The organism is Dongia rigui, from assembly GCF_034044635.1.
Lineage (GTDB): Bacteria > Pseudomonadota > Alphaproteobacteria > Dongiales > Dongiaceae > Dongia > Dongia rigui.
This window is the reverse complement of the sequence record NZ_JAXCLX010000001.1, coordinates 682,164-797,506: the sequence shown is the minus strand read 5'-3', so window position 1 is coordinate 797,506 and position 115,343 is coordinate 682,164. Positions and strand designations below refer to the sequence as shown.

The window sequence follows — 115,343 nt, the reverse complement described above, 5'->3', positions numbered from 1 at the left end:
CCACCCAGCAGGATGTCATTGCCGCCGCCGCCACTCAGCGTGTCGTCGCCGAGGCCACCCAGGAGTTGATTGGCGCTGCCATCGCCGACCAGCGTGTCGCCGTAATCGGAACCGAGCACGATCTCGATTTCCGCGAGCTGGTCGCCGGCTGCGTCACCGGCATTGTTGCCGGGCGCGGTCAAATCGACCGTGACGGCTGCCGTGGCTGCAGCATAGCTGGCGGTGTCGATGCCGCCCTTGCCGACCATCGTGTCGGCACCGCCGCCACCGATGAAGAAGTCGTTGCCGCCGCCGCCAGTCAGTGAATCATCGCCGGCACCACCGATGGCCGTGAGCGTGTTGCTGGTTTCCGCCGCGGCGTTGAGAATCAGCCCGTGGCCGGCGCCCAGCGCCGCCGCGTTGACCGTCAGGCTGGCGGCATTGGTCGCGTTGTTGAGGGTGATCTGGTAGTCATTGCCATCTGCCACTGTGATCGTTTCGATGGCCAGCACTGTCGTCGCATTGAAAGTGACGCCGCTGCTGTAATCGCCGTCGAGCTGCAGGGTATCGAGCCCGATGCCGCCATTGACCTTGTCGGCTGCCGTCAGATTGCCGTTCAGGACGAAGATGTCGTTGCCGCCATTGCCGACCAGCGTGTCGATGCCGGCACCTGCGGTCAGGATGTCGTTACCGGTGCCGCCGGTCAGCATGTCATCACCAGCGCCGCCGATGGCCACCAGCGGCATCAGCAACTCAGCAGCGCCGTTTACCGTCAGATTGTCGCCAGCGCCAAGGGTACTGCCATCGACCGTGAAGCCCCAGACATTGGTGGCATCGGCGAGCGTCAGCTTGTAATCGAACCCGGCGCCAAGCGTTACCCGCTCGATATTGTAATAGCCGACCGACATGCCGGTGGCATAATTGCCGCTCAGCGACAGCGTGTCCTCGCCATCGCCGCCATCCAGCTTGTCTGCGGTCGTCCAGCTGGCACCCATGACGAAAGTGTCGTCACCGTCACCGCCAACCATGGTGTCGTTGCCGCCGCCACTGACGAGCAGATCGTCCCCGGCGCCACCTTCCAGCCGGTTGGCTGCGGCCGTACCGCTCAGCGTGTCGCCATAGCTCGACCCGATCAGGTCTTCGATACCCTGCAGCACATCGCCGCTGCCGTCGCCGGTGCCGCCTTGGGCGCCGGCAAGAGTGAGGTCGATGGTGACGCCCTGGCTGGAATCGGCATAATTGGCGACATCGATGCCCAAGCCACCCGTCAGGCTATCGGCCCCGTCGCCGCCAGTCAGCACGTCATTCCCGCCGCCCCCGATCAGCGTGTCCATGCCGGCGCCGCCGGTGGCGATGAGCGGGCTGGATTTTTCGGCGCTGCCATCCAGGTACAAGCTGTTCCCGCTACCCAGCGCGCTGCCGTCTACCGTCAGCGTCGTGGCATTGGTGGCATTGTCGAGGACGAACTTATAATCGTGCCCCGCCGCAAGCTCGATGCGCTCGACAGCGATCATGGTCGCTGCGGCGAAGGTGACGCCCGCCGAATAGTCGCCATTGAGGCGCAGCGTGTCATTGCCGATGCCGCCGTCGATCCGGTCGGCTGCCGTCAGGTATTGGGCGAGCACCAGCACATCATCGCCGGCACCACCCCTCAGCGTATCGACGCCGTCGCCACTGACCAGACGGTTGGGGCCGCTATTGCCTGTGAGGACGTTGTCGAGATCGTTGCCGATGGCGGCGCGCGATGCCGTCCCCGTGAGGGTGAGGTTCTCGACATTGTCGGGCAAGGCATAGGTGATGGAACTGTTGACGAGGTCGGTGCCGGCGGACGCGGCCTCGGTGACCTTATCGCCGCTGTGATTGACGGTATAAGTATCGTTGCCGGCCAGGCCAGCCAGCGAATCCGCCTGCAGCGTGCCCACCAGAATGTCGTTGCCAGCGGTCCCCGTAACCGTCGCCATTCAATGCCCCCACATGCCGTCGCCTTGTTGCCTGATCATGGACGAGCGTGAAGGCGGCCCTAATCCGTCAACAATCGAACGACTATGACCCGCACAAATTGAAGAATTACTTAACTATGGCGACCTCTGGGCAGGGGTCAACGCCTTATTATATATCAATATTTTATTAAATTACGGGTGGTACGTCGCAGCTGGCCACGTTTGGGGAGAGCGGGCGCTGAAATCCGGGCGATCGGCACGGGGCGCCGTTAGTCTGGCCCCGTGCCGGTGATGCCCAATCAATCGTTCGCTGGGCGTTTGATGGCGATGGCCGAGATCATGCTGACCAGGGCCGCAAAGACGACATAGCCGGCAAGCAGTGCCGGGTCGCCGTCGTTCTTGGTGATGAGATAAGTGGCGATGATCGGCGTGATGCCGGAAGCGAAGATGCCGGAGAACTGATAGACGAACGAAATGCCGGTATACCGCACCCGCGCGTCGAACAGATCCGAGAACAACGCCGCCTCCGGTCCGTAGCAGATGGCATAGATGATGCCGAGTGGTACGACCAGCGCGATCCCGGCCAGCATCGGATCGCCGGTCCCCATCATCCAGAAGGCAGGATAGGCAACAATCGCCAGCAGAAATGCGCCCACGGCATAGGTCTTGGGCCGGCCCCAATGGTCGGAAAGCCTGCCGAAGATGGGGATGGAGCCGATCATCACAAAGGCCGCCGCCGTCACCAGCCACAAGGCCGTGGTCCGCGGCATGTTCACGTATTTCGACAGGTAGACGATCGAAAACACCGCAAAGACATTGAAGAACACGCCGTCGATATAGCGCGCACCCATGCCAAGCAGGATGTTCTTTGGATATCCCTTGATGAGATCGGCAAAGGGTAGCTTCGATTCCGTCTGGCTGGCTTTCACCTTGGTGAACTCCGGCGTCTCCATGATCTTGAGGCGGATGTAAAGGCCGACCACTACCAGCAGGATGCTGGCGATGAAGGCGATGCGCCAGCCCCAGGCCATGAAGTCCTCTTCGGGCAGCAAGGAAGCAAGTGCCGTGACGCCGGAAGAGAGACACAGGCCGATGGCCAGGCCGATCTGCGGCAGGCTGGCATAGAAGCCACGCTTGTGACCCGGTGCATATTCATAGGCCATCAGCACCGCGCCACCCCATTCGCCACCGATGCCGATGCCTTGTGCGATGCGCAGGACCAGCAGCAGGATCGGTGCCAAGACGCCGATCTGGTCGTAGGTCGGCAGCAGGCCGATCAGCACGGTGGCGACACCCATGATCAAGAGCGTCATGACCAGCATGTTCTTGCGGCCGATCTTGTCACCGAAATGACCGAAGACGACGCCGCCCAAGGGCCGTGCCACGAAACCGATGGCGAATGTCGTATAGGCGAGAAGGGTGGAAACGACGGGATCGTCAGCGGGGAAGAACAGTTTGTTGAACACGATGCCGGCGACGATGCCGTAGAGAAAGAAATCGTACCACTCGATGGTGGCGCCGATGACGCTGGCAAAGACGACCCGCCTCAATTGGCCGGGTGTCGGTTCGTTGGTCTGCATCATTTCCTCCCGTTTCAGTCTTGTTATAAGGCGTTACGCGTGGTCGAGGTCCTCTTTGATGAGATCTGCCGCCTTTTCCGCGATCATGATTGTGGGCAGGTTGGTGTTGCCGGAAACCAGGCGCGGCATGACCGAACAATCGGCGACCCACAGATTGCCGATGCCGCACACCTTGAGACGCGGATCGACGACATTCATGGCCTCCTGGGCTGGCCCCATGCGGCAGGTACCGGCAGGGTGGAAGATGGTGGCGCCGTGCTGGCGCGCAAAATCGAGCAGGTCGTCATCGCTGTCACGCGCGGCACCTGGCAGGAATTCGTCTTCGACCAGATCGGCAAGCGGTGCGGTGGCGGCGAGGGTGCGGGCGAATTTGATCGCCGCCACGGCGCAGCGACGATCGGCTTCCGCGCTGAGGTAATTGGCCTGGATCCTGGGTGCCTGGAGCGGATCGGGGCCCTTCAAGCGGATCGTGCCGGTGCTTTCCGGCCGCAACTGGCAGACCGACAGCGTCATGCCCGAGAAATCATGCACCTTGCCGCCCGCCATGTCGGCCGAGAGCGTCGCAATATGGAATTGGATATCCGGCGTCGCCGATTCTGGCATCACGCGCGTGAACAGCCCGCCCTGATTGATGCCGATCGCCAGCGGTCCACGGCGGGCAAGGAGCCATTCGAGGCCCATCCGGGCGCGTCCGGCCAGCGAACGCAGCGTGTCATTGGTGCTGATGCGGCGATTGAGGCGATAGATGAGCCGGAGTTGCAGATGATCCTGCAGGTTGCCGCCGACCCCAGGGAGATCGGAACGGACCGGGATGCCCATTTCGGCCAGATGCGCGGCGGGACCAATGCCGGACAGCATCAGGAGTTGCGGCGACTGCACGGCGCCGGCCGACAGCACGACGCCGCGTCGCGCACCAAGGCGATGCAGGGCGCCATGCGCGCTATATTCGATGCCGTTCGCGCGCTTGCCATCGAATGTCAGCCGGGTGGCGACGGCATTGCAGATGATGCGCAAATTCGGGCGCTTCTGCGCCGGGCGCAGATAGGCGACGGCGCTGCTCTGGCGCCAGCCGCGCTGCGTCGTGAGCTGGTAATAGCCGACACCTTCCTGGCGCGCGCCGTTGAAATCGGGGTTGCGCGGCACACCCAGTTTCTGCGCGGCGGCAATGACGGATTCGATGATCGGATGCTGTGCGCCGATGCTGCTGATATGTAGCGGCCCGGCATCGCCATGCAGCGGATCGCCGGGAAAGGCCGGGTTGGTTTCGAGCTTGCGGAAATAGGGCAGCACGCCCTCCCAGCCCCAGCCCACATTTCCCAACTGACGCCAGGCCTCATAATCCTCGGCCTGGCCGCGAATGACGATGAGCCCGTTGATCGAAGAGGACCCGCCCAGCACCCGGCCGCGCGGCCAATAGATGCGGCGGCCATTCATCGACGGTTCTGGTTCGGTCTCGAAGCGCCAGTTGATGCGGGAATCCCACATCGTCTTGCCGTAGCCGATCGGCAGATGGATCCAGAAATGGCGGTCCGGGGGCCCGGCCTCGAGCAACGCAACCTTGTACCGCCCATCTTCCGACAAGCGGTTGGCCAGCGCGCAGCCGGCCGAGCCGGCCCCGACGACAATGAAGTCGGCTTCGTCGTTTGTCGCGACACTCATGGCGGTGACTTTCTCCCCTGGATTTCAAGGCTGACCAAAGTCCCAAAGCGAGTCAACCTGATTTGAGACGATTTGTCTCATTTAGCGAGACAGTATAAAGTCGCGAAAAAGGGGAGCGAGGCCATGGTCTCGGACAAGCAGAAAGAACGGGAGACGGTGAGTGCGGTGGATCGCGGCCTCGATCTGATCGATGCCGTGGCAGCGGCTGGGCGTGCCCTGACCATCGCCGAATTGTGCGGCATGCTCGCTTTGCCGAAACCGACGGTGCACCGGCTTTGCCAGCGCTTATGTGCCAGCGGCTATCTGGCACGGGAGCCCGGCGGGCATCATTACGGGGTCGGTCCCCGCCTGTTTCGCCTCGGCCTCAATGTGCAGCGCGGCGGGGCCGGTACCGAGCGGCGGGCCATCCTGCAAAGTGTCGTCGACGCCGTTGGCGAGACCTGCAATTTCACCGCGCTCGCCGGCGACGAGGTGATCTACCTCGACCGTGTCGAAGCGCGCTGGCCGTTGCGCCTCCATCTCGAACCCGGCTCGCGCGTCCCTATGCATTGCACCGCCAGCGGCAAGCTGCTGCTGGCGTTCATGCCGGAAGCGCGGCGCGCGCGGCTTTTGAAGAACTATGACTTTTCACCCTTCACGCCGAACACGATCAAGGATGCCAAGGCATTTGCCGGCGAGCTCAGTTTGATTGCCAAACAAGGCTACAGCCTCGACCGCGAGGAATTCCTGCTGGGCCTTGCAGCCATCGCCGTGCCGGTGCGCGACGCGCGGGGCGAAGTCCTGGCCGCCATCGCCTGCCACGCCCCCAGCGTGCGCTTCAGCCTGGCGCGCGCGGTTGAGTGCCTGCCCATCTTCCAGCGCGCCGCCAAGCGCATGGCCCAGACTCTACCTGGGACTCTACCTGGGACTTTACCTGGGGCTTCACCGGTGACATTGCCGAGCTAGCGATCTTGGCCATCGCAGCCAGTATCGCCATCCTTAGAACCACAGCAGCGGCCGGGCCGGAGGCCCAGTCGCCTGCGTCACACCGATATTGGCGGCGTGGCGATGGCCTTGGTGGCTTCGGACAGGCGGGCGGCATTCAGCAGGCATGCCACGGCACAGGAGGCAAGGCGCGTCAGCAGGCTGTCGGCCCGGCTGGTCAGGATGATCGGTACCTTGGCCCCCAGCACGATGCCGGCCGCATCGGCGCCGGCCAGGAAAGAAAGGCTCTTGGCCAGCATGTTGCCTGCTTCGAGATCCGGAACCACCAGAACATTTGCGTGCCCGGCGACGAATGACCGGATCCCTTTGACGCGCGCCGCTTCGGGGTTGATGGCATTGTCGAGCGCCAGCGGCCCGTCGAGCAGGGCCCCGGTGATCTGACCGCGATCCGCCATCTTGCACAAAGCGGCCGCTTCGATGGTCGACGGGACCTTCGGGTTGACGGTTTCCATGGCGCTGAGGATCGCGACGCGCACCTCGTCGAACCGCAGCGCATGGGCGAGATCGATCGCGTTCTGGACGATATCGATCTTGTCCTCGAGGGTCGGTGCGATATTGACCGCCGCATCCGTGATGATCAGTGGCGAGGCATGCCCTGGTATGTCCATCACGAAACAATGGCTGACGCGCCGTGCCGTGCGGATGCCGGTCTCGCGCGCGACAACGGCGCTCATCAGTTCATCGGTGTGCAGGCTGCCTTTCATCAGCGCCTGGGCGCGGCCCTTCCGCACAAGGTCGACGGCGAGGGCGGCCGCTTCGTGACTATGGCCGGCATCGACAATCGGCAGTCCCGCTATATCGAGTTCGCCCCGTATCGCGGCGGCATGAATCTTTGCCGCCGGTCCCACGAGGATCGGGTCAATGAGTTCGGCTTTGGCGGCCTCAACGGCAGATTCAAGGGCAATCGGATCGCAAGGGTGAACCACTGCCGTGGCAATTGGGCCGGCCGCGCGCGCGGCCGCCAGCAGGCGCTCGTATTTTTCATGCGGTCGCCCGATTGCTTCCCGGTCCATCAATTCTGCCTTTGGCGTTGTTTGTCTCGGCGGTACGACGTTTCCGCCAGCCCCGGCCGACGCGGTCTATGTCGCGGCAGCACAGCCTACGCTATGGCAAAACGCCGCGATGCGGAAATGATCTAGGTCATCCCGGTGACAGATTCACCATCGCGTCACGACATCCGGCCGCAAGATGCCATCCCGGCTCGACATGGGACGGCAAGCGGGTGTGAAATATTCGGCCAAGACCAGCCGCCGCCTGCCGGCACCCGTTCTGACCGGTGCTTTGGCCGCGGAACGCTGCTGTCATTTCCTGAAATTGGGCGCGCGTCGGCGCGGGCGTCGCCCCTTTGGGCGGGGCGACGCCGCTTATGCGTCAAGTATTGGTGATCTTTCGCAGCGACGGCTCACTGTCGCTATCGGTGCGATGCAGGTTCGAGGGATCGAAACAGGCATCGCGCCCGGCCCGCAAATGCCGCAACTCCTCGTCGCTGCAATATGCCTGTCCGTGCGGCTGGCCGACGCTGAGCTTGGCCCAAGGCGTCGTCTCACCAAAATTGGCGCTGATGAAATAGGCGCAGGCAACAATGCAGGCCAGCACAATGACGTCTTTGGGCGTCAGGAACTTCCTGGCGCGTTCGAACAGCATCGATCGGTCGATGTCTTCCTGCGTTTCCGGCGCGGGCCGGTAACTGAGTGGGTCTTTCATTTGGAACGCTCCCGGCACGCTTGGGCGCGCCGCTAAGATCCGGCCCCTCGGCACGCCATTGGAAAGCGTCGATCAGGATACCGGCGGGGTGCGTCTGCTCATCTTCCCAGGAATCGTCGCAGGCGCATGTTGATGAGCGACCATCTCATTTCACCGCGTCGCCTGCCAATTTATTGGCCCGATATCGATTATCACTCACCATGATCCTGGATATGACCCCATGGGATTTGGGGTTGTTTGGCTTTTTTGGGGCATCTATGACGTCTATGCGGGCACTTCATGCCACTTCACAAACGGGAGTGTGGCCGAATTTATCGTTCCGCAAGGGAGATTTGCTGACCATATGGCGCAGAAAAACTCGTTCGTGTCGCTGCCATCCTTATCGGACAGTGTCCGAAATCCATTTCCTTGACCCGGTTTGCCATGTCCCTGTTTGATACCTTCGATCTTGGCGCGCTGCGCACGAGCAACCGCATCGTGATGGCGCCGATGACCCGCAACCGCTCGCCGGGCGGTGTCGCGGCGCCGATGAATGCCACCTATTACGCTCAACGCGCCTCGGCCGGCCTCATCATCACCGAATCCAGTCAGATATCGCCGCAAGGCGTCAGCTATTTCGATACCCCCGGCATTCACGAACCACGTCAGGTCGCGGCGTGGCGCTTGGTCACCGAGCGCGTGCATGCGGCCGGTGGGCGGATCTTTCTGCAACTGTGCCATGCTGGACGCATCTCGCATCCCTCGCTTCTGCCGGAAGGCACGTTACCGGTGGCTCCCTCGGCGATCACGCCGGCGGGGCAGGCCTATACCGCCGAAGGCCTGCAGCCATTTGTCCAGCCGCGCGCCTTGAGTGTCGCCGAGATTGCCCGCATCGTCGACCAGTTCGCCGCCGCGACCGCGAACGCCAAGGCGGCCGACTTTGATGGCGTCGAGATTCATGCCGCCTGCGGCTATCTCATCGACCAGTTCCTGCGTGATGGCTCCAACCAGCGCAGCGACAGCTATGGCGGGCCGATTGCCAACCGCGTCCGCTTCCTCTTGAAAGTGGTCGAGGCCGCGGCCGGCGCCTGGGCGCCCAATCGGGTCGGCGTGCGGCTGTCGCCCTGGCTCGACTTCAACGACATGCGTGATTCGAACCCGGCCGTCACCTTCACCCATGCCGCCAGTGAACTTGGCCGCTTCGATCTTGCCTATCTGCATCTGGTGGAACCGCTCGATGCCGCAGCACGCGGTGGGGCCGCCGTTGTGGCGCCGCAGATCAGGCGCGTCTTCGGGCGCCCGCTCATTCTCAACACCGGATATGATCAAGCCTCGGCGACCCGTGCCATCGATAGCGGCGCTGCCGATCTTATCGCCTTCGGCACCGCCTTCATCGCCAACCCAGATCTCCCCGACCGTCTGCGCCGCCGGCTGCCGCTGCAGGAGGCTGACCGAAAGACCTTCTATGGTGGCGGTGCGCGCGGCTATACGGACTATCCGGCTTATAGCGAACCGGAACGCCAGGCAATCGACTAGGATGATCGACTAGGCGGCGTCACGTCCGACATGGGCGGCGATGGCGGCGATATGCTCCGGCCCGATCCCGCAGCAACCGCCGATGATTGTGGCGCCTGACTCGATCCATATCTTGACGAGGTCGAGATAGCGTTGCGGCCCGACATCCTGGCGCAGCTTGGAAATGCCGGCATAGGCGGCGTCGCTCGCCTCTTCGGCCTCGAACGTATTGGCATAGACTCCAATGGCGACGTCACCGCGCCCGAAGCTCTTTAAAGTTTCGGCGGCGGCGCGGATCGCCGGTGCCATCACTTCCGGCTGGCTGCAATTGAAGAGGACGGCCACGGCGCCGGCTTCGACCGCGGCATAGGCGGCAGCGGCTACCGCTTCACCAGAGCGCAGTTCCGGCGGCTGGGCACGGCCGATCTCGTCTTTCAACGTATAGGACACCCAGATCGGCTTGGTTGATCCCGCTAGGGCGGCAACAGCCGCCCGCATTTCGTCGACCGAGCTCTGCGTCTCGACCAGCCAATGATCGACATGGGGGGCGAGGCCATCAATCAGCAGTTTGAGGATGGCGGGCGCGCGAAGGGCGTCGAAGTTCTGCGGCTTGTACGAACCAAAGAGCGGCGGCAGCGACCCAGCGACCAGCACGTTCTGCCCAGCGGCGCGCCGTGCCAGATGCCCAGCCAGATCCGCCAAGCGCTGGCCGTTGGCCGCGAAATAGGCATCGCCAATCTGATGCGGCAGGATCGAATAGCTGTTGGTGGTGATGATCTGGGCACCGCTGGCAATGAACTGCCGGTGCGCTTCCTCGACAAAATCCGGCGCCTCAATGAGCGCCAGCGCCGACCATTCGGGCATGCGAAAGGGGGCGCCGATCTTGGCAAGCTGGCGGCCCATGCCGCCATCAAGGATGCGAATCTCGCCCATCAGGCACCTCCAGAAGTTTGGCGACTATAGCCCCTGCCATAGCGCCGCTCGAGGCGCGCCTGCAGCAGTTCCAAGATCACCGACATCACCCAATAGATTGCGGCCGCGGAGATCAGCATCTCCATGTAGCGATAGGTGGCGCGCCCATACGATTGGGCCAGGAAATTGATTTCCCACAATCCCATCAGCGACACCAGCGAGGAATCCTTCAGCATCGAGATGAACTGCGCGCCGGCGGGCGGAATGATGACGCGCAAAGCCTGCGGTGCCACGATGCGCGCGGCGATGCGCAGGCGCGAAAGGCCCAGCGCCATGGCCGCTTCACGCTGCCCCCACGGGACCGAGATGATGCCGCTGCGAATGGTCTCGGCAAGATAGGCGCCGTAATTCAACGACAAGGCGATGATGCCGGAACTGAGGCCGCTCAGCACGATGCCCACCTGCGGCAAGGCGAGATAGATCATCAGCACCTGGACCAGTAACGGCGTGCCGCGAAAGAGCGAGGCATAAAAGGTTGCCAAGCCGAAGAGGAAGGCGTTGCTCGACGTGCGGCCAAGCGCGGTCAGGATGCCGATCACGACCGAGAAGATCATGCTGCAGGCGGTGATGAAGAGGGTGAGCGCGGCCCCTTGCAGGAAGCCGCCAGGCGTCAAATGGAACCCAAGCAGATAGGGAAGCTTGGCGCGGATCAGCGGGAAATCCAGTCCCGACTGCAACAGCAACGCTGTGATGCCGATGAGCAGGCCGAGCCAGACCAGGGCGGCGCGTGCCCGAAATTTCCAGAGGGCCGACGAAAAGCGCCCGCCGGCAGCGCGCTGGCTGCCGGCAGTGAGGCCCAGATTGCTCATGGGCGGCGCCATCCCTTAGAAATCGCCGGCGGTGACGTCGGCACCCAGCCATTTGGTGGAGATGGCTTTAAGCGTGCCATCGGCCTTCAGCGCGTTGATGGTCTCGACCACCTTGGCGTTCCATTCCGCATCGCCCTTGTCGAGGGCGATCCAGTTCGGCTCGCCATAGAGCGGCTTGCCGACGATCTTTACCGGTGCTCCGGCATCGATGCGTTCCTTCGTCGTCGCCAGATTGGCGACCACGGCGTCGAGGCGCACGCCGGCACCCAGTGCCAGATCCTGGAAGGCGACGGTTTCATCGGTCGGTACCTTGATCACCGATTTGAACGGAAAATCGATCGGCTTGGTGCCGGGGATGACGATCGACTTGTCGAGATAGGCCTCATAGGTCGATCCCGTGCCGACGCCGACGCGCTTGCCATCCAGATCGGCGGCCGATTGGATCGCCTTCTCATCCTTGTTCACCACCAGCACAGCCGGCGAGCGGTAATATTCGAGCGGGAAATCGAGCACCTGCGCACGCTGCTCCGTGGGCGTCATCGAGCAGATGCAGATGTCCCAGCGCCCTTGCCACTTGCCGCCGACGATCGTCTCCCAGCCGGGCGTCTCGATGCGCAGCTTGACGCCCAAGCGATCCGCAACCGCCTTGGCGATGTCGATATCGAAACCGACCACTTCGTTGTTCTCGTTGATATAGCTGAAGGGCGGATAGCTGTTATCGACGACATTGACCAGCTCGCCCGCCTTGGTGACGCGGTCCAGCGTCGGCCCGGCAAATGCACTGGCGGCCGTGCCGATGAAACCGGCCAGGACCAGGCCTGCCGCGGAATAGAACTTCATTTCCTTGCTCCTTCACTTGCTGACGGGAAAATCGCTGCAAGCTCTAGGAGATGCCCGGGGCGCGCCGAAGCGAGATTTTGTCGTGGCAACGGGTAGGAATCCTCGGGCGAGAAAAGCTTGCGGCGCCCTGCCGCAAGGAAAACTGGGGCAGCGCTCGAGAAATACGCGATTCAATCAGTAGAGATTTCCAGGCAATCAGGGGGCATCGATCAACCGATAGCCAACCAATTGCATGGAGCTTCCGATGTCCCTGTTCACCCGCCGCCGCATTGTTCTGACGGCAGCCTTGTCCGCCTTCGCCTTTGCAACTTTCCTGCCACTCGGCACCCAGGCCGCCGCCGACAAAATCAAGCTCGGCGTCATGGCGGGCGAGGAAGAGGAAATCGCTGAAGTCGCGAAGAAGGTCGCGGCCAAAGAAGGCCTCGATATCGAGATCATCACTTTCTCTGACTACACCATCCCGAACGAAGCGCTGGAGCAGGGCGATCTCGACGCCAATGCTTTCCAGCACAAACCCTATCTCGATGCCCAGATCGCGGCGCGCGGTTATCACATCGTTCCCATCGGCTACACGCTGGTGGCGCCGATCGGCTTCTATTCGCAAAAGCACAAGCAGTTTGCCGAGATTCCGGAAGGCGCCGTTCTCGGCATCCCCAATGATCCCAGCAATGGCGGTCGTGCCCTCAATCTCTTCGCCGCCAATGGCCTCATCAAGCTGAAGGAGGGCAAGGGCCTCAACCCCAGCGTGCTCGACATCGCCGACAATCCGAAGAAGATCGAATTCAAGGAAATCGATGCGGCACAGCTGCCGAAATACCTGCCCGATCTCGATGGCGCGGTGATCAACACCAATTACGCCTTGGGTGCCGGCCTCGACCCGCGCAAGGATGCGCTGATCCAGGAGAGCCGGATCGACAATCCTTATGGCAATTTCATCGCCGTGCGCGCGGCGGAGAAGGACAACCCGATCTTCAAGAAGCTGGTCACTGCCTACCAGTCGAAGGAGGTCGAGACCTTCATCAATGAGCGCTTCAAAGGCGCCATTCTGCCGGCCTTTTGATCTACGCGACCGGCCGGGCGAGTACAGCGCCCGGCCGGAACTTATTTTCCGAGAGCTGACGTGACAGTGATGACGGTGCAAAGCGGGCTGGTGGCGACGGATCCCACGGCGGCAATCCTGTGGGATGTGTCCCTGCCCATAGAGCGGACGGCCGAGGCGCCGCAACGGGCATATCGCCCGGCATATCAGGCGCACAGCCCGCAGCGCGACCTTGTCGCCTTGCGCAATGTGACCAAGATTTTCCCCGCCCGCGGCCAAGCCCCGGAAGTGGTGGCGTTGAAGGGGGTGTCTCTATCGGTTGGCGCCGGTGAGATCTACGGCATCATCGGCCGCTCCGGCGCCGGGAAGTCGACCTTGATCCGGCTCCTCAATGGCCTGGAGACGCCGACCACGGGCCGAGTGGAGATTGCACGCGTCGAACTCGGCGGTCTCACGCCGGGCGAACTGCGCCATCAGCGCCGCTCCATCGGCATGATCTTCCAGCATTTCAATCTGCTGTCGTCGCGCACCGCCTTCGGCAATATCGCCTTGCCGCTTGAATTGGCCGGCACGCCCGCTGTCGAGACTGAACGGCGCGTGGGCGAATTGCTCGACCTGGTGGGCTTGGCGGATAAGCGTGACGCCTATCCGGCGGAACTTTCGGGCGGGCAGAAGCAACGCGTGGCCATTGCCCGGGCACTCGCCACCAATCCGCGGATCCTTCTCTCCGATGAATCCACCTCGTCGCTCGATCCGGAAACGGCCCGGTCGATTCTCGCCTTGCTGGCAAAGATCAATCGCGAATTGGGCGTGACCATCATCCTCATTACCCATCAGATGGCCGTGATCAAGCAGATCTGCCACCGGGTCGGCCTGCTGGAAGCCGGCCATCTGATCGAACAGGCGGAAACCTACGACTTCTTCGCCGACCCGCAATCCGACCTCGCCCGCACATTGGCCGGCCACGATGCCGGCCACGCTTTGCCGGCGGACCTTCTGGAGCGCCTGACGTCGACGCCGTTACCGGGTGGGCAGAAGGTGCTGCGTCTGACCATCGCTGGCGAAGCGGCCAATGTCGTGGCCCTCAGCCAGTTCAACCGCGAGATCGGTGTTGATGTCGCCATCCTGCAGGGGCAGGTCGAAACGATTGCCGGCAAACCACTCGGCCACTTCGTTATCAGCCTCTCCTCCGATATTCCGCAAACGCGCCTCGACGAAACGCTCGGTCGTCTTGGGATCAAATCGGAGGTATTGGGCCATGTCGCTTGACATCATCGCGCTCATCGGCACTTCGGGGCTGGAAACCATCTACATGGTGCTGCTCTCGGCCGTCCTTGGCACGCTGATCGGCCTGCCGCTTGGCGTTTTCCTGGCAACGAGCGGTCCGGGCGAGATTTTCTCGGCGCCGACCCTAAACCGCATCCTCGGTTTCGTCGTCAACGCTACGCGCTCGACACCTTTCATCATTCTCGTGGTGGCTCTTATCCCCTTTACGCGCCTAGTGGCCGGCACCTCTATCGGCACAACCGCCGCAATCGTGCCGCTCACCATCGGTGCCGCACCCTTTATCGCCCGCATCACTGAAACGGCTTTGCGCGAGGTTGATCGCGGCCTGATCGAAGCATCGCTTGCCATGGGCGCCACACCTTTGCAGATTGTCCGCAAGGTTCTGTTACCCGAGGCCCTGCCGGGCATCGTCCTGGGACTCACGCTGACATTGGTCAGTCTCATTGGCTTCTCGGCCATGGTCGGTGCCGTGGGCGGCGGCGGCCTCGGCGATCTCGGCATTCGCTACGGCTACCAGCGCTTCATGCCCGAAGTGATGGTAACGGTCGTGATCCTGCTCATCGTGCTGGTGCAGGGCGTGCAAATGCTGGGCGACACGCTGGCGCGGCGCCTCAACCGACGGGCGCGCTGAAAATGTCGGCCTGGCTTAGCCGGCTCAAGGCCTTCCTGGAGCAGCTTGCTGCCGAGCGCGCGGAGATGTTCGCGGTGTGCGAGACGGACGATGAGCCAAGGCCAGGGGATGGGCAACAACCCATCCCCTTCTGCCTTTGGCACATGTTCTAATAGGCTGAGCCGGGACCTGCGGGCTTGGCGAGTTCCTCGGCGCTCAACAGATCGGCATAGTGGCGGCGCGCCACATCGGGATGCGAGCGCAGGCGCCCTTTGAGATAGTTCTTGCCCACGTCCCGGAACAGCGGATTGAGCGGGTCTTGCGCCACGCCCTTGGCCTCGGCGGCGAGATCCGGGGCGAGGGTCAGGACCGGCACCGTCGAATCCAACCTGGCGCCCAGGAAGAATGCAATTGAGAGGCGATCGCTGCCGGCGGGCGGCGTGATCACGCGGTGCACCGTCGCCTTCAGGTACCCGTTCGACGCCATCTCCAGCAACTCGCCGACATTGATGATGAAGCTGCCGGGGAGCGGCGGCGCATCGATCCAGCCATTGGGCCCTTCGACCTGCAAGCCGCTCTGCTGGTGTTGCAGCAGGATGGTGACGAAGCCGCTGTCCTTATGGGCGCCCACACCCTGCTCGCTTTCGGTCGCATGGCGGCCGGGATAGCGGATGATCTTCACCAGCTGGTTGGGGCGCTCGGCATAGATCGGCTCGAACACGCCGGCCTTCTGCCGCAGGCTTTCGGCAAAGGCGCGCGTCAGGCGCACGGCCAGGGCGGTCGCCTCCTGCTGCCAGCGCAGGATCGCCGGCTTCAATTCCGGGAGCGCGCTGGGCCATTGATTTGGCCCCTGCAGCCGCGTCCAAGCCGGATCGCCCGGCTTGGTGTTGGCCTTCTCGCGCTCGGCGCCGACATCGAGCTGTTCGCGCCAATCCCGTTCGCCGCGGGTATGTTCCCAGCCCACGCGGGTATAGCCGCGGAAATGGGGCGAGTTCACCATTTCGACTGCCAGCTTCTCGGCCTCCGGCAAATCGAAGAAGCGCCGCGACAAAGCGAACAGGTCGGTCAGGAATTCCTGATCGATGCCATGCCCCACCAAATAGAAGAAGCCGCTTTCACGCGCCGCAACGCGCAGCTTCTCCAGGAAGGCGGCGCGGCTTTCGGCCGTGCCGTCGAATTCACGAAAATCGAGCACGGGCAGGGTGCTGGGCTTCACGGGGGCGTTCATGCAGACATCCTTACGGCGAAAAAGTCCCGGCCCATTTGTCACCTAGATGGGCCGGGACCGCGCGACAGGCGATTATGATGGTGATGGCGGGGGCGAGGTCAAGCGACCTTGCGGGGCTCCGCCGCGGTCCCGGCAGCCTGGTCGAGGGCCTGGCGCAGATCCTTGATGATATCATCGGGATGCTCGATGCCGATCGACAGGCGCACATAGCCAGGAGTCACACCGGTTGCCAGTTGCTCCTCGGGCGAGAGCTGGGAATGCGTGGTCGAGGCGGGATGGATGGCAAGGCTCCGCGCATCGCCGATATTGGCGACGTGATAGAACAGCTTCAGCGCGTTGATGAAGGCCTTGCCGGCTTCAACGCCACCTTTCAGTTCGAAGCCGATCAATCCGCCATACCCGTCCTTCAGATAGGCATCGGCGCGACGCTTGAACTCGCCCTGCTGCAGGCCGGGAAAGATCACCTTGGCGATGGTCGGGTGCGATTTCAGGAAATCGGCGACCTTGATGGCGTTCGTGTTGTGCTGCTTCACCCGCAGCGCCAAAGTCTCCAAACCCTGGATTAATTGGAAGGCGTTGAACGGCGAGATCGGTGCGCCGATATCGCGCAGCAGCTTGACGCGTGCGCGTAGGATATAGGCGATCGGCCCCAGGGGCTTCGCGGCCTCCGTCCAGATGGCGCCGTGATAGGCCTCATCGGGCTGGGTGAGGAGCGGGAAGCGTTCGGCATGCTGCTCCCACGGGAAGTTGCCGCCATCGATGATGACACCGCCGATGCTGGTGCCGTGTCCGCCGATGTATTTCGTCGCCGAATGCACGATCACCGCCGCGCCATGATCGAAGGGCCGCGCGGTCAAGGGGGCCGCGGTGTTGTCGACGATCAGCGGCACGCCCAGCGATCGGCCGATATCAGCCACTTCCTTCAGGGGAAAAACCTGCAGCTTTGGATTGGGCAGGGTCTCGGCGTAAAAGGCGCGGGTCTTTGCGTCGGTGGCGCGGCGGAAATTCTCCGGGTCGGCCGGGTCGACGAAACGCACCTCGATGCCGAATTGCTTCAAGGTCTGCGAGAACAATGTCCAGGTGCCGCCGTAAAGGTCCGTCGAGGAGACGATATTGTCGCCGGCCTGGGCGAGGTTGAGTACCGCAAAGGTGGACGCTGCCTGACCGGAGGCAACGGCAAGCGCCGCCGCGCCACCCTCAAGGGCTGCCACGCGTTGTTCCAGCACATCCGTCGTCGGATTTTGCACGCGCGTATAGATGTTGCCGAGTTCTTCCAGCGCGAAGAGCCGCGCCGCATGGCCGGTGTCCTGGAATTGATAGGACGTCGTCTGATAGATCGGCACCGCGACGGCGCCGGTTGTCGGATCGGCGCGGTAGCTGCCGCCATGCAAGGCGAGTGTTTCGGCGTTCGTCGTATCGGCGGGCATCGGTCGCTCCTTCAGGAGATCGTTGAAGACACCCACCCGACTCTCACCGGAAACGCGCTCCGGCCAAGCGACTTTTCCTTTGTTGCCGCCCCAGAATTCCTCGCGCGCGTTGTGGGTAAGGACATGCGGCATTTTGGCCGCTTTTCGCAGCCGCCATCGTGACCTAAGGAGGGGGCGCAGGAATTAGGATTATGTCGTCAAGCTCACCCTCAAATCGACGTGCCAACACGGTCGGCAAGCTCTGGCGCCGCTTGCGATGCTGGATTCTCCCACCCAAGAACAGTGTCTTCCTGGATGGGCGTTGGCATGAGGCCGTGCCCGCGCGTGAGGGACCGGCGATCGCAATTCTCGATGGCTGCGGTATTCCCGCATATTGGATGCTTGAATGCGGCCGCGTCGCCGAATTCGTCGGCATCTATGATGGTCGGCCGCTCTTTTTCCGCCAGCCGCCGACGCAACCGGGTGAACTAATCATCGGGGCGGGAATCTACCGCGTGTCGACAAGACCCCGCAGCGCGCTGGCAGTCGACAATGCGTCGCGTGCTGCCTAGCCATTTTCCACGCTTTCGCCGTTTCGTCATGGCTGCCGGATATAAACCCCGACAACGCGTGCTGTAGGGTTGCATGCCTGCCTGCGAGGGGTCTTAATAGCGGGATGAACCGACGACTTATCATCGATATTCCCAATGATCTGCCGCCGCCCCATCGGAGCGACAAGACGCTGCGCGAGGCGATGAAGATCGAGATCGATGGCTTGAAGATGGCCAAGCAGGCCATCGACGAGGCCGCCGAGGCTCTGGGCGTTCCCCATCGCGATCCTGTAGGGGATTGAGCCACCTGCCAATTTCTGTGGGAACTCGCGGCGCGTTCAGCCCTTCATAAAGTTAACCAAACTCATGAAGGAGGGTCAGCATGACCAAGCGCCGAGACTCAGGCTCGTTCGAAGAAGCCATGATGAAGATCGTCAAACTGCTCGGCGCGCGCCAGGCGGCGGATGTTGTCAGTCTTTCGTCGAAGACCTTGCGTGATTATTCCGATCCCGCCCGTGCCGGTCGTCCCCGCTTGGCCGAAGCGTTGAAGCTCGACATCGCCTGCTTCCAGGAAACCGGTCAGGCCCCACTCCTTGATGCCTATCTTCTCAATCTTGCTGATGCAGTGGGTGAGCGGCCGGCGCCTGCCGGCCAGCCCTTGCAGGAATGATAAATGGCCGGGATCACGATTGTGCATCCCGGCCATTCATTCAGTCGAGCTGTCGCCGCTTTAGTTGCTGGCGGCGTCGGCCTTGTATTCCGGTAACGACTTCAGATTGTCCTTGGTCGTGTTGACGATGGCTTTGATGTCATCGCCATTGCCGGAAATCTTCATGTCTTTCCAGTTCAGCAGGACCGGATGCGTCCCGATCCCCAGGAAACCACCGACATCGACGACGACGCCCTGCAGCCCGCCATCGCTGGCGATCACCACTTCGCCGACTTCGCCCAGCTTGTCGCCATCGCCGTTCTCGATGTTGACGCCGACCAGCTGGCTGGCATTGATCGAACCGTCCGGGTTCTTGACCGGCGTGCCCATGGTCCCGTCGCCACCGCTCGACGTTGTCATGTCGGCGTCGCTGCCTTCGGCATAGACCTGCCCCTTCTCGGTCAGGACCTTGCGGCGATTGCCCTCATCCACATAGGCATAGGCAGCAGCCTGCTTGGCTTCTTCCTGAGTCAAACGCGAGGTGATCACGTTGTTGTCCGTGACCGTAAGTCCCTTCCAGGGCAGACTGATGAGCTTCTCGGTTTGCAGCCAGCCGCTGACATCGACGACCACTGACTTGACCTTGCCGTTGGCGTCGACCATCACGCTGTCGATCTCGCCAACGGTGTCGCCCTTGGCATCGACCACGTTCTTGCCGATGAGGGTGCCGGCATCGACAGTCCCCATGGCCGGAGTTTCTGTGCTGTCGGCAAAGGCCATCGTCGGCAACGCCAAGCTGCCGATGACCAAGCCCACGGCCGTGGTAAGTTTCAATAATGTCTTCATGGGTTATCTTCCCTCCATTGATGAAGTGAAGAAGTAACCATGATTAAGGACGTGGGTTGCGGTTGCTCCGCCTTCGCAGCGCTATTCGGAGTTAAGGCAGGCTGGCGATGGCCATGGTGGGGACCTTCAGCCAGGGATGTTCCAGATGATAGCGCTCGATATAGACCTCGCCCCGGGCGCCGGCCGCATGCTCCATGCTGGCGATATCTTCGAACAGCGTGCGGTTGGTTTCGAATGCTGCCATCAATTCAGGCGCCGAGGCATTGTCGCGGTCGATACAAGCCAGCAACGCGTCCTTGGTGACGCGACAGACGACATGCTGCTCGCGGTCGAGGCCGACGAAGCGCAGGCGCTCGAGCTCATAATCGTAAACCGGCGTTTCATTCAAAAAGCGCAGCATCCGACCCTCCGAACTGCGATGCTTCATTTATGAACGGGCGCCATCCGCAATTCAAAGCACCTTATCTCCGCTTTCTGCGGCGTCACAGCTTTCTTGCCGATGGCAACAAATTTGTGTCCAATTCTGGCCTAGCCGGCGAGACGCCTGCCGAGCAATTTCTTGCCGCGCTCCAATCCCAGCCACAACACCACCACCGCACCGAAAATCGCCGCGAAATCCGCCAAGTGAAGCGGGCTGAAATGAAAGAGCTCACGCAAGGCGGGCGCCAGCATGGCTGCCGCCAGCACCAGGGCGACGGCGGCAAGCACCAGGGCCAAGGCGCGGTTGTGGCGCCCCAGGGCCAGGCGCAGCGACGGGCTGAAGGCGCGGTTGACCAGGATGAGTGCCACGATCGAGAGCACCAGCATGGCAAAGACCAGGGCGCGAATCTCGCTCCCCGCCATGCCGCTCAACCAGGCGGCGATGAAGGTGGCGCCGGTCAAGGCCAAGGTCACCAATCCCTGCAGGAAACTCCAGACGAGGAGCGGTTTCGAGAACAGCGGCGCTTCCGGCGGTCGCGGCGGGCGGCCCATGATGTCGTTCTCATCCTCCTCCGCCTCGAAAACGAGCGTGCATACCGGGTCGATGACCATTTCCAGGAAGGCGATGTGAAGCGGTCCGAAGAGGACCGGCAGGCCGAACAGCAGCGGCAACAGGGCAAGGCCCGCGATCGGTACATGCACGGCGATGATGAAGCCCATTGCCTTCCTGAGATTGTCATAGATGCGCCGGCCGAGGCGAATGGCGCCGACGATCGAGGTGAAATCGTCGTCGAGCAGCACGATGCTGGATGCCTCGCGCGCTACATCGGTGCCGCGCCGGCCCATGGCAATGCCGATATGCGCGGCCTTCAGCGACGGCGCATCGTTGACCCCGTCGCCCGTCATGGCGACGATCTCGCCTTGCGCCTTGAAGGCTTCGACCAGGCGCAGCTTCTGCTGCGGCAGGATGCGCGCGAAGACTCCGGTCTGGCCGAGACGCTGGCCGAGCGCCGCGTCGTCGAGCGCGTCGATCTCGGCGCCGGTCAGGATGTTCGCCCCGTCGATGCCTGCACTTTCGGCAATGGCGCGGGCGGTCGCCGGATAGTCACCGGTGATCATGACGACACGGATGCCAGCGGAGCGACACTGCGCCACCGCCTCCGGCACACCCGCGCGCAAGGGATCGGTGAGGCCCACCAGGCCGAGGAACGTGAAGGCAAAGCCGCGCTGTGTTTCGGGAAGTTCTTGCGCGGCCACGTCACCAGCCGCCAGATCTGCGCGCGCCACGCCCAGCACGCGCATGCCGCCTTGGCCCATGGCATCGACCAGAATCTTCAAGGCTGCCCGGTCCGCCGCACCCAGTCGGCACAATTCGGCGATCGCTTCCGGCGCTCCCTTGGCGGCTACCACGCATCCGTTCTCAGTTGTCCAGACATTGGACATGGCCAGGAGATCCGGGCGCAGGCCATAGCTTTGGCGCAAGCGCCACGTTCCGCTGGCGCCAAGTCGCGGACCGAGATCATGGAAGGCCTTTTCCATCGGGTCGAACGGGGTTTCGGCGCAGGCGCGCCGGCCGATCTCCACCATTGCCGCAAAAGGCTGGGGGAGCGGCATCTTTTCGTCACGGGCAAGCGTCAGCGCCTCACCGCTCCAGGCCCGCAATTCGGTCACCGACATGCGGTTCTCGGTGAGTGTCCCGGTCTTGTCGGTGCAAAGTGTGGTTGCGGCCCCCAATGTCTCGATCGTGGCCGCGCGCCGGGTGAGAACGCGGCCGCGCGACAGTCGCCAGGCTCCCATCGCGGTGAAGACGGCCAGCACCACCGGGAATTCCTCGGGGATGAGCGACATGCCGAGCGCGATACCGGCCAAGATCCCCTGCAGCCAATCGCCGCGCGAGAGGCCATAGAGCAGAATGACCGTGAGGCTGCACAGGGCGGCAATGCCGGCGAAGATGCGCACCAGCTTTGCCGTCTGACCCTGCAGGCGCGGTGTCTCTACCTGAACCTTGGCAAGACTGGCGCCAATGCGGCCGATCTGGCTGCGGGCACCGGTCGCCGTCACTTCGCCCGTGCCGCTCCCGCGCACGATAAGCGTGCCGGAAAAAGCCGCGGCGAGATCGTCGCCGCCTGGCTGTGTCGGATCAGTCGCTGCGGCGCCATTGTCCGCAGCCTTGCGCACGGGCAGAGATTCGCCAGTCAGCAGTGATTCGTCGGCGAGGAGATCGTTTGCCTCGGTGAGGGTTAGGTCAGCCGGCACCCGGTCGCCTTCGCCCAGGATCACCAGATCGCCCACCACGACGTCGCTCCCGGCAATGCGCTGATGCTTGCCATCGCGGATCACCAGCGCGCGCGGGCTGGACAGGTCGCGCAAGGCCTCCAGCACCCGCTCAGTACGCGTCTCCTGGACCAGTGTCACGATGACCGAGAAGGTGGCAAAGCCCAGCAGGATCAGTGCTTCGCTGCGGCTGCCGATCAGGAAATAGATGCCCCCGCCGCACAGCAGCAACGCCAGCATCGGTTCCCTGACCACCTCGCCCAGAATGGTCCAAACGGAGCGCGTGCCACCGCCCGGCAATTCATTGGCGCCATCGCGCTCAAGCCGGCGCTGTGCTTCGGCACGGGTAAGGCCCAAGGCCCCTGCCGCTGCATCGCGCACTGGACCAGCACGTTGCGTTTCCATCGATCCTGCTCCGCGCCGCGCGGTCTACCCCACTTCAAAGCGCGGCGGCGCGGCATCCATGACCATTTCTTTCGCCAGACGCTTATACTACAATTTCCGCGACAAAGGGGCAGGGATGACGATCGAGAGCGAAGGCACGGTAACGCACGAAATGCTGCGCGAGCGCGAAGCGCGCTTGCGCTCGATCCTGGAGACTGCGCCCGATGCCATCCTGGTGATCGACGAGCGTGGCATCATTGAATCCTTCAGCCCGGCGGCAGAGCGGCTGTTCGGCTACGATTCCGGCGAGGTGATCGGTCGCAATGTCAGCATCCTGATGCCAGCGCCCTATCACGAGCGGCACGACAGTTATATCAACAATTACCTGGAAACCGGCGAGCGGCGCATCATCGGCATCGGCCGCATCGTGGTGGGGCAGCGCAAGGACGGCAGCGCCTTCCCGATCGAGTTGTCGGTGGGCGAGGCGATGATCGGCGGCAAGCGCCACTTCACCGGCTTCATCCGCGACCTGTCCGAGCGCCAGCTCACAGAGAACCGCCTGCACGAATTGCAGCTGGAGCTGCTTCATGTCTCGCGCCTCAGCGATGTCGGTCAGATGGCCTCGACCCTGGCGCACGAACTCAACCAGCCGCTTGCGGCGATCGTCAACTATGTCCAGGCCACCCGCCGCATGCTGCAGGCCGAGGGCAATCATTCGCCCAAGATCGCCGAGACCATGGAAAAGGCCGTGGCCCAGGCGGCCCGCGCCGGCGAAATCATCCGCCATCTGCGCAGCTTCATCCAGCGTGGCGAGGCAGAGCGCCAGATCGAGGAACTCAACAACGTGGTCGAGGAGGCGACGGCGCTGGCCCTCGTCGGCGCCAAGGAAAGCAGCATCAATGTGCGCTGGGTGCTGGGCACCGAGCCAATGCCGGTGCTCATCGACAAGGTGCAGATCCAGCAAGTGGTCTTCAATATCATCCGCAACAGTGTCGAGGCGATGAGCGAGCATCCGCTGCCGCGCGACCTCATCGTTACCACGGGCCGCGTCGGTGGCGACACGGCGCAGATCTCGATCAGCGACAGTGGCCCGGGCCTCGCGCCGAAGGTCATGGCACAGCTCTTTCAACCCTTCGTGACCACCAAGGAGCGGGGCATGGGGCTTGGCCTTTCCATCTGCAAGACCATCATCGATTCACATAACGGGCGGCTCTGGGCCAGCCCCAATTCGAAGCGCGGCGCAACCTTCTATATCGCGCTGCCTATCACCGATGAGACGGATGGAAGGACGGGATGACGCTGGTTTACATTGTCGATGACGATGACGCGGTACGAGATTCGCTGTCGATCCTGCTGGAATCGGCGGGGTTATCCATTGAATCCTTCCCTGGCGCCGAAGCGGTCCTGGCGCGCTGCGCCGATAAGGCGCCGGATTGCCTGGTGACCGATGTGCGGATGCCCGGCATGGATGGCATGGCGCTGTTCGCCGCCCTGGGGAAGGCCGGTATCGATGTTCCCGTCATTATCATGACCGGTCATGGCGAGGTGCCCCTGGCGGTTGCCGCAATGAAGGCCGGCGTCGCCGATTTCGTGGAGAAGCCCTTTACGGATGAGGCGATCCTGGAAGCGATCGCGGCGGCGGTGAAAAAGCACCAGGACCGCCTGCGCCTGCGCCCGGCCAGCGCCGAACTGCAAGGCCGCCTCGACAGTCTCACCGCGCGTGAACGCGAGGTGTTCGACCTGCTGGTGGCGGGCGACGCCAACAAGATCATCGCCCATGCGCTGGACATCAGCATCCGAACGGTCGAAATCCACCGCGCCCGCGTCATGGAAAAGATGAAGGCGAAGAACTTGCCGGAACTGGTACGCATGGCGCTGGAATTGGGCGCGCTCAAGCTCAGTTAGCATACCCACGCAAGTCACGGCGCAGGATTGCCATGCCAGATCAGCCGCTTCCCACTTATGACAGCACGGCGGTCCGCGTCGCCCTGTGGCGCGCGCAACATCTGGAGGTTGATTCACCGCCTCATGTCTTTGAAGACGATGTCGGCCTCAAACTGGCGCCGCCACACGCGGAATGGCGACAGCGGCCGGACATGCACCCGCAGTGGATCGCGCCGTTCCGCGCGGCCATCGTCGGTCGGGCACGCCTCATCGAGGACATGCTGCGGGATGAGATCGATCGCGGTGTCGTGCAATATGTCATCCTTGGCGCCGGCCTCGATACTTTCGCCCAGCGCCGCTCGGACCTCGCTGGGCGCGTTGCCGTATTCGAGGTGGATCAACCCGGACCGCAAGCCTGGAAACGCCAGCGCCTGGAGAAATTGGGTTTCGGCCAGCCGACCTGGCTGCATTTCGTGCCGGTGAACTTCGAAGCAGGAGATGATTGGTTGGCGCATCTCAAGGCGGCTGGCTTTAACGCCGCCCGTCCAGCCGTGATCGCCTCGACCGGCGTCAGCATGTATCTGACGCTTGCGGCTATCAAAACGACTCTGCGCCAAGTGGCCTCGCTGCCGCACGGTTCTACTTTCGCCATGTCGTTCCTGTTGCCGCTCGCCATGGCGGATGCAGACATGCGCCCGATGTTGCAGCGCGCGGTCGATGGCGCCCAGGCGAGCGGCACGCCCTTCGTCAGCTTCTTCGCGCCGGACGAGATCCTGTCGCTGGCAAAAGACGCCGGCTTTCGCGACGTGCGCTATGTTTCGGCCGACGATCTCGCAGCACGTTATTTCGCCAATCGGCCCGATGGCCTGCGCCCGCCCCGCAATGCGGAAGGCATGCTGATCGCGACGACGTAAGTGCCCAAACCCTTCAGCTGCCCGTGCCGCCCAGCTCTTTTGTCACATGGAACAGCCCCGGCATGTCCGGATCGATGCGCCGGGTGAATCCCAGGCGCTGGCAGATCGCCAGCATGCTGGCATTTTCCATCCTGACCAGGCCCGTGATGCGGGCGAGGTTGATGGACCGGCCATAGGCGATGATGCGCTCCATCATCAAGCTGCCGAAGCCCCGGCCGGCCATGTCGTCGCGCACGATGATCGCGTATTCCGCCTCGACCCGGTCGGGATCCATCAGGAGCCGGACATCGGCATAGATCGGCGGCACGGCGCCTGCCGGCGTGTCGGCATCGGTCAGCACCAATGCCATCTCGCGGTCGTAATCGATCTGGGTAAGGCCGGCGATCATCTGGTGCGAGGGGTTGGTGACGACGCGGAAGAAGCGCAACTCGACACTCTCCGATGACAAGTGCTCGAACGCCTCGATCATGCCAGGCTCGTCTTCCGGCCGGATCGGGCGTAGCAGCAGCAAGCCGCCGTCGGGATCTGGAATGACCTCTTCCAGTTCCTGCGGATAGGGCCGGATGGCAAGGCGGCGCTGCGGCGCGGCATCGTTCTTCACCACACGGACGCGCGCGTCGAGCGCGATCACCGTATGCTCATTGGCCAGCAGCGGGTTGATGTCGAGTTCCTGGATCTCGGCGAAATCCATCATCAGCTGGGCGACGCGCACCAAAGCGAGGGCAATGCCGTCGAGATCCGCGGCCGGCCGGTCGCGGTAGCCACGCAGCAGGCGATAGACGCGGGTATCGGCAATCAGCTCGCGGGCCAGCTTCAAATTGAGCGGCGGCAAGGCAAGCGCACGGTCGGCCGTCACCTCGACCGACGTACCGCCTTGGCCGAACAGGATGACCGGCCCGAATTGTGCATCGGTGACGGCGCCCAAGATCAATTCCTGCGACGCGCTGCGATCGATCATCGGCGACAGGGTGAAGCCCTCGATCCGGGCATCCGGACGCAGGATCGTCACGCGTTCCAACATGGCGGACGCCGCGGCCTCGACGGCAGCGCCATCGGTCAAACCCAGGACCACGCCGCCGATATCGGATTTGTGGGTGATGTCGGGTGACAACAGCTTCAGCACCAGCGGCCCGCTCATCATCTCGGCCTGTTGGCGCGCTTCTTGCGGCGTCGCCACGATCTCGTCGGTCACAACATTGATGCCGTAGGCGTTCATGACGGCGAGCGATTCCGGCGAGGTCAGGAAGCTGCGCCCCTTCGTCAGCGCCTGATCGATCATCCGCCGAACGATGTCGCGGTCCGGCGTGAAATTGCCGGGCAGGGAGGGCGGTGTCTCCGTGAGCAGCATCTGGCTGTGGCGATAGGCCACCATATGGCCGAAGGCGCGTATCGCCTGTTCCGGCGTGGTGTAGCTGGGAATCTTCGCGGCGGCGAACTTGGCCCGCGCCGGTCGCGACGTCTGGTCGCCGATCCAACTGGTCAGCACCGGCTTCTTGCGCCCGGCGAGGCCGGCAATGACGGCATCCGCCGCTTCGTCGCTGGAGGTCAGCGCGGTGGGACTGTTGAGCACCAGCAGCGCGTCGCAATGCGGATCGTCCGCCAGGATATCCATGGCCACCCGGTAGCGTTCCGGGTCGGCATCGCCGATGATGTCTACCGGGTTGCCGCGCGACCAGCCTTTGGGCAGGACCGCGTCCAGGCGCCCCAGCACCGTTGCATCGAGCGGTGCCAGGCGGCCGCCCGCCCGGACCAGCGCGTCCGCCGCCAGAATGCCTGCGCCGCCGCCATTGGTGAGGATCGTCAGCCGGTCGCCTGGGGCGGGGCCCATCAGCGCCAGGGTTTCCATGGCCTCGAACAACTCCGCCAGATCGTCGACGCGCAACAGACCGACACGGCGGAAGACCGCGTCATAGACGGCGTCGCTGCCGGCCAGCGCCCCGGTATGCGAGGCGACGGCGCTGGCCGTCTCGCCGAAGCGACCGGCCTTGATGATGATCACGGGTTTGAGGCGCGCGGCGCGCCGGGCGGCGGAAACGAATTTCCGCGCATTGGTCACCGCTTCGGCATAGATCAGGATGGCGCTGGTGCCGCCGTCGCTGGCGAGGTAGTCCAGCATGTCTCCCAGATCGACATCCAGCATTTCCCCCATCGACACGAGGTGAGAAAAGCCGATGCCGCGCGCGGCGGCCCAATCAAGGGCCGAGGTCAGAATGGCGCCCGATTGTGTCAGCAGCGCGATCGACCCCTTCTTGGGCGACAGGTGGGCGAAGCTGACATTGAGTCCGATGGTCGGTGCGATCACTCCCAGGCAATTCGGTCCGACCAGGCGCATCAGATGCGGGCGCGCCGCCAGTTGCATCTCGCGCTTCAGCGCCTGTCCCGCCTCGCCACCGAAGCCGGCGCTGATGATGATCGCACCGCGCGTCCCTCGAGCCGCCAGTTGCCGTATGATCCCTGGCACGGTCGCTGCCGGCGTGGCAATGACGGCAAGATCCGGCGCTGTCTCCAACGCATCGATGGTGGCGACGCAGGGACGTGTCAGTACGGATGGGTATTTCGGATTGACGAAATGAACTGGGCCGCGAAAGCCCTCGGCCAGGGCGTTGCGGGCAAGGACATGGCCGATGGCGCCGGCGCGATCGCTGGCGCCAATGATGGCCAGGGATTGCGGGCGGAACAGTTTGTCGAGATTGCGGATGGTCACGCCGAATTCGTCCTTGGCGTTGTGGAAGCCCGATTATGGTTCCCACATGTTGCTAGGACATGACGCGCCCCGGCAAGGGCGATGATGCCTCAGGAGGCGAGGCGCAGCGTTTCACCGTTTGTGCCGTGGCGAAAGTCCGCCATCAGGTCGACGCCCGCCGCATGTGCCAGGCGCTTCAGGTCCAGGATATCGAGCTTCTGTCCCCGCAACGTGGCGATCTTGTCCTTGCGCATCGATGAGAGGGCGCGGCATACGGTCTCGCTGGTCAGGCCCAAGGCGTCGGCGATATGCGGCAGCATCAGCGGCAGGGTCATGCTGCCGTCGCGCGGCATGGCCGGGGTCTGGCTCGCGCGCGTAACCAATTCCAGCAGCAGATGGGCGACGCGCTCCTTGGCGGTGCGGCGGCCGACACTGGTCAGGTGCTCGAAAGCGCGCGCCTCGGCAGCGGCCATGATTTCCAGCAGGCGGAAGCCCAGCGCCGGCACGTCGCGCATCAGGTCAAAAAGGCGTTCGCGGGTGAAGACGCTGAAGGTGCAGCCGGTCAGCGTTTCCAGGCTGTGGGTCATGATGCCGGTCCCAGGCAGGCCGAAGACGACGCCGGGCAGGGCGAAATCGAGGATCTGGCGGCGGCCGTCTTCCAAGATCTGGTGGCGGAAGGCCCAGCCATCGAGCAGCAGATAGATATTGTTGCAGTCGTCGCCCTGGTAATAGAGCGACTGACCGGGCTCCAGTGTCACGAAGGTTGGGCGCGCCGCATTGACGCGCAGCATGTCCTGCGGGGTGAGGCCCCTGGCGAGGAGGCTCGGCAGGGCCTGGGGCAGCTGGATGCCGGAGGTGGCAATGCCGTGATCACTGGCCAGATGCGGCTGCTTCAAACGGCCGCCCGAAAGGGCGGCATTCTGGCTGTGCATTGTGTCCTGCGACATGCTGGCGAGACTAGGCATAACATCCCCTCCTGGCTTGATCCGACCCTTCTGGGTCCGGACAAGCGGAAGACTAGGCCGGGGTCCCGCCGCCGGCCTAGTCAGGGATGCTACCTAAGGGTTCCTACGTATTGCGGCAGCTTGCCGCTGAGGCGGGGTGTCGCGGCCTATGCCTTGGCGATTCTCGCGCTCACTTCCGGGCTTTGCCACAAGACGCGCAATTCACTGGGAAAAATGCGCATCAGCTTGGCAACCTCGCCCTGGTCGACGCGTTCCCAAATGACCGAGAACACGGCCCGGACATTGCTTTCAAGATTGCCGCGATGATTTTCATCAAGGCTGCGGGCGACATGGTCCAGAAACTCGGCCAGGTGGCGCTCATGGCTTGGCGGCGTGCTCATCTTCCAGCCCTCGAAAAAAAGGCCGCGGATGAACAATGGCAGCTGGGCCGAAAAATGCACCGCATTCTCCGGTCCGATGCGGTCGCGCAATGCATGCATCACCGCCTTGAGCACGTGAAATGCCTGCACCCGGTCATGATGACCCAAATGCCGCATCAGCGCGTTGAGCCACATGTGAACGTCTTCGACACTCTTGTCGAGAATGGGCAGATGGTCCTTGCTCATCCCATGTCTCCCTTGATCGCCCTCATCATAAGATCGTGGGGTCGGATGACTTTGATGTAAATCAGCCCGTCAGTCGAATCCGTTCAAGCGAGGGTCACGCGCTGCATCTGTTCGGGTACCGTGCAGTTCCAGCCCAGTTCTTCCTCAATGCGGTGGCGCAACGCATCCGAAGCGGTGGGTTCGCCATGGGTGATAAAGGTCTGGCGCGGTGCGCTCTTGAAGCCCTTCAACCAGCGCAGCAACCCGTCCGCATCTGCATGTGCCGAAAGCATGGAGAGGTTCTCGACACGCGCGCGTACCGGATAATAGACACCGTGGATCTTGACGCTTTCCGCACCTGCCAGCATGGCGGCGCCGCGCGTGCCGGCGGCCTGGAAACCCGAAAACAGGATCGTGCTGTTGCGGTCGCCGACATAATGCTTGATGTGGTGCAGGACGCGGCCGCCGGTCGCCATGCCGCTGGCTGAAATGATGATCTTGGGCATCGGGTCGGCGGTCAGTGCCTTCGATTCCTCCGGGCTGCGGACGACGCGCGCGATGCTGAAGGCAGCGCGACATTCTGCCGCCGACAAGCGATGGTCGTTTGGATGCTTGGCCAGGAGTTCGGTCGCATCGGTCGCCATCGGGCTGTCGAGAAAGACTGGAACATTGCCGAGCCGTCCCGCTTTGCGCAGGCGGTCAAGATGCCACAGCAGCGATTGCGCCCGTCCGACCGCAAAGGCCGGCACCACGACTGTGCCACCATGCTCCACTGTCTGCTTCACGACGCGCAGCAGTGCTTCCTGTGGGTCCAGCGTGTCATGCTTGCGGTTGCCATAGGTCGATTCCACCACTAGGTAATCCGCTGCCTCGATGAGTGTCGGGTCCACCATCACCGGATCGCCGAACTGCCCGAGATCGCCGGAAAAGACGATCTTCCGGCCCTGGAATTCGCATTGCACGATCGAGGCACCCAGAATATGACCGCCGCGCTGCAAGATGATGGCGGTATCGGGACCGATCTCGCGCCGCTTGTTGAAGGGCAGCGCCTCGATCATCTCCAGCGCCCGCATCGCGTCTTCGGCCGTGTACAGTGGCAGGGCCGGCTCATGTTTTGAAAAGCGGTGCTTGTTGGCAAATTCCGCATCGCGTTCCTGCAGCATGCCGCTATCCGGCAGGATGATGCCGCAGACATCCTTGGTGCCGTCCGAGGCATAGACCGGTCCCTTGAAGCCATCGCGGATGAGGGCAGGGAGGTAGCCGGAATGATCGAGATGGGCGTGCGTCAGGATGACCGCCTCGATCGAGCCCGGCGGCACCGGAAAGGGTGCCCAGTTGCGCAGTCGCAGCTGCTTCAGCCCTTGGAACAAGCCGCAATCGATGAGAATGCGCCGGCCGCCATGGCTCAGCAGGTATTTCGAGCCGGTGACGGTGCCAGCGCCGCCAAGGAAGGTGATCTTGGGCATGTTGTGCTATCCGACTGTGACTGTGATGGGTGCCAAGGACCGAATGACCGCCCGGAATCAGAGATGCTGCAGGCTGAGGGCCGCGAGCAGCACGGCATTGAAGACCATGAGCAGCCCAAGCGGCACTTTCAGCCGCGTCCGGAAGCGCTGCGTCGCAAACCGGCTACCATAGCCGATCGCCCAGGAAAGCGGAAAAGTACCGAGCGCGAAGGCGAGCATCGCAAAGGCGGCGGCCAGCGGGTCGCCGGTGGCAGCGGCCGCCACCAGCGCACCATAGAGCAATCCGCAGGGCAGGAATCCCAGCAGGATGCCCAGCATGTATCCCCGCGTGCCGGTCGGGCGCTGCATCAGGCGCTGCGTCATCGGCTGCAGGAAGCCGAAAGATGCGCCATAGCTCAGGCCCCAGCCTGCCGGTATGGCATCCAGTTTCTGCAGCCCCTGCAACAGGAAGATCGCCGCAGCCAGCCACAGCAGGATCGGCGCCAGCCAGTTGATGTCGAGGCTCGCCGTCACGGGCAGGGACAAGATGGCGCCCAGCATCATGTAGGTCGTGGTGCGGCCAAGCTGGTATGGTATGAGCGCTCCACCGGTAAGTCGATGCCAGGCCTGGCTTTTTTCGATCGGCATCGCCGCCAGCCGCTCCAGCGACTGGGCTGCGACCAAAGGCCCGCACATGCCGGCACAGTGGGTGAGGCTGCCGACCAGACCGGCCAGGAACATGGCAAGAATGATGGAGCCGTGGTCGCCGGCGACAACCAGGCAATGTGCCCCCAATTCCCGGGCCAGATCCAGCATCGGCGATGCAATCCGTTAAGTTTGTCAATGCGATGAACGCCGAACCGTAGGGCCGGGCATTGATCTAAATCAACCTATCATTAACGCGAGCTAGGTAGCTTTCCAACCGAAGGGAGTCGATTCATCCCAGGTCAGCCCGGAGGGGGGCTGCCTAGGCGGATCGAGGGACAGCACATGGCAAGATCCGATACATCGCGCGACGCCCAAGGGCTGCGCTACACATCGATCATCGGGATCGACCTGGAATTGCCGGTCAATCAGGTGACGGTGGAGCAGCCGTGGCGCTGGCTGTTGGCGGGTTGGCAGGATTTCGTCCGGGCTGGCTCGGTCAGCCTCTTCTTCGGCATCGGCATCGCGCTCATCAGTGCGTTGCTGATCTTCGGCTTCTGGCAGAGCGACCTTCGGCCCTACGCCTTTCCGCTCGCCGCCGGTTTCTTCTTCATGGCGCCGCTGCTGGCGGTCGCTTTCTATGAAATCAGCCGCCGGCTGGAGAAGGGCCTGCCGCTCAACGTCGTCGATATCGCCCTGTCATGGCGCCCGCATGCCGGGCAGCTCTTCACCATGGGCCTCATCATGATGTTCCTGCATTTGGCGTGGGAACGGATCGCCATGCTGATCTATGCCGGCTTCTTCAATGTCGAGCTGGCGAGTTGGGAGCATTTCCTCGGCGCCGTGCTTTTTTCGACCGATGGCATTCCCTTCCTGATGGTCGGTACGGCTGTCGGCGGCGTTCTGGCGGTGATGGCCTTTGCCATCGGCGTCGTCGCCTTCCCGATGCTGACCGACCGCGATTGCGGCAGCTTGAAGGCCATCGTCACCTCGATCTGCGCCACCGTCGTCAATTGGCGGGTGCTGATCGGCTGGGGCGCCCTCATCGTTCTGTTCACGGTCGCCGGTATTGCGACCTTTTGTATCGGCCTTGTCGTGACCATGCCCCTCATCGGTCACGCCAGTTGGCATGCCTATCGAGATCTGGTGGAGACGAAAAATGACTGAAAAAACAGATGTCATCGATGCCGAGCGAGCCGGGAGTGGCGCCGGTCTATTCGCTGTCTTTGCTCTCAGCATCATCGCATTGCTGGGGGTTTTCCTGACCGCACATGCGGCCAGTGGCGGCTTTCTGCTGTTCGGCAGCCTGCTCGCCGTCTTCGGTATCCTGATGCTGTTCCGCATCATCGCCGTGCTGATCCCGTCGCAGCACTGAAATTGAAGGACTATCCCATGGCACTCACTCGGGTTGACGGTATGCCGTCATACAACGAACGGATTGTGCGGATGTTCACGCTCGCCTCGATGTTCTGGGGCGTGGTGGGCTTCCTGGTCGGCGTCGTGATCGCCTTTCAGCTGGCTTTCCCGGCATTGAACCTCGGTCTTGAATGGACCTCGTTCGGGCGCCTGCGGCCGCTTCATACCTCGGCGGTCATCTTCGCCTTCGGCGGCAACGTTCTCTTCGCCACGAGCCTCTACGTGGTACAGCGCACCTGCCGTACCGCGCTGTTCGGTGGTCCGCTTCTCGCCGAATTCCTGTTCTGGGGCTACCAGCTGTTCATCGTCCTGGCGGCGAGCGGCTATGTCCTTGGCATCACCGCCGGCACGGAATATTCCGAGCCCGAATGGTATGTCGATCTGTGGCTGACGCTGGTCTGGGTGGTCTATCTCCTGATCTTCCTGGGCACGCTGATGAAGCGCAAAGAGCCGCATATCTATGTGGCCAACTGGTTCTATCTCGCCTTCATCGTCACGGTCGCGATGCTGCATATCGGCCGCAATCTGGCGGTGCCGGTATCCTTCTTCGGCACCAAGAGCTATTCGCTGTTCCCGGGTATCCAGGATGCGATGCTGCAGTGGTGGTACGGCCACAATGCGGTTGGCTTCTTCCTCACCGCCGGCTTCCTCGGCATCATGTACTACTTCGTGCCGAAGCAGGCCGGTCGTCCGGTCTATTCCTATCGGCTGTCGATCGTTCACTTCTGGTCGCTGATCTTCCTCTACATCTGGGCTGGTCCGCACCATCTGCACTACACGGCGCTTCCCGATTGGACGCAGTCGCTGGGCATGGTCTTCTCGATCATGCTGTGGATGCCGAGCTGGGGTGGCATGATCAACGGCCTGATGACGCTGTCGGGCGCCTGGGACAAACTGCGGACCGATCCGATCCTGCGCTTCCTGGTGACGTCGGTCGGCTTCTACGGCATGTCGACCTTTGAAGGCCCGGTCATGTCGATCAAGGCCGTCAACAGCTTGAGCCACTATACCGACTGGACCATCGGCCATGTGCACTCCGGTGCCTTGGGCTGGGTCGCCTTCGTCAGCTTCGGCGCCATCTACTATCTGGTGCCGGCCCTGTGGAAGCGTCAGCGCCTCTATTCGCTGCGCCTGGTCGAATGGCACTTCTGGGTCGCGACCTTCGGCATCGTGCTCTACATCGTCTCGATGTGGATCTCGGGGATCATGCAGGGCCTGATGTGGCGTGCCTATGACAGCCTGGGCTTCCTGCAATACTCCTTCGTCGAAACGGTTGCCGCGATGCATCCCTATTACGTGGTGCGTGGCTTCGGTGGCGTCCTCTTCCTGGTCGGGTCACTCATCATGACCTACAACCTGATCCGGACCATCCGCGGTGATGTGCGTGACGAACGCGCGATCGGCAGCACCGGTGCTGTGCCGGCCAGAGCGTAAACCTGGGCCTGAAACGGAAAGACCCTGTCATGATCAAACACGAAAAGTTCGAAACCAACTCCATCATCCTGCTGGTCGGCATCCTGCTTACGGTGGCGATCGGCGGCCTGGTGGAGATCGTGCCGCTCTTCACCATCGGCGAAACGATCGAGAAGGTGGAAGGGGTTCGTCCCCTTTCGCCCCTCGAGCTCGCCGGGCGCAACATCTACATCTCGGAGGGCTGCTACAACTGCCACAGCCAGCAGATCCGTCCCTTCCGCGATGAGGTCGAGCGCTATGGCCATTACAGCCTGGCGGCCGAGAGCATCTATGATCATCCCTTCCAATGGGGTTCGAAACGCACCGGTCCCGACTTGGCCCGCGTCGGCGGCAAGTATTCCAATGACTGGCAGGCGGCGCATCTCATCGATCCCCGCTCGGTCGTGCCGGAATCGATCATGCCGACCTACGCGCATCTCGCCAAGCAGCCGCTGGTGCTGCCCAACATCGCCGACCATCTGAAGACGTTGTCTCTCGTCGGCGTACCCTATAGCGACGAGATGATCAAGGATGCGGCGGCGGATCTGGCCGCCCAGGCGACGCCGGATGCCGATACCGAAGGCTTGCTGCAGCGCTATCCGAAGGCGGCGATCGGCGATCTCGATGGCGATCCCACAACGATCACCAAGATGGATGCGATCATTGCCTATCTGCAGTCGCTGGGCCGCATGGTGGACTTCACCACCTATCGCCCCGAGCTGGGCGCTGCCAAGGCCGAGGGAGGTCAGTGATGGATATGCATTTGCTGTCGAGCCTCGCTCGGGAACTGTGGGTGGTGTGGCTGCTGATCATTTTCGCCGCCATCATTTTCCACGCCTATCGCAAACGGAACAAAGAACACTTCGCTGATTGTGCCCAGATCCCCTTCCGCGAAGACGCCGAGGAGACCACCCATCATGGCTAATATTGAACGCGATGACGCCACCGGTGTTGATACCACCGGTCATGAGTGGGACGGCATCAAGGAATTGAACAACCCGCTGCCGCGCTGGTGGCTGCTGGTGCTCTATGCCAGCATCATCTACGGCCTCGGCTACACGGTGTTCTATCCGGCTTGGCCGAGCCTTTCGGGTTACACCAAGGGCATCCTTGGCTACAATTCGCATGCCGAGTACTACACCGACGCGGCGGCCGCAGCGGATGCGCAGAAGGTCTATACCGACAAGATCGCGGCCATGTCGGTCGACGACATCTCGAAGGATCCGCAGCTCCTCGAATTCTCGCTGGCCGGCGGCCAGGCCGTCTTCAACGAGAACTGCGCGCAGTGCCATGGCGTTGGCGGGCAGGGGCAGAAGGGCTATCCGGTTCTTGCCGATGACAACTGGCTGTGGGGCGGCACGCTGGCCCAGATCGAGCAGACCGTCCGTCACGGCATCCGTTCCGAAGATGCCGAGACGCGCCAGTCGCAGATGCCGCGCTTTGGCGCGGACGGCATCCTGACGCCCGAGCAGGTGAAGGACGTCGCTGAATATGTCGTCGCCTTGAGCGGCGGCGATGCCGATGCGGCGGGCAAAGAACGCGGTGCCAAGGTCTTTGCCGAGAATTGCGTGGCCTGCCACGGCCAGAATGCCGAGGGCAACAAGGAACTGGGTGCCCCGTCGCTGACCAACAATATCTGGCAGTTCACCGGTGATCGCGCGGCCTTTGCAGCGCAGGTGACATCGCCCAAGCACGGCGTCATGCCGGCCTGGCAGGGTCGCCTCAATGACGACCGCATCAAAATGGTGACCGTTTATGTGCACAGCCTGGGTGGCGGCCAATAGGCCGCCGCTTCCAGGTACCCGAGTTGGAATGAAATGACAGTTCAGGACGCCAGGCAGCCGAAGTCGCCAACCCTTTACGCGGCACATGAGAAAATATATCCGCAGCGTGTCTTCGGCCGCTTTCGCCTGATCAAATGGATCGCTCTGGTCACGCTGCTGGGTTTCTATTACGTGGCACCTTGGCTGCGCTGGGATCGGGGACCAGGCGTCCCCGACCAAGCACTGCTGCTCGACCTTCCGGGCCGGCGTGGTTATTTCTTCTGGATCGAGATCTGGCCGCAGGAGGTCTATTATCTTGCCGGCCTTTTGATGCTGGGGGCATTCGGCCTGTTCCTGGCAACCTCGCTGCTGGGGCGCGTCTGGTGCGGCTTCACCTGCCCGCAGACCGTCTGGACTGATCTGTATCTCTGGGTCGAGCGTTGGATCGAGGGCGACCGCAACAAGCGCATGAAGCTGGATAAGGAGCCGCTCTCGGCTCGCAAGGCCATGCTGAAGGTGGCCAAGCACGCGATCTGGCTGCTGATCGCGCTGCTGACCGGCGGTGCCTGGGCGATGTATTTCAATGACGCGCCCACCTTGGTGCGCGAATTCGTGACATTCCGGGCGACGCCCACGCAATACGGCTTCGTCGCGCTGTTCACGGGCACCACTTACCTCCTGGCGGGCTGGGCGCGTGAGCAGGTCTGTATTTACATGTGCCCCTGGCCGCGCTTCCAGGCGGCGATGTTCGACGAGCGCACCATGCTCGTCACCTATGAAGAGTGGCGCGGCGAACCACGCGGCAAGGTGAAGGCGCTGGCGGCCGATGGCAGCAAGCTCGGTGACTGCGTCGATTGCAACCTGTGCTTTAACGTCTGCCCGACCGGGGTGGATATCCGCAACGGGCAGCAACTGGCCTGCATCGGCTGCGGCTTGTGCATCGATGCCTGCAACGGCATCATGTCGAAGGTCGGTCGCGCGCCGGATCTCATCACCTACGATTCGATCTATAATTCGGCACAGCGTGCCGCCGGTCAGCAGCCGCAGCACCGCTTCGTCCGGCCGCGCACCATACTCTACGCCGTCGTCATCATGATCATCGGCCTCGCCATGGCCCTGTCGCTGAGCCTGCGCACCCGGCTGGACGTGTCGCTTCAGGCCGACCGCTCGCCGCTCTTCGTGCGGCTCAGCCATGGCGACATCCAGAACGGCTACACCATCAAGATCCTCAACATGATCCGCCAGACCGGCGACTATCGCATCACCGTTACAGGCATCGACGATCTGCGCCTCAAAGTCATCGGCGTCGATGACAATACCGTGACCGTGCCGGGTGACGCGGTCGGCACCTTCCGTCTGCTGTTGCAGGCGCCCGCCAAATCGCTGCACGATGAAGCGACCCATATTCGCGTGATGATCGAAGACCAGACAACGCATGAGACCAGCAGCCATGACGCTATCTTCCGCGGCCCTGAAAAGTAGCCCGCCCGTTCGCAAATCGCTGTGGATCCCAGGGCTCTTCGTGCTGGGTTTCCTGATCGTCATCGCCGTCAATGGCGTGCTGATCTATACCTCGATCAGCAGCTTCAGCGGCCTCGAGACCGAGGGCGCCTATGAACGCGGCCTGCATTACAACCAGGCCCTGGCGCTGGCCGCCGCCAATGCCGAGACCGGCTGGCATGCCGACCCCAAGGTGAGCGACGCCGGCAACACGGCGCGCAAGCTGGAAGTCACGGTCACCGACCGCACGGGCGCACCGGTTACGGAACTGCAGATCGAAGCCTATCTGGTCCGACCGACCAATGCGGGCATGGATGACACGCTGGCGCTGACAGATCTGGGTAATGGCCGCTATGCGACGGACTTCACGCCCAAGGCGATGGGCAATTGGGAACTGCGGCTGCAGGCCAAGCGCGGCGACGTGATGTGGCAACAGGTGCAGCGGATCTATTTCCGATGACGAACCTGGCCGCCCAGCAGGAAGAACGCGGCCAGTGCCGCCATTGCGGCGGCGATGTGATCGGCACGTCGGCTTATTGCTGCAGCGGTTGCGAGGCAGCGCATCGACTGATCGGCAAGGCGGGGCTCGCCGCCTATTATCAGCGGCGTATCATCGATGCCGGCCAGCGCCGACCCAAGCCCGAGGATCTGCACCAGCTGGGCGATCTCGCTGCCTGGGTGCGCGAGGTCGACGCCGAGACGTCTGAACTTACTCTGATGATCGATGGGCTGCATTGCGGCGCGTGCGTCTGGCTGATCGAGCAGTATTTGCTGCAGCAGGCCGGGGTGATATCCGCCCGGGTCTCGCTGACCACCCGGCGCCTCACCTTGCGTTGGGAAAAGAGCCTCTGCCGGCCCGAAGCGCTGGCCGAGGGCGTGCAGGCGCTGGGCTATCGCCTGGTGCCCCTCGATCCCAGTTGCCTTGCCGCCAAGGACGAGGCTGAGGTGAAGGCGCTGTTGCGCTGCCTTGCGGTGGCTGGCTTTGCCGCCGGCAACATCATGCTGATGTCGGTCTCGGTCTGGCTCGGGGCCGACCCCTGGACGCGCGACCTGCTGCATTGGGTCTCGGCCATGATCGCCATTCCGGCCGTCGCTTATGCCGGACGTCCGTTCTTTGCTTCCGCCTGGGGGGCTTTGAAAGCGCGACGCACCAATATGGATGTGCCGATCTCGCTCGCTATCATCCTGGCACCATCCTTGAGCCTGCATGAGACCTTTACGGGCGGGCAGCATGCTTATTTCGATTCCGCCGTCACCTTGCTGTTCTTCCTGCTGATCGGTCGCTTCCTGGACATGCGTGCACGCCGGGCGGCGCGGGCGACGGCCGAACAGTTGCTGGCCCTGAATGCCGAGGCGGCGACCGTGATCGAGGCCGACGGGACGATGCGCGATGTGCCGCCGCGTCAGCTCCTCGCCGGCCAGCGCATTCTGGTGGTGGCCGGTGCCCGTGTACCCGCCGATGGCCGGGTGCTGTCCGGCAACAGCCGGATCGATCTGCAGGTGATCTCCGGCGAATCCACGCCCGTCGAGGCGGAACTGGGGACCGGGGTCTTTGCCGGCACCCTCAACATCGAGGCGCCGCTCACCATCCTGGTCGAGAAGGTGGGCGAGGCGACCTTGCTTGCCGATATCATCCGCCTGATGGAAGCGGCCGAGGCGCGGCGCGGGCGATTCGTGCGCATTGCCGAGAAGGTGGCGCGTTATTATTCGCCGGTGGTGCATCTCACGGCGTTGGTGACATTCCTTTCATGGGTCTTTATCGGCGGCATGGCGTGGCAGGACGCCTTGCTGATCGCGATCGCCGTGCTCATCATCACCTGTCCCTGCGCGCTGGCGCTGGCCGTGCCGGCGGTCCAGGTGGTGGCAAGCCAGCGCCTGTTGAAGGCCGGCGTGCTGCTGAAATCGGCCGATGCGCTGGAACGCTTGCGCAGCGTCGACCATATCCTGCTCGACAAGACGGGGACGCTCACCATCGGTCGTCCGGTTCTGACGGCCTGCAGCGATCCAGCTCGGCTCGGCAAGGCTGCGGCCATTGCCAGCCACAGCCGCCATCCGCTCGCTGCCGCGCTAAGGCGCGCGGCTGGCCTCGTGATGACATTGGAAGGTGTGCGTGAAATTCCGGGCCAAGGCCTGGAATGGACAGGGCCGGACGGAATCTGGCGCCTGGGCAGCACGCGCTTCACCGGCCAATCCGACACAGGCGCCGCGACGATGACGCTCTTCCTGGTCGACCCGCAAGGGCGCGCGACTTCTTTCGAATTTGCTGATCCATTGCGCGATGACGCGGTGGCCACCGTGGCGGCGCTCAAGCAAATCGGGCCGGTCGAGATCTGGTCCGGCGACCGTGCGGCGACCGTTGCTGCCTGCGCCGAGACTGTTGGCATTACTGACTGGCACGCCCAGGCCTTGCCGACGGATAAGGTGGCGCGCCTCGAAGCCTTGCGGGTGCAGGGTCGCAACGTGCTGATGATCGGCGATGGCATCAACGATGCGCCGGCCTTGCGCGCCGCGGCCGTCTCGATGGCGCCGGCCAGCGGCGCTGACATCGCCCAGAATGCCGCCGATCTTGTGTTCCAGGGCGACCATCTGGCGCCGGTTCTGCTTGCGCTGCAGACGGCGCAGGCAGCAGATCGCCTGGTGCGGCAGAATCTTGCCATCTCGCTCACCTACAATCTTGCAGCGGTGCCGCTGGCGATCATCGGCCTGGTGACGCCCCTCATCGCCGCTGTGGCGATGTCCAGTTCGTCGATCATCGTTGTCCTCAACGCCCTGCGGGCGGGGCGGGTGCGCAAGGAGAAGGCATCGTGACCGTCCTGCTGTTCCTCATCCCGATTGCGCTGTGCCTGGGGGGGCTGGGCCTGTTTGCCTTTCTCTGGTGCATGCGTTCCGGCCAGTTCGACGATCTCGACGGCGCGGCGCAGCGCATTCTGTTCGACGACGAGCCGGTTCCCGGCCCGGAACACCGCCGGAACTCCTGACATAGATCAATTTGTCGCAGGGGACAGCCCGCTAGGATGGGCTCTCCGGCGTTGGAGTTCCGATGAAGAAGGGCATTATTCTGGGGGTTGTAACGGGGACGTCGTCAGATGACGACGTGCTGGAAGCGGCATTTGCCCTCTCACGCCTCCATGCCAGTCATATCGAGGTGCTGCATCCGCGCCTTGATCCCTACCGGGTTCTTGCCGGGTTTATCGACGGCGTCAACGGACTAGGCTCCTCCGACATCGTCAGCGGCATCCGGCACGATATCGAGCGGCGGCGCCAGACGGCGCATGCCAGTTTCAATGCCTGGAGCGCACGGCACGGTTTGCGCCCCAGCGCCGACAGTGCCAGATCTCCCGAAGCCAGTGCTGCGTGGCGCGACTATGAAGGCACGTATGAAGGTGCCATGACGATCCATGGTCGACTTGCTGACTTCATTGTCGTTGCCCAGCCAAAGGCCGGCGCCCGCGCAGCTCAGGAAGCGGTTGTCGAGGCAGCGATCTTCGACACCGGCCGCCCCGTGCTCTGCGTGCCCACGGGGTTCCGCGCGCTCGACCCCAAAAGTGTTGCCATCCTGTGGAACGGCAGCCTGGAAGCCGCGCGCGCCGTCGGCGATGCCATGCCCCTTCTCGCCGCGTGCGGCAGCGCCGTGGTCGTGACGGCTGGCCAAAGCGACGGCGCAGATCCCACGGATCTGGTCGAACGGCTGGTCCAGCGCGGCATCGAAGCGCGCACCAAACGCGTCGGCACTTTGCACGACATCACCCCGCGCGCGCTGGTGGAAACGCTCAACGAGGGTCGCTTCGGCCTTGTCGTCATGGGTGGCTACGGCCATACGCGCCTGCGGGAAATGGTGCTTGGCGGCCTCACACGGCAGATGCTGACAGAGGCAAAAATTCCCGTACTTCTGGCGCATTAGGAACGCCTCAACAACCATTCGGTAAGCATTCGGCGCTACGCTCCCGCAAGCCATTTTTGCAAGGAGCGGAATATGATCCGGCTTATCAGTGCGCTCATCCTGGGCCTGTCTTTGCTCGCCAGCGGTGTCGCATGCGCGCAGGAAGACCCAGTCCTCACGGTCGACGGCGCCATCGGCAAAGGCCCCAGCATGGCCTTCACCATGGCCCAGCTCGATGCCTTGACGCAGACCGAGATCAAGACCAAGACGCCATGGCATGACGGCGTACATGTCTTCACCGGGCCAAAGCTGCGCCTGGTGCTCGACACGGTGGAAGCCAAGGGCTCCAACATCACGGCCCATGCGCTCAACGACTACTCCGCCGATCTGCCGGTCGAGGATGCCGACAAATACGGCGTGATCCTTGCCACACGCATGGACGGCGAACTGCTGCCGGTCCGCGACAAAGGGCCGATCTTCATCATCTATCCCTATGACAGCGATCCGGTCCTCCAGCACGACGTCTACTATACGCGCTCGGTCTGGCAGATCGACAAGCTGACGTTGAAATAGGGCAATGCTGCCAGTCCTGAGGAATCGCAAGTCGCTCAGCCCGCTCAGCATCACGCTTTTGGTGATGCTGGCGGGATTGATCGGCTGCATCGTCACCTCGGGTATTCTGTTCGAGAAGCGCAAGCAGCTGGTGCAGTCCATTACCGAATCCGGCAGTGAGAACTTCACCTGGGCCTTCAACCAGCTGCGCGTCGAATTCTATCGCCTGCAGGCGCTGGCCGAGGGTGTCGACGACCGCCGGGAGACGCTGGCTGGCAATGACTGGGAACCGGCCCTGCGCAAGCGCTATGAGATTTTTGTAAGCCGGGTCAACACCGTCAACGCCGGCACCTATCGAGACAAGATGGCGACGCAGCAGATCTTCGCTGAAACCATGACGCCGCTCACCGACCTCGTGGCTCAGATGGACGCCATCCTCGACGGCATGCAGGGTTTCAATCTCCGGGCGGTTGATCTCTATCTGTCGGCCGGCCGGTCGCTCGCGCCGCAGATCGACGCGCTGACGGCCAAGGCGGTCGAGGTCGATTCCGCGCGCCTCGGCGATATGCGCGATCGCTTGGTGACACAGGAAAAATACGAGCAGATCAATCTGGCATTCCAGCTGGTCATTCTGGTCGCCTTCGCCAGCCTCGCCTTCTATGGCCTGTTCCGCCTGGATCGGCAGAAACAGCACCTGGTCATCGTCGCCGACGAATTGCGTCAGGCGCGCAGCCATGTCGAGAAGGAGGCCGAGGCCAAGCGCGCGGCGCTGCAGCGTGCCTTGACCGAAGAACAGCGGCACAGCCGCCTGCAACGGCGCTTCGTGTCGATGGCATCGCACGAGTTTCGCACGCCCCTTGCCATCATCGACAGCACGGCACAGCGCATCCTGCGCAAGCTCGAGAACATGAATCACGTTGAACTCGCGGAACGCATCAACCGCATCCGCCAGACCGTTGCGCGCATGGGCGAGCTGATCGAAACCATGCTGGAGGCCGGGCGATCGGAGGAGGGCAAGACCGAATTCAATCCGGTGGACATCGATATCGGCGGTGTCATTCGCCAGGTGGTCAAGCGCCAGCGCGATATTACGCCCGATCGACAGTTCACCGAGGAATACGTCGATCTGCCGCGGGTCCACCGCGGCGATCCGCGCCTGATCGAACACATCCTGGTCAATCTCCTTGCCAATGCGGTTAAGTATTCGCCCAAGGACAGTGACGTGTTAATCCGTGTCATCGGAATTGGCGCGGGCGTCAAAGTCATGGTGACCGACCACGGCGTCGGCATCCCCGCGAACGAATTGCACAATATCGGCGAGACATTCTTTCGGGCCTCGACCTCGGCCGGCATTCCCGGTACGGGCGTCGGCCTCAATCTGGTCAAGAAGTTCGTCGCCTTGCACGACGGCTCGGTTGCGATCGACTCGCGGGTCGGGATCGGAACCACCTTCACAATCGATCTGCCGGGTGCAAAGGGCGCCGGCGCAGCTGCGGCATGACCGCTGAACGGGTGACATCATGGAAGTGACGAGCAACGGTATAACGATCCTCTGCGCCGAAGACGAACCGGAATTGCGCGAGGACATCGTCGGTGAATTGCGAGACGCCGGATACCAGGTGATCGAGGCGGTCAACGGCGAAGATGCGCTGATGGCCATCACAACCTTTATGCCGGACATCGTATTGTGCGACATCAACATGCCGCGCATGAACGGGCTGGAAGTGCTGGAACACGTGCGTGCGTCGGAAACCGAAGCGGCCGATGTGCCGTTCATTTTCCTCACCGCCTATGGCGAGAAGAGCGACCTGATCAAGGGCCGCAAGCTTGGCGCCGATGATTACCTGGTAAAGCCGATCGATTTTGATTTGCTGCTGGCGACCGTGGCGGCCCGGATGGACTCCAATTTCCGCGCCAAGCGTCGCGTGACGAGCCGGGCCCAGCAGTTGGAGCGAGACCTCTCCAAAGTGCTGGCGACAGGTGCGACATCGACCAGCCTGCCCAATGCCGACGAATTGCATGCGATACTGGCGCAGGACAATCTGCCCGACAGCATGCTCGTACTGGCCAGCATGGACGCCTATCATCGCCTGACCCCGCAATTCGGCAGCCAATCGGCGCGCCAGCTGCTTGAACGTTACCTCAGCGCCTTTCGTGCCAGTTCCGGCGATATTCCGGCCCATGTCTATCAGCTGGAGAACGATGTCTTCGCCCTGCTGGTGGAGGGAAGCCATCAGTGGGAGGAGATCGCCCGCAATGCCGGTGGGCTGGTCGACACGACCCTCGAGGTGACTGGCATCCGCCTGCCCGTGACGTCGACAGTTGTCATCGCCGAATACCGGTCGGGTGATGCCCGTTCGCCGGCGCAATTGCTGGATGACGCCTTGCTGGCGCTGCGATTCGCCCGGCGCGATGGCGGCCGCAACCTGGTGCGCGTTGATGACCCGGTGCGCGACCGGTTGCGCATCATGCAGTTCATCGAGGATAATATTGGCAAGGCGATCGCCAATAACGAATTATTCCTGGCGTTCCAGCCGAAGATCAGCTTTGCCGATCGCGGCGTGGTCGGCGCCGAGGCGCTGATCCGCTGGCAAAGCGCGGAACGCGGTCTGATTTCACCAGGCCTGTTCATCCCGATCATCGAGAAGACCGGCTTCGTCGACCGGATCAGCGATTGGGTCCTCGATCACGCGGCCAGAAGTGCGCGCCAGCTGCAGGATGCGGGCTTGCCGACCAAGATCGCGGTCAATGCATCTGGTGCCGAACTGCACAGCCATTTCGTTTCGCGCGTCGAGACTGCCCTGACCGCCCATCAGGTCGCACCGACCTCGCTTGAGGTGGAGATCACCGAGACGTCCGTCATTCTCGATATGGATTTCGCGGCGTCGGTCACCGAAAAACTCCGCCGCCAGGGCGTCAGCGTTGTGGTCGATGATTTTGGCACCGGGTACTCGTCGCTCTCCTATCTGCGCACGTTTCCGCTCGACGGCGTGAAAATCGATCAGAGCTTCGTGCGCGGCATTACGACCAATGCCATCGACCGGCAGATCGTGGAAAGCGTCGTCGGCCTTGCGCGGGCGATCGGCCTCAAGACCGTGGCGGAAGGCGTTGAGACGCAGGAGCAATTCGACCTGCTGAACAGCATTGGCTGCGATGTCGCCCAGGGCTACCTGATTGCCAAGCCGCTGGTGATGGACGATCTGATGAAGTTCATCCGGTCGTAAGTTCATGCGCCGCGAAACGGATCGATGCACTGAACGTCTCGCCTGACGCCAATGTGATCATCCCGGTCTTGCCTGAGAGATTGAAGGCGTCGGTGATGTTGCTGACCGGCTCGGCACAGAAATAGGGCGGGGTGCCGCCAACCGCCTCGGCGGCCTGTGTCGCCGCATCGGGGACATAGAGCACCAACTGGGCAAAGACCGGATCGGCTTCGAGCCTCAGCCCAACTTGCTGCTCGGGCCAGGCGATTCTGGCGACGCCGCCGAAACCGGTAAAGACATTGTCGACGACGACGTCCTCCATGGCGAGGCCGCGATTGAGATCGAGGCGTTCCGGCACGCCGACATGGCGCGTCGGCATCACCTCGGCATCGGTTTCCCAGAAGCCGCGGACAGTGGCGGTAAGGCTGCTTCTCGGCGTCCGCGGAAAATAAGGATGCAGGCCGCAGCCGAACGGCATCGCCAGCACATCTTGGTTGGTGGCAACGAGGTTGACGGCAAGCCCCGCGTCCGACAGCTCAAAGCGCATCTCGGCGTGATAGGCGAATGGCCAACTGCCGTCATTGGCTGGGTCGTGGGTGAAGCCGATCGTGGCGCTGCCCGCATCCGCCTCGATCACCTCCCACGGCCGCTGCCAGCCATGGCCATGCTCGACATGGGGGCCACTGGTGTTGCGTGGCAGATAGATGTCGCGTCCCTCAAAGCGGAACTGACCGTTGCGGATCCGGTTCGAAAAGGGGAAGAGGGGGAAGCAACCGGCCCCCTCGCTGTTTCCGGCGTCGACCGCTGCCTCGCTCATCGGCCGCAGCAGATCGATGCCGCGCCAGGTGAAGCGCCCGATCGCGCCGCCGATCTCAGGATAGAGTGTCAGTGCATAATCGGCGGCCTGAAGAAGACGCGCGCTGCTCATGCGACGCGGCGCAAGGCCCAGGCGTCGCGGCCGTCCAATCCGCCCATATGCCGGGACAATTGGTCGGCATGACGGATGAGGATCGTCGCTAGCTGTTCCTGCCTGTCCTCGCTGGAGTTCTGCTTCAGCCCCGTGATGCTGATGGCGCCCACCGCATTGCCGGTGCGGTCGAAGACGCAGGTGCCAATGCAGACAACGCCCTCGGTATCCTCCTCGTCATCGACGGCATACCCGCGCTGAACCACGCGATCGAGATCGGCTTGCACGGCGGTAAGGCTGGTGATGGTGTGCGGCGTGCGGCGCGGCAGGCCGGTCTCGCGCAGGATGGTCAGCGCCTGCGCGCGCGGCAGGGCGGCCAGCATCGACTTGCCGACAGCGGAAGAATGCGGCAACTCGCGCCGGCCAAGTGCCGCGTCGAAGCGGACGGCCCCCGGGGCGTCGGCCCGCCCGATCACCACGGCATAGCCTTCATCGAGGATGGCGACGCGGCTGGTCAGGCCGACCTCACGCGTCAATGCGCGCAGCACCGGCATTGCCATGTCGGCCAGCGCGATGTTCGAAATCGCCATATCGCCGAGGCGTGCCAGGGACATGCCTAAGCGATAGCGCTTGGTCGGCCCTTCACCGATCGCCGAGATGAAGCCGCGTGAATAGAAGGTCTGCAGGATGGCATAGGTCGCTGCCTTGGAAAGGCCGAGGCCGTTGGCAAGGTCGGTCAAGCGTCCGCCGTCCCGGCCGGCCTTGCTCAGGAGTTCCAGCAGGTCGAGGGCGCGGCCGAGGCTTTGCACCCGGTAGCGTTCGTCGGCGGCTGAATCTTTCCCCGGATTATTGACTTCGCGCATGGCCTCGCCTTACAGTAATGGTGATGCGAAACAGAGTTTCGTAATACCAAACTAAAAGAGAGATCGCAAGACGCGATCCAAGAAGTTCAGAGCACCAGGGCAGGCGGAGACGAGAATGGCCAAATGGCCGCGAAAGCTGCGATCGGCGGAATGGTTCGGCGGGCAGGGCAAGAATGCCTTCATGCACCGCTCATGGATGAAGAACGAAGGCCTGCCGGCGGATGTCTTCGATGGACGGCCGGTGATCGGCATCTGCAACACGTTCTCCGAACTGACGCCGTGCAATGCCCATCTCCGCACGCTCGCCGAACATGTGAAGCGCGGCGTCTATGAGGCTGGCGGGCTGCCGCTTGAATTCCCCGTGATGTCGCTGGGCGAATCCAACCTGCGTCCCACCGCGATGATGTTCCGCAACCTCGCCAGCATGGATGTCGAGGAATCGATCCGCGGCAACCCGATGGACGGCGTCATCCTGCTGGTCGGCTGCGACAAGACCACGCCGGCTTTGCTGATGGGCGCCGCCTCTTGCGATCTCCCGACCATCGCCGTGTCCGGCGGCCCGATGCTCAATGGCAATTTCCGCGGCGCGCCGGTGGGGTCGGGGACCCATGTCTGGAAAGTGTTCGAGGACGTGAAGGCTGGGCGCATCTCGATCGAGGATTTTCTGGCGGCGGAGCAGGGGCAGAGCCGCTCGGCCGGCTCCTGCATGACCATGGGCACGGCCTCCACCATGGCCAGCATGGTCGAGGCGCTGGGTATCGGCTTGCCCGACAACGCGGCCATCCCGGCGGTAGACGCGCGGCGCCATGTGCTGGCCCATCTTGCCGGGCGGCGCATCGTGGATTTGGTCAAGGAGGATGTGACGATGTCGCAGATCCTCACCAAGCGCGCGTTCGAAAATGCCATCCGTGTCAACGGCGCCATTGGCGGTTCAACCAACGCGGTCATCCATCTCGTCGCCGTGGCGGGTCGGCTGGGTGTCGATCTCACCATCGACGATTGGGACCGGCTGGGACGGAGCGTGCCCACGATCGTTGATCTGATGCCCTCGGGTCGTTTCCTGATGGAAGAGTTCTACTATGCGGGCGGCATCAAAGCCGTCATGCGGGCTCTGGGCGAGGCCGGCATGCTGCATCTCGATGCGCCGAGTGTGGCCGGCGGCACGATCGGCGAGATCATCAAGGATGCGCCGAATTACAATACCGAGGTTATCCGCGATTTCGCCAATCCGCTGACGCCCGAAGGCGGCATCGCGGTGCTGCGTGGCAACCTCGCGCCCAACGGCGCGGTCATCAAGCCGTCGGCGGCGACACCGGCCTTGATGCAGCACAAGGGCCGCGCCGTCGTGTTCGAGACCATCGAGCATTATCATGCGCGGGTCGACGACCCGGCGCTCGATATCGACGAGACCTGCGTCATGGTGCTGAAGAATTGCGGGCCGCGCGGCTATCCCGGCATGGCCGAGGTCGGCAACATGCCGCTGCCGGCCAAGCTGCTGAAGAAAGGCATCACCGACATGGTGCGTATTTCGGATGCCCGCATGAGCGGTACGGCCTATGGCACCGTCGTCCTGCACACCGCGCCAGAGGCGGCGCTGGGCGGCCCCCTGGCCCTGGTCCAGGACGGGGACATGATCGAGCTCGATGTGGCGGGTCGGCGGCTGCATCTCGACGTTTCCGAAGCCGAACTCGCCAAGCGCAAGGCGGCCTGGGTGGCGCCGACACCGACTGGCACGGCGACGGGCGGCGGCTATGCCAAGCTCTTCGTCGACCATGTGCTGCAGGCCGATCGCGGCTGCGATTTCGACTTCCTGGTCGGTCAGCGCGGCGCTGCCGTGCCCCGCCAATCGCATTGAGGTTCTCCAAAGTATGACCGGTCTTATCGAGCAGCCCGCCAACTTCCCCAGTCTCAACGGCAAGGTGGTCTTCGTCACCGGCGGTGGCAGCGGTATCGGCGAAAGCATCGTCACGCATCTCTGTCAGCAGCAGGCCAAGGTGACCTTCGTCGATATCGCCGAAGCGGCATCGCAGGCGGTCTGCGACAGGATCGCCGAGGCTGGCCACGCGCGCCCGGATTTCATCAAATGCGATCTGCGCAACATCGATGAATTGCGCCAGGCGATCGCGGCGACGGCCGCCAAGCACGGGCCGATCCGGGTGCTGGTCAACAATGCTGGCAATGACGATCGGCATAAAAGCGAAGACGTGACGCCGGAATACTGGGACGACCGCATGGCGGTCAACATCCGCCACCAATTCTTTGCGGCCCAGGCCGTGCGGCCGATGATGCGCGATGCGGGTGGTGGGTCGATCATCAATTTCGGCTCGATCACCTGGCTGGTGGGTGACGGAGACTGTCCCGGCTACGTAACGTCGAAGGCAGCGATCACCGGCATGACGCGGGCCCTGGCGCGCGAATTCGGACCGGAGCGGATCCGCGTCAATTGCGTGTTGCCCGGCTGGGTGATGACGGAACGACAGGTCAAGCTGTGGCTCGATGAAGCTGGCGAACGGCAGATCAACGACCGGCAATGCCTCAAGGACAAGCTGTTCCCCGCCGATATCGCCCGCATGGTGCTGTTCCTCGCGGCCGATGACAGCCGCATGTGTGCTTCTCAGAACTTCATTGTCGATGGCGGCTGGGTCTGATCCCACCGCTCGTGCCTCCACTTGCTTCAGATTAGGGTGAACAATATGCGCGTTATTCAGTACTTCCAGGACGGCAAGCGGCATGTCGGCTGGATTCAGCCCGATGGCGACCATGCGCGCGAGATCGGCGGCGTCAGCAGCGTGTTCGAACTTGCCAATCTGGCAATCGCACGCAAGACCAGCCTCGAAGCGCTGATCCAGGAACTGGCCAGCGACAAGACGGTCGATTATGCCGGTTTGCTGGCCAAGAACCAGGTCATGGCGCCCATCGAGCACCCGGAGCCGGCGCGCTTCTTCATCACCGGCACAGGCCTCACGCATATCGGCAGCGCATCGGCACGCAACAAGATGCATGTCGCGACGCATGGTGACGGCGCACCGGAATCGGATTCCATGAAGATCTTTCGCATGGGCCTTTCTGGCGGCAAGCCGGAGAAGGGCCAGATCGGCATCCAGCCGGAATGGTTCTATAAGGGTGTCGGCACCTGTGTGTTGGCGCCTGGCGATCCCATTCCGTTGCCGGCCTTCGCTCTCGCCGGTGCCGAGGAGGCCGAAATCGTCGGTCTCTATCTGGTCGGTCCCGATGGCCAGCCCTATCGCATCGGCTATGCGCTGGGCAACGAGTTCTCCGACCACCTCACCGAGGCGCAGAACTATCTCTATACCCAGCATTCAAAATTGCGTGCCTGTTCCATCGGGCCGGAATTGCTGATCGGTGATCTGCCGGAAGATGTGCGCGGCAAGTCGCGGATCATGCGTGACGGCAAGGTGCTGTGGGAGGAAGACTTCCTGTCCGGCGAAAAGAACATGTCGCATTCAGTGGCCAATCTGGAGCACTATCATTTCCGTTATTCGATGTTCCGGCGGCCCGGCGACCTCCACGCCTATTTCTTCGGTGCGGCGGTCATGTCCTATGCCTCTGGCGTCAAGACACAGGTGGGGGACGTATTCGAAATCGAGGCGGAAGTGTTCGGCAAGACGCTCCGTAACAAGATGGTGGCCGTGCCGGATGAAGGTCTGGTGACGGTGAAGGCGCTTTAAAGACATCACGATTGAATGATGCGATCGAACGACCAACAAGGAGAGCTAGCATGTTTGGGAAATGGGTAAAGCGCAGCCTGCCGGTGATGGCCAGCGTTTGCGTGCTGATGAGCATGGCGGCTGGCGCCGAGGCCAGGGAGTTGCGCGTTCTGGCCTGGCAGGGTTATGCCGATGACGATTGGGTGAAGGAATTCGAAGCCAAGACCGGCGCCGATGTCAGTGTCGTCTTCATCGGCACGGATGACGAAATCTGGGCAAAGATCAAAGGCTCGGAAGGCAAGGATTTCGACCTCTTCGCCGTCAACACGGCGCAGTTGCAGCGCTATATCGATGCCGGCCTGACGACACCGATCGATGTCGACAAGGTGCCGAACCAGAAGACGCAACTGCCGATCTTCAACGACCTCGCCAAGGTCAAGGGCGTTATGCGTGACGGCAAGGTGCATGCCATCCCGTTCTGCTTCGATTCGATCGGGCTGATCTACGACACCAACAAGGTGAAGACGCCGCCCACCTCGATGGACGTGCTGTGGGACCCGCAATACAAGGGCAAGGTCCTCGCCTATGACAACGGCGAGCACAACTTCTCCTTCACGGCCCTCACCATGGGTATCGAGGATCCGTTCCATCTGACGCCTGAGCAGATGGATAAGATCAAGAAGAAGCTGGTCGACCTCAAGGGCAATGTGCTGAGCTTCTATTCGACCGCCGACGAAGCGCTGCAGATCTATCAGAGCAATGACGTGGCGCTGATCTGGGCTAATTACGGCCAGCAGCAGGTCAAGGCGATGAAGGATGCCGGCGCGCCCATCGCTTATGTCAATCCGAAGGAAGGCGCCTTGGCTTGGCTCGACACCTGGGCTTTGACCAGTGGCGTCGAGGACAAGGAACTGGCCGAGGAATGGATCAACTTCCTCCTGCAGAAGCAGATCGGCGAGCAGTTGTCGCAGCGTACCGGCTTTGGCAACACGGTGGCCCCGTCCGCCAACGCGGCACCCGATGACAAGCTGATCTATCTGGAAGCGGTCGAGGATCCGACCAAGCGTGCCGATCTCTGGAACGAGATCAAAGCGGCGCAGTAATTGCCGCTATCGGTGCTGAACTTCGCGCTGGAAACGCCCCTCACCCCAACCCTCTCCCCGCTCACGCGGGGCGAGGGAGCGTGGAACTAGCCCCTCGCCCCGCTTGCGGGGAGAGGGGTTGGGGTGAGGGACTTCCCCGTTATTTCATAAGTGATTTAGATTTTTCCATGACCACCGAACGATTGCTGCTGGAACTGAGGGCCGTCTCGAAGAGCTTTGGGCATACCGAGGTTCTGCAGCGGATCGACCTTGCCGTACGCGACGGCGAATTCATCACCATCCTGGGGCCGTCTGGATCCGGCAAGACCACGATCCTGCGGATGATCGGCGGCTTCGAGAGCCCGAGCAGCGGCGAGATTCTGTTGGACGGCGCCGATATCAGCGCGCTGCCGATTAACAAACGCCCGTTCAACACCGTATTCCAGGACTATGCGCTTTTCCCGCACATGACCGTCGCCGCCAATGTCGGCTATGGTCTCAAAGTGCGCGGCGTCAAGAATGCCGAGATCGATGCCCGCGTCGGTGAGGCGCTGCAGCTGGTGGCGTTGCGCGAGTTTGCCGGTCGTTTCCCGGCGCAGCTCTCCGGCGGCCAGCGCCAGCGTGTCGCCCTGGCCCGCGCCATCATCTGCCGGCCGCGCCTCATCCTGCTCGACGAACCCTTGGCGGCACTCGATGTCGAGCTGCGGCACCAGATGCAATCCTTCCTCAAGGACATCCAACGCGAAATCAAGACGACCTTTCTGTTCGTGACCCACGACCAGGAGGAGGCCATTGCCATGGCCGACCGGATCTGCGTCATGAACAATGGCCATATCCAGCAGCTGGGCAGCGCGCATGAGGTCTATTATCGGCCAGCAAGCGAGTTCGTGGCCCGATTCTTCGGCGACAACAACCTGGTCGAAGGGCGATTGGGACCGGTTGCTGGCGGGCATCGGCGCATCGAGACCGCGCTGGGTTCGCTGCTCTGTGCGATCGACGGCCAGCCGCACCTCGCTGCCGCTCCGGAGGGTGCTGCGGCCTATGCCGTCTTCCGGCCGGAAGCACTATCGCTCAACGCCAGCGGTGCCGGCGACGAGAACCAGGTCCGCGGCCATGTCACCGGGTTGCAGTTTGCCGGTGCGCATACCCTGGCCAATGTCCGCGCCGGCAGCGACGCGCTGATCCATCTGCGCCTGCGCCTGCCGAGCAAGGTCGAAGGTGTGGCTCTTGCGGCGGACGATGCGGTGACCCTCCATTGGCGGGCGAATGCCTGCCGCCTGGTCCTCAAATGAACGCTGCGCCGAAACAGAGCCAGCTGTGGCCCGCGCGGATCGCGGTCTTCTGCTATCCCCTGGCCTTTATCCTGTTTCCTCTGGCGGCCTTTCTTGCCTACAGCTTCTTCTGGACCGAGCATGGGACGATGTCCTATGCGCTGACCCTCGGCAATTATCAGCGCTTCTTTACCGACCCGATCTTCCTGCCGGTGCTGTGGCAGACCTGCGTGCTGTGCCTGGAAGTCGCTATCCTCACCATTCTGGCGGGCTATCCGGTGGCCTACTTCCTGGCCGGGCTTCAAGGGCGCAAGCGCTATGTCCTGTTGATGCTGATGCTGGTGCCGCTTTTGATGAGCTATGTCATCAAGATCTACGCCATCCGCTCGATCCTCGGCGGCAATGGTGTGCTCAACCGAACATTGATCTGGCTAGGGCTCATCGACGAGCCGCTCACCTTCTTCGTCTTCAATCTCAACGCCGTGCTGCTCACGCTGACCGTGCTGCTCATTCCTTTTGCCGTCCTGCCGATCTTCCTGTCGCTGGAACGAATCCCACGCAATCTCATCGACGCCTCGGCCGATCTCGGCGCCAGCGCCGCGCAGACATTCCTGCGCGTGATCCTGCCCTTGAGCCTGCCTGGCGTGATAACGGCACTGACCTTCGTCTTCGTGCTGGCGATCGGCGACTTCCTGACGCCGCAGATGGTGGGTGGGCAAAGCGGTTTCACCTTCGGGCGCATCATCTATTCGCAGTTCGGCACGGCCTTCAACTGGCCGTTTGGTGCAGCACTTTCCGTGATCCTTGCCATCGTCGTCATCGGTGCGATCGCCGTCGGCACCGTCTTCGGCCGTGACCGGAGCGCCGGCCGATGACCAGGGATTCGAGAACGCCCTATTGGCTGATGGCGATCACGGGGCTGGTCTTCATCCTGCTCTACGGGCCCATCTTCGTTCCCATCGCCTCATCCTTCTTCGCCTTGAAGCAGGGCGTCGTCGATTGGCAGCAGCCGACTGCCTCGGCCTATGTGACGCTAGTTTCTAATGAAGGCATTCTCATTGCCTTGCGCAATACGCTGGTTGTTGGCGGTGCCGCCGTCATCTGCTCGCTGATCCTTGGCATCGCCAGCGCGCTCTATGTGAACAGCGGCAAGTCCAAGGACAGGGCGGTGCTGCAGTTCATCATCTTCCTGCCGTTCCTGATGCCACCCATCATCACTGGTCTGGCCTTGCTGATTTACTTCCGCGAGATCGATTTCGATCGCTCGCTGGTGACCGTCATCATCGGCCATACCGTCTTCGTGCTGGCATTGGTCTACCGGACCCTGTTGGTGCGGCTGCAATCGTTGAGCCGGTCGCTCATCGAAGCATCCTATGATCTCGGGGCGAGCGGCTGGCAGACCTTTCGCTATGTGCTGCTGCCCAATCTCACCTCGGCGATGATCGGCGCCGGGATCCTGGCCTTTGCGCTCTCTTTCGACGAAACGATGATCACGCTGTTGGTGACGGGCACCGACAACACCTTGCCGATCCGACTGTGGGCGATGATGCGCCTGGGCTTCACCCCTGATATCAACGCCTTGGTGGCGGCCATCCTTGCCTTCACCACGCTGCTCTGCCTGCTGGCGGCCCGCTATCTGATGCCCAAAGAGGGCTGATCAATCTTCCAGCATGTGGCCGAGCGGATGCAGCGCCTCGATCCGGTCGCTGACGATCTTGACCATGGCCAGCATCGGCACGGCGAGAATTGCGCCGGGCACGCCCCACATCCAATACCAGAACACCAGCGACAGGATGACGCCGACGGGGTTGAGCGTAAAGCGCTTGGCAAGCAGAATCGGTGTCACGATCTCTCCCTCGATCACGTGAATGACGAGATAGAGTGCCGCGGGCAGCACGGCCAGCCAATTGTCGAAGGTGATGAAGCCGACCAGCAGAAAAATGCCGATCCCCACCAATGGCCCTAGGATGGGGACGAAATTGACCGCCAATGCCAGGACGCCCCACAGCAACGGATCGGCCATGCCGCAGAAATACATGGCGATGGCGACCATCACGCCAACCGCGACATTCATGATGCTGATCGTGACCAGATAGGCCGAGATATCGTCTTCGATCTGCTGCGAGATCTCGATCAACTGCCGCTTCTGGCGGAAAGTGGGCAGCAATTCCACCAGCCGGCGCAAAAACTTGTCGCCGGCAACCAGCAGGAAAAACAAGATGATGGTGGTGGTGAAGAGGCCATCGGTAATGGCGCGCAGCCCCTCGATGACAGTGCCCACCAGATCGAAATGCTGGACGGCCACCGTATTGCTGCCGCCGTTGGTGGCACGCTCGGCATGGCGCACGAGGCGCTGGATGAAGTCGATTGGCTCGTGCAGCAGGCTGAGGCGTTCCGTCAGCGTTGCGATGGCATCGGGCAGTTTGGCTATCCAGAGGCCGGCGGATCCGCTCAACGGTATCCAGGCCAGCACGGCGACGCCAAGCAGGAAAAGGATGGTGAGCACTGCCGCAACCGATCGTGGCAGGCGCGCCTTCAGCCCGATCTTGAAGACTGGTTGTAAAAGCAGGCGCAGGACGAACGCGATGATGACCGGCAAGACGACCGACTGGGCGAAATAGAGGGCGACCAGACCGGCAATGACCGCCAGAAACAGAACAGCCCCCGCCTGGGTATTGGCGCGGCGCGCTTCCGGCTCGCTCTCACTGGATACGACCAGGGGCGCATTCGCCGGGATCGTGTCCCGTTGCATCGGCGCGCTCTCCAAACTACTCATGGCCGCGATGCCCCAAAATTGTGCGGGCATATAACAAAGAGAGCCCAGGCTTGTTCCTGTTGCTCGCCCTAATTCCTTTGTGACGGGAACTCTGTCCGATTTTTACTGTTCAGCTTTCAATCCCACGCCGGAATTAGGCCGGCAGAGCGGATTCTCTTTCCTCGTCCAGCCTGATTGGAGGCAGAATGACTAAAATTCGTGCAGCCGGAAGTTTCGAAGATGCCACCCTGGATGTGTTGCGCATTCTCGGTGTCACCAATGCCGCCAAAGCGGCCAACCTGTCGCCCAAGACGATCAGGGATTATTCGGATCCCGACCGGGCGGGGCGCCCGACGCTGGCCAAATCGGTTCTGCTGGATGCGGCCTGCTATGCCAAGGTCGGCCGCGCGCCTTTCCTTGAGGCTTACACCAAGCAGCTTGCCGATGCGACCGCCCAGACCCCGCGTGAAGCGGGCGATGTGCTGTCCGAGGCACTCGACTTGCCGGGCGCTGTCGGGCGCTTGCTCGATGTCATCCGCAAATCGCGGACGCCCGGGTCTCCAAACGGGGTAAAGCTCTCGCCCAATGAGGCGTCGGCCATCGTCAAGGAGATCAAGGCGCCGCGCCAAGAACTAGACGACCTCGAATTTGCCGTCGTTTCGGCGGCAGCGAAGTCGTCTAACGGGTAACTTCACGCGCCGCTCGGCCCTAGATCGGGCGGTTCGTTGCAAGCGTGTGGAAATGGATGACCGTCGTTGTCCCCGGCGGGCCGGCGACGGTCATTTTTCCGCCCAGCTGCTTGGCAAAGGCGGCGATCAGCGTTGTGCCCATGGTCGAGGCAGGGTTCGCTGGAGCGGTGGCACTCGGACCGATGCCGTTGTCGGCAATCGACAAGCTTGCATCGCCATCAGCCGTGACGTCGAGACGGATATCGATCAGTCCCGTGCGGCCGTCCGGGAAGGCATGCTTGAAACTGTTGGTGACGATCTCCGTCGTCAGAAGCGCCAAGGGGACGGCGCGATCGCCGCTCATGCGCAATTCCGGCACCTCCAGCTGAACACTGACGCGCCGTGCCGCCACGCCCGAACCATCCTGCAACATGTTGCACAGATTCTTCATGAAAGGCGCAAGATCGATTTCCTTGAGGTCTTCGCTTTCATAGAGATGGCGATGAACCAAGGCCAGCGCGTTGATGCGGATCTGCAGCTCCCCAAAGGCTTCGCGAAATGCCTCGCTGCGCGGTAGCCGGGCATAGAGGTTCAGCAGGCTTGTCACGATCTGCAGGTTGTTCTTCACCCGGTGGTGAATCTCGCGCAGCATCAACTGCTTCTGGGCGAGTGATTCCCTGAGATCGGCTTCGCGATGCTCAAGGCGGATCGCCATGGATTTCAAATTCTCGCCGAGCTGCCAGATCTCGATCGGTGCCCCACGCAGCTCCGACACCGTGTCCAGTCGGCCAAGTGCCATGCCGTCGGCGGCCGCGGCGAGTTTTTCGGTCCATTTTGTGACCAGGAAGCGTGCACCGAGGATTGCCGCCATCATGCCGGCGATCGACACCAGACAGAGAATGCCGATCTGCACCAGCAGATCGTTGAGCAACGGATCGACGACACTCGCCCGCGGTATGCCGAGCAGAACGAACAGGCTGCTATTACCCAGAGCATTGACGGCAAAGATGCGTCGCCGTCCATCTCCGCCCGTTGCTTCAAACTGGCGCAGACCACCAGTCGTGATGCGGTTGATGTCCTCGGGGCTCGGCAGGTGTGCGCTTTGGTTCTCGCCACCCGCGGAATTGACCAGCACCTTACCACGGTGATCGAGCAGGGTGACTTCAGCCATGCCGGGAAGTCCCGGCTCCTGACCGACGGCCGCGAGCCAATTGAGGCGGATCGCAAGGGCGACGACACCTTTGAGAACGCCATTGACGTCAAAGATCGGCGCACCGTAGGCGATGATCGGCTCATTCAGTATCGGTGACACCAGATAACCGCTGATACTGGGTGATTTAGTAGCGATGACATTCTTGAACCAGGTGCGCCCGGAAACATTGATCAGGCGCTTGCTTTGGTCCCACTGACACAGTGCTTCGCCATTCAGGTCGAATAGGACGGCTGCACCGTAGGGCGGATAGGGCTGGACGGCACGTGCAAAGGCTACATCGCAGGCGCCACGCGTTGGGGTATCCTGCGCGCCGCGTAGGACGGCCAAAACATCCTCATCGCGGGAGAGATTCTGTGCGATCTGCTGCGACTGCCACAGCAAATTGCTTTCATAATTCGATGCAAGTTCGGAGAAGCGCAGCGTTGCATCATGCGCTGCGCTGATCTGCACTTTGAAATTGCCGACGGCAGCGCCGATACCGAACACGCTCGGCACGACGAGAACGATCAGAAACAACAGGATGAGGCGGTGCCGTAACGGCTGCAGCCACGATCCGATCATCGTGATGCCACTCCGAATTGAGACTCAGGCCGGCGCATGGTAAATGCTACTCCCTCGGCGCACGGCGTTACTGACGGCTGCCCTTATCCGATCGTGGCAGGGCAGCCGCCTCAAATGGTGGACAATACTTCGTTAGACCGCAATGCGTTTGGCGTGACCGGCAGTGGTGAAGGAAAGCGCCTGCGAAATGGTGACTTTGAGCGTGTCGGGCTCAAACGGCTTGGTGACCAGATAAGTCGGCTCCGGCCGCTCGCCCGTCAACAAGCGCTCCGGATAGGCAGTCACGAAGATGACCGGCACCGACGACATGCGCAGGATATCGGTGACGGCGGTGATGCCGGAACCGCCGGCGCCGAGGTCGATATCGGCAAGGATAAGGCCCGGCTGGCTCTTCTTGAAGATGGCGACGGCTTCGGTCTGGCTGGCCGCAACGCCGACGACTTGGTGGCCAAGCTCGGTGACCAGGCTGGCGATATCCAGCGCGATGACGGGTTCGTCCTCAATGACCAGGATCGACGTTGCGATCTGCTGGTTCACCGTCGCCCAGGCATCGACCAGCAAGGCCTCAGCCTCGGCGACCGGAATATCGAGAATTTCGGCGGCAGAAGCCGTCGAGAAGCCCTCAAGAGAGGTGAGAAGCAGGATCTGGCGCTCAGACGTCGGCAGGGCCCGCAAGCGCGCCTCGACCGACAGATCGACCAGTTCGGCGCCCTCGCCACCGTCGATATTGCGATTGGCCACGGCATGGAACAGACGGAACAAGCCGCGCTTCACATCAGTACCTGCGGCGAGCAGGTCCGGTTCGGCCAGCAGCGCTTCCAGGCAGACGCGGACATAGAGGTCGCCCGAGTCCTGTGACCCCATCAAGGCGCGTGCGTAGCGCCGCAAGTACTTGAGATTATGAACAATTTCTTCGGAATTTGCCCGCACGGCTGCCACCCTCTGGTTGGATTTGTTAGGATGCCGACGTGTCCGATCGGCATTTTTTGGATAGGTAAGGAACCGATTCACCCGACTTGGGTTCCCCTTCGCGAGAGAAAAATCCGCGACTGCAGGATCACGTCGCTAATCTTAAAACGACTCTACCTGAACGCAAAGGCGGCAGGGGGGGCTTATAGCGGGTTCGTCAGGTGTCGAGGACGGGTGCGGGGCTGGCGCATCCGGTGGATCATAGTTTGATAAGGCAGTTCTCCATCGTGACCTCAAACAAGAATGAAACTGACATGAACTCGCCGGAGAAAAATGTGAGTAAACCATCCGGAACGACCGTCCAGGCATCCGACACCGACGTAACTGGCGCTTTGAGCGCATCGACCGAACGCAATCCGCATGGTGCGGCTGGCGCGCGCGCCCCCCAGCCCATGGATCGCTGGTTTGATGATCAGCTCAGCAGGTTGTTTAATGACGTCACCAGCGAGCCACTGCCGCCCGACCTTGCCGATTTGGTGGGTAAGTTGCGCGCGCAGGGAAAAAAGCCGGACGACAAATAACTTCGCCGCCCTGTGCCACGATCATAAGCCAATGCCCATGCCGGCTCTTGCCGAATTCGCGGTCGAGACGGCACGACAATGCTGCGTTCCTGGGATGCGGCTCAGGGAAGCCACCCAGGAACTGCCTCTAAAGTGCAGCGTTGGGAACGGAATGAAAGAGAAGTTTATGGATACGCAGGTGACGAAGGTTCCAATGAACGTCGAAGCCATGCTGCTGGACGTGATCCCGCATTTGCGTGCCTTTGCGCGATCACTGACGCGCAACCGCGATCAGGCCGATGATTTGACCCACGATGCCGTGGTTCGGGCGCTCGCTGCCATCGACCAGTTCACGCCGGGTACCAACTTCAAGGCCTGGATGTTCACAATCCTGCGCAACCTTTACTACAACGAGTGCCGCAAGCGCTGGATCAAGTCGACGCCGCTCGATGAGATGGGTGGCGACGAGCCTTCGATCGGCCCGTCACAAGAAGCCAATTTGGAGTTCAATGACTTCCGTCGTGCATTCTGGCAGCTGAATTCAGATCAGCGCGAAGTCTTGATCCTGGTCGGCGCCAGTGGTTTTTCCTATGAAGAGGCTGCGGAAGTTTGCAACTGCCGTGTCGGCACCGTGAAAAGCCGCGTGTCGCGTGCCCGCGCTGAGCTGAAGCAGATTCTGGAACAGGGCAATCTGCTGGGATCGCGTGGTGACGCAGCGCCGCTGCATCCGGACGGGCTCGAGGAATTTCTTGGCCGGGAAACGGTAACGACGCCGGACAGCATCAGGGGAGCAGGAACACAAAAATGAAGCCATTATCAATCATTGGGATCGTGTTGGTGGTCGCGGGCGTCGCGGCCCTTGCGATCGGGCGCATCTCCTACACTACTGAGGAAAAGGTGCTCGAGGTAGGACCCCTCGTCGCCACCGCCGACCAAGAGCATACGGTACACATTCCCGATGTCGCCGGAATTGCTGCTATCATCGCCGGGATCGCCCTGGTCGTCGTGGCGCGTCGCCGCGCCTAAGTGTTCCGCTTATTGGGCGTGAGCTTCTTCCCGCCGTTGCTCCAGTAGATGCGGGAATGTCAGTGTCGAGCGGAACCCGCCATGGTCGCCGCTCTGCTGCAGGTCAGCGCCCAAGCTGCGCGACATCGCATCGACGATGCGTGACCCGACACCAGTCCCCTTGGCCGACTGCGCCGGCCCCGTCTGGCCGACACCCTCATCCTCGACCGACAATACCAGTTTGTTGTCGCCGATGGGCGCCAGCTTGACCACGATTGGGCCACCCTCGTCGGGGTAGGCGTATTTCAGTGCGTTGATGACCAGCTCGGTGACGATAACGCCGACTGAAATCGCCCGGTCTGTTGGCAGCTTAACATCGTCGATATCGATCGCCAGATTGCAGCCCCGATCTTGTGCCGCCAACTGCTGATCTTCCAGCAGTCTGGTAAGATATGGCCGCATCTGAACGTGCTGTATGTCATCCGAGGTGTATAGCCGCTGGTGCACCTGGGCCACTGCGATGACTCGTTCCGCCGCCTGACGCAAGACGTCTTTGGCGTGGGCGTCTTGTGTCGACGACGCCTGCAGGCGGATCATTGACGTGATCAACTGCAGCGAATTACCGATGCGGTGATTCATCTCGTGCAGCAGGATCGATTGCTTGGCTGTCAGTCGTTCCAGCCTCTCATTGGCAGCGCGCATTTCCGCTTCGGCCTGCTCCTTGGCGCGGCGCAGCTGGGCCTGCAACACCGCCGTGCCAATCGCCTTGCGCAAGAGAGCGAGGAAAGATCCCTGAAGATCCTTGACGACGAAGTCACTGGCGCCAGACTTCAGTGCCGCGACGGCGATATTGATATCTTCGCTGCCGGTCACGTAAATGACAGAAGGGGCGTGCGGCAGGCCGGTGAGCGCAGCAAGGATCTCCAGCCCGTTTTCGCCAGGCATGAAATGATCAAGGCCAACCACTTCGAAGGCGCTTTCGGCAGCCAGGCGCAATCCGTCATTGCCGCTATGGGCGACGGTGGTGTCGATGTCGTGGCGCGCCAACTCTCTGGCCACCAGCCGGCAGATGCCGGGGTCATCATCGATGTAGAGAATATGCGGTCGTGGCGTCATGTCTGCGGGTCTGCTTATGCCGGCGGCAATTCGATGATGCTGAAGAACAGGCCGAGCTGGCGCACCGAATTGGCGAAGGCTTCATATTCCAACGGCTTCTTCACATAGGCGCTGCAGCCCAGTTCATAGCATTTCTGGATCTCGAGCTTGTCGTCCGTCGTCGTCAACACGATGATCGGGATGCGCTTGGTGCGCTCGTTCGACTTGACCTTGGCCAGGATGTCGAGCCCGCTCATGTCCGGCAGGTTGAGGTCAAGCAGGACCAGGATGCGCCGGTCATCGCCGGGATGGCCGCTCTGGCTTTTGGCGTTGATGAAGGCCAATGCGTCAGCACCCTTGGCGAAGGGGATGATCTCGTTCGATATCCCGGCGCGGCGAATGTTCTTTTCGATCAGCCGGGCATGGCCTTCGTCATCTTCGATCATCACGATGCTGACGGGGGCAGTCGTCATAGGGCGGTCCTTTCTGTCTCTTGCGGTTCGGCTAGGGGGCTGGGGTCCGCCTGCGGCAGGAGAACGGAGAATACACTGCCCACGCCGAATTCCGATCGGCAACTGATTTTGCCGCCTAGGCGGCGAATAAGGACCCGCAGGTGGGCCAAGCCAATGCCTTCGCCCGGCCGGTCCTGCTTGCCGCCGCGGCGGAACAGGTCGAAAACCCGTGCCTGGTCCTCCGGCGTGATGCCGCGGCCATTGTCCTCGATCTCGATGATGACCGCGCGACCGATGGCTCGACCGCGCACCTGAATGCGGCCAAGGCGGCTCTCGTCGAGATATTTGACGGCGTTGTCGAGGAGGTTGCTGAAGATTTGCTCGGCGGCGAGGCGGTCTGTGACCAGCGCTGGCAGCGGCTCCACGACGATTTCCGCGTCAAGCTCGCTGGTCCGGTGCTTCAACGTCGCAGCAATCTCGCCGAGCAGGGCATTCATGTCGATGAGCTCATAATGGAAGCGGCGCTGGCCGGACCGCGCAAGCTTGAGTACGGCGCTGATCAGGCGGTCCATCTTGACGGTCGATTGCTGGATGAAGTCCAGCGCCTCGCCGAACTCCTGGTCGATCTCGGCCACCGGACGGGGCAGCAGACCCGCTTCGTCCCGGATACCCAGCATCTGCGCGGTCTCGCGGCGAATGGTGGCGAGTTCGGCTGTGAAGCCCATGATATTGACCAGCGGCGAACGCAGGTCGTGGCTGATGATATAGGCAAATTTCTGGACCTCTTCATTGGCTTCCTGAAGATCGGCCGTGCGGGCGGCCACGCGCTCTTCCAGCAATTCATTGGCGTGCCGCAAGGCGCGCTGGGTCTGCTGCAGGCCGCGGGTATGGCGAATGCCGCTGAGGACGGCCAGGGTCGAAACGCTCAGCACCAGCATGGCGGCGCCCAACTGGACCGCCAGCAGCCAGTTGCTATTCCGGTGCCAGGCCGCGATGCGCACTTCCGTCTGGCGGGTCGAGGCCTGCCACATTGCGGCGATACTCTCGCGGATCTGGTCCATGAGGCTCTTGCCGGCATTGGTCTTGACCACGCCCAAGGCTTCGTCCTGATGCCCGTTCTGGGAAAGGACAAGCACGTGTTCCATCTCACCCAGTTTGGCGTTCACCAGCGTGCGCAGATTGAGAATCTCGGCCGCCAGCTCGGTATCGTTGCGCGTACTTTCGGTGAGCGTCTCCAGCGCCGGTCCCACCTTCTTGATGCTGTCGTGATAGAGGTCGAGATAGGCTGGGTTGGTGGTGAGCAGGAATCCGCGTTGACTGCTCTCGGCGCGCTGCACGAAGATCAGCAGGCGGGCAATGTCGGTTGTGACGCGCTGGCCGCGCAGCATCTCCGTGCCGGCGTCGCGGTTGTCGAGCGTGAGCAGGACGGAAACCACGGCGATGATCGCAACAAGGGCCGTGGCCCCGATCAGAATCAATAACTGGCTGACCGGTCTGGGCGCGGCACCCTCTGCGGAATCAACCTCCACTTGCAGCAATTCCGGCATCGTAGCTTCCGCAGGCAACGCTGGGCGGACCAAACAAGAACTCCGTCATGTGAAATGGAGGCAAGGCAGGGCAGCGGGTGGGCGAGTTTCGCCGCGACGCGCCGGACCACATCCTGGTCAGTGTCGGGATCGAGGTCAAGATATCACGCTCACAAAATCCCCGACATTTATCGGGACTGTCGGTCGGATCGATAGCCATTCTCCGGAACTGTGGCGACGACACCGGGTTGATGAACTGTCACATCTCGCTCGCGCCGCCCGGATTGGGGGGCCAAGACATGGAGTAATCGCATGCTCGGTACAATCCTGCTTGTTCTGTTGATTCTGATGTTGCTCGGCGCTTTGCCTGCCTGGCCGCACAGCCGCGGCTGGGGTTATGCGCCAAGCGGCATCGTCGTCGTGTTGCTGGTGGTGCTGGTCGTGGCGCTGTCGACCGGACATATCTAAGCCACCCAAAAAAGGAACCCTGCCGGCACCATGTCCGGCAGGGTTTTTCATGGGCTGTGCCGACCATCAGGCGATGAAATAGCCCGTCACGATGGCGAGCGCCAGGATCGACAATCCGAACGACATGAAGAGAACGTTGCGGACGCGGCCGCTGATGATGCCGGAACGCGCCGCTTCGGCGGGGACGTGTTGCTGCTGCTCCGGCATGTCACACCACCGATCTTGCCGCGTCAATGCGCGCCGCCAGGCTGCTTTGCTGGTGGGGACAAGGCGGTACAACGGGTGCGATCCATGGCTGTGGCGTGCTTGCCGGCGTGGGCACGGAACGAGTGGGCGTGGACGTCATGGCAGAACCTTTCGCATGATGATGCGCAGGCTAAACACCGCAAAGCGCCATCGGTTGCCTGGAAATTCAGGCGGAATTGGCGGCGCGGCGCAGGTGGGGCTGTGGTGCTTCGGTGACGATGCTGAAACCGCGCCGGGTGCCGCTGTAGAGCAGCCCGATCAGGGGCAGGACTTCGGAGCCGATGCCAGGCCGGCTCGCCACATTGTCCTTGGCGATATGCGTCTTGAGCGCTGGGTCGTCGCCCGCCCGCGCCAGGGTGAAGCGCTCTGACGCCGTTTTCTGAAGCAGGTCCGCGCCATAGAGGAACTCGCAGGGCAGCATGCCGGCCAGGAACTTGAACTTGCCGTCACGCACGCCGGCCTTGAGCAACGAGCAATGATGGCCGGTTTCGCCGCGGGCCAGCATCAACGGCGCCATGTTCGGGGCGCTCATGTGGAAAACGCCCAGCAGCTTGCCGCCGCTGAGTTCAAGTTCCAGCCGGTGGCGGGCGATGTCGATCGCGGTGAAGGCAAAGCGCCGGTTGTGGTACTCGACCAGGGGGGCATCCGGCGCGGCGGCGAACAGCGCGGGCACGTCAATCGTGCCAGCCTCGGCGAAGTGATCCGGGTCGACCGGCGGCGGCAGGGTCATACCCGCAGTGGATGTCGACAACCCGGAGATCAGGCCATCGGCGGCGAGATCGGCCACCATCGCGGTGGCGACCGGGCGGGCGTAATGCCCTTGGTCGACATAAAAGCCTGGGTCGGTCACGACGTCGCGACCGAAGCGACGCATCAGATCGCGCGAGATATCGACCACGATCGTGCCGTACCAATCCGACAGATAGCGGATGCCGGCATCGATCGACGGCACGCTGCCAAGCCACGAGCCGTTGCGCGCCCCCAGGATGAGGGTGCAGATCTTGAGGCGCGGGTTGCGCGTCAAGGCATAGCGCAGAATGCCCTCATAGATGCGCGACCAATGCCGGAACTGGCGTCGCTCGTCGCCATAGATGAAGGCATCGTTGAGTGCGTATTCGATGACGAGCAGATCCGACCGCTCAAGTGCGTCGCTGGTCTTCAGGCGAAACAGGCCGTAGGCGCTGGTGGTGCCACCCACGGCCAGGTTCTCGACGATATCAAGTGTAACCCCCTGGCGCGCGGCGGCCGCCAGCATCTGGCCGAGATAGCCGGGCTCCATCACCGTGTTGGAACCCCCGATGACCGTCGTGCGCAAAGTGGTCGCCATGGTTCAGGCCGCCATCAGCATGGCCTGGTAGTTCTCCGTCATGGAGAGGCCGGCCTCGGTGAGATGGCGGTGGAAGTTTTTCAGGCGCGTCCGGTAGGTGTCGAGGAAGGCGTTGATGCGCTCCTCCGACATGAACTCCGCCATGAACGCTTCGATACCCATGGTGCAGGCCTTGTCGACCGTCGTGTGCGGCACACCGAAGAACTCGCTGAGTTCCTTGACGCGGAGATCCTTGAACAGGATCGCCGTCGGCAGGCCGACCTGGAGGGCCGCGACGCCGCCATGGAAGCGATCGCCGATGAAGACATCGTGCCAGCCATAGCATTGGCGCCAGGCGTCGACGCTGTCGAAATAGAAATACTTGTCGAACGGCGCCGGCGTGCCGATGGCCTCGTTGACCAGCGGTTCGAAGACGTTCTGCAGCAGCTGGTTGCGGGCGTCGTCGAAGAAATGCCGGCCCTGCAATTCCTCCTTGAACAGGAAGATCTCGTCCTGGAAGACGTAGGAGCATTTCTGCCCGGTGAAGAATTTGGCGAGCTGCTTGCCGCGCACCGATTTCTTCTGCAGGTAGCCGGCCGTGACGAAGCGGTAATCCTCGGGCTTCCTGGTCGGCGCCTTTATGTTCAGGATGTTCTCTGGGTACAGCATCATGCTGGGGCAGCCCAGTGCCGTTGGATTCTTGAAGCCCATCTTCTTCAGCCAGGTTTCGGTCTGCGTGCCCCGCACACCGAAGACCAGGGCACGCTCGTCAATCCAGCGCAGAAGATCGACCGTGGCCGGCTCAAGGGCCGACAGATCTTCCATCTCGTTCTGCATGCCCATGCCAAGCACGACCACCGGGATCTTGATCTGCTCCAGAACCTTGAGCAGCGAGACGTGGTTGAGATTGGGGCGGATTTCATTCGCCATGGGTAGGACCAGGGCGTCGAAATTGTTGTTGAGCATGTCCATCGCCTCTTTCGAGCCCTTATAGGCGTCGTAGAGCACGTGCACGCTCAGCATGCAGCTGTAGTTGCGATCATAGTCGAAAATGCGCGTCGCACCTTCGCCGATGAGCATGTTGCCCTTGTTCGACGTCAGGTAGAAGTTCCGCGACATCGTGCTGAAGGTCGTGCTGTTCGAGCGCGGCAGACCTTCCGAGAACGGCATGCCCGGGTGATAGCGATAGCGGGTGTCAGCCGGCTGGCGGCCAAAACAAAGTCTCTTCATCACGATGCTCCTTTTCCCCCGAACGGGTTCAGGTTGGTTGCTAGGTCGGTTGTCATGGTTGACCAGCGCTTTCAGCGCGGGACAGTGTTTCCACCAGGGCGGTGGGTTGACCGCAGCGCTTCAGCGCAAATCCCTTGTCGGCATCCCAGTCGTAATAGAAGGCAAACGGCACAGCCGTCGCGCGACCCGGCTGCGCCAAGTGTTCCAGCAAGGGCTGCAGCAACGAGATGCGCTGGGCATCTTCCGGGGCGCAGGTCTGCGGCGGCAACGCACTGCCGAACTCCGTGATCCAGCAAGGGCGGCCGCTGAAGGCCGTGGCCCCGCAATTCCTAAGCTGCGCGTCGATCATGGCGGGCCGCTCGGCGCTGCGGCTGGCGGCGCGCAGCGGCTCATAGAGGTGCACGCCCACGACATCGGTAAGGGCAAAGACGCGTTGATCCGCATAGGCGTCATAGACCAGCGCCGGGGCGATATAGGTGGCGCCGCTCCGCCGGATGAAGTCGGCATTGATATCGGCAAGGCCGGCACTGACCAGCTTCACATTGCCCAGTGCCGGCCGCGCCTCGAGCGCTGCCTTGGCGATCTCGAATACCGAGCGATACTTGGCGATGCCGGCAGCAAAGCGCTTGGCGACATCGGGTGCGAGGTCCTGGTGCGAGACGACGACCTGGCCGGTCGCCAGCAATGGCAGATCGCCATTGTAGCCGGACCAGTTGAGCTCGTTGCCGAGTTCCAGGCCGATCAGGGGAATATCCCGGGCGGCCACGAAATCGAGGAGATCGGCAAGGCGTGCCTCGACCCGCGCCGGATCGATCTGCGACAGGCCGAAGGCTTTGAAAAAGCGCTTGGACCTGGCGCGTGGCGCAGCACCCTCCAGCGCAACACTGCCATCGATCAGCGGCACGGTGACGAGGATGTCGAGCCCGGCCTCCTTGGCGGCGGTGAGGGCCGCGTAGCTGGCCGCCACCGGATTCTTGAGGCCAATGCGCACGGTCGTGAAACCGGCATCGGCGATTTCTGTGAAGCTGCGCTGGATGTCCTGCGGCTTCTCCCAGGCGATGTTCGCCGTGGCAATGCCGATGGTGGTGCCGGCCTCCGCGCCACTCGCCAGCGCCGAACCGCTGGTTGTGAGGCAAAGAAAGAGGCCCAGCGCCGGCAGGATGCCGCGCCGAATGTGGTTGCCGTCGCTCACCGACCGGGACCCGAGGTTACGGTTCGGCGTAGCTCGATTTCCTCCGACCTGAATGGAAACCAAGCCTCGAGCCGGTCGATGAGCGGCGACAGGTTTTCGGCCCAGGTTCGGGTCGCCAGATCGTCGGCGGCCTTGGTCGAGAGCCGATTGAGGAGGCGGGGGTCGCTGAGCAGTCGCTCCAGCGCTCCCACCAGTTGTTGGGCAACGTCGCTATCGTCTTCGGCCTCGATCAACAGGCCGTTGACATCGTGTTCCACCAGCTCGGCCACGGCACCCACCGCCGTGACGACCGGTACGCAACCCACGCGCTGGGCTTCGAGGATCGTCAGCGGCGCCCCTTCCCAGCGTGACGTCAGGAGCAGCACGTCGGCCTCGGCAAAGGCATCGGTCAGGCCCTTCGACGAATAGATCGCGGGTTCGAGATTGATGCCGAGCTCGGCAAAGCGCTCCGTCCACGAGCCGCGGCTTTGGTCATTCAGCACCTCGCCGCCGACCAGGCGCAGGTCGATCGGCAATTGGCGCCGGTGGATGAGGCGCGCCGCCGCATAGAGGCGTTCGATGCCCTTCTGGGAATCGAGGCGGCCGAGGAAGATCGCCTTCAGCCGGTCCTGAACACCGCGGCGTTGCCGCTGGCGCAGGATGGTGCGCACCTCCGCCTCGCGCATCTCAAAGCTCGGCGCGTTGCGGATATGCATCAACTTGGCATTGGGCACGCCCATGCCATGGAACCAATCGACCATCTGCTCCGAGCAGGTGAGGATCAGGTCGTAAATGTGCTCATAGGCCAGGGCGACATAGGGGTGGCCAGCCGCCCGCCCGGACCGGGTCCGGTCGAGCACATGGACATGATCCAGGATCTTGACCCCGCGCCGGCGCAATTCACCCAGGATGGCATTCACCGGCGCCACCTGGCAGTTGACGACGACGTCGAGGCCGGCAAGGAGGCCGGTCAGGCGCTCCAAACGTGCGCCATCATCCTGCGCCATCATGATGTCGTGGCCGGCGAAATGATGGGCGCCCCCCCACAGCGGATAGTCATCCATCAGGAAATTGACGCTGGTGAAATCGGCCGGATCGAAGACCAGTTCGCAGCTCGACTTGCCCAACACATAAAGATGCGTCTCATAGCCGAGCCGGACCAGTTCGCGCGCCATGGCATAGGCCACTTTCTCGACGCCGCCGAAGGAGGCGATGGGCAGCAGGAAGCCAATGCGCGGCGCCTGGTTCTTGGCGGCGACCCGCGGCATGACCGGCGATGCGCCGATCGCCTCGCGCAGCAGCTTGTAATGGGTGCGGATGGCCGGGAAGTAACCGCCGCGCCAGGTCCAGCGCTGATGCGGGCCGCGGCGATAGGCCGAATCGCGGAAGACGCCCAGCGTCGAGAGCAGGCCATTGGTAGCCGACAGCACGGTGCGGTCGAGATCGAACGCCTTGAACGGTCCGCGGATAACCAGTTCGACCGTATCGGGCGAGGGGCGCTTGCCGCGGATCGAGCCGATCCATTCATCCGATATGTCGTCAACACAGGCCTTGAAGAGGTCGACCGAGCACAACCAAGCCAAGGGCTTCTTGGCCATGTAGTCGGGGGCGCCCGCCTCGATCTTGCGCAGTTCGATGCGCCCCGGGTCATGTTCCAGCCGGATCGCGACCAGGTGATGCTTCTCGGCCAGCCGTTCGGCATGCCACAGCACGTTGTGCAACACGCCGATCTTGCGCAGCGCCTGGAGATGCGCGGGCGCGATCCACAGCATGAAGGGTGGAATGCCATGGGCGTCGGGCTCCGCGAGCGCCGCCCAATAGCGGTCGATAAACGTCTCGAGATCGATCTTGCTATGCGGCGCGGTCGGATCGGTGAACAGCGATACGGCATAGGTCCCGGTCGCGATCGCGGCATAGCGCGGACTCTCCGCATGCTCCCACTGCGCCAGCGTATCCGGCTGAAACAATCTTTTATGCTTCTCCCGGATATACGACATGATCGCCGCTTTGGTGCGATGCGAATCCCGCAACATGCTCTCGGCGCGCTGGCGGTAATCGAAACCGAAGAATGGATAGTTGGCGCCTTCGAAACCGTTCGAGATGCACTGCAGCCAGAAATCCCAATCCTCGAACCCCGCCTTCATCGTCTCGTCGAAGCGGATGCCGGCATCGAACACGCGCCGCGCCACCATGCTACCAGCTTCGCAGATATTGTCGAAGGTCAGGTGCAGCAGGCGGGAATAGGGCGCCTGATAGCTGCCGTTCCAGCCGATGCCGAACTTGTCGATGTTGGGATAGACCCAGGCGATCTCCGGCCGGCTGGTGAGAAACGCGAACACATCCTGCATCGCGGTCGGCGTGATGCGGTTGTCGGCGTCGAGGAAATAGACGGCCTCGAGATCGGGGAAGAGGTCCAGGGCGAAATCGACACCGTAATTGCGGGCCGAACTCAAACCGCCATTGGGCTTGCGCACATAGAAGACATTCTCATGCGCGGCGGCATAGGTCGTGCCGATGGTTTCGGTCTCGACAAAGGGACAACCGTCATCGACGACGATGATGGCGATGCCGAAATCGGCCCGCTGCGCCAGGGCGGATTCCACCGCCTCCGACATCAGAACAGAATGCTTGTAGACCGGAATGACAATGGCAAGGCGAGGTGCCAAGTCGCCGCGATGGCCCTCGACTTCAGTCGAGAGGGCGCTCGATTCATTGGCGGGACGGTTGATCTTGCGCGTTCCCATGGCGTCAGCCCTGCACCAGGGCGTGAACATTGAGGAAGCGCGCCCAGGCGAAGTCATGATTCCCGGCTTCGACCATGCGCGTCACAAGATACAGATCGCTGGCTGTGCGGGCCGGCGCATCCAGATAGAGACTGGCAAAGCGCGGCTGCTGGGCCGGCACGCGGATCCAGCCCGAGAAGCCTTCACCCGATTGCGGATCGGTCGACCCGGCAAGGAGATCGATGATGCGGCTCTCACTATTGCCCGCCACCAGGGCGAACTCGACATCGCGCGCCTTCTCATGGGCAACAAGCAGATTGGCGGAGACGCGCAGGGCACCGGCCGGGCAGCCGCCGGGAATCTTCCCGATCGTGGTGCCAAAGGCGGGCGGGTGACACGAGACGATGCGCTCGCCCTCCAGATAGCGGACGCCGTCGAAGCCGGATGATTCCGTGTCCAGGGCCACTTGCTGCGTGCCGGCCAGAATCTCCTGTGGCAGCGTCACTTCGCGCAGGCCCTGCTCGGTCTTCTCGCGGCCGCCGCGCGCGGCGAAGGTACCGGGGGTCGGTGGCACGACACCGGGCAGGCCGACATAGACCTGCAGCGCCAGGCTGCTGCTGGAGATCGACTGGCGCAAATCGGCATCCTGCAGGCGGAACAGCGGCAAGGGCTGCGCATTGCCAAGCGACAGCGTCGGCAGATCGGCCTTGTGCCCTTCGACCGAAATGATCAGGCGCAATGTGCGGCGCAGCCCGGCGATGGATTTTTGCAGGGCCAGGGTCATCCAGCCGGGATTGAGTTCCGAGATCGGCACCGACCAGTTCTCGATCATGCGCCCGTCCTCGACCGATTGCAGCGTGGCGCGGAAGATGCCTTCGCCGCGCGGCGTCGCCTTGGCGATGTGGAGGGCGATGGCGCTGACACCGGTGCTGGCCACGGGCAGGATCTGGCTGATGCTGCCATTGCTGGCGGTGGCGAGGACATTGGGCTCGGTTTCGTCTTCGACCGGCGGGTTGATGAAGGCGATGTCGAAGGGCTGCAATCCGGCCCGGTCGATGAAGGCCTCCAGCGCTGCGAAGCGGTTCTGCAGGTCTTCATTGGCCTGCCGCGCATCCGCCAGCTGCCGGAACAGGGACGTTGTCAATTCGGCGCTGCGCTGGGCCAATTGCTGCGCGGTGCCCAGAATGCTCGCGGCAAAGCCCATGACATCGTCGGGTGCGATCAATTGCGGCGTCGGTACCGAACCGTTGCGGCGCTTCTGCAGCCAGTCGCCGGCCCGGTCGACCAGTTCACGCTCGCTCTGGTCGAAGGCGATGATCGCCGCCAACTGCACGGGTGCCTCGGCCAGGCGCTGGTCCTGCCCCGAAACATCGCGCGTCAGGATATGGTCGTCGGCGACCCGCTTGATCTTGAGCAAGGCATAGGCATCGCCGGCCAGCGCGCGGATATCGTCGCTGGGCTGCCCGCTAAAGAGAATCGCCGGCTTCTTCACATAGCCGCGCTTCGCCTGGTCAAGGATATGGATGTCCTGGTTGCGTATGGTGGCAGCACTGATCACGCGCGCGCCCTTTCCCATTGATGGCCGTTCCGATCTTGCAGTGCAATATTAGCAATTCTGGAAAGCGGCATCAAGAAATCCATAAATAAAAATACTCTCACGTCTGGATGATTATCTTATAAAATCAAATAGAAATGCGATGAATATAGTAACAGATAAGTAATAAAGCGAAGACGCCTGCGCGTGATTATTGACGACCATTGACGACGCGTAGCGGCATCGGCCGGGCATCAAGCTCAAGGTCGCCGAGCAGGTTCTTGAGGTAGCGGCCATAGGCGCTGACGGGTGCCGCTGCCGCCTGGCGGGCGAATTCATCGGCATCGATGAAACCCTGTGCCAGCGCGATTTCCTCAAGGCAGGCGATCTTGATTCCCTGGCGGGTTTCCAGGGCGCAGACGAATTGCGTCGCTGCCATCAACGTCTCCGGCGTGCCGGTGTCGAGCCAGGCAAAGCCGCGGCCTAAGCGCTCGACGGTCAGGTTACCCTCCTTGAGATACCTGGCGTTGAGGTCCGTGATCTCCAACTCGCCGCGCGCGGATGGCCGGAGATCGGCCGCGATGTCACTGGCGCGGCCGTCATAGAAATAAAGCCCGGTGACGGCCCAGTTGGAATGGGCATGGCGCGGTTTCTCGATGATCGAAACCGGTTTCTGCTCGGCGTCGAATTCGATGACGCCGTAACGTTCCGGGTCGTCGACGCGGCAGGCAAAGATATGCGCGCCGTGCTGGAGGGCGGCGGCATCGCTCAGTCGCTGCGGCAGGCCGCTGCCGAAGAAGAGGTTGTCCCCCAGGATGAGAGAGGACGGCCCACCGGCCAGGAACGAGCGGCCGATCCGGAAGGCCTCGGCAATCCCGTTCGGGCGCGGCTGTTCGGCATAGGAGATGTTGAGGCCCCAGCGCGACCCGTCGCCGAACAGCTCAACATAGCGCTCGATATCCCGCGGCGTCGAAATGAGCAGGATGTCGCGAATGCCGGCCAGCATCAGGGTGGCAACCGGATAATAGATCATCGGTTTGTCATAGATGGGCAGCAATTGCTTGGTGACGGCCGCCGTCATCGGATAGAGCCGCGAGCCGCTGCCGCCGGCAAGGACGATGCCTTTCATGCCGCGATCCTCTCCTGGGCAAGGGTGTGGACCAGCGCCGGCAGCACTGCTTCCCAGGCCGGCACGGCATAGCCCAGCGACGTGGCGAGGTTGCAATCCAGCGCGCTGTAGCGCGGGCGTGGCGCCCGGCGCGGGAAATCGCTCAACGCCACCGGCTGCAGGGACGGCAGGGCCGTCCGGCCGGCCGCGCGCAGGGCGCCGAAAATCTGCGTCGTGAGGTCGAACCAGGTCGTGAGCGGTTGCCCGGCCACATGCATGAGATGCGGCAAGTCGCGACCGGCCATCAGGTCCAGCACGATCTGCCGCGTCAGGGCGGCGAGGGCTGCTGCCGGTGTCGGTGTGTGAATCTGGTCGCTGACCATGCTGACCGGGCGCAGGTCATGGCTGCGGGCGATCATGGTCTTCAGGAAGTTCTGCCCGTGGCGGCCGAACAATCCGGCACTGCGCAGGATGGTGGCGCGGGCGCCGCTGGTGAGGACCGCCCGCTCGCCGGCGAGCTTGGTCTGGCCATAGACCGATGCCGGTGCCGCCGCATCCAATTCGCGATAGGGCCGGTCGCTATCGCCGGCAAAGACATAATCGGTCGACAGGTGCACCAGCGGTATGCCTTGCCGCGAGGCGATCTGGGCGAGACCTGCCGGCATGTCGGCATTGAGGAGGGCTGCCATCACGGGTTGGCTCTCGGCAAGATCGACAGCCGTATAAGCCGCCGTGTTGACGATTGCCGCTGGACGCAGGGCGCGCAAATGGGCGTCGACCGCATTCATGTCGAACAGATCGATCTCGCCCCGGCCCAGGAAATGCGGCTGCACCTCGACAGGCCAGGCGAGATCGGCCAGTTCGCGGGCAAGCTGCCCGTTGCGGCCGATGATCATGATGGGTGTTGCCGTCATTGCACCGAAACTCATGCGCGGCGGCGCGCTGGTCGCGCGGTCGGAAGGGGTGTTGGCAATCGCCAATCGATCGGTGCCAGATCGCGCAGGCGCGGCAGCAGCGCATCCTTCTCCGATACCAGGATCTCGGCGGCGGTGAAGGGCCAGTCGATGCCGAGATCCGGGTCGTCCCAGGCGATGCCGCCTTCGGATGCCGGCGCATAAGGGGCCGACACCTTGTAATGGACCAGCGTCTCCGGCTGCAATGCGCAAAAGCCGTGGGCGAAGCCGACGGGGACGAAGAGATGCTGCCCGCTCGAGGCGGCGAGGTGGATGGCGGTCGCGCGACCGAAGCCTGGACGGTCGCGGCGCAGATCGACGACGATATCGAGGATCGCCCCCGCCAGCACCGTCACCAGCTTTGCCTGGGCATGCGGCGGGCGCTGGAAGTGGAGGCCGCGCACCACGGCCGGTTGTGTCGTCAGCGAGACATTGTCCTGGCAGAAATCCGGCAGCCCTGGCTTCTCATCGGCCGGTTGGCACCGATGCAGTTCCATGAACCAGCCGCGGCTGTCGGCAAAGCGCCGGCCATCGATGAGCTCTACGCCGTCAGGCAAAGTGGTGGTCATCGGGTCATACGGCACGGCGCACCTCGGCCTGGATCGCGTCTGCCGTGTGCCAGCGCCATGCGCTGGCGACGATGTGGTCGAGATCCGATTGCGTCGCCTCCCAGCCCAGCACGTCGCGGGCGCGGCGCGGATCGGCATAGAGCGCTGGCGGATCACCGACGCGGCGGGCGGCTATCTGCTGCGGCACCGGCCGGCCGGCTTGCGTGGCGACCGCACCAATCACCTGGCGCACCGAATAGGGCCGGCCGGTGCCAAGGTTGAAGGCATGGAAGCCAGCCGACGCGGTGAGGAAATCGATCGCCCGCACATGGGCGGTGGCGAGATCGTTGACGTGGACATAGTCCCGCTCGCAGGTGCCGTCCGCGGTGGGATAATCGGTGCCAAAGACCTGCACGGGTCCCCGCGCGCCGCGGGCTGCGGCGATGACCAGGGGGATGAGGTGTGTCTCCGGCTCATGCGCCTCGCCGATGCCGTCTTCATGGGCGGCGCCGGCGGCGTTGAAATAGCGCAGCGCCGCGGCGCGCAAGCCATGGGCCGCGGCGAAGTCCTTGAGGATCGTCTCGACCATCAGCTTGGACCGGCCATAGACATTGATCGGCTGCTGCGGCGTCGTCTCCGCGATGGGGCAGCTCTCCGGTTCGCCATAGGTGGCGCAGGTGCTGGAAAAGATCAGCTTGTCGACGCCGCCGGCGCGCATGGCCTCCAGCAGCGACAGCGTCCCGGCGACATTGTTGCCGTAATAGCGCCCGGGCTTGCTGGCCGATTCACCCACCAGCGACAGGGCGGCGAAATGCATCACGGCGACCGGCTGATAGCGCGCGATCAACGCGCCGACGCATGCCTGGTCGGCCATGTCGCCGATTTCGAGCGGTCCCCATTTCACGGCCCAGCGATGGCCGGTCGACAGATTGTCGAGCGTCACCGGCAGGTAGCCATTGGCGGCGAGCATGCGGCAGGCATGGGAACCGACATAACCGGCACCGCCCGTCACGAGCACAGGACGCATCGAAATCCCCACTTCGCAGTTGTCGCGAGGGGAACGTATCAAAGGAAAACTACTTAGGCACTATTTACAATATTCATAAAGAACAACCCAATATACTTCTCTCCAGGCTTGCAAGAAGATGTGCGTTGCGCAATCTAATGAGCGTCATCGACGTGACGCATGAAACGGAGACGCCTTGTGAATTTTCTCTTCGTGCACCGCGACTATCCTGGCCAGTTCGGCGCGCTCGCGGCGCATCTGGCGCAATCCACGCATCATCGTGTTGCTTTCATAACTTTTGCCGATGCCGCATCCGACAGCATTGCGATCCGGCGCTGCCAGCCCAAGCGCGCGCCATCGCCCGGAACGCATCATTATCTGACCGGCTTCGAGGCAGGCGTGCTCAATGGCCAGGCAGTCTATGAAGGCTGCCATCGCCTGCGCGAGGAAGGTTTTACGCCCGATGTGATCTTCGCCCATTGTGGCTGGGGTGTTGGCCTCTATCTGCGCGAGGCGTTTCCGATGGCCACCATCATTGGCTATTTCGAATGGTATTATCATCCGCATGACAGCGACGCCGATTATCTCGACCCCCATGGCGTGACACCGGACAATGCCTGCCGTATCCGAACCCTCAATGCGCCGCTGTTGATGCTGCTGGAGGATGTCGATTTGGGCCTTGTGCCGACGGCATTTCAGCGCAGCACCTTTCCAGCCAGCTATCAGCACAAGCTGCGCACGTTGCATGACGGGGTGGACACCGACTACTTCGTGCCGAATCAAAACGTCGCGCGCACCTTCGATGGTAAAAATCTCGGTAAGGTTAACCGTTTGCTAACCTTTGCGACCCGCGGCATGGAACCCTATCGCGGCTTTCCCGAATTCATGCAGGCGATCGAGCGCCTGCTGCACGATGATCCCGACCTTCATGTCGCCATTGCCGGCAACGATAAGGCCTACTACTCGAAGCAGCTGCCGGATGGCGATACATATAAGGCGCGGGCGCTGCGACAGTTGCCCGGACTCGATCTCGCCCGCGTCCATTTTCTCGGCACATTGCCGCGCGACGACTACCGCCGCCTGCTGCAGATGTCTGATGTGCATGCCTATCTGACGGTGCCGTTCGTGCCCTCCTGGTCGCTGGTCGAGGCGATGGCTTGCGGGTGCCATATCGTCGCCTCGGACACCAAATCGACGCGCGAGATCCTTGGCGGTCATGAAACGGCAAAATTTGTCGATCATCGCGATGTATTACAGTTGGAAAAAGTGCTGCGCGATGCCTTGCATGACAAGGATGCCGCCCAGGGGTTGCGGCGGAATGCCAGAAACCGCGCTGAAACGGGCTTTTCGCATAAGTCTCTTTTGCTGCAGTGGGAAGCAATTGCAATCGCCGCGCGCAAGGAGGCGGCCCGCTGACTGCCACTAAAATATAAGCTCGCCGAATTACATCGGCGCAAATATTGGTAATAGTTTTATAAGAATAGAAATGTTGCGGACCCCGTCGCGACCTGTTCAATTGGCCGTGGTTTCGGCACCACGACCATCAATCCAAGCGACGAGGAGAGACACGATGGCGACAATTCCGGGCGGTGATTTTGCCGACCGTCTTGTCGGCACCAGCCACGGGGATGTGATCCTGGGCGGCGGCGGTGACGACGCGATTGCCGGCGGCAGCGGCAAAGACTTCATCGATGGCGGTTCCGGCCATGACTGGATCGACGGCGGCAGCGGTGATGATTTCATCAGCGGTGGCACCGGTTCGGATCACATTGTGGCGGGTTCCGGTGGCGATGTGGTGTTTGGCGGCGCGGATGCCGACTACATCAATGGCGGTTCAGGGGAAGACACCATCTTTGGCCAGGGCGGCAACGACTGGATCAAAGGCGGCAGCGGTGACGACAGCCTGTTCGGCGGCGACGGCAAGGACGACCTCAGCGGCGGCAATGGCGACGACTACGTCAATGGCGGCGATGGTGACGATGCCTTGCGTGGCGAAAATGGCGACGACCGCCTCGAGGGCGGTGCCGGCAATGACAGCCTGAACGGCGGCAATGGCGACGACGTCCTCAAAGGCGGCGCCGGCAATGACAGCCTCGACGGCGGCAAGGGCGACGACAACCTGCAAGGTGGCAACGGCTCCGACCGTGTGGTCGGCGGCGCCGGTGACGACTTGCTCGATGGCGGTGCCGGCAATGACTTCCTGCGCGGCGGTGACGGCGACGACACGTTCGTCTTCCACGGCGGCGGCGGCCAGGATGTCATCATGGACTTCGAGGAAGGCGAGGACATCCTCAAGATCTCGAAGAACATCAACGGGCTGTGCGTCCATGATGCTGGCGATGTCGCGTCGCTTGCACATGAGGTCGGCGGCAATACGGTGATCGATTTTGGCAGCGGCGACCAGGTCACCCTGGTCGGCGTCAAGGTGGCCGACGTTCAGGCCAATCCGAGCGCCTTCTTCGTCATCAGCTAAGGGTCTTGGCGCCGGACCAGGCCGCTTGCGGCTGACGGTCCGGCGCCATTTCTTTGTCTATTCATTCGCTTCGTGACTGGAACAGCATGCTGGCTCAGCCCATCGACGGAACGCTCGAACAGCCCGGCACTCTCGGCCCCGACATGGCGCGGCCGGCTTGCTTCGACATGCCGGGCGGCTTGCGCGTGGTGATGACGGAGGGCGAGGCCGGCCTCATCCCGCAGCGCGGCGGCAAGATGCTGCCGCCACCCATGATTCGCGTGGCGCTGCCAAGAGTAGGCGGCGATGCACGTCAACTGATCATCTTCCGTGCCGAAGCGGCCACGAAGCCGATCGATCTGCTGGCGCGGGACGGCAGATCGGTTGGTCGGGTCGAGGCCAAGGACTTCGCCAGCCTGGACCGGGCGGCGCTGACGCAAGGTCTCGATGCGACCGGCAAGCTGCGCCTGGTGCGCCAGATGCTCGACGTCTGCCGCGATCTCTTCCAACTGCGCCATGACACGAACTTCGGGCGCTTCTGCCGGGCCATCCTGGCCGATATCGACGCCAACCCGCGCGTCGTCGCGGCCGAGGCCGTGGTGTCGCAGCACCTGGCGCTGATGAGTGCGCCGCTCGCGGTGGGCGAGGTGACCGACCTCTTCGTCGTCGGTGACCGCGGCATTGCCACCGCGACCTTCAATCCGCTGAAGATCGAGCGCGGGCGCGGCCTCTTCCTGCTCGAGCGCGCGCAGCTCAAGCCCGGCAACCTGCTGGTGATGGTTGGCGCCGATGGCCTGGCGACGGCCCGTATTGCCGCGCTGCCCCAGACGCCGTTCCTGACCTGGCTGCAGAACAACAAGCCGCTCGCCGCGGCGACGCGCCGCTTCGTCATGCGCTGTGTCGGCGAGGCGGCAACCGGGGATGCGTCGGCCGCTGCCCTGCTGCGCGAGTTGGAGCTGTTCCAGCCGGCGACCCGGCGCAACCTCACGGACAGGCGGGCGCCGTTGGGTGCCGGCATCGATTTGCTGGTTGCCGACGGCAAGGGCGGCATCTTCGTCAAGGGCTGGGTGCGCGACCCGCACCAATTGATGCAATCGGCGACGTTGCGGGCAACGGGCCTGCCCGCGGTGCGCCTTGACGAAACCTGGCTGTGCTTTCCACGCCCCGATATCGACAAGCATTATGACGGCCGGGCGATGGCGCGCGGTTTCGTGGCCTTCCTGCCTGAGGCCGGCCAGCCGCGCGGCCAGGCGAGGCTCGAACTGCAACTGGGCTCGGGTGCCGTGCTGGAGATCCTCGCCGGCCCGGCCATGGGCTCGCCGGTCGAGTTGCGCGATGCCGTCTTGGGCGCCGTGCCGCCGGAATATCTCACCACCGATGCTATTGCCCGCGTCATCGCGCCGGCTGCGGAATCACTGCACGTCCAACATCTCGCCGCGCGCCGGGCGCCGGATCTGGTGCAACTCGGCACGCCGGTCGACCAGCCGCGCTATTCGATCATCATCCCGCTCTATCGCAATCTCGATTACTTGCGTTTTCAACTCGGGTCCTTTGCGATCGACCCGGTGATGGCGGAGACAGAGATCATCTTTGTCCTCGATTCACCGGAACAGCGCGCCGAACTGGTACACTTCCTCAGCGGCCTCCATCAGCTCTACCGGCTGCCGCTGACGATCCTCATCATGTCAGCGAATTTCGGCTATGCCGCCGCCAACAATGCGGCGGCCGGCATCGCGCGGGGCCAGTTCCTGCTGCTCCTCAATTCGGATGTGGTGCCGGAAAGTGCTGGCTGGCTGCCCAAGCTCGCAGCCCCGCTGCTGCAGCAGAAGAAGGCGGTGGCCACCGGGGCGAGGCTCCTCTTCGACGACCAGTCGCTGCAGCATGCCGGCATGCGCTTTACGCGCGATGCCGGTGGGCATTGGTTGAACCTTCATTATCACAAGGGGGCGCCGCGCGACTTTGCACCGGCGCTGGAGACCCGCGCCGTCCCCGCCGTGACGGGAGCGGCTCTGTTGGTGCGGCGCGAAGCCTTCCGGAAGGTCGGCGGCTTTACCGAGGATTACATCATCGGCGATTACGAGGATTCGGATCTGTGCCTGAAATTGCGCCAGGCGGGTGGCGAGATCTTCTATTGCCCCGAGGCCGTGCTGTTTCATTTCGAGCGCAAATCGATCAACCGCCATGCCGGCTATCAGCGCTCGGTCGCCGGTCTTTATAATCGCTGGTTGGCCGGTCAACGCTGGCATGCGGCGATGCTGGATCTGTGTAGCCGTTTCGACACCATGACGGACGGGGCCGGCGCATGAACGCCGTCACGCGGGCGCCTGGCCCGGACCAGGCCGATCTGGAAGAAGCGGCTTTCAACGCATTGCTGAAGTCGATCCGCCGCAACCGCTTCCTGCCGCTGCCGCCGGAGGAACGCAATTTCGTCGGCGATGGCGACTTCCTGGCGATCGGCTGCGAATTCCTGCGCCATTTCGTCGAACTGGGCGGCCTGCAACCGCAGCATCGCGTGCTGGAGATCGGCTGCGGCATCGGCCGCATGGCGTTGCCACTCACGCAATATCTCGAGGCACCCGGTGGGCGCTATACCGGCTTCGACGTGGTCAGCGCCGGTATCGACTGGTGCCGCGAGAACATCGCCGCCGCCTATGCCAATTTCGATTTCCTGCATCTCGACTTCAACAACCAGCTCTATAACCCGCAAGGGCAGCTGACTGACCAGGGCAGCCTGCCGTTCGCGGATGCCAGCGTCGATTTCCTGTTCATGACTTCGGTCGTGACGCATCTCGACCCAGGCTACACTTCCTTTTATCTGCGCGAAGCAGCACGGCTGCTGGCGCCGCAAGGACGCCTGTTTGCCACGGCCTTCGTGCTGGACGGCGCCAACAGGAGCCTGGTCGAAGCCAAGAAGGCGCGGCCGGCCTTTCACCTCGAGGGTACCGGGCCGCATTACATTGCCGACCGCGCCCATCCCATGGCGGCGGTCGCATTCGAGCAGGATTGGCTGCTGGGTGCCGCGCGGCAGGCGGGCCTCACCCTCGCCCGCCCGATCGCCTTTGGGCATTGGAGCGGCCGCACGGCCGAGAACTTCCAGGATATCTGCGTCTTTCAGCGAGCGAAGGCCGTCACATGAAGAAGCTCAAGGTCCTCCACCTCTGCCACAATCATCCGGATCTGCATCCGGGCGGCACGGAGATCTTCGCGCTCGATTTGCACCGGCAATTGCAGGCTGCTGGTTCCACCGACGGCCTCTTCATCGGCTGCGTCGATGAGAACCATCGCAAGCAGCGGCCAGGCACGGTCTTTCAAGGCATCGGCAACCACAGCGACGAAATGTTGATGTGGACCGGGCATTTCGACAATTTCTATCTCTCGCAGATCGACCTCCACGGGATCGTCCCGGAACTGACCGACCTGCTGACGACGCTGAAGCCGGACGTCGTACATTTCCATCATATGCTGATGATGGGGGTGGAAACGCTGTTCCTGGTCAGGCGGGTGCTGCCGCGCGCCAAGATTCTGCTGTCGCTGCACGATTACTACGCCATCTGTGCCCATGACGGGCAGATGGTGACGACGGGTGACCGTCGCCCCTGCCATCAGGCCTCGCCCGATGCCTGCCACCGCTGCTTCAAGGGCTTGGAGCCGGAGCATTTTGTGTTGCGCGAGAGACACATCAAGACACATTTCTCCGTCGTCGACCGCTTCCTCTCGCCCAGCAACTTCCTGCGGCGGCGGTTTATCGCCTGGGGACTGGCGCCGGAGCGCATCCAGGTGCTGCGCAATGCGCGCCCCGAGCCCGAAATTGCGCCACATCGCGCGCTGCGTGCCGGCGAGGCACGAAATCGTTTCGCCTATTTCGGAAATCTTAACCCCAATAAGGGCATCCTGGTGCTGCTCGAGGCGGCACGACTGCTCAACCAGCGTCATCCCGGCGCGTTCCGGGTCGACATCCATGGCGGGGCGCCGTTCCAGAGCGAGGCGTTCAAAGCGGAACTCAATACCGCGCTGACAAGGGTTGAGGGCATCGTGCGTTGGCACGGCGCCTATCAGGCAACGGAGATTGCAGGATTGATGCGCAACGTGGATTGGGTCGTTACCCCATCGATCTGGTGGGAAAATGCCCCACTGGTCATCGACGAGGCATTCGCCCAGCGCCGGCCCGTGATTGCCAGCGATATGGGCGGCATGGCGGAATCGGTCAGCCACGAAATCGATGGCCTTACTTTCCGGCCCGGTGACGCCGCGGCGCTGGCCGATACGATGGAGCGGGCGCTGCACGAGCCGGATTTGTGGAACAACCTCGTCGCCGGCATCACGCCGCGACGGACGCTGGAAGAATGCGCGGCCGAGCATCTGGCGCTCTATCGCAGCCTGCTTGGACCGGAACAGAAGAAATCTCAGACCGCGGCCCGGGCCCGGACGCGCGGCAAGGACAAGTCTGAAGGAATGGTGACTCATGTCGGCTAACGCAGACGCCGTCTCGCAACTGGATCTCAGCGCCGCGACGCCCGCACAAGGGACGGCACAGATCCAAGGCTATATCGACGCGGTCGAACCGGACCGGATCTTTGGCTGGGCCTGGAATACCTCCGATCCATCGGAACGCCTCAGCGTCGAAATCCGCCAGGGCGAACAACTGATCGTCCGGCTCGAAGCCAATCAGCCGCGCCCGGATCTGGTGGCAAACGGTGTCGGCGACGGTCGCTATGCCTTTGTCGCCAATATCCCGGCCATCGCCGAAATCGACCGCGCCGCGCCAGTGACGGTCCTGGCCATCACGGCGGATGGCACGACTTCGGTCGAGTTGAAGCGCCAGTCCGCTGCACCGACGCCAGCTGCCGTCAGTGCTGTCGTCCTGGGCGAAATTCGCGCCCGCGACCAGCGCCTGCAAGGGCAGCTCAAGCAATTGGTCTCGGTCGCCAAGGAACGCGGCGGGTTGGACCAGAATCTCAACGACCGGGTCACCCAGTCCCTCGAGAAGCTCGATACCGCCTTGCCCGAACTCGATCACCGCCTCGAGGCGATGGAAGTTTTCCAGCTGCGCTTTGACACGCTGCTGCAGGCGATCGACAAGCGCCTTTCGACGCTCGAAGCCAAATCGCAACCGCGCAAGCCGCTGCTGCTATGGGTCTGGGCGGCCGTCACGACGGCCGTCTCGCTGGCACTCATTGGCCAGCACATTCTGCGGAGCTTCTGATTATGGCATCTGCCAAAGGGAAAACCAGCTTGCGCAACAACCCGTTCGAGGTGGCGATCCGCTCCTTGCGCGGTGGCCTGGGTTATGTGGGTTTTCTGACGTTCTTCATCTGCATTTGTCAGCTGATCGTCCCGTTGTTCATGGTTCAGGTCTATGACCGCGTGTTGGGAAGCCGCAGCCTCGATACGCTGGCGGCCCTCATCGTGGTGGCGGTGGGCGGGCTGATCCTGCTGGGCGCCCTCGAATATATCCGCAGCCGCGTCTATCACATCCTGGGTGACCGCCTGGCGCGCCGCCTCAACTCGGCCACGCTCGAAGCGGCCGTTGCCGACAATCTCGATGGCCACAACAACCATCCGGGCCAGGCCCTGCGCGATCTCAGCGATCTGCGCCAGTTCCTGACCAGCTCATCGATCAGCGTGCCCTTCGAAGCGATGTTCGTGCCGCTGTTCCTCGCCGTTTTGTTCATGTTGCACTGGGTCTATGGCGTCATCGCCATCTGTGCCGCCACCATGCTGGTCAGCCTGTCGCTGGGCATGGAAATGATCGCGCGCCGGCCGCTGGCGGAAGCCAACGAGGCCTCGGTCAAAAGCACCGGCCAGACATCGGCCGCCTTGCGCAATGCCGAGGTCATCCAGGCCATGGGCATGCTGCCGGCCATCGCGCGGCGTTGGGAGCAGGCGCAGTATAAGGTGCTGCAAGGTCTGGACGAGGGCAACCGCCGCTCACGCGCCATGTCGGCGCTCTCCAAGACGCTGCGTTATATGCTGCAAATCACCATGATGTCCTCGGGCGCCATCCTCGTCATCGAGCGCATGGCCTCGCCGGGCACGATGGTCGCGGCCTCGATCATCATGGGGCGCATGCTGCTGCCGTTTGATCATCTGATCGAGGGGTGGCGCCAATGGGTCTTCGCCCGCGGCGCCTATAACCGCCTCAAGGATCTGATCGGCCGCGTCGAGCATCGCCCGGCCGGCATGGCGATGGTGAATGCCGAAGGTCGCCTGACCGTCGATCGCCTGGGTTTCGTTCCGTCCGGGTCGGATCGCGCCGTTCTGCGCAACATCACCTTCGCGCTCGAGCCCGGCGAAGTCCTCGGTGTCATCGGCCCGTCGGCTGCCGGCAAATCGACCCTCGCGCGCCTGCTGGTCGGGGTGTGGAAACCGACACAAGGTGCGGTCTATCTCGACGGGCAGAACGTCATCAATTGGGATCGTGCCTCCTTCGGCTCGGCGGTCGGCTATCTGCCGCAATCGGTCTCGCTGCTGGAAGGCACCGTCCGGGAAAACATCGCGCATATGAGCGAGGCGGATCCGGCCAAGGTCGTTGCTGCGGCGCGGCGCGCCGATGTCCATGAAACGATCGGCACCCTCCCGCACGGCTATGATACCGAGATCGGCGAGCAGGGCTTCTCCTTGAGCGGCGGCCAGCGTCAGCGCATCGGCCTGGCGCGAGCGCTCTTCGGCAATCCGGCCTTCATCGTGCTCGACGAGCCCAACGCCAATCTCGACCAGACCGGCGAGCAGGCGTTGATGAACGCCTTGATGGCGGCCAAGGCCGACGGCACGACCATTGTCCTCATCACCCATCGACCCTCGATCGTTGCCGTCTGCGACAAGCTCCTCGTGCTGCGCGACGGCGGCATGGCGCAATTCGGGCCGCGCGCGGATGTGCTGCGCTCGGTCACGGCATCCGGCAAGGCCGAAGGGGCGTTGGCGCCCACCGGTACTGTCGCCAGGCTGGTGAAATCATGAGCGTTATCGAACTCGGCCATCCGGGGCTGACCTATCCGGAACCGTCGCTGCGGCGCTATGTCATGATGGGCATCGCCGTCGTCATCATGGGCTTTGGCGGGTTCCTGCTCTGGGGATTGCTGTCCTCGCTCGACCGCGCGGCCATTGCCGACGGCACGGTCGTCGTCGACAGCAACAAGAAATCGGTCCAGCACCTCGAAGGCGGTATCGTGAAGGAGCTGCTGGTACGTGACGGCGACCAGGTGAAGGCGGGCGATGTCCTGCTGCGGATCGACACGACCCAGGTTCAGGCACAGATCAGCCAGCTCCATATGGAGCATTATTCGCGTCTTGCCCGCATCGCGCGCCTGACCGCAGAGCAGGAAGGCAAGCGCGAAATCCAGTTCCCGGCCGAACTCCTGGCGGCGCAGAACGATCCGGCTGTGCTGGCGCTGATGGCCTCGCAGCGTGCCTTGCTGAACGCGCGGTTCTCCGCCTACGACGAAGGCGTCGGCATGCGCGAGCGGAAGATCGGCGAATCCCAGAACGAAATCGCCGGTCTCAAGAGCCAGATCGGTGCGACCGAGGAAATGCGCGTCATTACCGAAAAGCAGCTGGTCAGCATCCGCGAGCTCTATAAGAAGGGCCTGACCGAAATCCCGCGTTTGCGCGGGCTGGAATCCAGTTTTGCCGAGCTTGGCGGTCGGCTTGGTGAACTGCGCTCGAGCATTGCCCGCAGTTCCGAGACCATTGCCGGCCTCAAGATCGAGATCGAGAATCTGCGCTCGACCCGCGCCACCGAAGTCAATGGCGAGTTGCAGCAGGTGCTCATGGAAGGCACCGATTACGAGGGCCGCCTTGCCGCCCTCCAGGACGTGCTCGGTCGCATGGATGTGCGGGCGCCGCAAGGCGGTCGCATCGTCAACATGCAGGTCTTCGGCCCCGGCGCCGTGATCGAACCCGGCAAGCCCATCCTCGACATCGTCCCCCAGGACGACGCGCTCGTGGTCGAGGCCAAGGTCAAGACGGACGACATCGATTCCGTCCATGCCGGCTTGAAGGCGGAGGTCAAGCTGCTCGCCTTCAAGCAGCGCCGCGTGCCGGGGATCGCGGGCGAAGTCGTCACCGTTTCGGCCGATCGCGTCGTCGAGGAACGCTCGGGCGTTGCCTATTACATCGCCCGTGTGAAGCTCGACTTGAGCTCGCTGCCGCCTGGCATGAACGTCACACCTTATCCCGGCATGCCGGCCGAAGTATTGATCGCGACCGGGCCGCGCCGTGCCATCGACTACTTCACCTCGCCGCTGACCGATACCTGGCACCGCGCTTTCCGCGAGGAATAGCAAGGGCTTAATCGGGAAGCTGGCCAAGGCCGGCCGGCATCTGTATGAAGTCGCCCGTCAGTGTCACTGTCGGGCGACGTCATGTCCTATCCTCTGCATCCGCCGCGCCGGAAGCGCCCCATTCTGGGGCTCCTCTGCTGTTTCTGTCTGATTGCCGCCGGCTGCAGCGCGGATACCGCCCGCATTGATTTTTCGACCTTCGCGCGCGCCACCACGCCCAACGATGCCTTGGCCTGTCCGACCGGGCTCTGTGCCGCCAAGGCGGATTTCGTGACCGACGCCGTTGCCCTGTCGGCGACCGATCTTGCCGCCAAGGCCCGAGCACTTTTGTCGAGCGAACCCCGAACGGAGCTGGCATCGCAGAGCGAGGAGGGCCTGCACCTCGTCTTCGTACAGCGCTCGCGCCTCTTCCGCTTTCCCGACACGGTCAACATCGCCGTCCTGCCCGCGGGCGACGGCCAGGCCAATCTTGCGATCTACAGCCGCTCCAATTACGGCCATGGCGATCTCGGCGTCAATCGGCGGCGGGTTGAGGCCTGGCTGCAGCGCCTTGGCATCCCGTATCGGGCGGCATCATGAGGGCGCTGCCGGCCGGCGTCGCCCAGTTCGCCGACGTGGCACAGGCGCGCATGCCCTCGACGCAACGGCTCTTCCACTATTGGCATGAAAGCCGCCGCAACGGCGTTCCCTTGCAGCGCGGCGAGATCGACCCGTTGGCCCTGCGCGACATCCTGCCCCTGCTGCTGCTGGGCGATATCGAGCCAGAGCCCTTCCGCGTGCTGTTCCGCCTGATCGGCACGGGTGTTGCCGATTTCAGCCGCCAGGATTTCAGCGGGCAATATCTCGATGAACTCGTCTACAGCGCGCGCGACAGCATCGACTGGAGCGTGTGCTATCGCTTCGTGCATGCAGCCCACACCGGAATCGTCGGCACCAACGCTCTCCATTTCGCGGACGGTCGCATCACCAGCTACGAATTCGCCATCTTCCCGCTCGCGCGCGGCGACGATCCGGCCGGCTCCTTCATCGCCATCGAGGCCTATGACGATTTCGACCGCCTGGTCATTCCCGATCTGCGGCCGGTGCAGCGGCGCTGATCAATCGCCGCGGCGCTCGGCCATCTTCTCCAGCAGGTCGCGCGCAAAGGCCTCGGCGCCGCGTTCCGTCTCGCGCAAGGCCGGCAGCCGCACGATGTCGTGAAAGGCGGAAAAGTTCAGCATCTCGCTTTGCACGGAAGTGGTGTCGCCGGTTTCGCGCAAGGTCGCATAGAGGCGGCGCAGCGCATGGGCGATGGTATAGGTCGCCGCCACCGGGAAGGCGACACAGGCATAGCCGATGTCCTCAAGCTGAGCCGCGCTGAGCACTGGCGTCTTGCCGCCCTCGACATTGTTGGCCATGCAGGGGGCCGGGATCTCGCTGCAGATGCGCGCCATCTCATCGGCGGTCAACGGCGCTTCGACGAAGATGAGATCGGCGCCGGCTTCGCGGTAGATCTGCGCCCGTTCGATGGCGGCCTCCAACCCCTCGATCGCGCGCGCGTCGGTGCGCGCCATGATGACCAGGTCGCCATCGACCCGCGCATCGACCGCGGCCTTCACCTTGGCCACCATCTCGGTCACCGGCACCACTCGCTTGCCCTCCATGTGGCCGCAGCGTTTGGGTGCGACCTGGTCCTCGATGAAGAGGGCGGCGACGCCGGCGCGCTCATAGGCGCGGATGGTGCGGGCGACACCGATGGGCGAACCGTAACCGGTATCGGCATCGGCCAGGACGGGCAGGGGGGTAACGTCGCACAGGCGCGCGTAATGGTCTGCCATTTCAGCGAGACCCAGCTGCCCGATATCGGGTGCGCCGAGGAGGCTCGCGGTTGCAGCATAACCGCCGGCCGTGAACGCCTCGAACCCGGCCATTTCGATGAGGCGGACCGACAACGCGTCATGGGCGCCGGGCATCACCAGGATCTCCGGCTGGTCGATCAATTGGCGAAAACGGGTGGTACGGCGCATCCTGGCAGGTCCCGATTGATGAAGCTGCGCCATGATAGCCGGCAGGCCCCGAGTCGCCGATTATCGCCGCGCTGAGGGCGCGTTTTTCCCGGGAACCGCCTTGCGTCCAACGCGTTATCAGTCGGGGATTTTGGCAAATTCCTGTTGAATTCTGCTGCTGGCCGCACGAGACTAGGGCCGGTTTTGCATTCCATGGGCTAAAAAGAGGGATATCAACCATGTCAAAGCGTTTCGCGATCCGCCTGTCGGCGGCAGCCCTGGTGGCGGGGAGCGTTCTGGGTGTGGCCGGCCTTGCCGCCGCTCAGGACCAGACCGCAATCTACAGCCAGTACCACCAGGCGATCCGCGCTGCCGAGGTCTGCCGTGAATTCACGCTCGACCCGGCCGCCTGGAGCAAGGTGTCGACCTATATCGACAAGAAGATCAATTACGAGATCCCGGCCGGTGAGCGCCTGACGCTGATCGAAGCCGCCAAGACCGACACCCGCGAGCTGGTCTGGAACAAGGGCTGCGATTCCGACGAAGTGAAGGCGCTGCTCTCGCTCTACGACGCCGAACTCGCGACCCCGGCCTCCTAAAGCCACTCGGCCGCAAGGCTGAAATCGGAACCCCGCTGCCGCAAGGCAGCGGGGTTTTTGTTTGTACGGGAGGCTTTGCTGGCAACGCCCCCTCTCCCCGACCCTCCCCCACGTTGGGGGGAGGGAGCTCACCGAGGGCGCTGAAGCGTTTGAGCCAAGGCTTGCTCTAGTTCCCTCCCCCCAACGTGGGGGAGGGTTAGGGAGAGGGGGCGGTTCCCTTCAGTCCCGCTCAATCGAAAACCGTGCCGGGCAGCTGCCTTTCGCGACCCGGGCCATATCGAAGGACGCGCGCGACAGCGGCTCTTCGACAGCCGTCGCCGTCAACCGCAGGCGGATTTCCGTCAGCGTGGCGTAGCCCGCATCCTTGCGGCACAGCAGCTGCAGCGCCCGCTCAGACCCCTTGCCGAATTCAGCCGCGAAGGCCTGCAGCAGATCCCGCCGCGAACTCTCTTTGCCGGCTTGCGCCTGCAGTGTCGCGGCAAAGCGGCTGGCGCGGACCGTCTCGCTCAACGTGACAGCGGCGGCGAAATAGCGCTCCGCGCCCAATCCACTGCAGCTGCCATGCTTCACCCATTGATGCCGCTCCAGCCGCGAGACCACGCCCGGCATCACCACGGCCAAGCGTCGGCCAAGATCCGCGCTCAGTTTGACCGGCGGCAGTTTTGCCCAGTCGCGCTTGTCGGCAGCCATCACCCGCGCCCGGTCGGCGCCCAGGCAATAATCGTCATCGGCATCGAGCCGGCCGTCGCCATTGCGGTCGGCATTGGGCCACAGGCCATGGAGAGTGAGTTGTGCGGCGGCATCCCCGGCGCATTGCGCCTTGTCGGCACCCGCGTCGCTGGCACAAAAGCCTGGCTGCCAGGACAGCGCCAGCACATAGCTGGCTTCTTCGGCGAAGGCGTCCGCCCGGGCGGCCAGCGGCATCAGCAGCGCACAAAAGAAAACGGCCGCGCGGACGATCTGTCCGGCGCGGCCGTTCATCACGGAATGCGGCGCGGTTATTTGAACTGCACCTTGGCGATCTCGTAGGATTTCGAGCCGCCCGGGGTCGTCACTTCGACCGTTTCACCGACCGATTTGTTGATCAGCGCGCGCGCCAGTGGCGCCGAGATGGACAGGCGCCGCGATTTGATATCCGCCTCGTCCTCACCGACGATCTGATAGACGGCCTTCTCCTCGGTATCCTCGTCGATGAGGGTCACCGTGGCGCCGAACTTGACCTGCTTCCCGGTCAGTTTCGAGACGTCGATGATCTCGGCGCGCGAGATCTTGTCCTCAAGCTCGATGACGCGGCCTTCGATGAAGGACTGGCGTTCGCGCGCGGCGGTATATTCGGCATTTTCCGAGAGGTCGCCATGCTCGCGCGCTTCGGCGATGGCACGGATCACCGCCGGCCGCTCGACCGTCTTCAACTGCTTCAGTTCTTCTTCGAGGCGGGTAAACCCGTCCCCGGTCATCGGAATCTTCGACATGGTCAAATCCACAGCCAAAAAAGCAAAAGAACCCCTCGGGCGCGGCGCCGTTCCCTGCTGGGATTGCACGTCGCTACCCGGTGAGCCTGACTTGTTCAGTGGAACCAGGGTTGATACCCCGGTCGACTGCCCTATTCGGCAGCCGTTTCTCCGGTTCAGCTCTTAAAGTACGATTGCAGCGGCGCGACTGCAAGCTCTCCGGCAGCCAGCGCCCCCACGGCGTCGACGGCCGCCACGGCCCCCGACAGGGTCGTATAATAGGGAATCTGTCCCATCAGGGCGGCCCGGCGCAAGCTGAAACTGTCGCCGACCGCCTTGTTGCCGGCCACCGTGTTAAAGACCAGCTTGATCTCGCCGCGCTGCATCGCCTCGACGATATGGGGCGAGCCCTGATGCACCTTGTTGATGGCGCGCACATTGAGGTTCTGGTTGCGCAAATAGGCCGCCGTCCCGGGGGTCGCACAGACGTCAAAGCCCATATCGAGCAGGCGCTTGGTGGCCTTCACGATCGCGGGCTTGTCCTTGTCCTTGACCGAGATGAAGACCGTGCCGCTCTTGGGCAGATTGAGGCCGGCGCCGAGCTGCGCCTTCAGGAACGCGCGGGCAAAGTTGGAATCGAGCCCCATGACCTCGCCGGTCGAGCGCATTTCAGGCCCCAGGATGATGTCGACACCCGGGAATCGCGCGAAGGGGAAGACGGCTTCCTTCACCGCGACATGGTGGCGCAGGCTGGTATTGAGGTCGAAGGCCTTGAGCTTCTCGCCCGCCATGACGCGTGCCGCGATCTTGGCGATGGGGAGGCCCGTCGCCTTGGCGACGAAGGGCACCGTCCGGCTGGCGCGCGGGTTGACTTCCAGCACATAGATGTCGGCACCCTTGATCGCGAACTGCACGTTCATCAGGCCGACGACATTGAGGCCCTTGGCCAACGCTTCGGACTGGTTGCGCAATTCCGCGATCACCTGCAGCGGCAGGGTATGCGGCGGCAGCGAGCAGGCGGAATCGCCCGAATGAATACCCGCTTCCTCGATATGCTCCATGATGCCGGCGACATAGACGTCGGTCCCGTCGGCCAGCGCATCCACATCGACCTCGATCGCATCTTCCAGATAGGAGTCGATGAGGACCGGATTGTCGCCGGAAACCTGGACGGCCGTGCGCATATAGCGGCGCAGCTGGCCGATCTCATGCACGATCTCCATGGCGCGGCCGCCCAGCACATAGGATGGGCGGATGACCACGGGATAACCGATCTCGCCGGCGATCTTCTCGGCTTCATCCGTCGAGCGGGCGATGCCGTTCTTGGGCTGGCGCAGCTTCAGCTTGTGCAGCAGTTGCTGAAAGCGCTCGCGGTCCTCGGCCAAATCGATCGCGTCGGGCGACGTGCCGAGGATCGGAATGTTCGCGGCCTCAAGGGCAGCCGCGAGTTTCAGCGGCGTCTGTCCGCCGAACTGCACGATGCAGCCCAGCAGCTTGCCCTTGCTCTGTTCGACCCGCGCAATTTCGATCACGTCCTCGGCAGTGAGCGGCTCGAAATAGAGGCGGTCGGAGGTATCGTAATCGGTCGACACAGTCTCCGGGTTGCAATTGACCATGATGGTCTCGACGCCCGCTTCCTTCAGCGCGTAAGCGGCGTGGACGCAGCAATAGTCGAACTCGATCCCTTGTCCGATGCGGTTCGGGCCGCCGCCTAAGATGATGACCTTGTTGCGCTCGCTGGGCTTGGCTTCCGTCTGCGCCGGCTCGATGCCGTTGCCCTCATAGCAGGAATACATATAGGGCGTGTCGGAGGCGAATTCGGCGGCGCAGGTGTCGATGCGCTTATAGACCGGATGCAGATCGAGCTTCAGGCGGTGTGCCGTCACCTCCGCCGGCTTCTTGCCGACGAGCTGCGCGAGACGCGCATCGGAGAAACCCATCTTCTTCAATCGCAACAGGCCCGGCTTGGTTTGCGGCAGGCCCTTGGCCTTCACCTCCGCCTCGGCCTTCACCAGATCTTCGACCTGGCGGATGAACCAGGGATCGAATTTCGAGGCGCCCTGGATTTCCTCGACGGTGAGGCCCTGGCGCAAGGCCTGGGCGATCACCAGCAACCGGTCCGGCGTCTGCTTGGCAAGCTGCGCCAGGATCGTCGGCTTGTCGTCGCCGTCGAGCACCACTTCATTAAGGCCGTTGAGGCCCGTTTCCATCGAACGCAGCGCCTTCTGCAGCGACTCTGCAAAAGACCGGCCGATCGCCATCGCTTCGCCCACCGACTTCATCGAGGTGGACAGGATCGCTTCGGCGCCGGCGAATTTCTCGAAGGTGAAGCGCGGCATCTTGGTGACGACATAATCGATGGTCGGCTCGAACGAGGCCGGTGTCACCTTGGTGATGTCGTTCTTCAACTCATCCAGCGTATAGCCGACGGCGAGCTTCGCCGCGATCTTGGCGATCGGAAAGCCGGTCGCCTTCGACGCCAGGGCGGATGAGCGAGAGACGCGGGGGTTCATTTCAATGACGACCAGGCGGCCGTTATCGGGATTGACGGCGAACTGCACGTTCGATCCACCGGTATCGACGCCGATCTCGCGCAGTGTCGCGATCGAGGCGTTGCGCATGATCTGGTATTCTTTGTCGGTCAGCGTCAGCGCCGGCGCGACGGTGACGGAATCGCCGGTATGCACGCCCATCGGGTCGATGTTCTCGATCGAACAGATGATGATGCAATTGTCCGCCTTGTCGCGGACGACTTCCATTTCATATTCCTTCCAACCAAGGACGGATTCCTCGACCAGCACCTGGCCGACGGGCGAGGCCTTGAGGCCGCCCTCGACGATGCGCATGAAGTCTTCCTTGGTGGGCGCGATGCCGCCGCCGGTGCCGCCCAATGTGAAACTGGGGCGGATGATGGCGGGAAGGCCGACATAGTCGAGCGCCTCAAGCGCTTCTTCCATCGTCTCGACCTGGCGCCCGCGCGGGCTTTCCAGGCCGATACGGTCCATCGCCTCGCGGAATAGGAACCGGTCCTCGGCCATGTCGATGGCCTTGGCATTGGCGCCGATCAATTCGACGCCGAGTTCGGCAAGCTTCCCGGACTTATGCAGCGCCATCGCCGTATTGAGTGCCGTCTGCCCGCCCATGGTGGGCAGCACGGCGTCAGGGCGTTCCTTCTCGATGATCTTCGCCACCACTTCCGGCGTGATCGGCTCGACATAGGTCGCGTCCGCCAGATCCGGATCGGTCATGATGGTGGCGGGGTTCGAGTTCACGAGGATGACCCGGTACCCCTCCTGCCGCAGCGCCTTGCACGCCTGCGCCCCCGAATAATCGAACTCGCAAGCCTGCCCAATAACAATCGGCCCCGCGCCGATGATCAGGATCGATTTAATGTCAGTGCGTTTGGGCATGATGGGTCTCAATCTTTTGCGCCGAGGGCGCGGAGTATGTCGTGAAGAACGCCGGCTTCGTTTTCGAGAAGCTGATTGTTCCAGAATCGGATGACGGTGAAACCTTGGCTTTCGAGCCACGCCGTTCGTTGCTCATCTCGCGCACGCTGCGTCGTCGCATCGTGCTGACCCCCATCAAGCTCAATGACGAGCGGTGGGCGATAGCAGACGAAGTCGACGATATAGGGGGCGACAGGCTCCTGACGGCGAAATTTGTAGCCGGCGAGCTGTTTAGCGCGCAGCAAGCGCCATAAGCGCTTTTCAGCCTCGGTCGAAGACTTGCGCAATTTCTTCGCACGCTCTTCGCCCATGGCCCCCTCTCCCTAACCCTCCCCCACGCAGGGGGGAGGGAACCAGATTGTGCCGTCTGAAACACCGAATGTAATGACACCCTCGATGGGACTCCCTCCCCCCCACGTGGGGGAGGGTTGGGGAGAGGGGGTGTCTCAACCGGCTCGGTCATCGCATCACTTCTTCTTCGACTTCGCGATGTTCTCGACGAAGCGGTGGAAGAGGTAGTGGCTGTCCTGCGGGCCGGGGGAGGCTTCCGGGTGATATTGGACCGAGAAGACCGGCTTCGATTTCATCGCCAATCCCTCGACGCAATCGTCGAAGAGCGAGCGGTGCGTGATTTCGACATCCTTGGGCAAGCTGTCGGCCAGCACTTCGAAGCCGTGATTCTGGCTGGTGATCTCGACCTTGCCGGTGCTGAAATCCTTCACCGGATGATTGGCGCCGCGATGGCCGCGATGCATCTTGGAGGTCTTGCCGCCCAGCGCCAGCGCCAGCATCTGATGGCCCAGGCAAATGCCGAAGATCGGCAAATCCTTGGCGATGAGGTCCTTGATCACCGGCACGGCATATTGGCCGGTTGCCGCCGGATCGCCGGGGCCGTTGGAGAGGAACACGCCGTCCGGCTTGTGGCGCAGCACGTCCTCGGTCGAGGCGCTGGCCGGCACGACCGTTACATCGCAACCTGCATCGGCAAGGCAGCGCAGGATGTTGTCCTTGGCGCCGTAATCGATGGCGACGACCTTGTATTTCGGTGCTTCCGCTTTCTGATAGCCGCCCTCCAGCTTCCACGGGCCGCCATCCCAATGATAGGTCTGCCGGCAGGTCACATCCTTGGCGAGGTCCATGCCATCGAGGCCCGGCCAGGCCTTTGCTTCCTTGACCAGCGCCGGAATGTCGAATTGGCCTTGGGCGTTGAAGGCGATGACGCCATTGGGCGCGCCGGCATCGCGGATGCTGTGGGTGAGCGCGCGGGTATCGATGCCAGAGACGGCAAAAAGATTGTTGGCCTTCAGCCACGCATCGAAGCCTTGCGTCGCGCGCCAGCTTGAGGGCTCGGTGATATCGAGGTTGAGGATGGCACCGCGCGCGGCAACGCGCTGCGTCTCGACGTCCTCGGGATTGGCGCCGACATTGCCGACATGCGGGAAGGTGAAGGTGATGATCTGGCCGGCATAGGAGGGATCGGTCATGATCTCCTGATAGCCGGTCATCGAGGTGTTGAAGCAGATCTCGCCGACTGCCTTCCCTTCGGCGCCCAAGCCTCGGCCCTTCAGCACGGTCCCGTCGGCAAGGACGATGACGGCCGTGGCAACGGGCATCTCGTCGGAAGCGGGCGCGTGGGCAGAGTTGGTCGCGGCGGTCATGCGCGGGCCTTTGCTTTGAGTTCAAGAAATGGGAGGCGGGCCAACCTGGGCAGCCGCCTTCAGCTCAAAGAGCGCCAGCCGCAAGTTGGGAGTTTCTATTCCGTGACAGCCCCCACGTCAAGCAGACTGTCGAAAAGAATAGCGTGCATTTTCAATGGTTTGGCGGCGATCAGCCGCATGGACTCGGTCAGGCGAATCCTGTAGTGTCCGGCCTTTCCACTATACCTCACCCGAACGGATGGCGCCCATGCTGCGGCAGCAGATCAATGATGATGTCAAAACGGCCATGAAGGCCAAGGACGAGGCGCTCTCGGGCCTGCGGCTCATCACGGCTGCCATCAAGGACAAGGACATCGCCGCCCGCCCCGGCAATATGAACGGCATTTCCGACGCCGAAATCATCGACATGCTGCAAAAGATGGTGCGCCAGCGCCAGGAGAGCATCGAGATGTACACCAAGGGCAACCGCCCCGAGCTCGCCGCCAAGGAACAGGGCGAGATCGACGTCATCAACCGCTATCTCCCCAAGCAGCTCTCCGAGGCCGACACCCAGGCCGCGATCGCCGCCATCGTCGCCGAGACCGGTGCCAGCTCGATCAAGGACATGGGCAAGGTGATGGGCCTCCTCAAGGAGCGCTTTGCCGGCCAGCTCGATTTCGGCAAGGTCGGCGGCCTGGTGAAGGCGAAGCTCGGCTAAGGCCCGCTTCACATGGCGCTGCTGCCGCAATTCCTGGAAGAGCTGCGCCGCCGCGTCTCGATCTTCGATGTCGTGGGTAGGCGCGTGCGGCTCAACCGGCGTGGCCTGCAGGCGACCGGCCTTTGCCCGTTCCATAACGAGAAAAGCCCCTCCTTTCATGTCTATGAAGGGCCGGACGAGCCGCATTACCACTGCTTCGGCTGTGGTGTGCATGGCGACGTCATCACCTTCGTCATGGAGACGGAGGGGCTGCAATTTCGCGATGCCGTCGAAAAGCTCGCTGGCGAAGCGGGGCTCGAAATCCCGCGCGACAGCCCGGAAGCGCGCGAGCGCGCCGAGCGCCAGGACACCTTGGCCGGGGTCATGGAACTCTCGGCCAAGTTCTTCGAATCGCAATTGGGGGGTAGCGCCGGCCGCGCCGGGCTCGATTACTTCCGCCGCCGCGGCCTGACCCCGGAAACGATCAAGCGCTTCCGTCTCGGCTTCGCCCCCGATGGCTTCGAGGCGCTGAAATCCAAGCTCGCCAAGGAGAACATCCCGGAAGGCGTCTCGCTCGAATCCGGCATGCTGGTGAAGAACGACGAGACGGGCCGCGTCTATGACCGCTTCCGTGGCCGCGTCATGTTCCCCATCATGGACGCCAAGGGCCGGGTCATCGCTTTCGGCGGGCGCGCCTTGGGCGACGAGAAGCCGAAATACCTCAATTCCCCGGAAACGCCGCTCTTTCACAAGGGGCGCACGCTCTACAACCTCAATCACGCCCAGAAACCCGCCCGCGACAAGAACGAGATCATCGTCGTCGAAGGCTATATGGACGTGATCGCGCTGGCCGAGGGTGGCTTCCCGCACGCGGTGGCCCCTCTTGGCACGGCGCTCACCGAAGACCATATCCAACTCCTCTGGCGCTTCGCGCAGGAGCCGATTCTCTGTTTCGACGGCGATGCTGCCGGCCAGAAGGCCGCGGCGCGCGGTGTCGAACGGGTGCTGCCGCTCCTCAAACCCGGCCTTTCGCTGCGATTTGCCTGGTTGCCGCAGGGCCAGGACCCGGATGACCTCATTCGCGGGCCCTCGAATGGCGGTGGCGCTGGGGGTGGTGCCGGTGCCATGCGCCAGGTGCTGGAAAAGGCGCAGCCGCTGGTCGATGTCCTCTGGGCGGAGATTCTGGCGGGGCGGACCCTCGATACCCCAGAGCGCCGCTCGGGCTTTCGCCGCGATCTCCTCGGTGCCATCAACCGCATCGCGGATAAGGGCGTCCAGGAGGATTACCGGCGCGAAATGCTGGGGCGCCTCGACCAGATGTTTGCCGGCCCCGGTCAAGCGACCGGCCGGGCGGCGCCAGTTGGGGGTGGATTCCGCCCGCAACGCTTTGGCCGCTTTGCCAATGTTCGCCAGCCTGGCCAGCCCTTCCAGCATTTCGACGGCGGCGGGGAGGCGGCCCGAAAGGGGACCGCCAATGTGAAACGCCTGCCGTTCGAGGTGATGCTGGCGGTCCTTATTAACCATCCCGACCTGCTGCACCGGCACGGGGAAGCGGCCGCATTGGTGCCCATTCCCGACCGTCAGCTTGACAAGCTTAAGGGGGCCTTGTTAGACCTCGCCTCCCGACATCCGGACCTTGACGCCGGCGAGCTTAGGAACCATTTGATGGAACTAGGTTTCTCCGCGGCGATCGAAGCCCTGGTTCGGCACACGGGAACGATCAGATTTGCCCTTCCTTCGGCCGGGTTAGCCCAGGCTGAGGCGGGGCTTTTGCACGTTATGGCCATTTTGCGCGAGACCGAGATCACGGTGGAGCTGGAAGCGGCGGCACGGGCCCTGGAGGAAGATATGTCTCAGGAGAACCTCGACCGCTTCCAGGCGGCGCAGCAGCAGAAGCTGGAAGCGGAAAGCCGGCGGCGCGATCTGGATCTCGCCGACACTGAACATTTATTCAAAAGTTGAACGGCTGTTCAGCCGCAACGACAGATGCAGTTAAAGACGCTCAAAGAGCTCAGGTGAGAAATTAGATGGCAACCAAACCCACCGCGAAGCCGCAGGCCGATGCCAACAAGCCCAAGGAAGAAACCGCAGAAGGTCCCTTGATGGACGGCATGAATGCCGCCGTCCGCAAGATGCTGGCCAAAGCCAAGGAACGCGGCTACGTCACGGTCGACGAGCTCAACGCCGTCCTGCCGCAGGAACAGATGTCTTCCGAGCAGATCGAAGACACGCTGGCCCTCCTCAACGACATGGGCATCAACGTTGTCGAGAATGACGACAGCGAAGAAGGCGAAGAGGAAGCCAAGCCCGAGGCCGAGGGCGAGGAAGAAGAAGGCAAGGCTGCCGGCAATCTCGGCGACAGCGATGTCGGCCGCACCGACGACCCCGTGCGCATGTATTTGCGCGAAATGGGCTCGGTCGAGCTGCTCTCGCGCGAGGGCGAAATCGCCATCGCCAAGCGCATCGAAGCCGGCCGCGACATGATGATCGGCGGCATCGGCGAAAGCCCGACCACCCATCGCAGCATCGTCGAGTGGCGCGACAAGCTGAAAGCCGGCGAGCTGCTGCTGCGCGACATCATCGATCTCGATGCCAGCATGGGCGGTGGCCCGGGCTCGGAAGAGGAGATGCTGCGCGAGAACGAGGCGGCCCTCGAAGGCGAAGAGCCCGAGGCGGAAGAGGCCGAGGGCGAGGCCACGGGCGAACCCAAGGCGCCGGGCGCCGAGGGCGATGGCGAGGAAGAGGCGGCGGTGTCGCTGGCTTCGATGGAACTCACCCTCATGCCGCAGGTCCTCGAGACCTTCGACAAGATCGCCGCCCTGCAGAAGAAGCTCGAGAAGGTGCAGTTGAAGCGCCTGGAGACGATTCTGGCCGGCGAGGAACTCAACCCGCGTTCGGAAAAGGCCTACGAGAAGCAGAAGCTCGAGATGGTCGATCTGATGCGCACGGTGCGCCTCAACAACAACCGCATCGAAGCGCTGGTCGACCAGATGTACGGCCTCAACCGCCGCCTGATGGGGCTTGAGGGCCAGCTGCTGCGCCAGACCGCCAAGGCCGGCGTGAAGCGCGAGGAGTTCCTGCAGAAGTATTATGGCTCGGAGCTCGATCCCAAATGGATCGCCAAGGTCGGCAAGCTGACCGGCAAGGGCTGGAAGAAGTTTGCGACCGACCACAAGGACGATGCCAAGAACATCCGCAGCGGCATCGCCGAGATCGCGGTCCTCCTCAACCTGCCGATCGGCGATTTCCGCCGCATCGTCAACACGGTGCAGAAGGGCGAGCGCGAAGCATCCCGCGCCAAGAAGGAAATGGTCGAGGCGAATTTGCGTCTCGTCATCTCCATCGCCAAGAAATACACCAACCGCGGCCTGCAATTCCTCGATCTCATCCAGGAAGGCAATATCGGCCTGATGAAGGCGGTCGATAAGTTCGAATACCGCCGCGGCTACAAGTTCTCGACCTACGCCACCTGGTGGATCCGCCAGGCGATCACCCGCTCGATCGCCGACCAGGCCCGCACCATCCGCATCCCGGTGCATATGATCGAGACGATCAACAAGCTGGTCCGCACCAGCCGCCAGATGCTCCATGAAATCGGCCGCGAACCGACGCCGGAGGAATTGGCGGAAAAGCTGCTGATGCCGCTGGAAAAGGTCAGGAAGGTCCTCAAGATCGCCAAGGAACCGATCAGCCTCGAAACGCCGATCGGCGACGAGGAAGACAGCCATCTTGGCGACTTCATCGAAGACAAGAACGCCGTGCTGCCCTTGGATGCCGCCATCCAGGCCAATTTGCGCGAGACCACGACCCGCGTGCTCGCCACCCTCACCGCGCGCGAGGAACGCGTGCTCAGGATGCGCTTTGGCATCGGCATGAACACCGACCACACGCTGGAAGAAGTCGGCCAGCAATTCTCGGTGACGCGCGAACGTATCCGCCAGATCGAGGCGAAGGCGCTCCGTAAGCTGAAGCATCCCAGCCGCTCGCGGAAGCTCAGGAGCTTCCTCGACACGTAATTCTGGCGACAGTCATTCCCTCACCCGTCATGGCCCGCTTCAGGCGGACCATCCACGAGTTTGTCGGCGACTGAAGTAAGGTAACTCGTGGATGCCCCGGCCAAGCCGGGGCATGACGAGCAGGGGAGAAGGCGCCGTCCCGCGCGCCTTTTGGGGGCCCGTAGTTCAGCGGTTAGAACGCGCCGCTCATAACGGTGTTGTCGGGGGTTCGAGTCCCTCCGGGCCCACCATTCCTCCAGGTTTCATAAATTGGCCCGCTCAGTTGCGGGATAGAAGCCGGAGTGTCGTCATGACGGAATATTCGGCCCACGCGCCTGTCTATGATCCGCAAGAATTGGAATGGCCGCTGGTAGCGCGGCAGCATGCGGGAGATGTCGAGAGCATGACGGCGCTGTTCGAGGCAGATGCGGTGATCGATTGCGGCGATGGCAAATTCATCCGCCGCCGCGGGGCCATTCGCACTTTCCATGTCGAGATCGCCGCCGACGGGCGAAAGTTCGCGATGGGCGAACAGCGGCCGGCGCTGATTTGCAGGGATCTCGCCATGACCTCGACGCGCCTGCGATGGCGACGTCACCACCGAAGTCGCCCGTCTCCGGCGCGATGGCAGCTGGCTATGAGTAATCTACCGCTATGCGGTGAAGTGACACCTACCGCGCGATGCTCTTAAACGCGCCTTCTTTACGCGCGAATGCGTGAAACAGGCCGGTTGGTGCACGCCCAAGTCTTCTATTGTAACGCGCAAGTGCCTTTCACGAATGCTCAGCAAGCATCAATCATGTCTGACGCAAAGCGGCCGGACGAGCAGGTGAGTAGTGCTTTGACGTGACAAGTCGCATCTGTCGTCAAGATAGTGCCGAATATAGCTGAATCATTTCCTCAACAGCGGCTCGCAGATTGACCTTTAAACCTGTAGAAAGCGTCGAGATCATTCTCATTTCAGACGGGTGGGCAAAATTGAAACTCCCAACCTCTCCCCAAGTCAATTTGTGTTGATACTTCCAGGTTCCGCTGAGAAGCTCTTCGGTGCTTACAATGTGGCCAGCCGCGATCAATACCGGCGCATGAATATCAAATAGCGTATCCTTCTCATCTCGGACATTCGATATTCCTATATTAACCCCGCTCCGTAGCCTTGCCTTCTTTGTCCCGCCATTCATGCAAGCGCCAACTTCGAGCTGAAACAACCATGTTCGATCGAGGCGGCCAACATGTTCGTTGCCTGTGATGGCGTGATAGAAATGGCCGTTCCCGCCGCTGTTTGCGAGGCTAGACATCAATACACCGCCTAGCTGTGCATGCTCAAGTTCCTGCTTCAACTCCGCGATTGTGTCGACAAACGCGCCGAGTACGCGATCTCTTTCCGTCTCGGCTTTGTGTTGAAGTTGCTGGCGCCTTGATATTGTGGATTCGTATGTTTCAGTCAGCGAAACAATCTGCCGTCTTAGCGGTCGCAAGTCTGTTATGGTCGTTGCTGGAGGGGTGGGCTCCAGCCATAAGGCAAGAGCGTCTCTCACTTGGTGCATTGTTGGGCGCGCGCTTGGGGTCAAAAGCGTCATTGATTCAAGAAGGCCGTCGATGCCCAGCGACGGCGCACCAGCCAGATAGGCCGATATTGTTAGAGCCGGAGTGTCGCGAGTATGTGTGCCGGGCAGCGGATATTTTTGACCCGTTGCCAATCGCCAAAGCAACTTTCCCAGTGAATACACATCAGCGGACTTGCCATTGGCGTTGAGAGAGTCATTCAACATCTCGGGTGCAATATAGTGGGCGGGCCCGAGCTTTTCGCCGGCTTTGGTTGAGGATTGCTTGTTTTCGAAATCGGCTAATCCGAAATCACCAATAAACCAGCGATCCTTGAACCATAGAATGTTAGCAGGCTTGATATCTCTATGTGAATATCCTCGATCATGCATCTGGCAAAGTGTCGTGGCCAGTTGCAAGCATAGCTGAACAGTTTGTGTTAAATTAGATGGCTTTTCATCGGCCCTGTCGAGCGGAGTGGCCAGAGCGGAGACTAACCAGCCATTGCGGTCGGCAGGGCTGCTGAAATTGGAGTCAAGCAAAGGGAGGACGCCGAGAATATCTTGGCATTCAAGCATCGTCTTAGCTTCGTCATAGAAGCGAAGACAAGCTTCTTTCCTTTGAGAGATCCAAGGATGAAGCGTCTTCATTGCGCCGATGCGGCCGCTTGCGTCTTTAACTTTCCATACAGTACCGTTGCCGCCTTTGCCGATTTGTTCGGCGACACTCCACAGACCTACAATTTGTCCTTCAACGATCTTCACTATCTCTCCTCAATGGAGCCGGCAAGCTACGACTTATAACAACGGGCCGCGCGCAAGATAGCTCTCCTAAAAGCTGATAGTCAAAATATGAGATGCCATTGCGGAATCTGTGGGGCCTGCTTTTCTGCTATTGTGAATCGATCCAACAGAGCCAAGACAAATGAGACTGAGGAACGTGAGATTGCTTCCGGCCAATTCCGCATTCTCGTTCTCGGCAGCCAGCGTATCGTAGCGGCATCGTAATCGCCCTTGCATGCGCCGCAATATTCAGCGCTTCCCAATGCAATCGAACCGCTCAATCCAACCAAGCGGTCTTGCTTACCGCGCCATGCTCTCGAACACCCCATCTTTCCGCACCAGGGCGTGGAAGAGGCCGGCGGCGATGTGGAGGAGGATGAGGGCGAAGAAGGCGAAGGCAAGTGTTACATGCGCGCTGTGGAGCAGTGTGAAGAGACTGGCGCTCGCTGGGGCGATGGCGGGGAGTTGGATGCCCCAGAGCAGCTTCACCGGATAGCCGCCGGCCGAGACCATGCCCCAGCCCAGAAGCGGCATCGCGATCATCAGGGCATAGAGCGCGTAGTGCGAGAGCTTGGCGGCGAGGCGCATCGGTTCGGGGAGGTCACGGGGCAGCGGCGGTGTGCCGGAGCGCACGCGCACGACGATGCGCAGCACAGCGAGGATCAGGATGGCGATCCCCAGAGTCTTATGTGTCGCAACCAGCGACACATAGGTGGGTGCGATGGTCGAGAGCATGCCGACGCCGATGAACAGCATGGCGATGATGGCGATCGCCATCAGCCAATGCAGCAGGCGCTGCAGGCTGTTGAAGCGGGGACCGGTGAAACGCGGGCCGTTGAAACCAGTGCCGTTGACGGGGCTTGTGGGGTTGCTCATGGCTGGGTGCCCTCCTGGCTCGCGTCGCCGCGCGGATAGTTCTTCTCCTCCGACATGCGCAACGCGAAGGACTTGGCGTAAGCCGCCGAGCGCGCCGCCGGGAAGGGGTCGTCGGAGACGGTGATGCCGGTGGGCAGGATGGTCGGGTCGAAATTGATATCGCGGCAGGGGCCGTCGGCTTCCGCCTGGATCTTGTCGACCGTGAGCGTGCCGAGTTCGACCGATTGGCGCTCCGCCGGCCACGCCTTGCTCGGATCGGCCGTGGGATCGCTGGGGTCGGCCACCGTCACCACCATGGTCCAGCGTTGCGGGGCGGCCGCCACGCGCGCGGTGATCTCTTCCGCCAGATGGTTGGGGCCGAGCTTGGCGAATTCCTCGGCGCTCAAGGCCTTGGCCTCGGCTTGGGGTTTCAATGACCAGCGCACCGCATGCTTGCCGCCCGAGGCATCGACGAACAGGAAGGCGTTGAGGCCGTTGAAGGTGTCGCCGGCATAAGAGTCGATCCAGGGGGCAGAGCCGGCCCAGGCGCCGAAGGCGGCGATCTCGGGATGGGCGGCGGCGAAGTTCTTCATGGCGTCGGGATTCTTGTCGCCCGATGCCTGCAGCAGCGCATAGAAGGCGTCCGGTGTCGCCACCGGGAAGATCGGCGGATCGATCATGGCCGAGCGCCACACATCGCCATTGGGCGTCGAGATCTGGAGGCCGAGCCCGCGCACACGCGAGGTGGCGTCGGAGGCGTTGGGATCGGGCGTGCTGAAATTGAAGCGGCCGATGACGGGATATTGCCCCGCTGTGAAAACCTGGGCTTTCGAGAGCGCGGTGCCGTTGCCATTCGCCTCAAACTGGCCGGTGAAGCAGATGCCCTTGGCATGGTTGCGCCGGTGGCCGAGTGCCGGACCGGTCGGTGGGGTGAGGGCCTCGACCAGCTTTGCGCCACTGAGGCGGTCGGGCGAGAGCCAGCCACCGGTATAGGCGAAGGCGCCGACGATAATGGCGATGACGCCGGTGATGACGGCCAGGGAAACGAAAGGGGAGCCTGGCGATTGCTGGGCCATATCTGAACCTCGGATTGCGGCGGGCGCGTGGTCGAGGATAGTCGCATATCGCCCGCGTCATCCGAACAGAAAAAGCCGGGCCCCGCAGATTTCGCGTTTGCCCAAATCGCCCCTTCGAGGACGGTGGTCATTCCGCTGTCATTGGCGGCGGCATGCCGGCCTTTCCGGCCGATCTGCGGGGCGCTAGCGCGGCCAGGGCATGGAGGCCAGCCTGCCCCGGCACCCCCCACCGAGGCTGCCGGCATTGAGCCGCCTCACCTAAGGGAAACGACGGGACGCGCCATTTTGCCGAAGGTCGGCGGCGGCAGCCTGAGACCCACGAAAATCTGGGTGCCGCGTTGATTTTGCGGGGTGAATCCACCTTGCACACCATACGATATTATTGCCGGAGGCGGCCTGGGGCTGTGAACCGCTTCACAGCAGACCCTGCCTTTCGATGCGCAAATGCGGTGTTGCCGGCATCGAGCCAGCGAAACCAGGGGCCGCCAAACGCCCCCCCGTCAGGAGACGACCGAGATGACCGAATTCACCGGATCCGCTGGAAACGACGTTCTGACCGGCACCGATTCCGAAGACATTCTCAATGGCCTGACGGGTGCCGACAAGCTCAGCGGCGGCAAGGGCAACGATTTCTACTTCGTCGACAATCCCGGTGACGTCGTTACCGAAGCGGTCAATCAGGGCAATGATCGCATCCTGGCGTCGGTCACCATCGCGGCGCTCGCCGCCAATGTCGAGGCCTTGTCGTTGCATGGTGGCGGCAATATCAACGGCACCGGCAATGCGCTGGACAATGCCATGATCGGCAATCTCGGCGACAACACGCTTGATGGCGGCGCCGGCAACGACACGATCTTTGGCGCAAACGGCAATGACATTCTCATCGGCGGGGCAGGTGACGATGCTTTGACCGGTGGCGCCGGCAACGATCAGATGAAGGGCGGCCTCGGCAACGATGGCTATACCGTGGAAGATCCCGGCGACATCGTGGTGGAGCTGGCCAATCAGGGCATCGATACGATCTCCACCGCGTTCAGCTTCGACCTTGCGACGAACGGCCTCAATGTCGAGAATTTGGTGCTCAGCGGCAGTGCCAATTTGGCCGGCACCGGCAACGATCTCGGCAATCTCATCACGGGCAATGCCGGGCTCAATGCCTTGTCCGGCGGCAAGGGCAATGACCAGTTGTTCGGCCTGAACGGCGCGGACACGCTGACGGGTGGCGATGGCGACGACCTGCTGGATGGCGGCACCGAGGCCGACAAGATGAGCGGCGGTCTTGGCAACGATACCTATGAGATCGAGAATGCCGGGGACGTCATCACGGAACTGACGAATGAAGGTATCGACACGGTCCGCAGCAAACTGGATTTCAGCCTGCTGGCGCAGGGCGCAAATGTCGAGAACCTGACCTTGCTGGGTGCCGACGACTTGGATGGCACCGGCAACGACCTCAATAACACGATCACCGGGAACGGTGGCCGGAACGAGCTCGATGGCGGCAAGGGCAACGACACGCTGATCGGCGGCAAGGGCGACGATACCTATATCGTCGACAGCATCGCCGACAAGATAACCGAAGCCGGCAATGAAGGCTTCGACACGGTCAGGTCGAGCGTCACCTATACACTGGCCGCCAATGTCGAAGTCCTGGAACTCACTGGCGCTGCGGACATAAACGGCGTCGGCAATGCATTTGAGAATTTCCTCATTGGCAATAGCGGCAAGAATGTGCTGAGCGGTGGTGCTGCCATCGATGTCTTGAACGGCCTGGCCGGCGACGACACGCTCAACGGTGACGCCGGCGATGACGTGATCAATGGCGACAGCGGGAATGATCTGCTGGCCGGCGGCGATGGCAACGACCAGATCGACGGCGGCGATGACAATGACGTCATGGATGGCGGCAATGGCGACGACCTCCTCAATGGCGGCGAGGGAAATGACAAGATCACCGGCGGCGCCGGCAATGACGAGCTCAACGGCGGCAACGGCATCGACACGCTGACCGGCGGCCTCGGCAATGATTTCTATTCCGTCCAGGATGCAAGCGACACCATTGTCGAACTGGCCGGCCAAGGCACCGATCTCATCGAATCCGCCGTGTCGTTCAGCCTCGCCACGCTTGCCAATGTCGAGAATTTGAACCTCGGCGGCAGCGCCGACACCGATGCCGTCGGCAATGATCTTGCCAATTTCATCAACGGCAATGATGCGAACAACACCGTTTCGGGCGGCAAGGGAAGCGACCTACTGTTCGGCAATTCCGGGACCGATACGCTGCTGGGCGGTGAAGGCAATGATCTGCTGGACGGCGGGTTTGGCGCCGATCAGATGAGCGGCGGGGTCGGCAACGATATCTACGAAGTCGATGATGCCGGCGACGCCGTCACCGAATTGCTGGGCGAAGGGACCGATACCGTTCGGGCGCGGCTGAGTTTCAGCCTCTTGGCGAATGGCGCCAATGTCGAGGTGCTTAGTCTCCTTGGCAGTGACGACATCGACGGGACCGGCAACGACCTCGACAATGTGATCACCGGCAATGAGGGCATCAATCAGCTTGCCGGCGGCAAGGGCAACGATACGCTGAATGGCGGCCTCGGCAATGACAGTCTGGACGGTGGCCTCGGCAATGACACGATGATCGGCGGCAAGGGCGACGATGCCTATATCGTCGACAGTGTCACCGACAAGATCACCGAGGCCGCCGATGAAGGTTTCGATCGGGTCCAGTCGACGGTCACCTTCACGCTCGGCGCCAATATCGATGCGCTCGAACTGGCCGGGGTGGGCGATATCAACGGTATCGGTAACGCGCTTGAGAACATTCTGGTCGGCAACAGCGGCAAGAATGTGCTGAGTGGTGGCGACCGCGCCGATCAGCTCGATGGGGAGGATGGCGACGATACGCTGAACGGCGATGGCGGCAACGACCGGCTTGAGGGCGGCAAGGGGAACGATTTGCTCTTTGGCGGTGAGGGCGATGACCAGCTGGAAGGCGGCGACGGCAACGACGTGATCGACGGCGGCAACGGCAATGACGCCCTCAATGGCGGCGATGGCAATGACAAGATGACCGGCGGTGCCGGCGATGACGAATTCAATTCAAATAATGGCGGCGGCATTGATACGATGATCGGCGGCCTCGGCAACGACGTTTATCACGTCGACAGCTCGACCGACATCATCACCGAGCTGGCCGGCCAAGGCACCGACTCCATCGAAGCCAGCGTGACATTCAGCATGGCGACGGCTCTCAATGTTGAAAACCTGGTCCAGGCCGGCGTCGGCGACATCGATGCGACCGGCAACGATCTGGGCAATGTGATCAGGGCGAACGAAGGCAAAAACACGCTGTCCGGCGGCAAGGGCAACGATCAGCTGTTCGGCGATGACGGGGCCGATACGCTGCTGGGCGGCGAGGGCAATGATCTTCTGAACGGTGAGTTCGATGCCGACAAAATGACCGGTGGCCTCGGCAACGATATCTATGAGGTGGACAATGGCGGGGATGTGGTCACCGAGCTGCTGGGTGAAGGTGTCGACATTATCCGGACCACGCTGTCCTTCAATCTCCTCGCGAATGGCGCCAATGTCGAAAATCTCGTTCTCCTCAACACCGGCAATCTCAACGGCACCGGCAATGACCTCGACAATGTGATCACCGGCAACGATGGCGCGAACCAGCTTGCCGGCGGCAAGGGCAATGACACGCTGAACGGTGGCCTTGGCGATGACAGCTTGGATGGTGGCACCGGCAACGATACCCTGATCGGCGGGAACGGCAACGATACCTATTTTGTCGACAGTGCGACAGACAAGATCACCGAAGGGGCAAACGAGGGCAACGAAGACACCGTCATCACCACGCTGGCGAATTTCACCCTGGGCGCCAATGTCGAGAATCTGACCTTCGATACCGGCACCGCTTTTGCGACTGGCATCGGCAATACGCTGAACAATGAGATTGACGGTGCCGGCGGCAACGATGTCCTGAGCGGCGGCGGCGGTGTTGACGTAATCGAAGGCTTCGCCGGCGCCGACCGCCTCAACGGAGATGATGGCAACGATGCTCTGCTCGGCGGCGACGGTGAAGACATCCTGAACGGCGGCAGCGGAAACGACAACCTGTTCGGTGGCAACGACAATGACGTCCTGAACGGCGGTGCCGGCAACGACTTCCTGTTCGGCGATGCAGGCGACAACACCCTCAACGGCGATGCCGGCGACGACGAGCTGACCGGCAACAGTGACGACGACATTCTGAATGGCGGCGACGGCAACGACCGGCTGGATGGCGGGGCCGGCGTCGACGTGCTGAGCGGTGGTGCGGGCAACGACCTCTTTTTTGTCCGTGATGTCAGCGACACCGTGATTGAGCTGGCCAATCAAGGCATCGACCGGGTGGTGAGCAATGTCGCCTTTGATCTTGCGGCCAGCGGGGCCAATATCGAGGAATTGGAGCTGAGCACCAATCTCAATTTGAATGGCAGCGGCAACGATCTCAACAATGTCATCATCGGCGGCAGCGGCAGCAACATCCTCTCCGGCGGCAAGGGCAACGACCAGCTCGATGGGAAGTCGGGGGCCGATACACTTATCGGCGGCCTTGGCAACGATACCTATGACGTGGACAATGCCGGGGACGTCGTCACCGAACTGGCGGGCGAAGGCATCGACATCGTTCGCAGCAAAGTGAACTTCAATCTGTCGACGACTGGCGCCAATGTCGAGAACCTGGTCCTGCTTGGTACCGGCGATCTCAATGGCGTCGGCAATGATCTCGACAATGTCATCACGGGGACCGACGGCGCCAATGAACTGACCGGTGGCAAGGGTAATGACACGTTGAATGGCGGCCTCGGCAACGACCGGCTCGATGGCGGCCTCGGCAACGACATCCTGGTCGGCGGCAATGGCAACGATACCTATATCGTGGACAGCCTGACGGACAAGGTCACGGAACTGGCCGGCGAGGGTGCGGCCGATATCGTTATCACCACGCTCTCGACAATCACGCTCGGTGCCAATGTAGAAAATTTGACGTTTGACGCCACTGTCAGCAACGCGACCGGGATCGGCAATGCGCTCGAAAACCGGATAAAGGGGGCTGGCGGAAACGACCTCCTCAGCGGCGCTGCCGGCAATGATTTTCTGGAAGGTCTTGCCGGCGCCGACACCCTCAACGGCGATGCTGGTGACGACATTCTCGACGGTGGCGACAACGACGACATCCTGAATGGCGGTGTCGGCAACGACACCATGTTCGGCAAGGCCGGCGCGGACACACTAAACGGCGGTGCCGGCAACGATTTCCTCCTTGGTGACGCCGGCAACGACATTCTGAACGGTGGTGACGGCGACGACCAGCTGGAGGGTGCGGTCGGCGCCGATACACTCGCCGGCGGTCTCGGCAATGACGTCTACTTTGTCGAGAATGTCGGCGACACGGTCGTGGAACTGGCCAATCAAGGCACCGATCGCGTGACGACCGACATCAATTTCGATCTCTCGGCCAAGGGCGCCAATGTCGAGGAACTGATTCTCGGCGGCAACAGCGCCATCATCGCTATCGGCAACGACCTCAACAATCTGATCCAGGGCAATGGCGTCAATAATGCCTTGTCGGGTGGCAAAGGGAACGACCAGCTGTTTGGCAATGGCGGCAATGATGTGCTGGTCGGCGACGATGGCAACGACGTGATGGACGGTGGCGCCGAGGGCGACAAGATGACCGGCGGTCTCGGCAACGATACGTACCAGGTCGACAATGCCGGCGATGTGGTGATCGAACTCACGGGTGAAGGTACCGACACGATCCGCAGCGGAGTGACGTTCAACCTGTTGGCGAATGGCGCCAATGTGGAGAACCTGGTTCTCGTCGGCAGCGGCCTCAATGGGACCGGCAACGATCTCAACAATGTCATCACCGGCGATCTGGGCGGCAACGTGCTTTCCGGCGGCAAGGGCAATGACACGCTGGACGGTGGGTCGGGGGATGACACTTTGGATGGCGGTATTGGCAACGACATCCTGATCGGCGGCAAGGGCGATGACACTTATTTTGTCGACAGTATCGGTGACAAGATCACCGAGAAGGCGGGCGAGGGTGTCGCGGACGCCGTCGTCACCACGCTCTCGACGTTCACCTTGGGTGCCGAACTGGAGAATCTGTCCTTCGACGCCGCCGTCGTTGGGGCGACCGCCACGGGCAATGCGCTCAATAACGATATCGAGGGCACAAACGGGAATGACAAGCTGGATGGCGCCGCCGGCAATGACACCTTGGATGGTGGCATCGGCAGCGATACGCTGATCGGCGGGGCCGGCGACGATACATTGGATGGCGGCAGCGGCGCCGATACGATGACCGGCGGATTGGGCAACGACATTTTCGTGATGAGCGATGCCGGCGACACGGTTGTGGAACTGGTCAATCAGGGGATCGACACGGTCATCGGCCAGTTCAATGTCGATCTCTCGACCAACGGCTTGAATGTCGAGAACCTTGATCTGCGCGGCGCCGGCACTCTCGTCGGTACCGGCAACGACCTCGACAATGTGCTCATTGGCAACCAAGGAATCAGCACGCTGTTCGGGGGCAAGGGGGCGGACACGCTGCTCGGCAATTTGGGCGCGGACAATCTCTTTGGCGGCGATGGCAATGACGTCATCGACGGCGGCCAGGGCGGCGATACGCTGGCGGGCGGCGCTGGAAACGACCTTTTTCTCTATCGGATCTCGAATACGTCCGAGCTTGCTACCCTTGGCGGCGATGTCATCAGCGACTTTGAAAGCGGCAAGGACAAGATCGACCTGTTCGATCTGTTCATCGATTTCGGCGTCAACGCCGCTGATCCCTTCGCTGACGGATTCCTTGAGCTAGAGGTCTCCGGCACCGATACCCTCATCAAGTTCGACAGCAATGGCGGCGGCAACAGCTTCGTCACGTTGGCGACCGTCAACGATAGCGTCGTCACCGCTGCCGACCTGGTCTTCTTTTGATGTGGGGTGGATGCGAATCTATTCCGGAAGTGGACCGACCATCAGATTTAAGGGATTGAAACGAAAGGCATTTGGAACCGGCGCGCCGCAGCGCTGACACCTGGGCTGACACCGGCATGCCTGAGGAGTTGGGGGCTTCCCTGGCGCGCTTTTCTGTTATCGTGGGTCCATCCAATTGAGCCAGGGGGGACCAATGGGACTGAGAAGCGTGGGGTTGTTGCCGGCACTCGTCGCGCTGTCGCTGCTGGGGGCCTGCGCATCGCCGCCGCACCGGACGCTTTCTCTCCACGCGCCGCAATATGCGACGCTGCCCAATGGCACCGAGCCGCTCAATCCCGGCAAGCTGTCGAGCCTCTATACGTCGGTGGCGTCGGTGCCCGGCGACAACGTCATTCGCTATCTGGAGCGCAAGCGCGGGCACGCGCTCAACATGCTCTCGCTTTCCGGCGGCGGGCAGAATGGTGCCTTTGGCGCCGGCTTTCTGAAAGGCTGGCGCCAGCATGGCGATCGTCCGCAATTCGATCTTGTGGGCGGGGTCAGCACGGGCGCGCTGCTGGCGACCCATGCCTTTCTCGGCACGCCGGAAGACGATGCGACGCTGGAGAAGATGTACACCCAGGTCACCGATGCCGACATCTATACCGATCGCGGCCTGTTGAGCCTACTGTCGGCGGATTCCTTGAAGGACACGGGGCCCTTGCGCGCGATGATCGCCAAATACATCACGGCGGACACATTGAAGCGCGTGGCCGCCGCCTATGATGACAACCGCTTGCTGGTCGTCGGCACGACCAATATCGATTATGGGCAGACCTGGGTCTGGAACATGACGATGATCGCGAAGGCGGGCGAGTTGGAGCTTTACCGCGACGTCTTGCTGGCGTCCGCCTCGTTCCCCATCGTGTTCCCGCCGGTCGAGATCGATGGCCACCTGTTCGTCGATGGTGCCGCGCGCTCGAACCTGGTCATTCCGGGGATGGGCGGGCAGGCGCGACCCAACCCGCCGCTCCACGGCGCGGGCAATCTCTATCTCATCGACAACGGCAAGATCACGACGCCGCCCCAGGCGCTGATCCGCGCGCTGGGCGAGATTGCCGCCACGACGATCAGCGTGATGATGGAGCAGTCCATGCAGACGGCGCTGATGCGGTCCTTCTTCGGCACCCGGGTGCTGGGCTACAAATTCAACATGGTCGGCATTCCGGACAATGTCGATGTCGGCAACGACGTGCTGGCCTTCAATCAAACGCAGATGCGCGCGGCCTTCGCCGCCGGAGAAGCGCTGGGGATGCAAGAGAAGCCCTGGCAGGCAACGCCGACCAATTCGGGCGATTTGCCGTCCTGGGTCTTCAAGGAAATGGTGGCGCCGCCAGCAAGCGCGCCGGCGCCATAGATACGGGTGCCGCGCCCGGCTGAGCACCTTCGCCAGGGGGATGCCGGGCGCCCGGCCAGCAGCCATGGGACTTGGCAATTGCCCGGCTGGGCCGTTTTGACTAGGCTGTGGTCCATCAAAAAAGAGCCTGAGCGGACAGATCAATGGCGCAGCAGATGATTGACAGCGTGATGGCGGCCCCGGCCGTGGCGGGGACGGGGGCGGATTGGAATCTGCCAGCCGTCATCGACGCAGCACCCTTGCGCGAGGAGCCCTTCGACCATATCCGGCTCGATCACATTTTCCCCGCCGATTTCTACCGCGACCTGCTGGCCAATCTGCCAGCGCCCGGGCAGTATCACCCGCTGTTCCACCGCGACGCCATGACCGCCGATGGCAGCAGCACGCGGATGCGGATGTACCTTTACCCTGAATTGTTGTGGCGCCTGCCGCGCGCACAGCGGCTGATCTGGGCCAAGATATCCGCCGCGCTGATGTCGAAGGAATTGGAGCTGGCCTTCAAGCGCAAGTTCCGCGCCGCCCTTGAGGATCGGTTCCAGATGCGGGCCGAGGATGTTCCGCTTTATCCCATTCCGATCCTGGTGCGAGACCTCCCCGGTTATCACATCCGCATCCATTCCGATGCGCTCAGCAAGGCGATCACGGTCCAGTTCTATATCCCCAGCGACAATTCGCAATCGCATCTCGGCACCGTCTTTCACAGCACGCGGGCACAGGATGGCAGCGACCGCCCGACCGCGATGCAGTTCCTGCCGGCCAGCGGCTATGCCTTTGCCGTGCGCAAGAAGGAAAGCTGGCATTCGGCGCCAAAGACCACGGATGCCGATGGCGAGCGCCGCTCGATCATGTTGACCTATTACGTCGACAAGGAACACGCGCTGAAGCGGCGCTGGCAGCGCTTGAAGATCTTCTTCGGCCAGTATCCGAAGATCTGACCGGCCTCAGGGTGCCGGTGGCGGGCCGTCCGGGCGCGTGAGCAGGAAGGCCGCAACGGCGATCAGAACCGCCCCTTGAGTCGCCAGCAGCCAGAGCGGCAGCGCCAAGGCAAGGCTGAACAGGAAAGCGATGCCCATCAGGACCAGCGCCATGCGCTTGGCGCGGCGATCGACGCTGCCATGGCGCCGCCAGTTCTCGATCATCGGTCCGAAGGTGCGATGGGTGAGAATCCAGGCTTCCAGCCGCGGCGAGGAGCGCGCGAAACAGAAGGCCGCCAGCAGGATGAAGGGTGTGGTCGGCAGCAGCGGCAGAACAATGCCGGCGATGCCGGCGCCGGTGGAAAGAAGGCCGAGGGCCGCCCAGATGGCTCGTGTCATGTGCAATGCGGCCGCTGGCGATGATCGATCCGCCCGTTATAGCAGGCGGATCGGCATCCGCACCAGATTGGCCTTGCAGCCTGTGTGTCATCATATGGGCACGGATGCATGGAGGCTCTGCAATCTTGTGGCTTGCCTGGTGCCGGGTGATATGGCGGCATCCAAGCAACGCAATGCCGGATGGAGTCTTAGTTTTATGACCGACCTCTCACAATTTCCCATCACCCGGCGCTGGCCCGCCCAGCATCCGGACCGGCTGCAGCTTTATTCGCTGCCGACACCCAATGGCGTCAAAGTCTCCATCACGCTGGAGGAGATCGGCCTGCCCTATGAGCCGCATCTGGTCGACATCACCAAGAATGAGAGCTGGCTGCCGGAATTTCTGTCGCTCAATCCCAACGGCAAGATCCCCGCGATCATCGATCCCAACGGGCCGGGTGGCCGGCCGCTGGGACTCTTCG

General features: G+C 62.6%; 100 protein-coding genes, 1 tRNA gene and 1 pseudogene (2 of these 102 cut by a window edge). 56 read left to right on the top strand and 46 right to left on the bottom strand.

The features are described from left to right. The 3 genes from SMD31_RS03650 to SMD31_RS03640 all read right to left on the bottom strand — a co-directional run. On the bottom strand, window positions 1–1,940 hold the 5' end (the start) of the coding sequence (locus tag SMD31_RS03650) for a type I secretion C-terminal target domain-containing protein (RefSeq protein ID WP_320499365.1). 7,003 nt of this gene lie to the left of the window's left edge; only the first 1,940 of its 8,943 coding nucleotides appear in the window; its start codon is at window positions 1,938–1,940; the stop codon falls past the left edge of the window. 278 nt (window positions 1,941–2,218) lie between these two features. Then, complete coding sequence (locus SMD31_RS03645; RefSeq protein WP_320499364.1) at window positions 2,219–3,502, bottom strand: MFS transporter; 1,284 nt, start codon at window positions 3,500–3,502, stop codon at window positions 2,219–2,221. A 30-nt stretch (window positions 3,503–3,532) separates the two neighbouring features. Further along, window positions 3,533–5,158, bottom strand: coding sequence for a GMC family oxidoreductase (locus SMD31_RS03640; RefSeq protein ID WP_320499363.1), 1,626 nt, complete (start codon window positions 5,156–5,158; stop codon window positions 3,533–3,535). Between the two features lie 123 nt (window positions 5,159–5,281). On the opposite strand from SMD31_RS03640, the gene SMD31_RS03635 reads away from it, so the two are divergent. Continuing rightward, window positions 5,282–6,103 (top strand): IclR family transcriptional regulator, encoded by an 822-nt coding sequence (locus SMD31_RS03635; RefSeq protein WP_320499362.1) that lies wholly within the window; start codon window positions 5,282–5,284, stop codon window positions 6,101–6,103. 77 nt (window positions 6,104–6,180) lie between these two features. On the opposite strand, the pseudogene SMD31_RS03630 reads toward SMD31_RS03635, so the two are convergent. Further along, window positions 6,181–7,179, bottom strand: a pseudogene (locus tag SMD31_RS03630) (phosphate acetyltransferase); the annotation flags it as partial. A gap of 334 nt (window positions 7,180–7,513) precedes the next feature. Continuing rightward, entirely contained in the window at window positions 7,514–7,846 is a 333-nt protein-coding gene (locus SMD31_RS03625) for a hypothetical protein (protein WP_320499361.1), read from the bottom strand. Window positions 7,847–8,269: 423 nt separating this feature from the next. On the opposite strand from SMD31_RS03625, the gene SMD31_RS03620 reads away from it, so the two are divergent. Beyond that, window positions 8,270–9,361: an alkene reductase gene (locus SMD31_RS03620; protein ID WP_320499360.1), complete on the top strand. Its 1,092-nt coding sequence runs from the start codon at window positions 8,270–8,272 to the stop codon at window positions 9,359–9,361. Between the two features lie 9 nt (window positions 9,362–9,370). On the opposite strand, the gene SMD31_RS03615 is transcribed toward SMD31_RS03620, so the two are convergent. Genes SMD31_RS03615 through SMD31_RS03605 form a run of 3 tightly spaced genes read right to left on the bottom strand, consistent with a single transcriptional unit; the run spans window position 9,371 to window position 11,961 of the window. Further along, entirely contained in the window at window positions 9,371–10,273 is a 903-nt protein-coding gene (locus SMD31_RS03615) for a homocysteine S-methyltransferase family protein (RefSeq protein ID WP_320499359.1), read from the bottom strand. Further along, on the bottom strand, window positions 10,273–11,121 hold the full coding sequence (locus SMD31_RS03610; RefSeq protein WP_320499358.1) for an amino acid ABC transporter permease: 849 nt from the start codon (window positions 11,119–11,121) through the stop codon (window positions 10,273–10,275). Before SMD31_RS03610 ends, SMD31_RS03615 begins: the two co-directional genes overlap by 1 nt. 15 nt (window positions 11,122–11,136) lie before the next feature. Beyond that, window positions 11,137–11,961 (bottom strand): transporter substrate-binding domain-containing protein, encoded by an 825-nt coding sequence (locus SMD31_RS03605; protein ID WP_320499357.1) that lies wholly within the window; start codon window positions 11,959–11,961, stop codon window positions 11,137–11,139. Between the two features lie 244 nt (window positions 11,962–12,205). Between SMD31_RS03605 and SMD31_RS03600 the strand changes: the two genes are divergently transcribed. Genes SMD31_RS03600 through SMD31_RS03590 form a run of 3 tightly spaced genes read left to right on the top strand, consistent with a single transcriptional unit; the run spans window position 12,206 to window position 14,918 of the window. Then, window positions 12,206–13,021 (top strand): MetQ/NlpA family ABC transporter substrate-binding protein, encoded by an 816-nt coding sequence (locus tag SMD31_RS03600; protein ID WP_320499356.1) that lies wholly within the window; start codon window positions 12,206–12,208, stop codon window positions 13,019–13,021. 60 nt (window positions 13,022–13,081) lie between these two features. Beyond that, complete coding sequence (locus SMD31_RS03595; protein ID WP_407652075.1) at window positions 13,082–14,269, top strand: methionine ABC transporter ATP-binding protein; 1,188 nt, start codon at window positions 13,082–13,084, stop codon at window positions 14,267–14,269. Continuing rightward, window positions 14,259–14,918, top strand: a complete 660-nt coding sequence (locus tag SMD31_RS03590) for a methionine ABC transporter permease (RefSeq protein WP_320499355.1) — start codon at window positions 14,259–14,261, stop codon at window positions 14,916–14,918. The genes SMD31_RS03595 and SMD31_RS03590 overlap by 11 nt, the downstream gene beginning before the upstream one ends. 148 nt (window positions 14,919–15,066) lie before the next feature. On the opposite strand, the gene SMD31_RS03585 is transcribed toward SMD31_RS03590, so the two are convergent. After that, window positions 15,067–16,125, bottom strand: coding sequence for an isopenicillin N synthase family dioxygenase (locus SMD31_RS03585; protein ID WP_320499354.1), 1,059 nt, complete (start codon window positions 16,123–16,125; stop codon window positions 15,067–15,069). Between the two features lie 98 nt (window positions 16,126–16,223). Continuing rightward, window positions 16,224–17,552 carry an O-acetylhomoserine aminocarboxypropyltransferase/cysteine synthase family protein gene (locus SMD31_RS03580; RefSeq protein ID WP_320500999.1) on the bottom strand — a complete coding sequence of 443 codons (1,329 nt, stop codon included), beginning with the start codon at window positions 17,550–17,552 and terminating at the stop codon, window positions 16,224–16,226. A gap of 655 nt (window positions 17,553–18,207) precedes the next feature. Between SMD31_RS03580 and SMD31_RS03575 the strand changes: the two genes are divergently transcribed. Continuing rightward, window positions 18,208–18,384 (top strand): hypothetical protein, encoded by a 177-nt coding sequence (locus SMD31_RS03575; protein ID WP_320499353.1) that lies wholly within the window; start codon window positions 18,208–18,210, stop codon window positions 18,382–18,384. 80 nt (window positions 18,385–18,464) lie between these two features. Then, a complete protein-coding gene (locus SMD31_RS03570) occupies window positions 18,465–18,752 on the top strand; it encodes a hypothetical protein (protein ID WP_320499352.1) in 288 nt (95 codons plus the stop codon). Between the two features lie 60 nt (window positions 18,753–18,812). Here SMD31_RS03570 and SMD31_RS03565 read toward each other — a convergent pair whose 3' ends face one another. The 3 genes from SMD31_RS03565 to SMD31_RS03555 all read right to left on the bottom strand — a co-directional run bounded on the left by SMD31_RS03565 (window position 18,813) and on the right by SMD31_RS03555 (window position 22,676). Beyond that, on the bottom strand, window positions 18,813–19,577 hold the full coding sequence (locus tag SMD31_RS03565; RefSeq protein WP_320499351.1) for a PRC-barrel domain-containing protein: 765 nt from the start codon (window positions 19,575–19,577) through the stop codon (window positions 18,813–18,815). Between the two features lie 91 nt (window positions 19,578–19,668). Then, the gene (locus SMD31_RS03560; protein ID WP_320499350.1) at window positions 19,669–19,977 is read right to left on the bottom strand and encodes a DUF1488 family protein; all 309 of its coding nucleotides are present in this window, start codon (window positions 19,975–19,977) and stop codon (window positions 19,669–19,671) included. Window positions 19,978–20,105: 128 nt separating this feature from the next. Continuing rightward, window positions 20,106–22,676, bottom strand: coding sequence for a cation-translocating P-type ATPase (locus tag SMD31_RS03555; protein ID WP_320499349.1), 2,571 nt, complete (start codon window positions 22,674–22,676; stop codon window positions 20,106–20,108). 115 nt (window positions 22,677–22,791) lie between these two features. On the opposite strand from SMD31_RS03555, the gene SMD31_RS03550 reads away from it, so the two are divergent. Genes SMD31_RS03550 through SMD31_RS03540 form a run of 3 tightly spaced genes read left to right on the top strand, consistent with a single transcriptional unit; the run spans window position 22,792 to window position 25,453 of the window. Further along, entirely contained in the window at window positions 22,792–23,952 is a 1,161-nt protein-coding gene (locus tag SMD31_RS03550) for a two-component system sensor histidine kinase NtrB (protein ID WP_320499348.1), read from the top strand. After that, window positions 23,949–24,560 carry a response regulator transcription factor gene (locus SMD31_RS03545; RefSeq protein ID WP_320499347.1) on the top strand — a complete coding sequence of 204 codons (612 nt, stop codon included), beginning with the start codon at window positions 23,949–23,951 and terminating at the stop codon, window positions 24,558–24,560. The genes SMD31_RS03550 and SMD31_RS03545 overlap by 4 nt, the downstream gene beginning before the upstream one ends. A gap of 32 nt (window positions 24,561–24,592) precedes the next feature. Then, window positions 24,593–25,453 carry a class I SAM-dependent methyltransferase gene (locus SMD31_RS03540; protein WP_320499346.1) on the top strand — a complete coding sequence of 287 codons (861 nt, stop codon included), beginning with the start codon at window positions 24,593–24,595 and terminating at the stop codon, window positions 25,451–25,453. Between the two features lie 13 nt (window positions 25,454–25,466). Here the strand turns inward: SMD31_RS03540 and SMD31_RS03535 are convergent, their stop codons facing one another. The 5 genes from SMD31_RS03535 to SMD31_RS03515 form a co-directional block, all read right to left on the bottom strand. After that, window positions 25,467–28,157, bottom strand: a complete 2,691-nt coding sequence (locus SMD31_RS03535) for a bifunctional acetate--CoA ligase family protein/GNAT family N-acetyltransferase (protein ID WP_320499345.1) — start codon at window positions 28,155–28,157, stop codon at window positions 25,467–25,469. Window positions 28,158–28,246: 89 nt separating this feature from the next. Then, window positions 28,247–29,101, bottom strand: coding sequence for a Crp/Fnr family transcriptional regulator (locus SMD31_RS03530; RefSeq protein ID WP_320499344.1), 855 nt, complete (start codon window positions 29,099–29,101; stop codon window positions 28,247–28,249). A gap of 146 nt (window positions 29,102–29,247) precedes the next feature. Then, on the bottom strand, window positions 29,248–29,706 hold the full coding sequence (locus tag SMD31_RS03525; protein ID WP_320499343.1) for a DUF2267 domain-containing protein: 459 nt from the start codon (window positions 29,704–29,706) through the stop codon (window positions 29,248–29,250). 83 nt (window positions 29,707–29,789) lie between these two features. Next, window positions 29,790–31,151, bottom strand: coding sequence for an MBL fold metallo-hydrolase (locus SMD31_RS03520; RefSeq protein ID WP_320499342.1), 1,362 nt, complete (start codon window positions 31,149–31,151; stop codon window positions 29,790–29,792). 57 nt (window positions 31,152–31,208) lie between these two features. Then, window positions 31,209–31,946: a sulfite exporter TauE/SafE family protein gene (locus SMD31_RS03515; protein ID WP_320499341.1), complete on the bottom strand. Its 738-nt coding sequence runs from the start codon at window positions 31,944–31,946 to the stop codon at window positions 31,209–31,211. A 174-nt stretch (window positions 31,947–32,120) separates the two neighbouring features. Between SMD31_RS03515 and SMD31_RS03510 the strand changes: the two genes are divergently transcribed. The 14 genes from SMD31_RS03510 (at window position 32,121) to SMD31_RS03445 (ending at window position 45,562) form a co-directional block, all read left to right on the top strand. Beyond that, entirely contained in the window at window positions 32,121–32,942 is an 822-nt protein-coding gene (locus SMD31_RS03510) for a DUF2189 domain-containing protein (protein WP_320499340.1), read from the top strand. Next, a complete protein-coding gene (locus tag SMD31_RS03505; RefSeq protein WP_320499339.1) occupies window positions 32,935–33,150 on the top strand; it encodes a hypothetical protein in 216 nt (71 codons plus the stop codon). The genes SMD31_RS03510 and SMD31_RS03505 overlap by 8 nt, the downstream gene beginning before the upstream one ends. A 17-nt stretch (window positions 33,151–33,167) precedes the next feature. Next, window positions 33,168–34,625, top strand: coding sequence for a cytochrome-c oxidase, cbb3-type subunit I (ccoN, locus tag SMD31_RS03500; protein ID WP_320499338.1), 1,458 nt, complete (start codon window positions 33,168–33,170; stop codon window positions 34,623–34,625). Between the two features lie 29 nt (window positions 34,626–34,654). Then, window positions 34,655–35,395 carry a cytochrome-c oxidase, cbb3-type subunit II gene (gene ccoO / locus SMD31_RS03495; RefSeq protein WP_320499337.1) on the top strand — a complete coding sequence of 247 codons (741 nt, stop codon included), beginning with the start codon at window positions 34,655–34,657 and terminating at the stop codon, window positions 35,393–35,395. Beyond that, window positions 35,395–35,568 carry a cbb3-type cytochrome oxidase subunit 3 gene (locus SMD31_RS03490; protein WP_320499336.1) on the top strand — a complete coding sequence of 58 codons (174 nt, stop codon included), beginning with the start codon at window positions 35,395–35,397 and terminating at the stop codon, window positions 35,566–35,568. The genes ccoO and SMD31_RS03490 overlap by 1 nt, the downstream gene beginning before the upstream one ends. Further along, window positions 35,561–36,427 carry a cytochrome-c oxidase, cbb3-type subunit III gene (gene ccoP / locus SMD31_RS03485; protein WP_320499335.1) on the top strand — a complete coding sequence of 289 codons (867 nt, stop codon included), beginning with the start codon at window positions 35,561–35,563 and terminating at the stop codon, window positions 36,425–36,427. Before SMD31_RS03490 ends, ccoP begins: the two co-directional genes overlap by 8 nt. 33 nt (window positions 36,428–36,460) lie before the next feature. Next, a complete protein-coding gene (gene ccoG, locus SMD31_RS03480; protein ID WP_320499334.1) occupies window positions 36,461–37,888 on the top strand; it encodes a cytochrome c oxidase accessory protein CcoG in 1,428 nt (475 codons plus the stop codon). Then, window positions 37,857–38,366, top strand: a complete 510-nt coding sequence (locus SMD31_RS03475; RefSeq protein WP_320499333.1) for a FixH family protein — start codon at window positions 37,857–37,859, stop codon at window positions 38,364–38,366. Before ccoG ends, SMD31_RS03475 begins: the two co-directional genes overlap by 32 nt. Beyond that, window positions 38,363–40,714, top strand: coding sequence for a heavy metal translocating P-type ATPase (locus tag SMD31_RS03470; protein WP_320499332.1), 2,352 nt, complete (start codon window positions 38,363–38,365; stop codon window positions 40,712–40,714). The genes SMD31_RS03475 and SMD31_RS03470 overlap by 4 nt, the downstream gene beginning before the upstream one ends. Then, window positions 40,711–40,884, top strand: a complete 174-nt coding sequence (gene ccoS / locus SMD31_RS03465; protein WP_320499331.1) for a cbb3-type cytochrome oxidase assembly protein CcoS — start codon at window positions 40,711–40,713, stop codon at window positions 40,882–40,884. The genes SMD31_RS03470 and ccoS overlap by 4 nt, the downstream gene beginning before the upstream one ends. A gap of 62 nt (window positions 40,885–40,946) precedes the next feature. Then, on the top strand, window positions 40,947–41,807 hold the full coding sequence (locus SMD31_RS03460; protein ID WP_320499330.1) for a universal stress protein: 861 nt from the start codon (window positions 40,947–40,949) through the stop codon (window positions 41,805–41,807). Between the two features lie 72 nt (window positions 41,808–41,879). Continuing rightward, window positions 41,880–42,359, top strand: coding sequence for a molybdopterin-dependent oxidoreductase (locus tag SMD31_RS03455; RefSeq protein WP_320499329.1), 480 nt, complete (start codon window positions 41,880–41,882; stop codon window positions 42,357–42,359). Between the two features lie 4 nt (window positions 42,360–42,363). Further along, the gene (locus tag SMD31_RS03450; RefSeq protein ID WP_320499328.1) at window positions 42,364–43,839 is read left to right on the top strand and encodes a sensor histidine kinase; all 1,476 of its coding nucleotides are present in this window, start codon (window positions 42,364–42,366) and stop codon (window positions 43,837–43,839) included. 19 nt (window positions 43,840–43,858) lie between these two features. Further along, window positions 43,859–45,562, top strand: coding sequence for an EAL domain-containing response regulator (locus tag SMD31_RS03445; RefSeq protein WP_320499327.1), 1,704 nt, complete (start codon window positions 43,859–43,861; stop codon window positions 45,560–45,562). Here the strand turns inward: SMD31_RS03445 and SMD31_RS03440 are convergent. Beyond that, on the bottom strand, window positions 45,549–46,469 hold the full coding sequence (locus SMD31_RS03440) for an aldose 1-epimerase (RefSeq protein WP_320499326.1): 921 nt from the start codon (window positions 46,467–46,469) through the stop codon (window positions 45,549–45,551). The genes SMD31_RS03445 and SMD31_RS03440 overlap by 14 nt on opposite strands. Beyond that, window positions 46,466–47,311, bottom strand: a complete 846-nt coding sequence (locus tag SMD31_RS03435) for an IclR family transcriptional regulator (RefSeq protein WP_320499325.1) — start codon at window positions 47,309–47,311, stop codon at window positions 46,466–46,468. The genes SMD31_RS03440 and SMD31_RS03435 overlap by 4 nt, the downstream gene beginning before the upstream one ends. 115 nt (window positions 47,312–47,426) lie before the next feature. Here SMD31_RS03435 and SMD31_RS03430 point away from each other — a divergent pair, with 115 nt between their 5' ends. The 7 genes from SMD31_RS03430 to SMD31_RS03400 all read left to right on the top strand — a co-directional run bounded on the left by SMD31_RS03430 (window position 47,427) and on the right by SMD31_RS03400 (window position 54,989). Then, window positions 47,427–49,166, top strand: coding sequence for an IlvD/Edd family dehydratase (locus SMD31_RS03430; protein WP_320499324.1), 1,740 nt, complete (start codon window positions 47,427–47,429; stop codon window positions 49,164–49,166). A 13-nt stretch (window positions 49,167–49,179) separates the two neighbouring features. Continuing rightward, a complete protein-coding gene (locus tag SMD31_RS03425) occupies window positions 49,180–49,959 on the top strand; it encodes an SDR family NAD(P)-dependent oxidoreductase (protein ID WP_320499323.1) in 780 nt (259 codons plus the stop codon). 45 nt (window positions 49,960–50,004) lie between these two features. Next, window positions 50,005–51,000, top strand: a complete 996-nt coding sequence (gene araD1 / locus SMD31_RS03420) for an AraD1 family protein (protein ID WP_320499322.1) — start codon at window positions 50,005–50,007, stop codon at window positions 50,998–51,000. 50 nt (window positions 51,001–51,050) lie between these two features. Further along, window positions 51,051–52,082: an ABC transporter substrate-binding protein gene (locus tag SMD31_RS03415; protein ID WP_320499321.1), complete on the top strand. Its 1,032-nt coding sequence runs from the start codon at window positions 51,051–51,053 to the stop codon at window positions 52,080–52,082. A gap of 167 nt (window positions 52,083–52,249) precedes the next feature. Beyond that, window positions 52,250–53,353 (top strand): ABC transporter ATP-binding protein, encoded by a 1,104-nt coding sequence (locus tag SMD31_RS03410; protein WP_320499320.1) that lies wholly within the window; start codon window positions 52,250–52,252, stop codon window positions 53,351–53,353. Further along, complete coding sequence (locus SMD31_RS03405; protein WP_320499319.1) at window positions 53,350–54,207, top strand: ABC transporter permease; 858 nt, start codon at window positions 53,350–53,352, stop codon at window positions 54,205–54,207. Before SMD31_RS03410 ends, SMD31_RS03405 begins: the two co-directional genes overlap by 4 nt. Then, window positions 54,204–54,989: an ABC transporter permease gene (locus tag SMD31_RS03400; protein ID WP_320499318.1), complete on the top strand. Its 786-nt coding sequence runs from the start codon at window positions 54,204–54,206 to the stop codon at window positions 54,987–54,989. Before SMD31_RS03405 ends, SMD31_RS03400 begins: the two co-directional genes overlap by 4 nt. Here the strand turns inward: SMD31_RS03400 and SMD31_RS03395 are convergent, their stop codons facing one another. Beyond that, window positions 54,990–56,084 carry an AI-2E family transporter gene (locus SMD31_RS03395; protein ID WP_320499317.1) on the bottom strand — a complete coding sequence of 365 codons (1,095 nt, stop codon included), beginning with the start codon at window positions 56,082–56,084 and terminating at the stop codon, window positions 54,990–54,992. A 209-nt stretch (window positions 56,085–56,293) separates the two neighbouring features. On the opposite strand from SMD31_RS03395, the gene SMD31_RS03390 reads away from it, so the two are divergent. After that, window positions 56,294–56,776: a hypothetical protein gene (locus tag SMD31_RS03390; RefSeq protein ID WP_320499316.1), complete on the top strand. Its 483-nt coding sequence runs from the start codon at window positions 56,294–56,296 to the stop codon at window positions 56,774–56,776. Between the two features lie 19 nt (window positions 56,777–56,795). Here the strand turns inward: SMD31_RS03390 and SMD31_RS03385 are convergent, their stop codons facing one another. Then, complete coding sequence (locus SMD31_RS03385) at window positions 56,796–58,529, bottom strand: sensor histidine kinase (RefSeq protein ID WP_320499315.1); 1,734 nt, start codon at window positions 58,527–58,529, stop codon at window positions 56,796–56,798. 132 nt (window positions 58,530–58,661) lie between these two features. Continuing rightward, a complete protein-coding gene (locus SMD31_RS03380) occupies window positions 58,662–59,459 on the bottom strand; it encodes a response regulator (RefSeq protein WP_320499314.1) in 798 nt (265 codons plus the stop codon). Between the two features lie 293 nt (window positions 59,460–59,752). Here SMD31_RS03380 and SMD31_RS03375 point away from each other — a divergent pair, with 293 nt between their 5' ends. The 3 genes from SMD31_RS03375 to SMD31_RS03365 all read left to right on the top strand — a co-directional run bounded on the left by SMD31_RS03375 (window position 59,753) and on the right by SMD31_RS03365 (window position 61,024). Beyond that, entirely contained in the window at window positions 59,753–60,019 is a 267-nt protein-coding gene (locus SMD31_RS03375) for a hypothetical protein (protein ID WP_320499313.1), read from the top strand. 151 nt (window positions 60,020–60,170) lie between these two features. Further along, window positions 60,171–60,806, top strand: coding sequence for a sigma-70 family RNA polymerase sigma factor (locus tag SMD31_RS03370; RefSeq protein ID WP_320499312.1), 636 nt, complete (start codon window positions 60,171–60,173; stop codon window positions 60,804–60,806). Beyond that, complete coding sequence (locus SMD31_RS03365; protein ID WP_320499311.1) at window positions 60,803–61,024, top strand: hypothetical protein; 222 nt, start codon at window positions 60,803–60,805, stop codon at window positions 61,022–61,024. Before SMD31_RS03370 ends, SMD31_RS03365 begins: the two co-directional genes overlap by 4 nt. Window positions 61,025–61,033: 9 nt before the next feature. Here the strand turns inward: SMD31_RS03365 and SMD31_RS03360 are convergent, their stop codons facing one another. From SMD31_RS03360 to SMD31_RS03350, 3 genes are read right to left on the bottom strand one after another with little or no spacing between them, the layout of a single operon-like run. Continuing rightward, entirely contained in the window at window positions 61,034–62,119 is a 1,086-nt protein-coding gene (locus SMD31_RS03360) for a sensor histidine kinase (RefSeq protein WP_320499310.1), read from the bottom strand. Between the two features lie 14 nt (window positions 62,120–62,133). Continuing rightward, the gene (locus SMD31_RS03355; RefSeq protein ID WP_320499309.1) at window positions 62,134–62,571 is read right to left on the bottom strand and encodes a response regulator; all 438 of its coding nucleotides are present in this window, start codon (window positions 62,569–62,571) and stop codon (window positions 62,134–62,136) included. Beyond that, on the bottom strand, window positions 62,568–64,097 hold the full coding sequence (locus SMD31_RS03350; protein WP_320499308.1) for a sensor histidine kinase: 1,530 nt from the start codon (window positions 64,095–64,097) through the stop codon (window positions 62,568–62,570). Before SMD31_RS03350 ends, SMD31_RS03355 begins: the two co-directional genes overlap by 4 nt. Before the next feature lie 291 nt (window positions 64,098–64,388). Between SMD31_RS03350 and SMD31_RS03345 the strand changes: the two genes are divergently transcribed. Next, window positions 64,389–64,544 carry a DUF3309 family protein gene (locus tag SMD31_RS03345; RefSeq protein WP_320499307.1) on the top strand — a complete coding sequence of 52 codons (156 nt, stop codon included), beginning with the start codon at window positions 64,389–64,391 and terminating at the stop codon, window positions 64,542–64,544. Window positions 64,545–64,610: 66 nt separating this feature from the next. Here SMD31_RS03345 and SMD31_RS03340 read toward each other — a convergent pair whose 3' ends face one another. The 10 genes from SMD31_RS03340 to galE form a co-directional block, all read right to left on the bottom strand. Then, window positions 64,611–64,751: a hypothetical protein gene (locus tag SMD31_RS03340; protein WP_320499306.1), complete on the bottom strand. Its 141-nt coding sequence runs from the start codon at window positions 64,749–64,751 to the stop codon at window positions 64,611–64,613. Between the two features lie 205 nt (window positions 64,752–64,956). Continuing rightward, window positions 64,957–66,117, bottom strand: coding sequence for an SGNH/GDSL hydrolase family protein (locus SMD31_RS03335; RefSeq protein WP_320499305.1), 1,161 nt, complete (start codon window positions 66,115–66,117; stop codon window positions 64,957–64,959). A 3-nt stretch (window positions 66,118–66,120) separates the two neighbouring features. After that, complete coding sequence (locus tag SMD31_RS03330) at window positions 66,121–67,326, bottom strand: polysaccharide pyruvyl transferase family protein (protein ID WP_320499304.1); 1,206 nt, start codon at window positions 67,324–67,326, stop codon at window positions 66,121–66,123. A 52-nt stretch (window positions 67,327–67,378) separates the two neighbouring features. After that, a complete protein-coding gene (locus SMD31_RS03325; protein WP_320499303.1) occupies window positions 67,379–68,518 on the bottom strand; it encodes a hypothetical protein in 1,140 nt (379 codons plus the stop codon). Continuing rightward, window positions 68,515–71,241, bottom strand: coding sequence for a glycosyltransferase (locus tag SMD31_RS03320; RefSeq protein ID WP_320499302.1), 2,727 nt, complete (start codon window positions 71,239–71,241; stop codon window positions 68,515–68,517). The genes SMD31_RS03325 and SMD31_RS03320 overlap by 4 nt, the downstream gene beginning before the upstream one ends. 4 nt (window positions 71,242–71,245) lie before the next feature. After that, entirely contained in the window at window positions 71,246–72,796 is a 1,551-nt protein-coding gene (locus tag SMD31_RS03315) for a DUF6212 domain-containing protein (protein ID WP_320499301.1), read from the bottom strand. A 169-nt stretch (window positions 72,797–72,965) separates the two neighbouring features. After that, window positions 72,966–73,883, bottom strand: coding sequence for a glucose-1-phosphate thymidylyltransferase RfbA (gene rfbA / locus SMD31_RS03310; protein WP_320499300.1), 918 nt, complete (start codon window positions 73,881–73,883; stop codon window positions 72,966–72,968). Then, on the bottom strand, window positions 73,880–74,791 hold the full coding sequence (gene rfbD / locus SMD31_RS03305) for a dTDP-4-dehydrorhamnose reductase (RefSeq protein ID WP_320499299.1): 912 nt from the start codon (window positions 74,789–74,791) through the stop codon (window positions 73,880–73,882). Before rfbD ends, rfbA begins: the two co-directional genes overlap by 4 nt. Continuing rightward, a complete protein-coding gene (rfbC, locus tag SMD31_RS03300) occupies window positions 74,788–75,384 on the bottom strand; it encodes a dTDP-4-dehydrorhamnose 3,5-epimerase (protein ID WP_320499298.1) in 597 nt (198 codons plus the stop codon). Before rfbC ends, rfbD begins: the two co-directional genes overlap by 4 nt. A 4-nt stretch (window positions 75,385–75,388) precedes the next feature. Further along, the gene (galE, locus tag SMD31_RS03295; protein ID WP_320499297.1) at window positions 75,389–76,390 is read right to left on the bottom strand and encodes a UDP-glucose 4-epimerase GalE; all 1,002 of its coding nucleotides are present in this window, start codon (window positions 76,388–76,390) and stop codon (window positions 75,389–75,391) included. Window positions 76,391–76,567: 177 nt separating this feature from the next. Between galE and SMD31_RS03290 the strand changes: the two genes are divergently transcribed. From SMD31_RS03290 to SMD31_RS03245, 10 genes are all read left to right on the top strand, one after another. Then, window positions 76,568–77,785, top strand: coding sequence for a glycosyltransferase (locus SMD31_RS03290; protein ID WP_320499296.1), 1,218 nt, complete (start codon window positions 76,568–76,570; stop codon window positions 77,783–77,785). Between the two features lie 154 nt (window positions 77,786–77,939). After that, a complete protein-coding gene (locus SMD31_RS03285; RefSeq protein ID WP_320499295.1) occupies window positions 77,940–78,842 on the top strand; it encodes a calcium-binding protein in 903 nt (300 codons plus the stop codon). Window positions 78,843–78,928: 86 nt separating this feature from the next. Beyond that, window positions 78,929–81,127, top strand: coding sequence for a glycosyltransferase family 2 protein (locus SMD31_RS03280; RefSeq protein ID WP_320499294.1), 2,199 nt, complete (start codon window positions 78,929–78,931; stop codon window positions 81,125–81,127). Continuing rightward, window positions 81,124–81,957, top strand: coding sequence for a class I SAM-dependent methyltransferase (locus SMD31_RS03275; protein ID WP_320499293.1), 834 nt, complete (start codon window positions 81,124–81,126; stop codon window positions 81,955–81,957). Before SMD31_RS03280 ends, SMD31_RS03275 begins: the two co-directional genes overlap by 4 nt. Continuing rightward, window positions 81,954–83,294 (top strand): glycosyltransferase family 4 protein, encoded by a 1,341-nt coding sequence (locus tag SMD31_RS03270; RefSeq protein ID WP_320499292.1) that lies wholly within the window; start codon window positions 81,954–81,956, stop codon window positions 83,292–83,294. Before SMD31_RS03275 ends, SMD31_RS03270 begins: the two co-directional genes overlap by 4 nt. Then, window positions 83,284–84,024: a hypothetical protein gene (locus tag SMD31_RS03265; RefSeq protein ID WP_320499291.1), complete on the top strand. Its 741-nt coding sequence runs from the start codon at window positions 83,284–83,286 to the stop codon at window positions 84,022–84,024. The genes SMD31_RS03270 and SMD31_RS03265 overlap by 11 nt, the downstream gene beginning before the upstream one ends. Window positions 84,025–84,026: 2 nt before the next feature. Then, window positions 84,027–85,778 carry a type I secretion system permease/ATPase gene (locus tag SMD31_RS03260; RefSeq protein ID WP_320499290.1) on the top strand — a complete coding sequence of 584 codons (1,752 nt, stop codon included), beginning with the start codon at window positions 84,027–84,029 and terminating at the stop codon, window positions 85,776–85,778. Beyond that, window positions 85,775–87,100, top strand: a complete 1,326-nt coding sequence (locus SMD31_RS03255; protein WP_320499289.1) for an HlyD family type I secretion periplasmic adaptor subunit — start codon at window positions 85,775–85,777, stop codon at window positions 87,098–87,100. Before SMD31_RS03260 ends, SMD31_RS03255 begins: the two co-directional genes overlap by 4 nt. An 81-nt stretch (window positions 87,101–87,181) precedes the next feature. Next, window positions 87,182–87,679, top strand: coding sequence for a DUF1499 domain-containing protein (locus SMD31_RS03250; RefSeq protein WP_320499288.1), 498 nt, complete (start codon window positions 87,182–87,184; stop codon window positions 87,677–87,679). Then, window positions 87,676–88,197: a PAS domain-containing protein gene (locus SMD31_RS03245; RefSeq protein ID WP_320499287.1), complete on the top strand. Its 522-nt coding sequence runs from the start codon at window positions 87,676–87,678 to the stop codon at window positions 88,195–88,197. Before SMD31_RS03250 ends, SMD31_RS03245 begins: the two co-directional genes overlap by 4 nt. Here SMD31_RS03245 and SMD31_RS03240 read toward each other — a convergent pair whose 3' ends face one another. Next, on the bottom strand, window positions 88,198–89,106 hold the full coding sequence (locus tag SMD31_RS03240) for an isocitrate lyase/PEP mutase family protein (RefSeq protein ID WP_320499286.1): 909 nt from the start codon (window positions 89,104–89,106) through the stop codon (window positions 88,198–88,200). Window positions 89,107–89,324: 218 nt separating this feature from the next. Here SMD31_RS03240 and SMD31_RS03235 point away from each other — a divergent pair, with 218 nt between their 5' ends. Continuing rightward, window positions 89,325–89,684 carry a hypothetical protein gene (locus SMD31_RS03235; RefSeq protein ID WP_320499285.1) on the top strand — a complete coding sequence of 120 codons (360 nt, stop codon included), beginning with the start codon at window positions 89,325–89,327 and terminating at the stop codon, window positions 89,682–89,684. Between the two features lie 219 nt (window positions 89,685–89,903). On the opposite strand, the gene SMD31_RS03230 is transcribed toward SMD31_RS03235, so the two are convergent. The 5 genes from SMD31_RS03230 to carA all read right to left on the bottom strand — a co-directional run bounded on the left by SMD31_RS03230 (window position 89,904) and on the right by carA (window position 96,242). Continuing rightward, window positions 89,904–90,665, bottom strand: a complete 762-nt coding sequence (locus SMD31_RS03230) for a ribonuclease T2 family protein (RefSeq protein WP_320499284.1) — start codon at window positions 90,663–90,665, stop codon at window positions 89,904–89,906. A gap of 17 nt (window positions 90,666–90,682) precedes the next feature. After that, window positions 90,683–91,156: a transcription elongation factor GreA gene (greA, locus tag SMD31_RS03225; protein ID WP_320499283.1), complete on the bottom strand. Its 474-nt coding sequence runs from the start codon at window positions 91,154–91,156 to the stop codon at window positions 90,683–90,685. A 155-nt stretch (window positions 91,157–91,311) separates the two neighbouring features. Next, window positions 91,312–94,545 carry a carbamoyl-phosphate synthase large subunit gene (carB, locus tag SMD31_RS03220; RefSeq protein ID WP_320499282.1) on the bottom strand — a complete coding sequence of 1,078 codons (3,234 nt, stop codon included), beginning with the start codon at window positions 94,543–94,545 and terminating at the stop codon, window positions 91,312–91,314. An 8-nt stretch (window positions 94,546–94,553) separates the two neighbouring features. After that, window positions 94,554–94,895, bottom strand: a complete 342-nt coding sequence (locus SMD31_RS03215; RefSeq protein ID WP_320499281.1) for an endonuclease domain-containing protein — start codon at window positions 94,893–94,895, stop codon at window positions 94,554–94,556. Between the two features lie 156 nt (window positions 94,896–95,051). Continuing rightward, window positions 95,052–96,242, bottom strand: coding sequence for a glutamine-hydrolyzing carbamoyl-phosphate synthase small subunit (carA, locus tag SMD31_RS03210; RefSeq protein ID WP_320499280.1), 1,191 nt, complete (start codon window positions 96,240–96,242; stop codon window positions 95,052–95,054). Window positions 96,243–96,489: 247 nt separating this feature from the next. On the opposite strand from carA, the gene SMD31_RS03205 reads away from it, so the two are divergent. The 5 genes from SMD31_RS03205 (at window position 96,490) to SMD31_RS03185 (ending at window position 101,604) form a co-directional block, all read left to right on the top strand. Then, the gene (locus SMD31_RS03205; RefSeq protein WP_320499279.1) at window positions 96,490–96,939 is read left to right on the top strand and encodes a GatB/YqeY domain-containing protein; all 450 of its coding nucleotides are present in this window, start codon (window positions 96,490–96,492) and stop codon (window positions 96,937–96,939) included. Window positions 96,940–96,951: 12 nt separating this feature from the next. Next, window positions 96,952–98,880, top strand: a complete 1,929-nt coding sequence (gene dnaG / locus SMD31_RS03200) for a DNA primase (RefSeq protein ID WP_320499278.1) — start codon at window positions 96,952–96,954, stop codon at window positions 98,878–98,880. A gap of 65 nt (window positions 98,881–98,945) precedes the next feature. Continuing rightward, window positions 98,946–100,934, top strand: coding sequence for an RNA polymerase sigma factor RpoD (rpoD, locus tag SMD31_RS03195; RefSeq protein ID WP_320499277.1), 1,989 nt, complete (start codon window positions 98,946–98,948; stop codon window positions 100,932–100,934). Window positions 100,935–101,088: 154 nt separating this feature from the next. After that, window positions 101,089–101,164, top strand: a tRNA-Met gene (locus SMD31_RS03190). 59 nt (window positions 101,165–101,223) lie between these two features. Beyond that, complete coding sequence (locus SMD31_RS03185; RefSeq protein ID WP_320499276.1) at window positions 101,224–101,604, top strand: Cif family virulence factor; 381 nt, start codon at window positions 101,224–101,226, stop codon at window positions 101,602–101,604. A gap of 175 nt (window positions 101,605–101,779) precedes the next feature. Here the strand turns inward: SMD31_RS03185 and SMD31_RS03180 are convergent, their stop codons facing one another. From SMD31_RS03180 to SMD31_RS03170, 3 genes are all read right to left on the bottom strand, one after another. Then, complete coding sequence (locus tag SMD31_RS03180; protein ID WP_320499275.1) at window positions 101,780–103,222, bottom strand: serine/threonine protein kinase; 1,443 nt, start codon at window positions 103,220–103,222, stop codon at window positions 101,780–101,782. Window positions 103,223–103,540: 318 nt separating this feature from the next. Next, window positions 103,541–104,116, bottom strand: coding sequence for a cytochrome b (locus SMD31_RS03175; RefSeq protein ID WP_320499274.1), 576 nt, complete (start codon window positions 104,114–104,116; stop codon window positions 103,541–103,543). Beyond that, window positions 104,113–105,171 carry a catalase family peroxidase gene (locus tag SMD31_RS03170; protein ID WP_320499273.1) on the bottom strand — a complete coding sequence of 353 codons (1,059 nt, stop codon included), beginning with the start codon at window positions 105,169–105,171 and terminating at the stop codon, window positions 104,113–104,115. Before SMD31_RS03170 ends, SMD31_RS03175 begins: the two co-directional genes overlap by 4 nt. A gap of 516 nt (window positions 105,172–105,687) precedes the next feature. On the opposite strand from SMD31_RS03170, the gene SMD31_RS03165 reads away from it, so the two are divergent. The 3 genes from SMD31_RS03165 (at window position 105,688) to SMD31_RS03155 (ending at window position 114,504) form a co-directional block, all read left to right on the top strand. After that, window positions 105,688–112,176 (top strand): hypothetical protein, encoded by a 6,489-nt coding sequence (locus SMD31_RS03165; RefSeq protein ID WP_320499272.1) that lies wholly within the window; start codon window positions 105,688–105,690, stop codon window positions 112,174–112,176. 193 nt (window positions 112,177–112,369) lie between these two features. Continuing rightward, window positions 112,370–113,569 (top strand): patatin-like phospholipase family protein, encoded by a 1,200-nt coding sequence (locus tag SMD31_RS03160; RefSeq protein ID WP_320499271.1) that lies wholly within the window; start codon window positions 112,370–112,372, stop codon window positions 113,567–113,569. 143 nt (window positions 113,570–113,712) lie between these two features. Beyond that, window positions 113,713–114,504 carry a hypothetical protein gene (locus SMD31_RS03155; protein ID WP_320499270.1) on the top strand — a complete coding sequence of 264 codons (792 nt, stop codon included), beginning with the start codon at window positions 113,713–113,715 and terminating at the stop codon, window positions 114,502–114,504. 6 nt (window positions 114,505–114,510) lie between these two features. On the opposite strand, the gene SMD31_RS03150 is transcribed toward SMD31_RS03155, so the two are convergent. Then, window positions 114,511–114,882 (bottom strand): YbaN family protein, encoded by a 372-nt coding sequence (locus SMD31_RS03150; RefSeq protein WP_320499269.1) that lies wholly within the window; start codon window positions 114,880–114,882, stop codon window positions 114,511–114,513. Between the two features lie 196 nt (window positions 114,883–115,078). Between SMD31_RS03150 and SMD31_RS03145 the strand changes: the two genes are divergently transcribed. Further along, on the top strand, window positions 115,079–115,343 hold the 5' end (the start) of the coding sequence (locus SMD31_RS03145; RefSeq protein WP_320499268.1) for a glutathione S-transferase N-terminal domain-containing protein. It continues 443 nt past the right edge of the window; 265 of the gene's 708 nt are visible here — the first part of the coding sequence; it begins with the start codon at window positions 115,079–115,081; its stop codon lies beyond the right edge, outside the window.

Bases quoted from the DNA above. Each gene is read 5' to 3' on its own strand.
- SMD31_RS03645 (WP_320499364.1), bottom strand. From the start codon at position 3,502: ATGATGCAGACCAACGAACCGACACCCGGCCAATTGAGGCGGGTCGTC.
- SMD31_RS03640 (WP_320499363.1), bottom strand. From the start codon at position 5,158: ATGAGTGTCGCGACAAACGACGAAGCCGACTTCATTGTCGTCGGGGCC.
- SMD31_RS03635 (WP_320499362.1), top strand. From the start codon at position 5,282: ATGGTCTCGGACAAGCAGAAAGAACGGGAGACGGTGAGTGCGGTGGAT.
- SMD31_RS03625 (WP_320499361.1), bottom strand. From the start codon at position 7,846: ATGAAAGACCCACTCAGTTACCGGCCCGCGCCGGAAACGCAGGAAGAC.
- SMD31_RS03620 (WP_320499360.1), top strand. From the start codon at position 8,270: ATGTCCCTGTTTGATACCTTCGATCTTGGCGCGCTGCGCACGAGCAAC.
- SMD31_RS03615 (WP_320499359.1), bottom strand. From the start codon at position 10,273: ATGGGCGAGATTCGCATCCTTGATGGCGGCATGGGCCGCCAGCTTGCC.
- SMD31_RS03610 (WP_320499358.1), bottom strand. From the start codon at position 11,121: ATGAGCAATCTGGGCCTCACTGCCGGCAGCCAGCGCGCTGCCGGCGGG.
- SMD31_RS03605 (WP_320499357.1), bottom strand. From the start codon at position 11,961: ATGAAGTTCTATTCCGCGGCAGGCCTGGTCCTGGCCGGTTTCATCGGC.
- SMD31_RS03600 (WP_320499356.1), top strand. From the start codon at position 12,206: ATGTCCCTGTTCACCCGCCGCCGCATTGTTCTGACGGCAGCCTTGTCC.
- SMD31_RS03590 (WP_320499355.1), top strand. From the start codon at position 14,259: ATGTCGCTTGACATCATCGCGCTCATCGGCACTTCGGGGCTGGAAACC.
- SMD31_RS03585 (WP_320499354.1), bottom strand. From the start codon at position 16,125: ATGAACGCCCCCGTGAAGCCCAGCACCCTGCCCGTGCTCGATTTTCGT.
- SMD31_RS03580 (WP_320500999.1), bottom strand. From the start codon at position 17,552: ATGCCCGCCGATACGACGAACGCCGAAACACTCGCCTTGCATGGCGGC.
- SMD31_RS03575 (WP_320499353.1), top strand. From the start codon at position 18,208: ATGAACCGACGACTTATCATCGATATTCCCAATGATCTGCCGCCGCCC.
- SMD31_RS03570 (WP_320499352.1), top strand. From the start codon at position 18,465: ATGACCAAGCGCCGAGACTCAGGCTCGTTCGAAGAAGCCATGATGAAG.
- SMD31_RS03565 (WP_320499351.1), bottom strand. From the start codon at position 19,577: ATGAAGACATTATTGAAACTTACCACGGCCGTGGGCTTGGTCATCGGC.
- SMD31_RS03560 (WP_320499350.1), bottom strand. From the start codon at position 19,977: ATGCTGCGCTTTTTGAATGAAACGCCGGTTTACGATTATGAGCTCGAG.
- SMD31_RS03555 (WP_320499349.1), bottom strand. From the start codon at position 22,676: ATGGAAACGCAACGTGCTGGTCCAGTGCGCGATGCAGCGGCAGGGGCC.
- SMD31_RS03550 (WP_320499348.1), top strand. From the start codon at position 22,792: ATGACGATCGAGAGCGAAGGCACGGTAACGCACGAAATGCTGCGCGAG.
- SMD31_RS03545 (WP_320499347.1), top strand. From the start codon at position 23,949: ATGACGCTGGTTTACATTGTCGATGACGATGACGCGGTACGAGATTCG.
- SMD31_RS03540 (WP_320499346.1), top strand. From the start codon at position 24,593: ATGCCAGATCAGCCGCTTCCCACTTATGACAGCACGGCGGTCCGCGTC.
- SMD31_RS03530 (WP_320499344.1), bottom strand. From the start codon at position 29,101: ATGCCTAGTCTCGCCAGCATGTCGCAGGACACAATGCACAGCCAGAAT.
- SMD31_RS03525 (WP_320499343.1), bottom strand. From the start codon at position 29,706: ATGAGCAAGGACCATCTGCCCATTCTCGACAAGAGTGTCGAAGACGTT.
- SMD31_RS03520 (WP_320499342.1), bottom strand. From the start codon at position 31,151: ATGCCCAAGATCACCTTCCTTGGCGGCGCTGGCACCGTCACCGGCTCG.
- SMD31_RS03515 (WP_320499341.1), bottom strand. From the start codon at position 31,946: ATGCTGGATCTGGCCCGGGAATTGGGGGCACATTGCCTGGTTGTCGCC.
- SMD31_RS03510 (WP_320499340.1), top strand. From the start codon at position 32,121: ATGGCAAGATCCGATACATCGCGCGACGCCCAAGGGCTGCGCTACACA.
- SMD31_RS03505 (WP_320499339.1), top strand. From the start codon at position 32,935: ATGACTGAAAAAACAGATGTCATCGATGCCGAGCGAGCCGGGAGTGGC.
- ccoN (WP_320499338.1), top strand. From the start codon at position 33,168: ATGGCACTCACTCGGGTTGACGGTATGCCGTCATACAACGAACGGATT.
- ccoO (WP_320499337.1), top strand. From the start codon at position 34,655: ATGATCAAACACGAAAAGTTCGAAACCAACTCCATCATCCTGCTGGTC.
- SMD31_RS03490 (WP_320499336.1), top strand. From the start codon at position 35,395: ATGGATATGCATTTGCTGTCGAGCCTCGCTCGGGAACTGTGGGTGGTG.
- ccoP (WP_320499335.1), top strand. From the start codon at position 35,561: ATGGCTAATATTGAACGCGATGACGCCACCGGTGTTGATACCACCGGT.
- ccoG (WP_320499334.1), top strand. From the start codon at position 36,461: ATGACAGTTCAGGACGCCAGGCAGCCGAAGTCGCCAACCCTTTACGCG.
- SMD31_RS03475 (WP_320499333.1), top strand. From the start codon at position 37,857: ATGACGCTATCTTCCGCGGCCCTGAAAAGTAGCCCGCCCGTTCGCAAA.
- SMD31_RS03470 (WP_320499332.1), top strand. From the start codon at position 38,363: ATGACGAACCTGGCCGCCCAGCAGGAAGAACGCGGCCAGTGCCGCCAT.
- SMD31_RS03460 (WP_320499330.1), top strand. From the start codon at position 40,947: ATGAAGAAGGGCATTATTCTGGGGGTTGTAACGGGGACGTCGTCAGAT.
- SMD31_RS03455 (WP_320499329.1), top strand. From the start codon at position 41,880: ATGATCCGGCTTATCAGTGCGCTCATCCTGGGCCTGTCTTTGCTCGCC.
- SMD31_RS03450 (WP_320499328.1), top strand. From the start codon at position 42,364: ATGCTGCCAGTCCTGAGGAATCGCAAGTCGCTCAGCCCGCTCAGCATC.
- SMD31_RS03445 (WP_320499327.1), top strand. From the start codon at position 43,859: ATGGAAGTGACGAGCAACGGTATAACGATCCTCTGCGCCGAAGACGAA.
- SMD31_RS03440 (WP_320499326.1), bottom strand. From the start codon at position 46,469: ATGAGCAGCGCGCGTCTTCTTCAGGCCGCCGATTATGCACTGACACTC.
- SMD31_RS03435 (WP_320499325.1), bottom strand. From the start codon at position 47,311: ATGCGCGAAGTCAATAATCCGGGGAAAGATTCAGCCGCCGACGAACGC.
- SMD31_RS03430 (WP_320499324.1), top strand. From the start codon at position 47,427: ATGGCCAAATGGCCGCGAAAGCTGCGATCGGCGGAATGGTTCGGCGGG.
- SMD31_RS03425 (WP_320499323.1), top strand. From the start codon at position 49,180: ATGACCGGTCTTATCGAGCAGCCCGCCAACTTCCCCAGTCTCAACGGC.
- araD1 (WP_320499322.1), top strand. From the start codon at position 50,005: ATGCGCGTTATTCAGTACTTCCAGGACGGCAAGCGGCATGTCGGCTGG.
- SMD31_RS03415 (WP_320499321.1), top strand. From the start codon at position 51,051: ATGTTTGGGAAATGGGTAAAGCGCAGCCTGCCGGTGATGGCCAGCGTT.
- SMD31_RS03410 (WP_320499320.1), top strand. From the start codon at position 52,250: ATGACCACCGAACGATTGCTGCTGGAACTGAGGGCCGTCTCGAAGAGC.
- SMD31_RS03405 (WP_320499319.1), top strand. From the start codon at position 53,350: ATGAACGCTGCGCCGAAACAGAGCCAGCTGTGGCCCGCGCGGATCGCG.
- SMD31_RS03400 (WP_320499318.1), top strand. From the start codon at position 54,204: ATGACCAGGGATTCGAGAACGCCCTATTGGCTGATGGCGATCACGGGG.
- SMD31_RS03395 (WP_320499317.1), bottom strand. From the start codon at position 56,084: ATGCAACGGGACACGATCCCGGCGAATGCGCCCCTGGTCGTATCCAGT.
- SMD31_RS03390 (WP_320499316.1), top strand. From the start codon at position 56,294: ATGACTAAAATTCGTGCAGCCGGAAGTTTCGAAGATGCCACCCTGGAT.
- SMD31_RS03385 (WP_320499315.1), bottom strand. From the start codon at position 58,529: ATGATCGGATCGTGGCTGCAGCCGTTACGGCACCGCCTCATCCTGTTG.
- SMD31_RS03375 (WP_320499313.1), top strand. From the start codon at position 59,753: ATGAACTCGCCGGAGAAAAATGTGAGTAAACCATCCGGAACGACCGTC.
- SMD31_RS03370 (WP_320499312.1), top strand. From the start codon at position 60,171: ATGAAAGAGAAGTTTATGGATACGCAGGTGACGAAGGTTCCAATGAAC.
- SMD31_RS03365 (WP_320499311.1), top strand. From the start codon at position 60,803: ATGAAGCCATTATCAATCATTGGGATCGTGTTGGTGGTCGCGGGCGTC.
- SMD31_RS03360 (WP_320499310.1), bottom strand. From the start codon at position 62,119: ATGACGCCACGACCGCATATTCTCTACATCGATGATGACCCCGGCATC.
- SMD31_RS03355 (WP_320499309.1), bottom strand. From the start codon at position 62,571: ATGACGACTGCCCCCGTCAGCATCGTGATGATCGAAGATGACGAAGGC.
- SMD31_RS03350 (WP_320499308.1), bottom strand. From the start codon at position 64,097: ATGCCGGAATTGCTGCAAGTGGAGGTTGATTCCGCAGAGGGTGCCGCG.
- SMD31_RS03345 (WP_320499307.1), top strand. From the start codon at position 64,389: ATGCTCGGTACAATCCTGCTTGTTCTGTTGATTCTGATGTTGCTCGGC.
- SMD31_RS03340 (WP_320499306.1), bottom strand. From the start codon at position 64,751: ATGCCGGAGCAGCAGCAACACGTCCCCGCCGAAGCGGCGCGTTCCGGC.
- SMD31_RS03335 (WP_320499305.1), bottom strand. From the start codon at position 66,117: ATGGCGACCACTTTGCGCACGACGGTCATCGGGGGTTCCAACACGGTG.
- SMD31_RS03330 (WP_320499304.1), bottom strand. From the start codon at position 67,326: ATGAAGAGACTTTGTTTTGGCCGCCAGCCGGCTGACACCCGCTATCGC.
- SMD31_RS03320 (WP_320499302.1), bottom strand. From the start codon at position 71,241: ATGGGAACGCGCAAGATCAACCGTCCCGCCAATGAATCGAGCGCCCTC.
- SMD31_RS03315 (WP_320499301.1), bottom strand. From the start codon at position 72,796: ATGGGAAAGGGCGCGCGCGTGATCAGTGCTGCCACCATACGCAACCAG.
- rfbA (WP_320499300.1), bottom strand. From the start codon at position 73,883: ATGAAAGGCATCGTCCTTGCCGGCGGCAGCGGCTCGCGGCTCTATCCG.
- rfbD (WP_320499299.1), bottom strand. From the start codon at position 74,791: ATGAGTTTCGGTGCAATGACGGCAACACCCATCATGATCATCGGCCGC.
- rfbC (WP_320499298.1), bottom strand. From the start codon at position 75,384: ATGACCACCACTTTGCCTGACGGCGTAGAGCTCATCGATGGCCGGCGC.
- galE (WP_320499297.1), bottom strand. From the start codon at position 76,390: ATGCGTCCTGTGCTCGTGACGGGCGGTGCCGGTTATGTCGGTTCCCAT.
- SMD31_RS03285 (WP_320499295.1), top strand. From the start codon at position 77,940: ATGGCGACAATTCCGGGCGGTGATTTTGCCGACCGTCTTGTCGGCACC.
- SMD31_RS03280 (WP_320499294.1), top strand. From the start codon at position 78,929: ATGCTGGCTCAGCCCATCGACGGAACGCTCGAACAGCCCGGCACTCTC.
- SMD31_RS03275 (WP_320499293.1), top strand. From the start codon at position 81,124: ATGAACGCCGTCACGCGGGCGCCTGGCCCGGACCAGGCCGATCTGGAA.
- SMD31_RS03270 (WP_320499292.1), top strand. From the start codon at position 81,954: ATGAAGAAGCTCAAGGTCCTCCACCTCTGCCACAATCATCCGGATCTG.
- SMD31_RS03265 (WP_320499291.1), top strand. From the start codon at position 83,284: ATGTCGGCTAACGCAGACGCCGTCTCGCAACTGGATCTCAGCGCCGCG.
- SMD31_RS03260 (WP_320499290.1), top strand. From the start codon at position 84,027: ATGGCATCTGCCAAAGGGAAAACCAGCTTGCGCAACAACCCGTTCGAG.
- SMD31_RS03255 (WP_320499289.1), top strand. From the start codon at position 85,775: ATGAGCGTTATCGAACTCGGCCATCCGGGGCTGACCTATCCGGAACCG.
- SMD31_RS03250 (WP_320499288.1), top strand. From the start codon at position 87,182: ATGTCCTATCCTCTGCATCCGCCGCGCCGGAAGCGCCCCATTCTGGGG.
- SMD31_RS03245 (WP_320499287.1), top strand. From the start codon at position 87,676: ATGAGGGCGCTGCCGGCCGGCGTCGCCCAGTTCGCCGACGTGGCACAG.
- SMD31_RS03240 (WP_320499286.1), bottom strand. From the start codon at position 89,106: ATGCGCCGTACCACCCGTTTTCGCCAATTGATCGACCAGCCGGAGATC.
- SMD31_RS03235 (WP_320499285.1), top strand. From the start codon at position 89,325: ATGTCAAAGCGTTTCGCGATCCGCCTGTCGGCGGCAGCCCTGGTGGCG.
- SMD31_RS03230 (WP_320499284.1), bottom strand. From the start codon at position 90,665: ATGAACGGCCGCGCCGGACAGATCGTCCGCGCGGCCGTTTTCTTTTGT.
- greA (WP_320499283.1), bottom strand. From the start codon at position 91,156: ATGTCGAAGATTCCGATGACCGGGGACGGGTTTACCCGCCTCGAAGAA.
- carB (WP_320499282.1), bottom strand. From the start codon at position 94,545: ATGCCCAAACGCACTGACATTAAATCGATCCTGATCATCGGCGCGGGG.
- SMD31_RS03215 (WP_320499281.1), bottom strand. From the start codon at position 94,895: ATGGGCGAAGAGCGTGCGAAGAAATTGCGCAAGTCTTCGACCGAGGCT.
- carA (WP_320499280.1), bottom strand. From the start codon at position 96,242: ATGACCGCCGCGACCAACTCTGCCCACGCGCCCGCTTCCGACGAGATG.
- SMD31_RS03205 (WP_320499279.1), top strand. From the start codon at position 96,490: ATGCTGCGGCAGCAGATCAATGATGATGTCAAAACGGCCATGAAGGCC.
- dnaG (WP_320499278.1), top strand. From the start codon at position 96,952: ATGGCGCTGCTGCCGCAATTCCTGGAAGAGCTGCGCCGCCGCGTCTCG.
- rpoD (WP_320499277.1), top strand. From the start codon at position 98,946: ATGGCAACCAAACCCACCGCGAAGCCGCAGGCCGATGCCAACAAGCCC.
- SMD31_RS03185 (WP_320499276.1), top strand. From the start codon at position 101,224: ATGACGGAATATTCGGCCCACGCGCCTGTCTATGATCCGCAAGAATTG.
- SMD31_RS03175 (WP_320499274.1), bottom strand. From the start codon at position 104,116: ATGAGCAACCCCACAAGCCCCGTCAACGGCACTGGTTTCAACGGCCCG.
- SMD31_RS03170 (WP_320499273.1), bottom strand. From the start codon at position 105,171: ATGGCCCAGCAATCGCCAGGCTCCCCTTTCGTTTCCCTGGCCGTCATC.
- SMD31_RS03165 (WP_320499272.1), top strand. From the start codon at position 105,688: ATGACCGAATTCACCGGATCCGCTGGAAACGACGTTCTGACCGGCACC.
- SMD31_RS03160 (WP_320499271.1), top strand. From the start codon at position 112,370: ATGGGACTGAGAAGCGTGGGGTTGTTGCCGGCACTCGTCGCGCTGTCG.
- SMD31_RS03155 (WP_320499270.1), top strand. From the start codon at position 113,713: ATGGCGCAGCAGATGATTGACAGCGTGATGGCGGCCCCGGCCGTGGCG.
- SMD31_RS03150 (WP_320499269.1), bottom strand. From the start codon at position 114,882: ATGACACGAGCCATCTGGGCGGCCCTCGGCCTTCTTTCCACCGGCGCC.